Raw genomic sequence first — 115,343 nt, 5'->3', positions numbered from 1 at the left:
GACCGCTGAGCAGACCACAAAAAAAGATCACAACTAATTGTTGTGACCCAGCTAAAAGATTTTTATTTTGCTTCTGGACGATCCATATTCATTGATGCCATCCGACCAAAAATCTTTTTACTTTGATCGATTGTTGTACCAACCGTATCTTGACCAATTTCATTTTGCAAATCTTTGTATAAATCAACGTAATAAGCCAAGAGATGGCGGTAAACTTCCAAGCCTTTTTCCGTTAAATGTACACGCCGAATACGTTGATCATTTTCATCAGATTGCTCTGCAATAAAAGCAATCTTGCGTAATGAACGACACTGTCGTGAAATTGCTGAACGACTCACTTGCATCTTATCTGCCAACGCACTATTAGTCGTTTCATTATTGGCATTTTGAATCTCATGCATCACTAAAAACTGATCAAAAGACAAACCATACTTTTGACTTTCGCGGCTCATTGATTCACTTAAATTATTAATTAACCACCGATATAACCCTGCAAATTCCATAAAATCAGCTGAGGTACTACCGATCAAATCGGCATTATTCTTTGCGTCCATTCCTATTCCCCCTGTATATTAAAAATTCAAAATGATTAATAAATTTCATACTCACATTATTCAATATGCCAGTGATTATATGCTGACACATGGCTACTGGCAGCCCTTCATCTCTACTGAGTCAGACGAAGCATTCATTTTAATACTACAAACAGTTTATAGTATTGTATTGGACATTTCAACTAACTTTTCTAGGTGTCAATAACTGTTAATTGCAATCATTACAGTAATTTTAATTATTATAGCATAAAAAATATCTATAAACGACAAAATAAAAATACAGCCATATTTTATGGCTGTATTAATGTTATTTAATAATTGTAATTGCAATGTGTCGCCGACCCCAACTGCGACATTGAGCAACACTTGGAAAATGAACGTCAATAATATGTCCTTTAATTGCACTACCAGTATCGCCGGCAATTGCATAGCCGTATCCAGGTACTAAAACGAGTGAACCAAGCGGAATTACACTAGGATCGACCGCGATACAATTTGGATTCTTAGTTAAATCAATCCCAGTTGCGCCAAAATGGCTTAATCCAGGTTGAACAGTTGAATAAGCAGTGGCTTCCACTTGAATTGTTTGACCGGCTTTGCCAACTGCTGTTCTTGATAAATCGGCTTGTTGCACACTAGCGTCAGCAGTGCTCGAAGCTGCTTTGGCAGTTTCACTAGCTGCTTTTTGAGCTGCTTCAGCCTTAGCCGCTTCGCGTGCTTGTTCTGCTATTTTTTCTTTAGCAATTGTGGCAAGAGCTGCTTGGCTTTGGCTTAAATTATTCTTTAAACCGTTGACTTGTTGCTCCAGTTCAGCAGATTGCTGATCTAACCTGCTACGTTGTCCATCAAGTTCAGCTCTGCTAGCTTGCAACTTTGTTTGAATGGCTTGAGTATCACGATAGCTCTGTACTAATTGGTCCATATTATGGTTATTAGCACTTTGAAGAATCGTCAATGTATAAGCGCGGTTGAAAAAATCACTTAATGAATCAGCTGAAAGTAATGCGTTAATTACATTCCGATCATCCGCTGAACGTTGTAATGATTGCAACCGTTCTTTGGCATACCCTTTTCGCTGAGCCAATATAGCTTGCTGTTTTTTTAATAGGGCCTGTGAATGATCTATGCTTTCTGTATTTTCCTTAATTTTTTCTTTTAAACTATTAATCTCCTGATACTTCGCATTCACACTCGTTAGAGTGACCTGAATTTTTGAATTTGTATCATCAATATTTTTTTGGGTACGACTTTCTTGGGCTTTTAATTCACTCAAGCTAGCAGCACTAACAGATGTTCCCATCGTAACCATTGCAACTAAACCGGTCGCAACAGCTAACATTAGCTTTCGAATTCGCATCTTGTTAAATTCCTCCATTCGTAACTCAGCCTTGATTATACGCAATAATTACTAGCAGAAGATTGCAGAACAATGACGTTATATTACAGTTTGACAACATTTATATTTTTTGTGTAATAAACGATTTCAGCAGCGCCTCTCAATCAATAAAGGCCACCACAAAATTTTTGTGGTGGCCTTTATTGATTGTTTAAATATTTAAGTCATCGTTAGCCTTTAATCCGCACTGCGCGAGCCATTTCACGGTCTTGCTCCTTACGTTTGAGTGTTTCCCGCTTATCGTATTCCCGCTTTCCTTCACCAACGCCGATTAAGACTTTAGCAAAGCCATGCTTTAAGTAAACACGTAATGGGATAATCGTGATTCCTTTATTCTTCGTTAAGGCCCCAATTTTGCTAATTTCTTTTTTGTGTAACAATAACTTACGATTACGCAAGGGATCATGATTAAACTGATTACCTTGTTCATAAGGACTAATATGGACATTTTCAAGATATGCTTCCCCACTTCGAACGCGTGCAAATCCGTCACGTAAATTAATCTTTCCTTTACGGACTGACTTGATCTCGGTCCCGGTTAAGACAAGCCCTGCTTCAAATGTTTCTAAAATATTATAATCGTGACCAGCTTTTTTATTTTGTGCGATTAAGTTTGCTGGCTTTTGCGGGTGTTTTTTTGCCATTTAATCACCTACTTTTTAAAAGTACGTTTTTGTGTATTTCGATTAGCGGCCGGTCGTCTGGGATGACTATTTTTCTTTTGATCACCTCGGCGTTGTCCATTTTTTTCATGATCATTTGTCCGCATAGGTCGTTTAGGTCGTGCTTCGAGCTTACTCAAGATTTCAGATGAAGCTAACGGAACTGCCTCACTTGCTAATAGCTCAAAGTCCACCGAGTGGGCATCTAAATCAACATTTGCCACTTTAACACGCACTGGTTGCCCGATGCGGTACATTTTGTGGGTTCTTTCACCAACCAATGCCAGTTGACTTTCAACGAAACTATAATAGTCATCTTTCATTTGTGAAATGTGTACAAGACCTTCAACCGTATTAGGCAATGCAATAAACATCCCAAAGCTAGTCACTGAACTGATTACCGCATCATATTCATTGCCAACTTTATCAAGCATATATTCAGCTTTCTTAAGGTCGACAACTTCCCGTTCAGTATCGATTGAGCGCCGTTCTTCAAGTGACGTTTGTTCTGCGATTGGTTGTAATTTTGGTGCCCATGCTTCCTTTTCTTCAATTGTCATCCCATATTTTGCATAACTATGAATTAAGCGATGCACAATCAAATCGGGATAACGTCGAATTGGTGAAGTGAAATGCGTATAGAAATCCGCACCCAACCCAAAGTGACCTAGAGATTCATCTGAATAACGTGCTTGTTGCATACTTCTCAACAACATAGTCGTAATAATCGGCTGTTCTGGTTCGCCTTCGATCTGGGTCAAAACTTCTTGGAGCATCATTGGCGTCACTTTTTTACTTGAACCGTGGGCTTGAATCCCATAAGCCGTAATAAATTCGAAAAAGTTTTTCATCTTATCGGCATCCGGTGTTTCATGCACACGATATAAAAATGGCACTTGCGCCTTACTATAATGTTCAGCAACAGTTTCATTGGCAGCTAACATGAACGATTCAATCATCCGCTCTGAAAGGCCGCGTTGACGCAACTCGATGTCGATGGCTTTGCCATTTTCATCAACGATGATTTTAGCTTCATCTTCTTCAAAATCAATCGCGCCTCGGTTATGACGCTTCTTCAAGAGGATTTCATGTAATTCCGCCATCGTTTCAAACATAGGGACTAATCGTGCATATTGAGCCCGTAATTCAACATCTTGATCCGTTAAAATCTGATTAACATTTTTGTATGTCATTCGAGCAACCGATTTAATAACACTTGGAAAAATTTTATGTTCGATCACCATGCCATGTTCATCGATTTCCATTTCACACGTTAATGCCAATCGCTCAACATCAGGATTCAATGAACAAATCCCATTTGATAAACGGAATGGCAACATTGGCAACACGCGATCGGTTAAGTACGTACTAGTCCCACGATCCAATGCTTCAACATCTAACGGAGAACCTTCAGTCACATAATAACTCACATCTGCAATATGGACCCCGAGGTAATAGTGACCATTCGCTAATTTCTTAACGTTCACGGCATCATCGAAATCTTTAGAGTCGTCCCCATCAATAGTCACAACATCTTGGTCAGTTAAATCCGTGCGACCCAATTTATCTGCTTCTAAAACCGTGTCCGGAATCGCTTCTGACTGCAAACGGACTTCTTCCGGAAAATCAGTCTTAATATCGTGTTGATAAACAATCGATAGCACATCAACCCCCGGATCATTTTTGTTACCTAATACTTGTTTGGCAATTCCGCGCATCTGACCAGGTGCATCGACACTTGGGTAAGATGTAATATCGACTTGGACCATATCTCCTTTTTGCGGATGCAAACCATTATCAGTTAAATAAATTAAATAGCTGTTTAATTTTTTGGCGTGACTTTGAATATAACCAATCAAACCCGTCTTTTCTTTTTGAATATCTGAATAGGGCATGAATTCACCGACAATTTCTTCAATTCCACGAGTAATAACTTTAGTAACTTTTCCTTCCGGACCACGCCGACTGTTTTCTTCAGCTTCTTTAAGAATTGCTACTTCAACAGTGTCCCCATTCATCGCAAAATTTGTATTGGGTGGTGCGATAAAGATATCTGGATCACTCGGTTCTTTATCGACAATTGAAACGAAACCAAAACCACGATCATTTGCATGGAAGATTCCTTCGACAAGGCGGTTACTTGCTGGTAAACGGAACTTTCCAGCATCATCCATATTCAATATTTTGGCGCCTTCTAATTCTGCTAATACTTTCACTAAGTCTTTAAAACCTTGTGAGCCGGCAACTCCGATTCGTTCACTAATTTCGGATACGTTTAATTGCTGCGTTGCGTCTGCTTCAAAAATCCCAAGAATGGCTGTTTTCATCTGTTCAACTTGTATCACATCAACACCTCTTTCTCATTTCTTAAAACGGTTTATAAATTTTAGGACATCAGTTTCTAATTGATGATGCTCACGATCAACCGTGAGTACATGCCCAGATTGTGGGTACCAATGGTAATCAACGGTAATGGATTGCTGTTCTAACTGTACTTGTAATGCTAATGCTTGTGCTGAATCAATCACTTGATCTTGTCCGCCTTGACCAATGAACACCGGTTTATCACCAATATGATCTAAGTTATCAGTCACAAGCTGACTAAAGGCCGCTATTTCGGCAAGCTGTTGTGGTAAATATTGCCTAATAGCCGCCAGGCGTGCTGTCTCATCTATTGGTGTAGTCGCCATTAGTTGCATTGTCCGACGTGCATATTGTAAAAAAAGAGGTATCAACTTGTCAGTCGGCCCTTCTAGTACTGGCGCACTAAAAATACCACCACCACAAATTTGCGGTAATTCTTCAAGCGCCCGCATCGCAAACAATCCCCCTAATGATAGTCCGAAAACAAATAAGGGTCGCTTATTGGCTGCTTGTAATTGCGCAATTGCCATCCTCGTATCAGTCCACCAAGCATCAACCGAACCAGTCGTTAAAATATCAGCTGGATCAGCCGTCGCATGTCCCATAAAGTGTGGTGCTCGCACAGCCAGTTTCTGTTTTTCCAAAAAGCGGCCTAGCATCCGTACATCATTTGCACTACCTGTATAGGCATGTAACAACACAACCCCGATTGAACCGCCGTCAAAATAAAACGGTTGTGGTAATCGATACGTCATGCCTCCACCTCCAGTGATTACAGCTTGAATTCATTTAAAAAGGTCTCCTGCCATTCAACAGGAGACCGCATCAAAGTTCTTATTAGAATTCGACCCGTCCCGCATATTTTAGTGCGATGATAAATACACTAACGCTAATGCAAAGACGAAGAATAAGGTTCCTAAGACAACTGTCACTTTCTGCATGAAAGCTTCAAAGCCTCTAGCCTTTTGCTTGCCAAATAAATCACCAGAACCGCCTGATAATGCACTTAGCGCGTCCTGTTGTTTACTTGGTTGCATCATGACTGCGATTACAATCAAGATTGAATCGATTAATAATAAGTTCAGGATAAGATTTTCCAACCTAGTTCCCTACCTTTCTATCTACACTGTCTTTTAATACTTTAGCATAAAAAGTAACTGATAACCACTTTTTTATCGATTATTTTACGAGATTGTCGTCCACATTTTTTAACGCTTGGGCTGCAGCCTCAATTTGACGTCGGACGGTCGCACGGAGCTGATGATCCGTTAAAATAATCAGCGCATCGCCAGCCCGAATGACTGTATCACCATGTGGGATCAGTTCAGTTTCGCCACGCACAATGGCAATCAATAAACAGGTTTTGGGCCAGGCAACTTCACGAACTTGACGATCTTCAAGCGGCGCACCGGCAAAAACTGGTACTTCTAATCGATCGGAAAATGTTGCTAATTGGCGATGTGGTTTGTCAAGCAACCGTTGTAGTAAAGATGCATAAATTGGAGCACCCCCCATTAAATCAACGACGATATAGGCCACCAACGATAAAATCGCTAATGGCATCAAATGAACCAGTGAGCCGACCATTTCAGTCACTAATAAAATGGCCGTAAATGGTGCCTTACCGATTCCAGCAAAGTACCCGCCCATCGCAAAAATAATTAGATTAGGGACATAAACCGGTGCTAACCAGCCAAGTTGAACCATCACAAGTCCGTAAAGGGCCCCAATTAAAGCACCGAGTGATAAGATGGGCAGAAAAATCCCACCTGGTAGACCCGAACCATATGAAACCATTGAAAATATAAATCGTAATAAGAATAAACCAACAACCACACTAATCGTCGGCAGATTTTGGCCAAGGTGTGCAATCAAGCCGTTGCCGCCACCTAAAATCTCAGGCCAAAAATAACCAATTGGTAAAACACATAACAATGGCACTAATCCGGTATACGCTTTTGGTAGTGAGACCTTTGCATAAAGTTGCGGTAACCATAATAATACCTTTTGATAGGCATATCCCAGTAATCCTAATATCACACCAAGGACCAACAAATGCCAATATTGATTAATTGGCAAATTCTGCGAATAAGTAATATGTAACGTTGGCGCCAAGCCAAAGAAATCCAATGAAATAAAGTTAGCGGCAATTGCACTGGCTAGTGAGGTAATCCAGACCAATGGTGAAAAATTATGATAAATTTCTTCCAATACGAAAAACGTACCAGCAATTGGGGCATTAAATGCAGCCGACAAGCCAGCTGCGGCCCCGCTAGCGATTAAGATCCGGCGATCGGCCCCGCGATTTTTAAACTTAGCGGCGACCCCTTGACCAACCGCAGCGCCCAGTTGAATCGACGGACCTTCTCGACCTAAGAATAAGCCCGGTACAATGCTTAAAATCCCACCGATAAATTTACGCCACAAGATCGACCACCAATTAAAATCAAACTCACCTTCTAATTGGCCTTCAACTTGGGGAATCCCGGAACCACTAATATTAGGTTCTTTTTTTAATAGCTGCGCCACCAACAGCCCAATCACCAAGTTAGTAATAATCAATAGTCCCCAATACCATGGATGCGCATTTAATCCCTGATAAAGCGTGATGACAAAGGCCAAACCTTTTTCAATTGCTAAGCGAAATAAGCTAACTACTAATCCGGTGAATATCCCCACTAATAATCCTTTCCCCACAAAGCGAAAACGCGTTTTATTAAACTGACTGGCACGTCTAAGTCGTCCATTTTCCACGTTTACCTAACCTCCGTCTGATAATACTTTATATACAGCCTACCACGGAAATGATGATTATCAAATACTGAAATCATATAAAAAGCCGAGCATTATCGCTCAGCCTGCTTAAACAGTATTTTCTTTTTATTTTGCCATGGCCGCTCAGTAAACAACCAAGCAAAAATTCCAATCACCACCAGATTTCGTAATAATATCCATCCCAACATCGCTTTTTGATGATGCTGAATGAGTTCAATTGGTTGGCGACTAAAGAATCCATTCATGCCAAAAAGCCAAGCCAGATAAAAGGTGCTAACAAATGCAATTGGTTTTTTCAAGCTGCTAACTTGAACTAACTGATACTTATTTTCAAGCGATAATTGATTGTAAATCCAAGCACCGCACCATAATAACAGACAGATTGTCAAGCATAGTCCAATCATCAAACCAACTTGTTGATGGTTGTCGTAAAGCTGCTGATGATTATTTTCAAGCGATAAAAATTTACTTAATAACGTGCCATTGTCATTTTTACTAATCGAATATGCCATCGGACTGTCACTTGTCAAAAAGCGCCAAGTATCCCCAATATTGGTAATTGAATAGACAAACGACCACATAAAGCCTAAACCACCAATCATTAACGTTGACAATTCACCAATTACCAACCCAATTAATATCCCTATTGTATAGATGCCAATCATCAAGGCTAAGTTGCCGCTTTCAAGTTGCATCAAATTCATTAGATCAATCTGCGCATATGGTGCCTTAACCGCTAGTTCAACAATTAAATAATAGACTGCATGCCCGACAAGAAGACTCCCTACTAGTGTCCCAATTCCATAAAGTAATTTAGTCCAATAAATTTGGCGCCGAGACTCAGTTAAGCCAAATAAAAAGGTATCAAAATGTGTTCTGCGATCATTTGCAAAAGTCATCAACCCTGCACTATAGACGACGACTATCAGTACAACAATCATCATCGGATTGCTAGCAGGCCCACCAACCCCCGTTTTTTTAAAAAATTGATTATCTTCATTTTGATACGCTTTTAATGACTTAGTCCGTTTATCATCTGATGATTGTTGTAGATCATAATATTCAGGATGTTCCTTATACTTTTTGGTAAATAATTGCGAGTGATTGAAATCATATCCGTGTTGCCAATTATTCACGGCTCTTACACCAGCGATACTAAACAATCCGACAATCATTAACAATAGGACAACTAGTGATTTCCAATAACGTAAATTCATAATTCTAACTAATTGTTTTTGCACTGTGAACTACCCCTCTTTTTAAACGAAGACCTGATAGTCTTGTTCATTCGTTAAATTTGCTTCAAAAATATCTGCTAATGTAATCGGTAATGATTCGCATAGGACCGGATCTAAAGCCGCTATTTTGCCTGCCAATTCGTCTGTATAATCTGCGAAATAAACAACCATGACACGCCCTGAAATATTAAGTATTCTACCATCTGCCTTAAACAATGATGGTACTTGATTAGTCTTCAACACAATTTGCAGTTTGCGTGCATTTTGGCGAACAGTTTCCAATCGATAATCCTGAATAATATGTCTTTCTTTTAAGATTAATGTGCGATCGATTAACGGCTCTAACATCACTAGATTATGCGATGTAATTAATAGTGACCGTTGGTTTTCACTCACTTGATCCAGTAATAGCCGAATCACATTTTTACAAACGACCACATCTAATCCATCAAAAGGTTCATCCAACAATAAATATGGTGCGTGACTACTAATTGCCAAAATAATATTAAATAAACCACGCATTCCTTTAGAGAGCTGTTGGTATTGTTGATTATCCATCAGATAATATTCTGCTAATAACGCCATCATCTGTGACATGTCAAATTGTGGATATGCTGCTTCATAGAACTGGCCAATTTGGTTTAACGATAAATTCTTGAAGAATAAGTGGTCCTCATCAAGATAAAAAATCTGAGTTTTCAATGCTAGATTCGTTTCGATCGATTCACCGTTAATTAAAATTTGACCATCATCTAATAAATAATGACTCGCAATGCATTTCAATAAAGTCGATTTGCCAGCGCCATTCCGTCCAACCAAGCCGATGATTTCACCCGGCGTTTGTTCAAAGGTAATGTCTTCTAGAATTGTTTGTTGTCCAATTTGCTTATTTAACTGATTAATCGTTAGCATTTACTTGACCCCTTCCATACTGCTCAGTAATCCATGTTGTTAATTCTGTTTTATCGACTGATAAATAACGTGCTTCTAAAACTAAATCTTGGATTTTATGTTTGATTTGCGCAATTTTCACATCGTCTCTAACAGTCGCTTGTTGTTCGGCAATGTAAGTCCCGCGGCCCTTAACTGTCATAATCACACCTTGCATTTCCAACATCTTGTAGGCCTTACTAACTGTATTGGGATTCATCAATAATTGCCGTGCCATTTCACGCACCGATGCAATTCGTTCACCGGGTTGCAAAATTCCTTGTAACACTTGCGCTTTAATTAATAACACAATTTGTTCGTAGTACGGTTTTGCACTACTCTTATCAATCATCATTGCCGTGCACCTCCTTAATATCCACTAGGTGTATTACACTGTATTATTATACGTAGTACACACAAGAAGTCAAGCTAATTTGACCAATAAAAAAAGACAATCGCCGCCGGTTGTCTTTGTTATAAATTCGATTTGAAAAAAGCAGTGATGGTATTCATTAATGCTGGTTTCACCAGATGCCGTTCACCATTTGCCGTTAAAAATGTTACGTTTTTAGCATAAGTTTGATCGTTAATCTGCCGTTCGAACATCGCCACTTGTTCGTACGGTATACGTTCGTCCGCTGTACCATGCCAGAATAAAACAGGCCGTTCTGCAATCGCACGCGGTTGTTCGGTTAAATCGTAGGCCGTTAGCCAACTTGTCAACAAGCCTAAATCATCGGGTTGCGCTAACTGATGCACCTGGACATTTTCACGGACCAATCGTGCATATGCTAGCGGTGCTGGCGTGCCCATAATACATGCGGCTGCTTTGATTTCTGGATGCTTAGTTAATAATGCCGCCGTTGTCATCCCGCCCATTGAAACCCCACCGACACCAATCCGACCGGCTTGAATCAGATTGAGTTGTCGCCAGTAATCGATGATTAAACTAAACTCGGCAAGATTAGTTTGAATGCTTTGCCAAAAAGTCCATGAAGGAACTTCCGAAACAGGTTGTAGCCGTTCACCGTGGTTGAGAGCATCCGGTAAAATAACCCGCATACCTGCTGCAGCTAGTTTACGAGCTTGTGTCAAAACTAGTTCTTTGGCCGAACGCCAACCATGATAATAAACCACTAGCGGCAGTGGCTGGTGCCGATCTGCATCTCCGACAACTTCTAAAACAGGAATTCCTTTAATCTGTCGTTTTAACACTAATATCATCGCGCACCCTCCTCGTTGATTTCAAGATTACTATAACGGAAGTTACTGGTGTTGTCACCGAATTAGTATCTAGCATCATTAAAAAAACCACTAGATCGTTTGATCCGGTGGCTAAAATGTGGCTTTCAAAACTAGATTCTTGTGCTTAACGTTAGCCAAACAACAATATGCTGGCCATTAGGTTACCGATGTTAATTCTACTTCAAATACACACGCTATTTACATGGCCTTGGGCGCCTGTACACCTAGTAAGGCTAGTGAGGCTTCTAAGACTGCGCTGACACTCTTCACTAATGACAAGCGGGCATTTTTCTGGTCATCGTCTGCTAAAATCTTAGAATTTGCATAGTACTTGTTGAAAGCTTTTGCTAAACGCAATGCGTATTTCGCAATCACGGAAGGTTCATATTCTTGACTAGCCTTAATAATCATGTCAGGGAAGTTACTGAGCATCTTTAAAACATCCCAAGCATTGGCATCTGAAACGATTAAATCAGCATCCATTGTGACTTCTTGGTTTGCTTTACGCAAGATACTTTGGGCACGCGCATTGGTATATTGTACGTACGGGCCTGTTTCACCTTCGAAACGAACCACTTCTTCTAAGTCGAAATCGAAGTTATCTAAACGATCATTCTTTAAATCATGGAAAATAACGGCGCCAATCCCGACTTGTTTAGCAACTTCTTCACGGTTAGGTAAATCTGGATTCTTCGCTTCAATTTGAGCGCTAGCTAATTGCACAGCATCATTTAAAACTTCTTCTAACAGGATCACACGCCCACTCCGAGTTGATAATTTCTTACCACCTTGCGTAATTAAACCAAATGGAATGTGGCGAATTTCATCTGACCAATCATTACCCATTTCTTTTAAGACAGCCTTCATTTGGTTGAAATGTTCCCGTTGTTCGCCGCCAACAACGTATAATGATTGCACGAAATTGTACGTGTCATGCCGGTACATCGCAGCAGCTAAGTCACGTGTCATATAAAGCGTTGCACCATCTGATTTTTTGATCAAAGCTGGATTCAAGTTATAGTCACTCAAATCCACGATTTCAGCGCCACGACTTTCGTGTAAGAGACCCTTCGCTTCAAGTGCGTTGACCACACTGTCCATCTTATCGTTATAAAAGGCTTCACCATTAAACGAATCAAATTCGACCCCTAACATTGTATAAATTTTTTGGAATTCTTTCAGTGATTCGCTTCTGAACCATGACCAAAGTTGAGTCGCTTCTTCATCCCCAGCTTCTAATTTTCGAAACCATGCCCGTGCTTCGTCATCTAACTCGGGGTGTGCCACGTCCTCTTGATGGAACTTAACGTAGTATTTCAACAGGTTCGTGATCGGATCGGCTTTGACTGCTGCTTCACTCCCCCATTTTTTGTAGGCCACAATTAATTTTCCAAATTGGGTCCCCCAGTCGCCCAAATGATTGATTTTGATTGGGTTAAAGCCCACTTTTGTCATAATTTTGGCGATTGAATTTCCAATTACGGTTGAGCGTAAATGCCCCATTGAGATTGGTTTAGCAATATTAGGTGATGACATATCGATTGGCACGTTACCGCCTTTACCGAGATTACTTTGACCGTAATTAGCACCTTCTGTTAAGATCGTCGTGAGGATTTGATCACTAAAAACCGCCTTATCTAAGAAGAAGTTGATGTAGGGACCATTGGCAATAACCTTTTCAAAGCCAGACTGATCTATTTCTGCAACTAAGTCTTGAGCGATTTGCTGTGGTGCTTTCCGTAATGTTTTCGCTAAGATAAACGTTGGAAAAGCATAATCCCCTAAATCTGATGTTTTTGGCGTTTCAATGAGTTGTGCGACTTTATCTGCTGGTAAACTGTCCCCTAATACGCCCATCAAGGCAGTGGTTACTTGTTGTTTAAAATCCATGTTGATAGCCTCCTTAATATTTGTGAACAAAAAAAGTCCCTTTCAAATAAATGAAAGAGACGAGAATTCCCGCGGTACCACTCTGATTGATCAATCGATCCACTCAATAGTATGCAATTGTTCAACCAAAAGTGCGCCGCACCAACTTGATTACCCACCTTACACCATCTGTGGGCTCGCTATAAATCGCTGTTGCTGTTATTCTTTTGACTGTTTTAACTTAACAGTTAGTATAGCGAACTCAGCCGATTTTTTCAAGCATCATTATTTGTCAGCAACTCCTCACACTACGTAGATGATTATAATTAACCATGTGCCTAAAATAAAAAAGGATTAACCAAAGTTAATCCTTCCTAAACAAAAACAAATAGATAATTTGAAGCGAGTGACGGGAATCGGACCCGCGACGCAAGCTTGGGAAGCTTGAGTTTTACCACTAAACTACACTCGCATTACTCGACATAGTATACCATATTATTTCTGATTTGTGCATATTTTTTAAAAAAAATGATTAATCACTTAACAGATGCCGGGAGTATGCGGTATACTACAGGTATCAACTTGATGGGAGTCTTTTTAATGACCGATTCGCAAAATAGTATCCCTGCGTCAACTGATTTTCATTGTCCTGCTTGCCAAGTACCAATTGAATATGGCATCAAACGTTGTCCAGATTGCCAAACTGCGATTTATTATCGCGATATGGCGGAAACATTTTGGAACGAACGCAAGTTGAAGCTTTTCAAACAAACTGACGCTATTCAACGCGGAAAATAAGTTAATTTTAACCAGCAACTGTCACTTTCGCTAGTGACAGTTTTTTTTATTTGAAAATAATTAATTTAGAATCCGCTACCAGCATAATATTAATAGGCATCAGCCGCCTTTTAACTGTCGATTTTAATTTGAATCCTTTGAAAATGGTTGCTATAATGGCTCACCATAGTAGGAGGTCTTTATGATAGAGAAGAACAAAATGAGTTTATTTAACCTTGTAATGCTCGGTTTAAGTTCCATCATCGGTTCCGGTTGGCTGTTTGGCGCCTGGGAAGCAACTACTGTAGCAGGTCCAGCAGCCATCCTCTCTTGGATTGTTGGTGCGATTGTCATTGGTGCAATCGCCTTTAATTACATTGAACTCGGTACGATGTTTCCTGAAAGTGGCGGTATGAGTCATTATGCCCAATATAGTCATGGGTCATTACTCGGGTTTATCGCTGCTTGGGCTAATTGGGTATCCTTAGTTACAATCATCCCCATTGAAGCCGTTGCTGCTGTTCAATATATGAGCTCTTGGCCTTGGGCTTGGGCTAATTGGACGAACCATTTTATGCAGCACACTGAAATTTCTAATCGTGGTTTGCTAGTCGTCTTTGGATTCATCATTGCCTTCACCCTTTTAAATTTTTGGTCTGTTAAATTTTTGACCCGTTTTACTAGTTTTATTGCGATTTTCAAATTAGGTGTCCCATTACTGACAATCACCATGTTAGTTTCAACTGGCTTCCACACGGGTAATTTTGGTCATTCAATGGCCACCTTTATGCCGTATGGTTCTGCGAAAATTTTTGCGGCGACTTCTATTTCTGGAATTATTTTCTCTTACAATGCCTTTCAAACTGTCATTAATGTTGGTAGCGAAATTCGCGACTCTAAACGTAATATTGGACGTGGTATTGCCATTTCACTAGGAATTAGCATCATCATTTATCTCCTACTACAAATCACCTTTATTGGTTCTGTTTCTCCGACACTCCTAACTAAAGTTGGTTGGCACGGTCTGAACTTTCAATCACCATTTGCTGATTTAGCTATTCTTTTGGGCATTCATTGGTTGGCGGTCCTACTTTACCTGGATGCGTTTGTATCTCCATTTGGAACAGGCGTTTCATTCGTTGCTTCATGTGCACGGACTTTAGCAGCGCTCAAACAAAACAAGCACATGCCTGCTATTGTGGGCCGCATGAATAAAAAATATAATATTCCCCGGTTTGCCATGGTCATCAATGCCATCGTCAGTATGTTACTTGTGTCAATCTTTAGAAGTTGGGGCACATTGGCCAGCGTCATTTCAACGGCCACTTTAATTGCTTATCTAACCGGACCAGTGACGGTCATGTCATTACGCAAAATGGCGCCTGATATGCATCGACCAGTCCATTCACCGTGGATGAAGGTGATGTCTCCTTTGGCCTTTGTTTTAGCTAGTTTAGCAACTTACTGGGCAATGTGGCCAACAACCATTAAAGTTATCGGGGTCATCATGCTTGGATTACCATTTTATTTTTATTACGAATATCGAATTCACTGGGAAAATACCTGGGCACAGTTTAAGGGTAGTCTGTGGTTAATTGTTTATTTAGCCTTACTTTCACTGATTTCGTTTCTCGGGAGTCGTGAATTCAATGGTATTAATCTAATCCCCTATCCATTTGATTTTATTTTAATCAGCGGCTTAGCCCTTATTTTCTACTACTGGGGGATCATCAGCCGATTCTATTCAAAATACTTTTCGCGTGCCATGCGTATCAATGACGATGTTGAAAGTTAATTTTTATCAAAAAACGCCGAATGACAATTAAAAGTTGTTGGGCGTTTTTTGATATCATAAGCTTAATTCTGTTAAAATAAATCTATCTATATTAGGAGGCATTCCACATGCAAAAATTTACCGTCCAATCGACCGATCACGTCCATGCGCTTAACGTCGTCTTATGGCAGCCGACACAAGCCCCAATTGCTGTGATCCAAATTCTTACTGGGATGGCCGAATATATTGAACGCTATGCTGCGTTAGCTCAATTTTTAAACGATCATCGAATTGCTGTCATTGGTCATGATCATGTTGGTCAAGGTCATTCCGTTCAATCGGCCGACGAACTTGGCTATTTTGGACAACACGGATTACAAACTCTAACCAACGACTGCCGCTTAATTGGCCAGCTGACCCATGAAAAGTATCCAGAAATTCCGTTATTTGTCCTTGGACATTCAATGGGCTCAATGTTAGCCACCCAATACGTCAAGCAAACTGAGGTTCCAATAGCCGGAACCGTCTTAATTGGGGTCATTGATGTCCCTTTCATTCTCAAACCAGTCCTCCCAATCGTTAAACTAATTGGTATGGTTGCCGCTAAACGACCGGGAACATTGTGGAATAAGCTTGCTTTTGGCCTTTATTCGAAACGCTTTGATACCCAGCGTCCTTTTTCGTGGCTAAGCTATAATCAAGCCAACGTTGCGCATTACGAACAACATCCGCTATGCGGTTACGTCTTTTCAAACAACGGATTTGCCATGCTATTTAGTCTAACAGCGCTAACTACCCATGCTGACTGGCAATTTGCCTTGCAATCGCGACCGATTCTAGTCATGAGTGGGGCTGATGATCCAGCCGGGGGCTATGGTCACCGTGCCAAGCGCTTAATCAAACAATTTAAAAAGCACACTGTCAAAAAAGCAACGGTGTGCATTTTACCAAAAACAGCTCATGAACTTCTACTAGAAACAAATGCTAAACAACATTATCAATTTATCTACACCTGGTTACTTAAAGCAATTTCTGAATCTCCTTTAAGACACCATAGTTCTCATTAGTATCAGCACGGTAATTTGCATATTCTGCCATCTCGTCAGATGCATTTCCCATTAAATAGCTATACTTAACCGTCTGCAACATTTCTTTATCGTTATAAGTATCTCCAAAGGCCATCATTGCAGCCGGGGTAATGTGCAAATGATCTGCTAAGAGATTCATCGCATGACCTTTATTAATTCCTTGATTCATAATATCAATCCATTCAACTCCGGCCACCGTAACCGAAAAATCGGCAGCAAATTGCGGGGCAAAAATTGCATCATATTGTTTTTGACTATCTTTGCCCGGGAAATAAATTGTGAATTTATTGGCTTCCACCCGAACCTGGGTTAAATCTGGCACATACTTAATGTTTGTATAAAACTGCCGTAAAATTGCATCATAATTTTGATATTGTGTTTCAACGTAAGCTGCATCCATCCCGCAAATTACGCCAATTCCACCTGGTATTTGATTGACAAATTCAATCATCCGTTGATAGTCGACTAATGGTAGTAGGCTCTTAAACAAAGTCTGTCCTTGATAAGCAATTGTAGCACCATTATCACTAACATAAATCATCATATTAGCTAATTCCGGAAACATCTGTCTTAAGGTATACATTGGCCGACCGCTTGCAGCCGCAAACAGAATCCCTCTGCGATACAATTGACGAATTGTTGGCACAAAATTCGGTGGTAGCTGTCCATTTTCGGTTAATAACGTATGATCCATATCGGAAGCGATTAATTTAACTGTCATTCTTAATTCTCTCCTATTCTTATTACTCTAATAAATATAACGTTTCCACCAATCAACGGCAACCGTTCTCATTCAAATTATACTAAAAGAATTTAATCCACTGCTATCCGTCATCCAACAAGAAAAGAACGCCTCTAGTGTTTAATAACCACACTAAGGTACTCTATTTAATAATATATACGCCTTCGATGGCAGGGGAGCCTCACTACCGTTTGATAGATCACACCAGCTCGCTCTAATTCTGCCATGCCTGCATCGATCACAATTTCTTGATTAATTTCCACTCTATCCATATGCACTTTTACTCCGATTCCGAATAAGACAACTATATAAAATGATTAAAATTACTATCCATATTTGTTCCTTCATTTATATTTATTATTCGCGCAATAAAAGTCCCCCATTAACTATATATACGTTACCGCCCTCTATCTAACGTATTATCATATCAAATATTGCTTATTTTCGATATTTTTATTAGGTATATTTTAATAGCGTTTATATATTCACTTTAAACCTTTTTAATGACTTATCTTTGTAACACTAACATACGTTGTAACCCGATCTGACGCTTTTGTAACATTTGCGTTTTTATCTATATCGTTTTTCTATTAAATAGATAAAGAATTGAAAATATGCTGATTTCTAAAAGTCATCTTCAAACTTGTAACTGTTCATATTCAATATCTTCTCCATCACAAGCATAGTATTAGGCGTTAAATCACAAACAAATATTTGATACGATGCTTCAACTCCTATTGCTCGTATTCTGTTCTCACTCGCTTAGTTAATAAATTCGTCAGAAAAAAAGACCACCATCAAAATTGATAGTGGTCTTTTGCAATAAATAATGCCCGTGGCAGGATTCGAACCTGTACTTGGTTACCCAAACAGCGACCTGAACGCTGCGCGTCTGCCAGTTCCGCCACACGGGCGATTGTTTTACAAAACTATTATACCAGTGTTACGGAGCCCTGCCAATACCCCTTTATTAATATTTCGCTTATAATAGTGGTTAGTAAGGGAGGAATTCATATGCAAGTTATCACAGATTCAACCGTTCGCGCAGTCCTGAAAGAACGACCGGCCATCAGCCATAAGGGTGATTTCGGCCGGATCTTGATTATTGGTGGTAGTCAACAATATGGTGGTGCCGCAATAATGAGCGCTGCTGCGGCTGTTTATGCCGGTGCCGGATTAGTCTCTGTTGCCAGTGACTTAAGTATTCTGACAGCCTTACACACCCGCTTACCTGAAGCAATGTTTATTGATTATCACCAACCTTTCATGCAGTGGCGTGCCACTATTCACTCAGCCGATGTGCTTGTTGTCGGACCAGGTCTCGGACTTAGTTCATTTGCAGCACAATTACTCAATAACCTGTTACAAACCGTTCATCCGAAACAAACAGTCATCATTGATGGCTCGGCACTAACCCTAATTGGACGTGAGCATATACCATTACCAAACGCAAATATAATCTTAACTCCCCATCAAATGGAATGGACTCGCCTTAGCAACCTCCCAATTGATCAACAGACAGTTGCTGCTAATCAAGCCGCCCTCACCGCTTATCCCAATGCAATTCTCGTGCTTAAAAAGCATCATACAGCAGTTTATCAGCATCAACAGGTCCAAAAATTGACCATTGGTGGTCCCTCAATGGCAACTGGGGGCAGTGGTGATACACTAACCGGCATTATTGCTGCCTTCTGTGGCCAATTTGGGACCAACTATCAGACCATTTGTGCCGCCGTTTATACCCATAGCGCGATTGCCGATGAACTCGCCAAAACCCAATACGTTACGCTTCCCAGTCAAATCATTCAAGCCTTGCCCCACTATATGGCAAAAATCGCACACCAATCCTAAAAAACAGCAACCTTTTTAAAAAAAGTTGCTGTTTTTTAATTTGCTTTAAGTAATGTCACTTCTGTTTCTGTAAGTGCCCGGTATTGTCCTCGTTTTAAATCATCCGGCAATTCAAGTGGTCCCATCTTGATCCGTTCTAACGTCAAAACTTCCTTGCCAACCGCATGAAACATTCGTTTCACTTGGTGAAACTTACCTTCATGAATCTCAACCGTAATTTGGCTTTCTTGTTGAGCGATATCCACATTCAAAATGTCAAGCTGCGCCGGTTGTGCCTTAAAATCGCCCAACACAAGCCCCGCTTCAAACCGGGCTTGATCATCGGCCGTCACAACGCCGGCAATCGTCGCCCGATAAACCTTGCTGACATGCTTTTTTGGACTCAACAAAGCATGACTTAGAGCACCATTGTTCGTCAACAATAACAAACCAGTCGTGTCTTTATCTAATCGGCCAACTGGAAATAAATCATCCCGGCGATCAGCATCTTTTAACAAATCCAGTACCGTTTTCTGCGGATCAGTCGTCGCCGAAACCACCCCTGCTGGCTTATTCATCAACCAATAAAAATAGGTTTGATAACGCACTGGTTCATCGTCAACATAGACCATTGTCGCCGAGGCCACTTTGAACTTCGCATCCTTAACTACTGTCCCATCAACGCGCACACGTCCGGCTTTAAAAAGCGACTTCAATTCTTTACGTGACGCCACATTCATGTGGCTTAAAAAACGATCAATTCTCATTTGATTCTCAACTTTCTTCTAAAGCGATCTAAATTATTACCAATTACATAGTCGGCTAGGCGTGATTTGAGCACTAATACGGCGTAAACCGCCACCCCAAGGGCCACACTGATTATTAAAACTAAAACGCTCTGAAGACGACTATACGGATTAAAAATGAGGTATAACACCTTGACTGCCCCTGCCGTGACCAAATACATCACTAGTGAAAAGCCCAAGACGCCGATTAAACGCCGAATGGTCTTGCGTAATGCAAAGTGATAATAGCGATGCAGTGCTGCAATCATTAAAATCGAACTTGTCGCAAAGGCTAAGCCAGTCGATACTAACGGCCCGTATACCCGGAAGAAATAGATTGCTGGATATTGCGCCACGATTTTAACGATAAACCCGATGAATAAGTAAAATAATGCTAGGCGATTTTGGTAAAGTCCCTGAAGCACCGCCCCTAAAACTGTAAACAATCCCAACATAATCGAAATATAAGATGAAAATTGTAAAACGCTGATACCAAGTGTATCGTGTGCATAAAACAACGTATATAATGGTCCCGCAACGGCTGACATCCCAAAAGCCGCTGGAACCATTACCAAGTTAAATAGTTGTAATGTACTGCCGATTTGATGTTGCAGTTCTTTTTGATTGCCCCGCACATGTGCGGCGGACATTAATGGAATTGCCGTCACCGCCATTGCGGCTGCCAGTGAAACAGTAATTGAAATTAGCTTATTCGCATTGGCTGCAAATAAGGCATATAGGTTATACAACTGATGATCACTAGCAATCACGAAATCGTGCATCATCGGATTAAAAGTGTATTGATCGATGATATAGACCAAATTAACACTTGCATCAATCACGATAAATGGAATTGATTGACGCACAATCCCCTTTAATAAATCATTGGTTGACACCTCTAGTTTGTTGTTACTATTGGCCACTAACTCTGAAATCCGGCCACGTTGTTTTAGATAATAGAAAATCAATAATAACAAACCCGCAGCGGCGCCGATAAATGCAGCAAACGTTGCTTGTGTCACAGCATCCACGTAACTACCTTTTAGCACTTGCATAATCATGAAAGCCGACACAGTCATATACAGCACGCGCGCTGCTTGTTCGATAAATTGCGAAATCGCAGAAGGTGCCATTTCAGCATAGCCTTGAAAGAAACCGCGCATGATACTGAGTAATGGAATAATCAATAATGGCCAGCTCAATGAACGGAAAATCGGCACCATTCGTTGATCCCCAGCTGCTAACATTGGTGCCAATGCATAAAGCGCGAGTGCCGATAACACACCCATAATTAACATTAAACTCAACGACTTCCTGAAAAGGCGTTGACCAATCCCGTATTCATTCATTTCATTATACCGTGCAATTTGTTTCGATAACGCCCCTGGAATTCCGGCCGTCGATATGACTAAAAAAACACTATAAATTTGGTAACCACGGGCAAATAATGTATTGGCTTGTAGAAAATTTGCGCCAAACCAGATTGGCCATGGAATCACATAAACGGCGCCCAGAATCCGTGAAAAGATGCTCCCCGCAGTCATCCAAGCAGATCCGCGGAGCATCTTATTTTGTGAAGACTTACCTGTCGCCTTTGTTTCAGGTGAATTGGTCATTTCCCATAACTCCCTTATTAAACGTCAAAAAGCATCTTCCTACCATTTTAGTTGATTGGCCGAGGCCTTGCAATTCCTTTAACAAAACTTTATGAAAAAAGAGGGCTTTAACAAGCGTTTAGATTTAACATGACATTCCATATTTTAAATAAAAAAGCAGTTACTGTTTTCCAACAGTAACTGCTTGACCGAGCAAAATCACCAACTAGGTTAATCCTCAGAAAATAATTAACTTATTATGCACACTTAGTTTGCGACAATATTAACCAATTTATTCGGAATGGTAATCACTTTGCGGACTGTCTTATCTGCGATGAATTCGGCAACTTTTTCATTTGCTTTTGCCATCGTTTCTAACGCTTCCTTTGGTGTATCTTTGGCCACGGTTACTTTGGCCTTTAGCTTACCATTAACTTGGAAAATGACTTCCACTTCATTTGCAACCAAGGCTGCTGGGTCAAATGTTGGCCAGGCCGCATAACTGATTGAATCGCTATGGCCAAGCATTGCCCATAATTCTTCCATCATATGGGGGGCAATTGGAGCTAATAACTTCACGAAGCCTTCTGCGTATTCACGTGGCAATGTGTCAGCCTTATACGCATCGTTGATGAAGACCATCAATTGTGAAATCGCCACGTTAAAGTGCATGCTTTCGAAGTCTTCTGTAACCTTCTTAACCGTTTCGTTGTAGCTCTTCTTTAATTGATCGTTGTTGTCAGCAACAATCTTACTTGAAAGTTGGTCGTTTTCGTCCGTATCTTCTTCAGTATATAAACGCCATACCCGATCCAAGAATTTACGTGCACCAGCCAAGCCCTTTTCACTCCAAGAAATTGAAGCGTCTAATGGGCCCATAAACATTTCGTATAAGCGTAATGTGTCGGCACCAAAACGATCCACAACATCATCAGGGTTAACAACATTGCCTTTTGATTTGGACATTTTTTCGTGGTTATCGCCTAAAATCATTCCTTGGTTATATAAATGTTGGAATGGTTCTTTAGTTGGCACAACGCCGATATCATACAAGAACTTATGCCAGAAACGCACATATAATAAATGAAGAACAGCATGTTCTGCACCACCGATATACATGTCAACTGGTAACCAGTCTTTTAACTTGTCAAAGTCGGCCAATTTATCAGGGTTCTTAGGATCGATATAACGGAGATAATACCAAGAGCTCCCCGCCCATTGTGGCATTGTATTGGTTTCACGACGGCCTTTACGCCCATTTTCATCCGTCACGTTTAACCAGTCTGTTAAGTTGGCAAGTGGACTTTCACCTGTGCCGGAAGGCTTGATGTCACTTGTTAATGGTAATTTAAGTGGTAATTGATCTTCTGGAACGACTGATGTGGTGCCATCTTCCCAATGAATAATTGGAATTGGTTCACCCCAGTAGCGTTGCCGTGAAAACAACCAGTCGCGTAACTTGTAACTAACTTGTTCATGGCCAGCATTATGCGCCACTAACCATTCAATCATCTTGTCAATAGCCGCTTGTTTATCTAAGCCATTCAAGAAATCTGAATTAATCATCACACCCGGTTCTGTATGAACGGCTTCTTCAGGGTTACCACCAGCCACAACTGGTTTCAATGGTAAATCAAATTTCTTCGCAAATTCCCAATCACGCGGGTCATGGGCAGGGACAGCCATCACAGCACCTGTCCCGTATGAAGCGAGCACGTAATCTGAAATCCAGATCGGTAAACGTTCACCGTTCACTGGGTTAATCGCATAAGCACCAGTAAAGGCCCCCGTTTTATCCTTAGCCAAGTCAGTCCGTTCAAGATCACTTTTGTGTTCGATTTCTTTCAAGTAAGCATCAACCGCCGCTTTTTGTTCAGGCGTTGTGATGTCAGCCACTAATTTATGTTCTGGCGCCATCACGATGTAGCTGACACCAAACAGTGTGTCCGCACGGGTTGTGAAGACATCAATCTGGGCATCATGGTTTTCAACAGCAAATGAAACTTCGGCGCCTTTTGAACGCCCAATCCAGTTGCGTTGCATGTCTTTAACACTTTCGGGCCAATCAACAAGGTCTAAGTCGTCAATCAAACGATCAGCATAAGCCGTAATCTTCAACATCCATTGACGCATTGGTTTCCGATAAACAGGATACCCGCCACGTTCTGTTTTGCCGTCAATCACTTCTTCATTGGCCACAACTGTTCCTAAATCCGGGCTCCAGTTAACAGCAACTTCAGCTTCATAAGCCAAGCCTTTTTCATACATTTTTTCAAAAATCCATTGCGTCCATTTATAGAAATCCGGATCCGTTGTGTTGATTTCACGATCCCAATCGTATGAGAAACCAAGTGAATTGATTTGCCGTTTGAATGTATTGATGTTTTTTTGTGTAAAATCAGCAGGATTATTCCCAGTATCCAACGCATATTGTTCAGCAGGTAAGCCGAATGCATCCCAACCCATTGGGTGCAACACGTTGAAGCCTTGCATCCGTTTCATCCGGGCCAAGATATCAGTTGCCGTATAACCTTCAGGATGGCCAACGTGTAAGCCTTGACCTGACGGATATGGGAACATATCTAATGCATAGAAATTTTTCTTATTTTTATCTTCAGTTGTTTTGAACGATTTGTGTGATTGCCAGTAAGCTTGCCACTTTTGTTCAACTGCGCGATGATCGTAAGTCATATCAAACACTCCTTTTTTTAACGTGCTTTCAAAAGCATGGACACTTTTGACGCACTCTTCTTTAATTCACTTAACGCCAATAAAAAAGTCCTATAGTATTTTATACTATAGGACGAATTGACCGCGATGCCACCTAAGTTCTGTCCAATCTATATTGGACAACTCTCTGGCCTTAACGCGGCAGACGTTTCTATCTACGATTAGTTCAATAGAAAACTCAAAGGTGAGTTCATTATGTTAAACGACGTGTTCGCACTAACCACACGCTCTCTAAACGCTTAACGATAACTACTAATCCTTCTCAACGTTAAATAATTGTTCTTAGCATACCAAACTCTTACTTCAATTTCAAGACTTGGCCGACTAAGATTAAATCAGAATGTAAATTGTTCGCTGATTTTAATTGTGCGATACTGGTATTATTTTTTTGGGCGATTGACCAAAGACTATCACCTGATTTAACCGTATAAGTCTTCCCAGAATTCGTATTGGGCGTCGTAGGCGTTGTAGCGCCAGCCGTTAATTTTAAGACTTGCCCTGGGTAGATAAAGTTATTCTTAATATGATTAGCCTTGATTAATTGCGCCATCGAAATGCCATTACGGTTAGCAATTCCCCAGACAGAATCGCCGGCCTTAACCGTATAAGTCTTGCCAGAAGTTTGCCCTGGATTTGTACTGTTTGTATTATTATTGTTTGAATTACCAGTTGTTGCACCTTGGCTAACCACTAATTTTTGACCAGGATAGATAAAGTTGTTCCGGATATGATTCCACTGAACCAAGTCAGCCATTGAGATGCCGTAACGGTTTGAAATTGCCCAGACAGAATCCCCTGATTTAACCGTATAAGTCTTATTTGAGGTCTGATTACCGTTATTGCTGTTTGAATTATTGTTATTGTTATTTGTATTGCCAGTTGCGGTTTTTGAAACTGTTAGAACATCACCAGGGTGAATCATATTATTCTTGATGTTATTCCAACTAATTAAATCGTTCATTGAAATCCCATATTTGTTGGCAATCGCCCAAACAGAGTCGCCGGCTTTAACCGTATACTTTTCCCCATTACCAGGTTTAGGCGTGGGTGTTGGTGTCGGTTTCGTTGGTGTCTGATTATTATTCCCTGTAGCACTACTTGATACAATTAAGACTTGCCCAGGATAAATCAAATTGTTTTTAATATGGTTCCAACTGATTAAGTCACTCATTGAAACGCCATACTGGTTAGCAATTCCCCAGACAGAATCGCCGGCTTTAACCGTGTACTTCGTCCCATCTTGAGGAGCTGTAGGTGTGGTTGGGGCAACCGTCCCACCGTTACTCCCCGCATTAGCCCCTGGTGTATCATATTGAGTTAGATTATACTGTTGAATCAAACGGTTCAAACTTGCTGCATAATTCGTAGCCGTCGCATACCGCCCTTGCAAGTATTGCGTTGCTTGTTGATAACTACTTGTATAGCTCTTAAATGCCCCTTGATAATAAGGGGTCGTGCCAAATGATGTATTACGTAGAACATGTACGTAGTCTTGTAATGATTGGTAGTAGGAAGGATATTTTCGAAAGGCCGCTTGGATTTGATACATATTACCATGGCCGTCATCTTCCCAAGTCCACATATAGGCAGAATTGCCATTGTACGTGCCTTTAACCCCAAATAAATTATAGTTTGGTGCTTTCCCTAACGTACTGCTGCCAAAGCCTGATTCTAATGAAGCTTGTGCAATCATTACGGAAGCATACAAATCATTATCCCCAGCCAATTGCTGAGCTGAGCTAGCAATTGAGTTAATGAAATTTTGCGCACTAGTACTAGCAGCAGTCATCACAACTCCGGCTGTCGCCATGTTCGCACTCCTACTTTGCACACCAGAAATTGGCTGTGCTTGTGTTGGCGCTGGTTGCGGTGTGGCAACTTTATTTGCCTCGTTTTCAGTCACTTGTGGCTGAACCACTGGTTGTTGTGTAGCTTGTGCTTGGCTACTATTAACTGCCGAACTCGTTGTAGCCGTTTCTGCAACTGAGTGACTGTTGGCAGTGGTTGCATTTTCTGACTTGCTCGTCGCTGTATTTTGGGGATCAGTGTGTGAATTATCTAGAACATCTTCAGTGGTCGCTTTAGCACGGTTTGAAAAACTAGGTGCGATTGCGGAACCCATCAAAACTGTCGCACCAGCAAAAGTCGTTACATTTCGGACTTTCTTAATTCTAAATTCTCGTTTTTGTTTATGTAGACTAACTTTTTGTGCTGCAATTCGCTGTTTTCTAGTCTCTTTCAATCCTAACGCCTCCAGATTCTTCTTTAATACCCATTTAAGTTCATTTGTGTTCTATTATAATATTAATTAAGGGATAAAACAATCATATCGTATAACTACTTTTATTAATTGGCTTATCTGCATTAATATTGTATCATTTAGTCATTAAGCTTGTCTTTAATTCTAGCTTTTTGAAAGGATCTTTCGCAATGACTAAACGTTTTTCAGTAATCATGTTGCTTGTTGGTTTACTTGGTTTTTTACTTATTTTCTGGAGTGTCATTGACCAAGCATCTTGGGTCACCGCTTTTGATACTAGTACTCGCGACAGTATCCGCTCACTCTCATCGCCAACAATGGATATTCTAAGTATCATGATTACCACCATCGGTAACCCCCATAGCATCATAACGCTTACCATCTTCGTAACAATTGGCTTATTAATTATTAAGCAATGGTCAGCAGTTAGCTTTTTATTGATTAACATGGTGACTTTTTCAACTCTTAATCATCTAATCAAAATAGAGATTCAACGCCCACGGCCCCCTTTTCAGCATCTTGTCTATGCAGGCGGGTACAGTTTTCCTAGTGGCCATGCATCTGGGGCACTGCTCTTTTTTGGCAGTTTAAGTCTCTTAGCCTACTATTTGATTTCCAATCGTTTCTGGCAAAAGCTGATTAGTGGTGTTACTTTAATCTTAGCCCTATTAATTGGCCTAAGTCGAATTTACGTATCCGTCCATTACCCTAGTGATGTATTAGCGGGGTTTTTACTCGCAACGGCTGGTCTTGGCGCTTCATGGTATTTTTTCATCCAATTTAAATTACTGCATCCTAAGGAGTCCTGATACATGATAATTGAGCATCCTACTGAAATCGCACACTTTTTATTAGATCGTGCCATCCGACCGGGCGATGTCGTCATCGATGCCACCGTTGGTTATGGTGACGATACTTTATTTCTAGCCGAGCACGTCGCTGATTTCGGTCACGTCTATGGTTTTGAAATCCAAAAAAAAGCTATTGACAGCTGCGCCGATCGACTAACAAAAGCTAATCAGGCTAATCAAGTGACCTTGCTCAATCAAGGACACGAACGCATCATCACTGCCTTACCACCAGATTTAAAGGTGCAAGCCGCTATTTTCAGTTTAGGCGCACTCGCCCCTAATTCCTTCGAGCATATTACCTTACCCAACACGACGATTTCGGCCTATCATCAAATTTTATCCCGCCTCAATCGCGGTGGTTTGATTGTTTTTGTCATCAATCCGCAATTCAATGAAACCCAAGAAGAAATTGACTATTTACTGGCTGATTTAAGCCGTCTAGATGCTAATAACTATCAAGTTAGTCACTTTAAAGATGTCAATACCAACCATGGACAAGTCCTCGCAATTGAAAAAATATAATCGTCAAAAAAGCCCGGTCATCAATGACGACCGGGCTTTTGCATTCTTACAAAGTACCAACAATTTTGGTTCCATGGGCTTCAGAAACCTGTAACCGAGTTGTGAGCGCATCAACGTTATCAGTTGTAATGCCCCCACCAGGTAAAATTACAATGCGCCCAGCTGCAGCTTCAATCAACGTTTTTAAGCGGGTTTCATCAATTGGCTGATCTAATGGCCCACCATGCGTTAGAATTCGTTTAACATCATGGTCAATTAGCCACTCCATGGCACCATTCTGTTGGTTGATCGGTATCGCATCAAAGGCCATATGAAACACGATTTGCATCCCATTAGCAGCACCCATCAACATTTCCATCGCTTCTGCATCAATTTGATTATCCGCTGTTAAACAGCCCAGGACAATTCCATCAGCACCTAATTCCTGCGCTGAAAAAATATCAGCTTCCATAATTTTTAATTCTTGATCATTATAAACGAAATTGCCTCCACGTGGGCGAATCATAACCATCACTGCAACATTATGTTCATGGGCATAGTGGATAGATTCGGCCATTACCCCACGGCTGACCGTGGTGCCACCAACAGCTAAGTTATCGTTTAACTCAATTCTTTTGGCGCCATTACGTATGGCTGCTGGGATCTTAGTAAAATTTTCTACGCACACTTCTTTGATTAACATGACAACATCCTCCATTTTTTAGTTGACTACACGCTTATTAATAAGCTTATGCAAGTAACATTGTGCCTAATACAAGCAAGCCCAAGATAATCCGATACCAACCGAAGACCTTGAAGTCATGTTTTTGAATATAGTCCATCAAGAACTTAATCGAAATCACTGAAACAATAAATGAAACCACCATACCAACCAACAAGATGAGCGATTGATCCCCGGTGAAATGATTCCCTTGATAAAAGAATTTTCCAATTTTTAAGATGCTAACACCAACCATAGTTGGAATTGCCATAAAAAATGAAAATTCTGCCCCAACATATCGTGAGGTCCCCAAGATAATGGCCCCTAAAATGGTAGCACCAGAACGAGAAGTCCCCGGAATAATTGATAACGCTTGAAAACAGCCAATCCAAAAGGCTGTTAACCAAGGCAAATTATTTAAATCAGCATATTTTGCTTCATGATTGCGACTACGGTTTTCAATAATAATGAATAAAATCCCATACAAGATTAACATGCTAGCAACAATCCAATTTTGCATCAGATGTTCGTCCATCCAGTCGTTCAATGGGAACCCAATCACAACTGATGGCATAACAGCTAAAATAACCTTAAACCATAATGTCCATGTTTGTTTTTGAGCCAGTTGATCCTTCTGCGGTGAAAAAGGATTCAACTTGTGAAAATATAAAATGATAACTGCCATAATAGCACCAAATTGGACGACATAATTAAACATATCGATAAATGCTTTTGATTCGTCCAGTTTTAAAACGTTCCCGACTAACACTAAATGTCCCGTCGAACTAATTGGTAACCATTCTGTAAAGCCCTCAACAATCCCTAAAATAATGGTTTTAATCATATTCAAAGTTAACACAATACTAATCCCTCCGTTATCCGTAATCGTTAATTAGTATACTAATTTCCAGGCTAGATTGCGACTCAAATTGAAAGCTTAATCAATTTTTATGCAATTTATCTACCGGAAAGGCCAAGTGACGTTGCACCATCACCGCTTGAAAATCATCCGGTAAGGGACTTTGTACCGTGACATAGTGTTCTTCAAACGGATGATAGAATGTTAATTCTCGACAGTGTAAGGCTTGGCGCGGTAGTAAATCATCCGCAACCCCATACAAATTGTCACCAATCAACGGATGGCCTAGGGATGCAAAATGAACACGAATTTGATGCGTGCGACCCGTTAGCAACTTCAGTTTAACAAGCGTTGCATCTGAACCAGATGCTTCTTGCCAATACTCAGTCAGCGAACGTTTCCCACCAATCCCTACTACCCGGCGCATGTAAAAATCATCAGACCGTTTAATCGGGCGATCAATCCATGCATGCTTTGGATAGTCAGCCTGCATATCACCACTAGCAATTGCGATATACGTTTTTTGCAACTCTTTTGACTGGAGTTGCTTATCCAATAAACTATGCGCAAAGCCATGTTTAGTGAACATCATCAAGCCACTCGTGTCACGATCAAGTCGCGTGACAACATGAACGGCTAGACTCTCAGCATGTTGATCAATCAGATATTGTTTTACGAAATTGGCCATCGTATTATGTGGATGGTTCGGTGCCGGTAATGAGGCTACATAGGCCGGTTTATCGACCACTAAAAAATGGTCGTCTTCAAAAACCACTTTTAAATCCCCCTTAACCGGGATGACGTGTTCGACGGCCACTTCTGGTGCGAGATAGACAGTCACCACATCATTTTGAACTAATCGGGCATTAGTATGTGCCTCTTGACCATTGATCAGGATTGTGCCACCTGCAAATTTAATTTTCGTTAATTGACTACGCGAAAGTTGATGGCGCCGTAAAAAGTTTCGCAACACACAACCTTCTTCATCTTTGTACCGCCATTCAAATTTCATGTTTTGACCCGATAAATGCATCTTCAACACGATTCCAAAAATGGGTGTGTCGATAGCGTGCAAACTGTATTCTTTCTTTTGCAATTTTAAATTGCATTGCGGCAATCGGCCGATCCTTATATGTGAATTGATCAATTGTCACAACGTAATCGCTTGTCTCGGAGGGCTTTAGCAATAGCCATTCATCCGATGGTAACACAATTGGCGCCGATAATGTCCGATATACTCGGTTATTAATCGACGCAATTTCAGTCATCTGCATCGCATCTAGGCGTGGATGTAAAACTGCACCACCAATCGACTTACTATACGCAGTTGAACCAGTTGGCGTTGAAATACAGAGACCGTCACCGCGAAAACTTTCAAAGAAATTCTCTTTAATATACACATCCGTACGTAAGGTAGCGGCGTAACGCCGTAAGGTCACTTCATTGAGTGCCAAGTTTCGACTAGTTTCGTGCGTATCAGCATATTCAATCTTCACCTCTAGCAGTGGATAACTAATACTCTGACCAAGATCTTCTTGTAATGCAACGACTAAATCGTCAACTTCAAAGTCCCGCCAATCCGTATAAAAACCCAAATGACCAGTATGAACTCCAATAAATCGAATATGGGCTAAATCATGGGCGTAGCGATGAAAAGCCGATAAAAGCGTGCCATCCCCGCCAACCGTAATGACAACATCTGGATGCTCTGCATCGAGCACGAAACCGGTATTAATCAATTTTTGTGTTAAGCCATTGGCAACTTGAACAGAAGAACTACCGTCATTGCTAAATACCGTTACTTTCAATCTGGTGTCTCCCCTTTGGAATTATTTTCGGATGCCTTTTCACGTGCTTTTTGCCATTTTCCATATGAAAAAAGCTGTTGTGCCTCTTGAATTTCTTCACGAATTTCGGACATTTCTTTATCTAACATAAACGACGCTTCTGCCGCTCTTTTTAACCGTGCTTTTAATGTTTCGGGAAATTCTCCTTGATATTTATAGTTTAATGAATGTTCAATTGTTGCCCAAAAATTCATTGACATCGTCCGAATCTGAATTTCGACTAAAATCCGTTTTTCACCACTGATGAGTTGAACTGGGTATTCGATCACAATGTGGTATGAACGATAGCCACTTGGTTTCACATTTGAAACGTAATCGCGTTCTTCGACAATTTTCATGTCAGTTCGTTGATGCAAAAGACCGACAATTTCGTGGATGTCTTCTACAAATTGACACATAATCCGCAAACCGGCAATATCTTGCATGTCTTGTTCAAGCAAATCTTCCGTAATGTACCGACGCTGCATTTTTTCCTTGATACTATCGATCGGTTTAACGCGTCCCGTTACAAATTCGATAGGTGCATGTTCATTATTTTGCTGATATTGCTTACGCATCCCGCGTAATTTAATTTTTAATTCACTAACGGCCTGTTCATAAGGCATTAAAAACTTCTTCCAATTTTCGACCATCATAACCCCTCATTCACTCTGTCACATACAGCATTATTTTAACATAGATTAGAATCGAATAAATAATAATCGCTTCAAATGCAAATTTCATTACAAGTCCCTTTTTTATGCTAGGATAGGTTCATTGCTTTTTAAAAAGGGGCTTTCAATTAAGACACAAGCAATTGAACGCGAATTTAAAACAATGCTCACAGCTGACCAGTTTAATCATATAAACCGAGATTATCCTTTTATAGCACCGTTTAGTCAAACTAATTATTATTTTGAGCTACCTAAACAAGGACTAGCTAGCCGGCACTGGGGCCTGCGTATTCGGCGGTTTGCCACCTTTGCAGAACAAACACTGAAAGTGCCAATGGTAAAAGCCACCCACAGTTTACTTGAAATTACTGATCAACTAACTAATCAGCAAGCAATACAGGCTATTGAGCGACAACAACCGCTCAACACTGGGCAAGTCGCTGCATATCTAGTAGAACGCGCTATTGAACTTGCTGACCTTTTCATTTGGGGCCAAGCAACCACCCAACGGCAAACTTGTCCCTTACCAAATGGCTTATTAACACTTGATTATACCCATTATCCAGATCAAACTCAGGATTATGAAATTGAGCTCGAAGTACACGACATACATCAAGGTGCAGCAACCTTTGAAAAGTTAACTAGTAAATATCAACTAAGCCAACAACCGCCACGCAATAAAGTTGCTCGGGCACATATCCATCAGCGTTAGTCTTTGTCAAGCTAATTCATTGCATAATTTTAATTTTTTGTTAAAGTAGACAGTGCGAGTGTGTCACATCGTATATACAATCATAGAAAGTTTGGGGGAACTAATTTGTTAGAAGTGTTTTTATTCATTAACCCAATCGGGCAACTTTGTTTACGTTCCGAGAAGGCACTTTTAAAGATTATCGGCGAAACAGATGCAAATATTCACTTTAAGTTCATTCCAGTTTTAAACTTAAAAAACGTTGAACATTATATGCAATTCCAAAAACAAAATAGCCGTGATTTAGATTTACGTAATCACGTCTTCAGCACAATCTATGAGGCAGTTCTTGCATATAAAGCAGCAACATTTCAAGGCAGTAAGAAAAGCCAATCATTTCTAATGCAACTTCAGCAAGCATTCCAACAACCTGAAGATATGGTGCTTGATAACGAATTAGTTCTCTCAATTGCCAAACAAGTTGGTTTAGATACCGAAATGTTACTAGAAGATTGGCATAGTCCTCTTACTAAAGAGGCCTTTGACTCAGATCAACAGTTATCTTGTGAAATGAATATCCAAACGACACCGTCTGCGGTAGTTTTCAACTATTTAAAAGGTGAAAGTGAATCTGGGCTGTTGATTGAAAACTGTGATTCTTATGATCTTTTAAAACAGGCCTGTTATGCTGAAACAACGCCAGAACAAACTTACCAATCACTTCAAAAACAAAAGAGGAACGTTTCTCGAGTTGCTTTACATGTCCTCCCGTAAAATTCGAACCAGATCATTGCGATCATGGTTCTTTTTTTATGGTGCGTACTAAAGCGACTTGTCCCCACTGTTCAAACGACGATTGCTCAAATAAGGGCTGCTGTAGTAGTGGCGCATACGTTAAAAAAGCCATTATTGGTTGTTTAGCTAACCACCAACTAACCCGACTTTCAAACTGATTCAACTGATAAATAGGTGGCACATTCTGGGTGCAATAGCACCACATCGGAACGTTCTGTAATCGTTGTCGTCGTGCGTAACACGCAGCCTGTAGCGCTAAACAATGGGGCTCTTGCAACCCCAAGTTTCTTATTACTTGACGTTGTTGAACCTGGATCGAATCACCACTAGCACCAACACTTGGCAGCGCTGATTGTTTTAAAATTAATTGTCCAAATTCAACCGTCGTTAGATAGGCGGTTTGCCAAGCATAACCTACAAAATCACGAGCAACAATATGGTGATACAATAACCATTGATGTTGCTTCACTGAATAACAGACGACATAAAATCCCCATTGGCGTCGATAACTGATGAATCCAAGTTGTTGTTGACTTAAATGATGCTTTACAAACCGATACCGATCACCCACCACCCATTGCACCGGTAAATGTTGTCGGCGATAGCCTAACGTTCGCTGATTTAACTTGCTTGGTGTTAACGGACTACACTGGTATTCAACAATTAATTGTTGCTGGTGCTGGGTTAAAAAAACGTCAGCACGTTGTTCAAATCCAATCGCCGCTTCAAAAGTAACCTGCCAATTCAGCATCGATGCCAATTCAGCAATTGCCTGTTTTCCCACTTGATGGGCTAAACCCTCACCACCACCAGGCACATAATGGGCAATATGCGCAAAATATGGTGCTTTTTGTCCCCCACAATGCAAATGCACTGCTTTTTGACATTTTGGACAGAAAAAACCCGTTTTTAGCTGACTTTTAACAGCTTCCTCTGCCCGAATTAAGTGTCCCTGCGCTGTCTGTGCAACTTTCATTTTTTCACCCCAAATGAAAATACGCAAAAAAAGTAACGGGTTCTTCCAAAAAAAGAAGAACCCGTTACTTTTAATTTTTGAAATAATACCGCGTCAATTCAAGCGCACTGTTATCCATTACTTTTTCACCAAATTCACTTAAAAATGCCGCAGTATATTCTGACTTTTGTCCATATTCATTAGCAACCGCTAAATCATCTCGTGCGAAGGTTTCAGTCATATTCTCCATGAAGATAATAATCTGCGCATAATAATGGTGCTTATAGAGAAACAGATTCGAGACACCACTTTCGATGTGCAGCTGTTGAGCTAAGGCAACCCAATCGTCAAAAGAGTTAAACGCTAAAACAATTTGTTTCATCGGATTGTCAGCTTGATTCATGTAAGTCGTAACTTCGTCTTCTTCATCTGTCTTATCAGCTTGAACTGAATCCCGTTTCAAAAGTTGTTCTTTAATATATTCAGTAATACCATCTTTGCCCTGCACCATTTCCGATTGGCCTTTACCACCTTCAAAATTAGGGAGGTTCTTACTAATTAATAATTCTAACCCTTGATCATTAGGTAATACTTGGAAAGTTACCGCATCATTATTTGCAAATGTATGTTCACTGTCCACTTCTTCTAGAATTGAATAAAAGAACCGTTCGATTTTTTTATGATTACTTAATAAATCAAGACCTGTAATTCCACGTTCTTCTAAATCATCATTTTCTAACAGAACTCGGATTGTGTTCTCATCGATTTTTTCCATTCTCATGGGACAACGCCCCTTTCTAACGCGCCTTTAGCAGCAACGTAATTCGCTCTCTTTGACTTACCATACCAGTATCTGGCGGAACATTCAAGTATCTGCACCGCGGCAATTCTCTTTTTTAACCATCAAAAAAGTCGGGGCTCACATATCCCCCGACTTTTTTGCTAGAAGCCTGCTAATAATTGTGCTTGTTGCAATTCTAATGCACGAACCTCACGTGGAAGGAAACGCCGAATTTCATCTTCGTTGTAACCTACTTGAAGGCGCTTTTCGTCCAAAATAATTGGTCGGCGTAGTAACCCTGGATTTTTTTGAACTAAGTCTAGTAACTCGTTGATTGATAAATCGTCAATTTTAATGTTTAGTTCTTGGAAAGCTTTAGAGCGAGTTGAAATAATTTCTTCTGTGCCATCCTCAGTCATGCGTAAGATTGTTTTAATTTCATTTTTATTGAGAGGCTCCGAAAAAATATTGCGTTCTTGGTATGGGATATTATGTTCCTCTAACCACGCCCGAGCTTTACGACAAGATGTACAACTTGGTGATGTATATAACGTAACCATATGTCTCTCTCCTTTATTAACATGATATGCTACTAAAAAGTAACGCGATCATTTCTCTCTTACAAATATTATTATACGCGAGTCAGCACTAGAAAACTACCCTAATTATAAATTTATTCATTATTTTTTAATAAATATTTAATTAACATTTATAGGTAAAATGTCTTATTAAACCGGTTTATCCCGCCAATAAATGATTATTAACTATTTTTTTAATAGATAAATTTATTCATACCATTCAAAAAAAGTTATTATAGAATTTATTTTCTAATGAAAATACACTTATTTTTTGTAAGTTCGATTACTATCGTTCATCTTACTCGCACCCACCTCAATTGTCAACTCTTGTTGGGCTACAATTACGGATACATCACCAGCGACCGCTTGGGCCTGATTTCGCAAAGTTGATGATGCGACAGTTTGCGGTAAGTGCGTTAATAGAATTTGGGCCACACCACTTTCACGGGCTAGCTGACCCGATTGAGTGGTGGTCATATGGGCCATTTTCCCGACACGATCTTCGAGAAAATTCGTATCGGTCATTAGTAAATCCGCTGACTGACAAAATGCTGCTAATTCAGAGAAGTATGCAGTATCTGCTGTGAATACCAACACTTGTCCGGTTGTTTGTTCTTCAATTCGCACCGCAAATGCGGGTACAGGATGGATAGTCCGTTTAAATGTGACTTTCAACGGTCCCAACATTAATTCAGTATCTTCTTGGTAACCAAACCCCTGTGTCACACCCGGTTGCGTTAAACTACCAAAGTTCAATGGATCTTGTAGATGTCCATAAATAGGTAAAATAGGTTCCCGTTTGGTTCCCTGATGGAGTTGCCAATAATACTGTAAAACCCCGACATCAGCGATGTGATCGTGATGATAATGCGTTAGTAAAACTGCATCTAATTGTAATGGATCAAGTTGTTTCTCAAGTGCTAATAGGGCACCACTCCCACAATCTAGCAGTAAATGATAATCCCCACTGGTTAATAAATAACTACTGGTCCCGACCCCAGCATATGGATAACCACCGTAATACCCCAAAACTGTTAATTGCATTTTTATTGACCACCTTTCTAATTTATATAGTAGCGCATTCCACCTGGTGCGCACACTATATTGACTAACTAAATAAAAAAAGACTCGCCATCAACTAGGATGGCGACCCTTTCACGATTGAATAATTTGTACTTTTTTGGCTTTTATTTCTTGATAAAAAATGGTAACACTCATCATTAAATATGGATAAAACCATAAAAAACCAATTCCAGCTGTCATATAGACCACTAATTCCCAACCGATAAATGATAGGGTCAGTCCTATTAACTTCAGCCAATTTCCCTTTAAAATCACCCCTGCAAGACTAAAAATTAATTTTAACGATGCTTGTGGTAAATCGAACTTCAATAACACCAGTAGCTGATAAAACACTAAAATCACAGGTTGAAGTAATGATAAAATCAAGATTGCCATAACAAATAATAAAGCTGTCTCAGAAATTGAAGACCGTTGGCTAATTTGCATGAGAAACGGTGTAATCGAATCTAATCCATTAAATGTAACTCGTAAAATCCGCCGCCAGCCCAATAATTGATAAAAAGGGACTAACCCGATTAATAACAGTAGCCAGTTCAAAATCTGTTGTACAATGTTTAGAATCACCAGATGCGTATATAAAGGTTTTCGAAATAACAACATTGTATCCCGATAATAACTTGGCTTTTTCTGGCTAACTTTATAGACCCCTAAAAAAGCGGCATTCAAAAAAATAAAATATAAAAAATAATTGGCAAAGGTATTGGCCATTTGATAACCAAATGAGCCAGCACCGAAGATGCTTTCAATGACCGAATCTCCCAGTATCTCAACTAACAGCCAAGCTGCCACTAAAGCTGCCATCTTCTGCCAGTTACCTCTTAATAATTGACGCGCCTTTGCGCGGTAAATAGCTAATTGCAAAAAAGTCCCCTCCGAGCTTAATAAAATCCATCACTATTGAGTGGTGCGTTCACAATTCGATTATAGATATTGGCCGTGATTAAATAGAAAATAAAGTAAATCACAATCAACAGACCACAAACGAGATATGCTAATTGTAACCCAGGATTATCTAAAAACAAACCCAACATACGAATTGCAAAAAAAGCATGCATCGATCCCAAGATGATTGGTAATAAAAAGAGCATCAAAATTTGAAAGTAAATCATCCGTTTAATTTCATTAACACTCATCCCAATTTTTTTTAACGTTCTATACTGTAAAGTTGCTTCTTGCGCTTCTGATAACTGTTTGAGCATAATGATGCTCCCCGTGGCTAACATGAAAATCAACGCAATAAAAAGTGCAACATACAGATAAAATCCAAAATTAGCATTGGCAATTGCTTGATTCGGTTGTTTCAAAAGAACCGACGACCGGCTTAACTCTGATAAATGTTTCGCCGTTGTTTTAATGGTATAGCGCGTCGTTCCGGATTTTTTTTGCATAACTAAGTAATCATGTTGCCGCGGGTTTCGTGATAGCTGCAGTAATTCACGCATTAAGGCTTTTTGCATTTGTTGGGCTGTCGTTAATTGAACCGTATAGATCCGGTCCATCACGGTCGCTGATATTTGTCGATAGACAGCATTATTAACCACAATTACATTAAGGACACCATCAAAAAAAATTCCAGCACCATTGGGGAATTGCTTGCGCAGATGAACAATGCGTAGCTTGGGTGTGTCGGCTTGCTTAATTTGCAACGGAATTCCAACTGATTGTCGTCGTAGCACACCAGTGCCTTTTTTATAAGGCGCTTCGAGCATCGTGTGGGGTAAATTGATGATGGTAATTGCTGCATTGTTCTTAAGCTTTACCGCGGGTTGCTCAAACTGTTGGGCCATCGCCCGATTATATTGTGTTAATGGCATCACTGCCGCTGCGCCATCCATTCGAATCCCATTTTTAGCAACCGTTGAATTCACTTTAAAGCGAGCAGTCACTAATTTATAGGCAGTATCGACTTGGCTAACTGGTCGCACACGATACCGAGTTAAAATATCGTTAACCGCTGGCTTTTGGCTTTGCGAATAAATTAAATCAATCGGCGTATTCTGCTGCAAAGCATCTTGGCTATACGTATAAATCATGGCGGCACTCCCAATGGCCGTAATGGTGACCGCACACAATATCGTAATCATCCACAACATCTTCGCATTCTCTTTAAATCGAAAGCTTAAATTAGTTACACTCAGCAAATGAGTACCTCGGTAATACAGGTGTTTCCACCGACGCTCAAATTGCAGCCAAATTTGGGTATAAGCTTGAAAAAAAGCTAAGGTACCTATAATTTCGAACAACAGAATCGTCAGTAAATAGAGTAAATCAACCCCAAATCCGAAACGGCGTTCTAACCTTGGCATATAAGTCAGTGTGTGATCTGCTAAATAATAGCCACCAATGATTAAACTTGGCGCGAGAATACCGCCTAGATAAGTGAGCCAATTGGGACGGCGGACCTTGTGGCTAAAGGTCATCTTTTGCAGTAATATCACCAACTGATAGCGATAGATCATCGTACTATTTAAAATCCCCATCAATAGAAATAAACCACCAAACATAACGATTGTTTGCTCCACAGCCTGTCCTGAAATTAAAAATGGCATGGCAATCGCTATTCCCATCATGCGTAACAAGAGCATTGCAAACAATTTAGAAAATAAGATCCCCAAAAAAAGGCCCACCATGAGCACAATTAACCCGACCATCAGACTTTCCACTAAAAATAAAAGACTAATTTGGTATTTTGGAATGCCAATGATACTTAAAATACCAATCTCACGGCGCCGTTTTTTAATGAAAAATAAATTCGCATATACTAGAAAAAAAACAACGAATAGCAAAATAACAATACCTGTCATTTGAAGGATCCGCCCCAAGGCTAATGATTCCCCGGCCATCCCAATGTGTTTAAAGATCGGAGCAGTTTCAATTGATATAAAGCAAAAATAAACGACCATCGCAACGACACACGCCATCACATAGGCCGCATAATCACGCGCACGATTCAAAACATTCTTAATGGCCAGGTGTAATAGCATTGTATCGACCTCCGCCACCAATTGTTGCTTGCATATCGATGATTTGATTAAAAAACTGCTGCCGATTCCCATTTCGAATAATTTCAGAGAATAGTTGGCCATCCCGAATAAAGAGAATTCGACGGCAATAACTCGCGGTAAAGGCATCATGCGTCACCAATAAAATCGTTGCCTTCTCCTGGCGATTAATCACAGTTAAATATTGTAACAATTCAGTTGCTGACTTAGAATCCAAACTGCCCGTCGGTTCATCTGCTAACAATAATGTTGGCTTGGTAATCATCGCCCGTCCACAAGCTACTCGTTGTCGTTGACCGATTGATATCTCGTCTGGGTAGCGTGCTAATAAGTTACCAATCCCTAGCACACGACTCACTTGGGCTAGTCGTTGCTCAATCATCGCCACACTGAACTTATCCAGTGCCAATGGTAACAAAATATTTTCGCGAACTGTCAGTGAATCCAATAAGTTGAAATCTTGAAAAATAAATCCTAACTCATGACGCCGAAAATTAGCAAGCCTGGCCTCGCGCATACGGCTAACAACTTGATTTTTAATTAACACCCGCCCATGAGTTGGCTGATCAATGGTCGCGATCATGTTTAAAAGCGTCGTCTTCCCAGCCCCTGAAGGTCCCATAATACCAACAAACTCACCGGATTTAATTTCAAATGAGATATTATTAAGCGCATTGACTAAGCTGAGACGGTGACCATAAATTTTCGAAACTTGTTGAACTGATACGACTGCCATTTTTCCACATCCTTAATTGACTGGTACCCATTTTAACAGAGTTTCAGGCAAAAATCCCATTCTCAAACTACGACCTTAGATGGTTGTTTTTTCAGGTGTGAATCGTTAGTATTAGCCTATCTATGTATGAGGAGAATTTAAATATGTTTGAAATTATGATTGTTGAAGATGATGCGATCATTGCTAATTTAATCGCTGAAAACTTGCATAAATGGCAATTAACCGCCAGCCTACCCACTGATTTTGATACCATCTTCGACCAAATTTTAACTAGTCAACCGCATCTAATTTTGCTTGACATTAATTTACCCGTTTATGATGGTTTTTATTGGTGCCGTAAAATTCGTAAAGTTTCCAAAGTACCGATTATTTTTATCTCTAGTCGAAGTACCAATATGGACATGGTTATGGCGATGAATATGGGTGGTGATGACTTCGTTAATAAACCTTTTTCAATGGAAGTGTTAATTGCTAAAATCAAGGCCCTCTTGCGCCGGACATACAACTATGTTGACCGTAATATAGATGTCATTGAACATAATGGCTTAATGATTAACCTCCAAAGTGGTGGCGCCCAAGTTGGTGAAACAACCATTGATCTTTCGAAAAATGAATATAAACTGCTCCAATTTTTGATACGTCATCATGGGCAAATTGTAAGCCGAGAAATGTTATTGCGCACCCTCTGGGACGATGAGCGCTTTGTTGATGATAATACGCTGACTGTTAACATCAACCGCCTTCGTAAAAAAATCGAACGGACTGGTTTAGGGGACTATATCCAAACAAAAATTGGTCAGGGCTACATTATTCCTTAAGGAGTTAAGATGACATTTAAAAAATTTTTATAGGACCATTTATTTCATATTGTCTTTTTCTGCGGTGGCATGCTTGTCTTAGACATCGTTTTGTGGCTTGATCCAAACATGCGTTTTGCCAAGACAACCCTTTCATATCTCGATTTATTACTAACTCTCTTCTTTGGTGCTTTTTTAGTTGGCTTATATAGCTATCATCTAAAATGGTATCGGACCATTCAAAAACGCTTAGATGCTAAGGAAGATAGCCTGAATTGGCCACTAACCGGGGCAACCTCTGCTGAAAAGCAATTTATCCAACACTATGTTAATCAAGTTTTGGTCTATCATCAACAGAGTATTGATCAGCTTATTTTAGCCCAGCAAGATCAAAAAGATTTCATTGATGGTTGGGTTCACGAAAGCAAGGTTCCCCTTGCAGCCATTCAATTGTTACTGGAATCTATTGAAACCCAAATTTCAGAAACTAAATTCAATCAAATGACCAACGAACTCGTACAAATTGAACATTATGTTGAACAAGTACTTTACTACTCACGACTAGATAGCTTTTCCAAAGATTACCTTGTTCAAGAATATCCCCTAACCCCACTCATCAACCAAGTTATTCGCCAAAATCGCAATTATTTCATTCAAAAACACATTCAATTTAAACTACTTGGAAATGACCAAACCGTTCTAACCGACGCCAAATGGTTAACTTTTATTTTAAATCAACTTATCTCGAATGCTTTAAAATACACTGCTGATCAAGGTCACATTATAATTCAAATTCAACGTGATGAACAAGGCGTTTGGCTGAGTATCATCGATTCAGGAATCGGCATCCCAGCTGAAGATTTACCCCGAATCTTCGACAAGGGTTTTACTGGGCAAAACGGTCGCCATTCCAACCATCATTCAACCGGTTTAGGTTTATACCTAGCACAGTCACTAAGCCGAAAACTTGGCCATACGCTTTCAGTTACCCCTAATCAGGGTCAGGGCGCGACTTTTAAATTACTTTTTCCCTTTTTAAGCTACTACAATACGGTTGAAGACGGCGGCCCCTTTGGTGCAGCGCCTCTTCAGACTAATGAAGCGGAGTCACACCATGCGTAAACCAATTTTAATCGCTGTATTTTTAGCGATGACCTTATTAGTAGGTTGCCACACTAAAACCACATCAACACCACCAGCCCGATCGAAAAGCTCCGTGCCTCGAGATACCACTAAAAAAATACTGGCTGACGACTCAAAAATTTGGTTATCCAAAAAACAATTACTTTCCCAACAAACTAGCCGTGGCCTTTCTGAACAAATTACAGTTTCAAATATTACTCAACAAACGGCCCCTAAACAATGGCAGATGATTAAGGGGCAACTCACAAATCAATCAGTTAGCTATCAGCCAATATCATTCAAAAAGTGGCAACATGACAGTCGTAGGTCTCTCATCAAAAGCTATCAAAAAACACTTCACTTAATAACCGTCGCGCAAGCCAACACTGCTTTAAAAAAATTAGGTGCGAACTTTAAAATTAGCCACCTTTCGGATTTTATTTTCCTTGAAACAAAGACCGGTCAAGTCACAATCAACCAAGGCTTCATCGCTAAAGGCAATCAGTTATATGCCATTAGCACACAATACCGAGATTCAAATGAACCAACCACATTCAATCGTGGACAATTATTCACAAGTCATAAAATTGCTGCTAATCCGACTGCTAAACCAGTTACGCTAAATCATCTCAACGGCACGTGGATTGCGGCTGACACCACTACCAGTGCAAATGATACGGGTAAGATGATGGTAAAGGATGGTTTCTTATATCAACAACGTTATGATAGTTTGGAACGATCCGCTATCCAAGATCTATCTCAATATTCCTTGATGACCCTCAACCAAAATACCACCTATGCTGCCCAGAAAAGAGCTGCCGCACAAGCTGATTACGAACTAACACCCAAATCAATTGCCAGTGGCGATAGTATCGGCTACCTCTATCTTTTCATGAATGATCATGTACTATTGCGAATTGGTGCTGGTCAGACCACTAGCTATCAAAAAACCGACTCACAGTTAGCTGCCAGTGATCTATCTCAAACCAATCAAATTATTTTCAAACAACTTGATCAACAAAAGCCAGGAGAAGCGGCTTCAACTATCACGGTTAAAGCTGGACCAGCAGTGGTTGGCATGAGCAAGAGTCTCAAATATATAACTGATGCAACGGCCGGTCAAATCACTAAAGACATTGTTATTAGTGACATTCAAAATGGACAAATCAGCATCGCAAGTGAGTCAGCGCAATAAAAAACAGTCCGACAAATTCGTCGGACTGTTTTTTATTGCTTAAGCTGCTTGATCACGTTCAGCTTCTTCTTTTAAGGCGATTGTTGTAGCAATCTTAATGAATGGTAGATAGATTAGTGTCGAAACGACTAAGTTAACTGCCGCTAAGACCCCACCTTGCCAACTAACTGTTGCAATCACACCGCCAATAATTGGTGGTGTTACCCAAGGTGGCATAACCGTTGCTGCTGGCACTAATCCAGTGCTCGTTGCAAAGTAAGCAATCGTCACAATTACCATTGGTGTGGCAATATATGGAATGAACAGAATTGGATTCAATACAATCGGTAACCCGAATGTTAATGGTTCATTAATATTGAAAATCCCAGGTGCGGCACTCAAGTTCCCAACGATTGTATATTGTTTATTCTTACGGCCGACCAACCAAATTGCAATGATCAAGCCCAATGTAGCCCCAGTCCCACCTAAGTTAACAAATGAATCAAAGAATGGTTTGTTAACAATATAAGGTGCTGCCTTACCAGCTTTAATTGCATTCAAGTTGGCAGTAATTGCTGGCGCATTAATGGTTTGCATAAATGGTTCAATCATGTTAGCCCCATGGAGCCCGAAGAACCATAATAACGGCGTAATAAATGCTAATAATAATGCTGAAGGATAGCTGTTTGCAAGCCCTTGGAATGGTTCTTGAACGGCTTTGTAGAATGATGTCACAATATTTTCAACACCAAATCCTAATAAAATTGTTGCAAATAATGAGAAAACTGCAATGGTTATCATTGATGGTAATAATGCCGCAAATGATTGTGCAACTGCTGGTGGAACACCATCGGGCATCTTAATAACTAAATGTTTGTTGCCTAATAAACGTCTAAGAATTTCTGTTGAAATAATCGCAACAATTAAAGCAACGAATAACCCCATTGAATCCATTCCTGCAAGACCGCCAACAGCAAAAAATGACCCCAATGCTGTTACACCAGCTGCTAGTGGATTAATATTATATGACTTACCTAAATTATAAGCCACCAAGAAAACGATGAAGACAGAAAGAATAGCGAACGTTCCGCTCCAAGCGTTACCCCCAAATTTGGTCCAGATGTAGGCTTTTTCAGCGCCTTTCCCAACCGTCTTCGAAAAAATACTATTCATGAAATTGGTATATGCCGGAATCGGCAAGTTGTTAATCAAAGTTGCAAAAGCACCCAAGATCATCAATGGCATTGTTGTCACAAAGGCATCCCGGATGGCAATCAAATGTCTTTGATTCCCAACTTTAGCCGCAACTGGTAAAAATCGTTTCTCCATGAAACTGATAAATGAATCCATTAACCTCACTCCTTTTCTCGAATCATAATATATAAAATTGCTATTACAAGTATTATGATAGTGTTTACAGAAAGCGTTGTCAAACAATAATCTTATTCATTATCAACCCTATTAGCAGGTTTCATGCAAACCAAAAAAGCGTCAACCCATCTTAACTATGGCTTGACGCTCTTTTTTGATCATATTAGGTATATACCAATCACAAGAAATGAAAATTTATTTTTTTATATTTTTATTTTACATTTTATTTTCAGTGGACTAATTTTGCCCATATAACAGGCTTTTGCGTCGCTAACGATTTTGCGACGTCGATAATCCGCTGATTTGCACTCCCACGAAACTGCAGTGTGAGATCCATTTGGGCTTGCATGAAGCGACCATCCACCAAGATATCAATTTTCGCTAATAATTCGCGCTTATCAGCGGATTCTTGCATTAATTCTTCCCATGTGTAACCAGTCCACGCCCAGATATCCTTCGTAGCACCATAAGTAGCTCGAATCCGATTTACCAGCGATAAGCACGTTTTTGTATTTAGAAAAGGTTCCCCACCCAACAGTGTCAATCCCTGCACATAAGACTGACCCAAATCTGCAATAATCTGATCTTCTAGCTCACGAGTATATGGGCGACCATAGCGAAAATTTTGGGCGACACGATTATAACAACCTGGGCAGGCAAACAGACACCCACTCACATACAAACTACAACGGACACCTTCCCCATCAACAAAGTTAAACGGTTTATAATCTGCAATATAACCTTGGCTTAAATTTTCAGAGCGCCATTCTTGGGGAGCCGGATTCTTCGGACCTCGTTGTTTTACTGACATCTTCAAAAACTCCTTCAAGTTTTGTTTTTTACACTTATTGACGTGCTACAGTATTATTATCATTTCCAATGGTAATATGCATGTGTTTAACCCGGCTAGCAATTTCTTTGTGTCGCCCATGGACCATTGGCCGTTGTTGTGGATTTCCTAAATAACCACAGGTCCGTTTAACCACGTCACATGTTGTCGGATCCGCATTGCCACATTGGGGACATTGAAAACCACGTTCTGTTGGCTTAAAATCACCTTTGAAACCGCATTTAAAACATTGATCAATCGGGGTATTTGTCCCTAAGTAACCGACTCGATCATAAGCATAATCCCAGACGGCTTCTAGGGCCTTAGGATTTTGCCGTAGATTAGGGTATTCACAATAATGAATAAAACCCCCCGCACAATATTTAGGATAATCTTTTTCAAAGTCTAATTTCTCAAATGGCGTCGGCGCCTTCCGAACATCGTAATGAAAACTATTCGTATAATATTCTTTATCCGTAATATTTTCAACAATCCCAAACTTCTCGGTATCTTTTTGACAGAATGTATTCGTTAAACTTTCTGCTGGCGTACTGTAAACTGAGAAATGATATCCATATTCTTTTTCCCAACCCAGGCAGTGCTTATAGAGGTTCTTAACCACGTCTATTGTGAATTCTTTCGCCGTAGTGTCATTTTCCCATTCCGGACCAAAGAACGCTGTACCGACCTCATATAGGCCAATATAACCTAATGACACCGTTGCTCGTGAATTTTTAAAAACTTCATCAACACGATCCGTCTTCTTTAAGCGTTTCCCAAAAGCCCCATATCTGTATAAGATCGGTGCATTTTCTGGTTTAGCTTCCTTAGCCCGTTCAACTTTAAAGACAAGTGCTTCCTTGCAGACTACGAGACGTTGCTCAAGAATTTTCCAAAACTTAGCTTGGTCGCCAGCAGCTTCAAGGGCAATTCGCGGTAGGTTAATTGTCACCACGCCCAAGTTCATCCGACCACTGTTAACTTCTTGGCCCTGTTCGTTTTTCCATCCCTGTAAAAAACTACGACAGCCCATCGGTGCTTTGAATGAACCCGTTAATTCAACTAGTTTATCGTACATTAATACATCTGGATACATTCGTTTGGTAGCACATTCAACCGCTAACTGTTTGATATCATAGTTAGGGTCACTGGGATTTAAGTTCAATCCGCGTTTAACTGTAAAAACCAGTTTTGGAAAGATTGCAGTCCGTTTTTCCTTGCCAAGCCCTTCAATGCGAATTGCAAGGATTGCTTTTTGAATTGCCCGTTCAATCCAACTACTCCCTAAACCAAAACCCAGCGTTGTGAATGGCGTCTGTCCTTGTGAAGAATACAAAGTATTGATTTCATATTCTAACGCTTGCATAGCGTCATAAATATCTTTTTCAGTCTTAGCTTGTGCATAGTCTTTTTGTTTAGCATCACCGTCAATCCAATTATGGGCATCTGCTAAATGTTTTGCGTAATTTTTTTCAGCAAATGATGCTAGTAATTCATCCACTCGATCAGCTGAACACCCCCCATATTGACTAGATGCAACATTCGCAATAATTTGGGACATTTGGGCCGTAGCTGTCTGAATTGAATGCGGGGCTTCAACTTCAGCATTACCAATTTTAAAGCCATGATTCAACATTTCTTTAAAATCAATTAAACAACAATTAGTCATTGGACTGTATGGTTGATAATCCAAATCATGCCAATGAATCTCACCTTTCAAGTGGGCATTGGCCACTTTATCAGGTAGCATTTTCAAACCCATGGCTTTAGCAACGGTGCCTGCTGTTAAATCCCGTTGTGTATTAAAAACATGACTATCTTTATTGGCGTTTTCATTAACCACATTTTGGTCTTTTTTCAATAATTTCTGAATCGTAAAATTAATATCAGTTGCTTTATTGCGGGCAAAATCCCGTTGTGTCCGATAATTAATGTACGCTTGTGCAATATCGTACTGATGATGTTCCAATAACTTATGTTCCACAATATTCTGCAATTCATAAATCTTGATATCTTTATCAAAACGACTACCAACTTCACTCACAACATCATCGGCAATCGCGTTTAACATTTGATAATCTAATGGTTCTAATTCGTTCTTTACATTTTTTGCGGCTTTAATAACTGCCTGTTCAATTTTATCCGCAGAAAAAGGTAAGATCCGCCCATCTCTTTTAATCACTTTAATTTGTAAATCTGCTTCTGCAGCTATTCTTATATCCATCTCAGCACTAGTCTCCTTTTGAATCAGTAAACCCATCATAGCGGATTAAAAAGTTAGATTCAACCTATATATAGTAGATAATCCAAAATAAAAGACGTACCACAACTATATGTTGTATACGTCTAATTGTACGCGATATTTTCTTTCGCCCGTCCTTACCGGGCTTACTCCAAAGATAGGAAAAAAAGATTGACATTATTCATTACGTTTTAATTTTAAAGTCATTGCGTTAATAGCCACAACAATTGTGGAAAGCGACATTAAAACGGCACCGACTGCAGGGCCCAAGACGATTCCAAGACCAGCAAATAATCCGCCCGCCAAAGGAATTGCTATAATATTATAGCCGGCACCCCACCAAAGATTCTGTGTCATCTTACGGTTGGTTGAGCGCGAAAGGTTCAAAAAGTTCATAATATCATTGGGATTACTTTTAACGAGAATTACGTCCGCCGCATCAATCGCAACATCTGTTCCAGCCCCAATTGCGACCCCAATATCAGCTCGGGTTAAACTGGGTGCATCATTGACCCCATCACCAACCATTAAGACCACTTCACCGTTTGCTTGGTAATCTTTGATGATTGCCGCTTTATCTTCCGGTTTTAAATTAGCCTGAACCTCCATGCCGCCTAACTGTGCCGCAACTTTTTGGGCTACTTGTTGATTATCACCGGTCAGCATGACTGGTTGAATGTTACGTTTTTTCAATGCTTGGATAAAAAGTGGCGCTTCCGGCTTAAGCTGATCACCCTGGGCCACTAAGCCTAATACCGTTTGATCTTGTAATAGATAACTGATGGAATTGCCCTTTTCAGCCAATGTCTGGAACATTTTCCGATCAAAATCAAGGTGATGGGCTTGCAAATAAGCAGCTGTGACCACTTGATAGTTTCGCCCATCAATCGTTCCAACTAGACCAACCCCTTGCATCGTTTGCACGTTTTCTGCTTGTAATTCAGGAAGCGCTTGTTCACGATTATCCGCTAAAATCCCCGTTGCTAATGGATGACTTGAATGACGTTCAAGTGCCCCAAATATTTGCATTAACCGTCGCTTATCAAGGGTTGTCGCATTCACTTGAACCGCATTCACTTTGAATACACCTTGAGTCAATGTTCCTGTCTTGTCCATTAAGACCATGGTTACTTTATCAGCCATTTCAATCGCCTGTCGATTCTGGATTAACAAACCATTCGTTGCTGCAATTGCTGTACTTCTAGCCACGACTAATGGAATGGCTAACCCAAGTGCATGAGGACAGGCAATAATGAAAACCGTTACCATTCGCTCAAAAGCCGTGTTTAAATCGGCTAGGAAAAACCAACTAATAAAAGCCATGATGCCGACTATTAAAGCGGCATAAAATAAATACTTAGCAACTCGATCAGCTAAGGTTTCTACTTTTGATTTTTCTTGTTGCGCCTGCTGAATAAGCTTCATTACTTGGGCAAGATAACCGTTTTCGCCTGTCCCAGTGACTTTAACAGTCAGCGTCCCGTTACCGTTAATTGTTCCACCGATCACTTGATCGCCTTCTATTTTAGCTACCGCTTTGGACTCACCAGTGACAAGTGACTCATTGACTTGGCTCTGTCCAGTTAGAATTAAACCATCAGCAGGTACTTTTTCGCCAGCCACTACAATCACTGTTTGTCCGGTCTGTAAAGCTTTTAAATCAACAGCATGCTGCCGTCCATCTGCATCAACCACTTGTGCTTGGCTTGGTAATAGTGCCGCCATTTTTTCCAAGGCACTGCCAGCACTCATCACCGCGTTCATTTCGATCCAGTGCCCCAACAACATAATGACGATTAACGTTGCAAGTTCCCAAAAGAAATCCATTACGTGTCCTTGGGGATTCAGGAAATGGTTGGCCACAAAAGCATACAAACTGTAAAGATAAGAAACACTTATCCCCATAGCAATTAAAGTCATCATGGCTGGATTTTTAGCGGTTAATTCGCCTTGCGCGCCCTTTAAAAAAGGTGCCCCACCATAAAAGAACAAGAACGTTGCTAATATTAAAACGACCCAATCTGAACCTATAAAAGTCATCTGAAATGGTAAGTGCAGTCCCATAAACGGCGACAAAGCTAAAATTGGGACCGTGGCAATTAATGAAATCCAGAATTTTTGTTTCAAATTTCCCATATGCATCATGTGACCACCATGTATCATCATATCGCCGTCACTGGAGGCGTGATGCATATGAGCCATATCATGATCTAGCATTTGATGCTTGTGATGCATTTCGTTTATTTCGTAGTGTCTTTCATCATGTTTCATTCTGTTTCCCCCTTTAAATAATCATCATTAACAGGTCAATGAGAATCATCACTTTTGCAAAAATTACTTATTCACATTTGTTTACAATTGTAAACTTACAATCTCAGTTTATATTTGTACTTACGGTCTGTCAATTTTAACACTCTTTTTTTAATTTACCTTTACAATTCAAGGCAAAAAAAAACCGCCACACAGGCGGTTTTTCAATACTAATTAAAGATTTTGCATAAAATCTTCAACTAGGTGTTGGTTTTCTTCGTTACTTGTATTCACGTTAACAGCAGTATCAACCAAATCAGATAATTGTGTTGTATCTAAACGTTTCATCAAGCTCCGCACTCGAAGCACAGAAGTTGCACTCATCGAAAATTCATCTAAGCCCATTCCAACAAGGAGTGGCACCATAATTGAATCACCAGCAGCTTCCCCACACATACCAGTCCACTTACCTTCTCTATGAGAAGCGTCAATGACGTTCTTAATTAAACGTAAGATTGCTGGATTATATGGTTGATAAAGATATGATACTCGTTCGTTCATCCGATCAGCAGCCATTGTATATTGAATCAAGTCATTAGTCCCAATACTAAAGAAATCAACTTCCTTAGCAAATTGATCTGCCAAGACAGCACTAGCTGGAATTTCAACCATCATGCCGACCTGTAAATCATCAGAAACAGTTTGACCATCAGCAATTAATTTAGCTTTTTCTTCTTCAAGAATGCCTTTTGCTTGCCGGAATTCTGCGACAGTTGCGATCATTGGGAACATGATGCGTAACTTACCATAGTTTGAAGCACGTAGTAAAGCCCGCAATTGTGTTCTAAAAATATCATCCCGGTCTAGACTAATCCGAATTGCTCGGTAACCTAAGAAGGGGTTCATTTCTTCTGGTAATGGTAAATAAGGTAATTTCTTATCCCCACCAATATCCATAGTCCGCACAACAACTGGTTTACCAGCCATACCTTCTAAAACAGTCTTATAAGCTTCAAACTGATCATCTTCACTAGGAAGTTCAGATGAATCCATATATAAGAATTCTGTCCGATATAAGCCGATTGCTTCAGAACCATTATCAATCACACCATTTAAATCTTTAGGTGTTCCGATATTCGCCGCAACTGTAAATGTTTTTCCGTCTTTTGTAACGGAATTTTCATTCTTTAGTTTTTCCCATTCAGCTTTTTGGTCAGCAAAAGCTTGTGCTTTCCTATCGTATTCAGCAATTTCTACATCTGTAGGGGCAATAATAACATCTCCGTTAATTCCATCGACGATTAATGATTCGCCAGCTTTAACAGAAGTAGTAATCTTTTCAGTTCCAACAATTGCTGGAATTTCTAAAGAACGCGCCATAATAGCTGAATGAGACGTCCGACCACCAATATCAGTCACAAAAGCCTTCACGAATTTACCATTCAATTGGGCTGTGTCACTAGGTGTTAAGTCATGTGCAATCACAATTACTTCTTCATCAATTAATGCTGGATTAGGCAGTGTTACCCCTAATAAATGACTGAGAACTCGCTTAGTAACATCCTTGATGTCAGCAGCACGTTCTTGCATGTATGCGTTATCAGTCATTGCCTCAAAAGTGGCCACGAACAAATCCGCGACCTCCTTGAGCGCTTGCTCAGCATTAACCTTGTCATCATTGATTTTACCTTCGATAGCGCCGGTAAATTCTGGGTCTGCTAAAATCATCATGTGAGCATCAAAAACTTGTGCTTCTTCTTCCCCTAATGATTCAGCAGCAATCTTCCGGATGGTTTCTAAATCACTCGTGGAAGCTTGTAAGGCATTATGCAAACGATTAATCTCTTTTTCTGAATCTGAAATAGTTGATTTCGAAAATGACAAATCGGGTTGCACTAACATATAGGCTTTCGCCGTAGCGATACCATCACTGGCAGCAATCCCTCTTAGTTTTGTCATTATTCAGATAAACCTTCCTTTTTCATTGTTTCTTCAATTGCGTTAATTGCGTCTGCTTCGTCAGCGCCTTCAGCTGAGATAGTCACATCAGCACCTTGGCCAACACCGAGTGACATAACACCCATGATTGACTTCAAGTTTACAGATTTACCTTTATATTCTAAGTTAACATCTGAATTAAATTTGCTTGCTGTTTGTACTAATAATGTAGCTGGACGTGCGTGGATACCTGTGTCTGCTACTACGTGAAAATCGCGTTTTTCCATATTAATCGATCCCCTTTTATCTAATGATAGATTTAGTTTTTAACGAAATGAGTAGTCACTAATAGTGGCTACCCTTCCGATATTTAAGATTACCATTTTTTTTTAAATACTACAACAGTTTCGCTAACAAAATTAGTGGCCGTCTACACTGTACCGCTTTCAGACTTGCGGTAAATTACCGCTCCATTTCGCTGTGCTTCACCCACAATTTCTTTCCGGTGTTCATAATTGACCCATACTTTCTGAAAATCCAAGAACTCAGATTGCGATACTTCGATAGCTTTTTTTTCGTTGTTTATCAAGGCATCCATCTCTGCTAAAAAATCTCGCATTCGTTTTTTTCTCCTCAATATTTATTTTTTAGTTGGTTTTAATAATCCGTTTTCATTTAGTATTTACATTAAACCAATGGACCTATCCTACCGCATTATCGCCAGCCCTGACAAGAAATTTTTATTTCCGAGTTGCAATACTTGCAACTTTTTTTAGAGATGATTATAATTTATTTAAAGGTCAAAGATAGTCAAAAAGGCTTTGACGTTTCTTAATTACTAATTGAAAGGTTGTGACAGATTAATGCTTTGTCAAAACTGCCAGAAAAATCCTGCAACGATTCACCTTTACACGAGCACCAATGGTCAACGGCAAGAAATTGATCTTTGCCAAAATTGTTATCAGCTCTTGAAACAACAAAATAGTACTGGCCAAACGCCTCAAGGCCAATATGTCGACCCGTTCGGTTTTGGAAGTTTAGATAATTTCTTCCGGTCCATGGGCGCAAGTGCTGATGACCAAGCACAAGCTAACCAAGGACCTCAAACACAAAGTGGTGGCCAAGGTGGCGGCAATAATGGTCATCATGGTGAAAGTCTCCTTAGTCAATATGGTGTTAACCTAACAAATTTGGCTAAAGCTGGCCACATCGATCCCGTCATTGGTCGTGATGCTGAAATCGACCGCGTAATCGAAATTTTAAATCGACGGACAAAGAATAATCCTGTATTAATCGGAGAAGCCGGCGTTGGTAAGACCGCGGTTGTTGAAGGCTTAGCACAAAAAATTGCCGACGATAACGTTCCGGCTAAACTAAAAGACAAGCAAGTGATTCGTTTAGACGTCGTTTCACTCGTTCAGGGAACCGGAATTCGCGGTCAATTTGAACAACGCATGCAGCAATTAATGAATGAACTTAAACAAAATAAAAAATACATTCTTTTCATTGATGAAATTCATGAAATCGTCGGCGCCGGAAATGCTGAAGGCGGCATGGATGCTGGTAATGTCTTAAAACCGGCCCTTGCCCGTGGTGAATTACAATTAGTCGGTGCTACTACTAATAATGAATTCCGCCAAATTGAAAAAGATGCAGCACTTGCACGCCGCCTCCAACCGGTTTCTGTTAATGAACCTTCTGTTGATGAAACGATCCAAATTCTAAGAGGTCTCCAAGATAAATATGAGGCCTATCATCAAGTTCACTATACAGACGAAGCGATTAAAGCGGCTGCTACACTTTCGAACCGTTACATTCAAGATCGCTATTTACCTGATAAAGCCATCGATTTACTTGATGAAACAGGATCAAAGAAGAACTTAACCATTGATGTTGTCGATCCAAAGGCAATTGAAAAGAAATTGCAGAATGCTGAAGCTGAAAAACAAAGTGCCTTAAAAGGCGAAGATTACGAAAAAGCAGCTTATTATCGCGATCAAGTCACAAAATTGACAAAGATTCGAGATACCAGTGCTGTTGATCAATCTGAAATGCCAACCGTAACCGATAAGGACATGGAACAAATTGTTGAAGAAAAAACCCACATTCCCGTTGGTGAGTTAAAGGCCCAAGAACAAGCACAGCTAAAGAATCTCGCTGAGAATCTCGAAGCACACGTAATTGGCCAAGATCCGGCGGTTGATAAGGTTGCCCGTTCAATTCGGCGTAATCGAATTGGTTTCAATAAATCAGGTCGACCAATTGGCTCATTTCTCTTTGTTGGCCCGACTGGTGTTGGTAAAACAGAATTAGCCAAACAAATTGCCAAAGAACTTTTTGGCAGTACGGATGCAATGATTCGTTTTGACATGAGTGAATATATGGAAAAATTCAGTGTGTCAAAACTAATTGGTTCGCCTCCTGGCTATGTCGGCTATGAAGAAGCAGGCCAATTGACTGAACAAGTTCGCCGTAATCCATATAGCTTAATTCTATTGGATGAAATTGAAAAAGCCCATCCAGACGTCATGCATATGTTCTTACAAATTTTAGATGACGGTCGTTTAACCGATTCGCAGGGGCGGACCGTCAGTTTCAAAGACACTATCATTATCATGACTTCTAATGCGGGACAAACCGATGCAGAAGCTAATGTTGGTTTTGGGGCAACCGTTTCTGGTCAAACACATTCCATTTTAAATCAACTACAAAATTACTTTAAACCCGAATTTTTAAACCGGTTTGATGATATCATCGAATTCCAACCACTAAGTAAAGATAGTCTAATGAAGATTGTCAGCTTGATGCTAGATCAAACGAACGCGATGATTGCTGATCAAAACCTACACATTCATGTAACTGAACCAGTTAAAGCTCGTTTAGTTGATCTTGGCTATAATCCTGAAATGGGAGCACGACCTTTACGCCGTGTTATTCAAGAACAAATTGAAGATCGCGTTGCTGATTACTACCTCGATCACCCAGAACATCAGCAGCTTACAGCACAGCTTGTTGAAGATCAAATTCAAATTAAGCATGCTAAAGATGATCAAACAACCGATTAAAATATAAATTGGCACGTTGTAAGCCGTATCACGTGCTAAGTGAAGCGTTTTCAGATATACTAATAATAAGACTTAGAAACTTAGGGAGTGATTCAGATGCGCTTAATCAATGTAACCAATTCATATAATCGACTTGTTTCACAACAATTAGCCACGACAGCCGCAACCTATGTTAAAGTTTATTCACTTGGTAAGACAACGGTTCTTGACTCACATTCGGCGAAGGATCGTGAACTACTTTTAAAAAATGATCATCGTCACGTTCAGCAAGCTGAAATTGATTTTGTTTTAAAGGAACTCGCTGGACTAGATTCAACAGATGGCCTCGAAGTTTTAAACGACGGTCCATTAGTTGAGATTACCCTTCCTACTCCTTCAACGACAGCGAGCTAAATCATTTAACTTGGACCGCCCTAAATAAATAATATTTAGGGCGGTTTTTACGTCTTAACAGCGATTGGTGTGGTTAATTATCAACCACACTTTTCAAAATTTATGCTAAACTAATAGTAATAAGTAACGCGCTACAAGGAGTCCGTATGAATCTGATTAACTTGCTTCAATCGTTATTGAAATGGCGCCCCAAAAAAATAGCTTCTCAGTCGAGCAGTCATGTGCACAAACCCGTCGCTGAGCAAGAGCCAATCCATCAAGCGCCTCAATCATCACAGAATCAGCCAGTCGCTCCTGCCAGTCAGGATGAAACAACCCCATTGGTCATTATGCCCACCCAATCGCGCTTCAGCACCGTCACCATCCACTACATCGATCATCATCGGGTACCTTTGCGCCCCACGATGACCTTGACCGGTGAGGTGGGCACCGTGCTCGATTTGCCATGGTTAAAATTTGCCGGTTATTACTTGGCAGCCATTACCAATTTAAAACAACATTTTCCTGAAGAAAACACGACGATTTGGCTTTTTTATAAACCACAACTCGCAGCGCCAGTCATGGTTTTACATCAGAACTTAGAAGGTGGTTTGTTGATTAAGCCCCAATTTTTATCAGGTGCTTTAAACGAACGCTATCAGGCCAATCCACTAGAAGGTGGTGCTAACTTTGTACACCACATCTCAGCTAATCAGACTGGCCGGTTTACAACCAAGACACAGTTTGTGCATTTTAAATATGATCCACTGAATTTAAAACATAGCGATGCACCTAAACAGCGCTTCATCGAACTCCTTGAGTCAACGAATACGTATCAGCAACCAAGTGAAGAAGCACTAACTGCATCACGTTTACCAAAACACGCGGTTTGGAAAATTTATAGCCGTGCAATCACCCCATCTGGTAAACAATGGTTCAATCTTGGTAGTTTCTGGATTAGCCCCACACGTTATCAACTACATGCCACTAATCCTAAAGGCAGTGATGAAACATACCAAGTACCAAAGTTCACCTATCGTTACGCAGTTGTCAAAACGACATCTTTAAATCTCAGTGCAAGTTTAAACAATAGCACGGTAACGTTTTGGCAAGCACCATATGACCACCCAACAACCTATCAGGTAATGCCTAAAACACGGGTAGTTATTAAACAAGTTGTCATACTCGATAATCAAAGTCGTTGGTGTCAACTTAAAACAGGCCAGTGGTTAATGGAAGGCCTCTTAACCCTCAACTAAACATAACCCAATAAAAAAAGCCACCGATTCAGACAACCGTTAATCGTCTGAATCGGTGGTTTTTTTTATGCATATCGTTGATATAAACAAGGCTTGAACAAAATTACTTTTGTCAAAATCCCTCTTTAATGAGTTATTATTATAATTTTGCAGTTAATTCAACGTCTGGATACTTATCTTGGAACCAGCGTTCAGCAAATTTATTTTCAAACAGGAATAATGGTTCGTCATGGATATCTTTAACCAATAAATTCCGCGACGATGACATCCGTTCGTCCAATTGTTCTGGATTAATCCACCGAGCGATTCTCGAACCGATTGGATCCATCAACACTTCAGAATTATATTCGTGTTGCATCCGATATTGGAACACTTCAAATTGCAATTGACCAACGGCCCCTAAAATGTAATCACCAGTTGTGTAAGTCTTATACAACTGGATAGCCCCTTCTTGCACCAACTGTTGAATCCCTTTATGGAAGGACTTTTGTTTCATCACGTTTTTCGCCGTGACGCGCATGAATAACTCCGGCGTAAATTGCGGGAGCTTTTCAAAGGAAACAGCCTCCTTACCCGTATAGATCGTATCCCCAATTTGGAAATTCCCAGTATCATATAAACCAACAATATCGCCAGCAACAGCACTTGTCACCTGTTCCCGGGTATCAGCCATGAATTCGGTTGAGTTGTTCAACCGCATCTTTTTGCCTGTGCGCGTAAGCGTGACATCAATTCCCCGTTGGAATTCACCCGAACAAATTCGTACGAACGCAATTCGATCACGATGGGCTGGATTCATGTTGGCTTGAATCTTGAAGATGAACCCTGAGAAATCAGGTGATGTGGGTTCAACCAACGTTTCTGCCTGTGTTTTGTGTGCTTCTGGTGCAGGTGCTAAGTTAACAAATGACTCTAAGAACGTCTTGACCCCAAAGTTGGTCAAAGCAGATCCAAAAAAGATCGGCGTCTGTTCCCCAGTCGCAATCTTATCAGCATCATAGGCATTCCCCGCCTCACCAATCAATTCGATATCATCAAGGGCTTGCGTGTAAACAGAATCTTCTTTCAATGGATTATCACCGGCAATCCGACCTTCTTCATCAAGGGCTAAATAAGGGTTAGCTTTATCTTCAGGTCGATAAAGTTCAATCCGATGTTTAGCAATATCATACAGCCCACGAAGGTCTTTCCCCATCCCGATTGGCCAATTCATGGCACAGCCTTCGATATCCAATAATTCTTCCAATTCAGCAATTAAATCAAGTGGTTCGCGACCATCCCGATCTAACTTATTCATGAATGTAAAAATCGGAATACCACGCATTTTGCAGACTTTGAATAATTTCTTAGTCTGTGGTTCAATCCCTTTCGCAGAATCGATTACCATGACTGCCGCATCGACTGCCATCAAAGTCCGGTACGTATCTTCTGAGAAATCTTCATGCCCAGGTGTATCCAAAATATTAATCCGTTTGTCATCATAATCAAATTGCATCACAGAACTGGTAACGGAAATCCCACGTTGCTTTTCAATTTCCATCCAATCAGACTTGGCAAATTGGCCACTCTTTTTCCCTTTAACCGTTCCAGCTTGACGAATCACGCCCCCGAAAAGTAAGAGTTGCTCGGTAATCGTTGTTTTACCAGCATCCGGATGCGAAATAATTGCAAAAGTCCGACGGCGATTGACCGCCGTTTTTAATTCAGTAGGTGTCATTATAAAATCCTTTCCGTAATTCCAATATAATGCGCTTGGGACAAAGAATTGCGCAACCATTGCGTCACCCTTTGTCCCATTGATGGTGCTCATTTAATTTAGTCGCCTTCTTCTGGTGCATCGGTTTGTGGCCCTGGTAACGTCAATTGTAAATCAGTCAACCGTGAACCAGATACCGAACCGGTCGTCAAGGTAAGGCCACCTGGTAAGTCAATTGTTTCTGGGTGCCCGCTAATCGGAATCGCCCCGATTTCAGTAATCATGTACCCAGCAATAGTATCAACGTCGGTAGCTTGAATATTCGTCTGAAAAGCACTATTAAAATCATTAATCGGCATACTTCCCATAATCGTATAGTGCTGTTCATCAATTTTTTGGTATAGTGTTTCAGCTTTATCAGATTCATCGTCAATTTCGCCGACAATTTCTTCTAATAAATCCTCGATAGTTGCTAAGCCGACCACGCCACCGTATTCATCCAAAAGAATGGCCATCTGTTGTTGTGTTCGTTTCATTTCATATAATAAATCGTCAATTGTGATCGTTTCAGGCACAAAAAGGGGTTCTTGCATCACCGTTTCAATTTGCATCGCAGCAAATCCTTTTTGGCGTGCCTCTTTCAAGAGATTTTTGATATGCACCACCCCGACCACTTGATCCTTATCATCCCGATACACCGGAATTCTGGAAAAGGGTTGGTCTAAGATGGCATCAATATTTTGATCATTATCAGTACAAATATCAATCATAAAAGCATCCGTTCGCGGTACCATAACTTCACGAGCCATCTTTTTATTCAGCGAAATAATGCCTTCTAACATTTCGTATTCATCGGTTTCCAAAACACCGGCACTCTTACCCGATTCAATCATGTGAACCATTTCTTCACGGGTAAGCTTGGGTTCTGTGTTTGAAAAATCAATCGGCGTCAACTTCATTAATAGTGACGTCGACATCGATAGTAACCAAACAAACGGCCGCAATAAAATCCCGACAAAACGCACGGGTTTGACCGTCATTTTAGCAATTGCTTCTGCCCGATGCAGTGCCACTTGCTTTGGATATAATTCCCCAAAAACGAGGGATACATAGGATAAGACAATCGTCACAATTAATACGGCCGCTTCTTTGGTCCAAGCCGCATTTCCTAAAAGGGGTGCTAATCTACCCGCAATGGTTGTGGCAGCACTCGCTGAAGATAAGAAGCCCGCAAACGTAATCGCAACTTGAATGGTTGCTAAAAATTGATTGGAATGCCCTAAAACTTGGACTAACACCTGGGCCTTCTTGTCACCTTTGTCCGCTTGCTCCTCCATCTTCACACGACTTAGTGAAACGAGTGCAATCTCTGCCGCAGCAAAAAAAGCATTCACTAAGGTTAAAATTAAAATTAACAGTAACTGTCCCCACACCGAACTTCCAGGGTCAGGATTCATCGTCACATCCACTACCTTTCATTATTTAAATAATTACATTTAACCGATAAAGGTCTACTTTGCAGTATAGCATAGTCAAAAATGGAAATTCAACCTGCATCTCCCCTAAAGTTTAGTCGTTTCATTAGCTTTCGTACGTAACGCTTGAATATTATATAAATAAGTTACCACTGTCTTCATTACTGCATAAAAGGGAATGGCTAAAATCATCCCTAATATGCCGTAAATATTGCCGGCAACTAATAAGATGATAATAATTGTCAAAGGGTGGATATCCAATGAGCGCCCAATCACATTTGGATAGATTAGGTTACCATCAATTTGTTGCACGATAATGACAACAACAACGACCATGATTGTTTTAGGAACTGAAATGGATAAACTAATGATTAGTGCGGGGGCAATCCCGATGTACGGTCCCAAATAAGGAATTACATTGGATACACCAGCAATAAACCCCAATAGATAGGCATATGGCATCCCGATAATCAAATAACCAATAAAGGTACAGAGCCCGACAAATAAACATTCCAGTGCTTGGCCACCAATATAAGCTGAAATTGTCGCGCCCATTTTGCGCAGCAGATCAGCAACTTGGTCATTATAACGATCCGGTAACAATTTTTGGATATTGGGGATTAACCGATGTCCATCTTTTAACATATAAAACAACATGATTGGAATTGTGAAAACACTAACTGTGACACTCGTAATGGCGCCAATCATACTTCCAAAGCCAGCTGTAAAGCTCTTCATGACTTTCTCAGCAATCTTTGATGGTTTTAAATTTAGCTGATTGACATATTTATTAAAATCAATATTTTTAAAATGTGGATTATTTGATAAATCATCCGTTACTTTTTGCAAGCGATGCGCAAAATCAGGTAAATTCGTTACCAATTGCGTAATTTGCTTAATTAAATTAGGAATCACTAAGGCAATGATGAAAATCAATCCGCCGAAAAAGACGATGAAAATTATCGTAATTGCCCAGTTTCGAGAGACCTTAATTTTCCCTAATAAATTAATTAATGGATTAAAAAGGTAAAATAAGAGCCCCGCACCAATGATGGGGCCAAACAACGTTGAGATAAAAGTCCCAATTGGATCGAATAAGAAGCTGATTTTGGTGCAGACAAAGATTAACACGGCCAAGATTAAAAGCTCAATTGACCAAAATAATAGTTTTGATTGGCGTAAACGATCAAACATGCAGTATCCCTCCAGTGTGCCTGTGTCACACAAAACGCATTTTATGCTATCATAGTGTAACGATTATTTTTATTGTACCAAATTTTATAATGATCCACATTGATTATTCTTTTTGAAGAGGTGTCCTTTAGTGCAAGTTAAACAAACTCAGGATTTAAAGAGTGTTATTTACCAAGCTAGTTTAGCGATTCGCAAAGCCGTTTTTGTCGTTGAACAACACGTTCCTGCTGAACTTGAAGTCGACGAATTCGAAGATCAAGCTATTTATTTTGTCGGTTACGTTGACGACCAAGCTGTTGTCACCTTACGGCTTATCGAAGCGGGCTCAGACTACCATGTGCAACGTGTGGCTGTTAGCCGCCCGGCACGTCGGCATGGTTATGGACATCAACTGATGCGTGCAGCTGAAGCTTTTGCCCGCCAGTCAGGTAAAAAGGCCCTTACGCTAAACGCTCAATTAAGTGCAGTTGCTTTTTACAACCAACTCGGCTTTCAGGCAACTGATAAGCCACCATTTCTAGATGCCGGCATTAACCATCAAGAAATGGTTAAAAAATTAACCGCCTAATTGTCATTTCACCACTAGATGACTTATAATGAAGCTAATTAATTACTTGTTTTTTGATATAGAAAGGACGTTCCCATGTCTAAGCAAAAGATACTTCTTGTGCATCTCTTTTTTTTCGTTATCCCTTATTTACTTGTTATCACTGTGGCAGCAACTGCTTACGATAGTCTTGTTATCCACAGTGCCACTTGGGATCGAACTTTATTTAGTGCATTAATTTGCAGTACTTTAATGTTATTTATCAAGGTCCCGCTCGAGCGGCCGTTAACCATCATGGCACACCTAACCCCTCATCGTGCTCTAAAAGCACTGACAAATTTCTTTCTGGTAGAACGCTCGCTAGGCATTAAGATTGCTAACTTCATTTTTGATGGAATCTTGTTTTGCCTGGCAACTTACCTATTGCGCCGCAGCTTACCGTTAAATATGATTGCCGGACGACTACTAGGCTGGTGTGTGTTGGCATTATTATTATCGATCAGTATCGGTGCAAGTGTCGGTTTTAAGGTCTTAACCATTCAACAAGATACTTCAGTCGAAAACGATTAAATCACATAAAAAAGTCTCGGTCAATTGACTGAGACTTTTTTATGTGAGACTAAATAGTATTCTAACGACGGTGCGCCAATTCTTGATACCGGTTATACCAAATATCAATATATTCCTTCGAAAAGGGCCCTTTACCATTGTTGATCCAATCAACCAAAACCTTAACATTGGCCTTCAAAATCCGATCAGTTTCGGCGGAATAATGCCATTGCGCGCTATGTGCTTCATATTCATCAACATCTAGAAGTCGTTTTTCGCCATTGGGAAAAACCTTCACATCCAAATCATAATCAATATATTTAAGCGCTTCTTGATCCATGACATGGGGCGATGCCAAATTACAATAATAGGAAACGCCGCCTTCACGAATCATGGCTACCACATTAAACCAATACTTCTTATGGAAATAAATAAGTGCCGGCTCCCGCGTAACCCACTTTCTGCCGTCTGACTCTGTAACTAAGGTATGATCGTTACAACCAATGACTGCGTTCTCGCTGGTTTTTAAAACCATCGTATCGCGCCAAGTGCGGTGTAAACTCCCATCGTGTTTATAACTTTGAATCGCTATATAGTCGCCTTCTTTGGGAATATTCATCGACATACCCAGCTTTCCAAGGTTATTATTCATAATCACCTATCATTATAGCAAAGTCTCGTAAATTTGCCTAAAACTTTCTACCACTAATCGGTTGCTAAACGCGCCATTATCTTCTTTTGTACCGTTGGTAATGCCACATCGACCAATTGTGCTTCGGTGTACCATTGGCCCGGAAAAAAAGCGAGCTCGGCATCTGCTGCAAGTTGCGCTTGTAAAATCGTAATCGTCCATTTAAGATGCGTAAAAACGTGGACCACGGGTTTTAAACCTGATTCGTGTAGTTGCTGCAATTTTAGTCCATAAGCCTCTTGAAAATGCGCTTCAATGCGGGCAAGTTGTTCTTCTGGCGTCAATAGTTCATCATCGTCTGCCTGAAGTGTTTCAGCAGCAACTAATGGATAAGTGGACAAGTTCGCCAATAAACCAGTGCTCGGCCGTTTTTGAAATAGGACGCCATTTTGTGAACGAATCACAACTGCAAACATGGCAACCGGTTTTTGTTTTGCTTTCTTTGTCTTGACCGGATAATCCAACAAGGTGCCATCCTGATAACTCCGGAAAAACGGTGCTAACGCCGTATCGCCAATCGTTGGATTCTTTGCCGTACAGATTTGTGAACCAAAATCCATGACAGCTTGATTAAAATCTCCAGGTCGATCTTCGGGGATCAGTGGTAAAATCGCATCGTAAAAAATTTTACGGTTCTTCGGGTCGGTGATATCAGCATCGATTTTCAGTAAGCGACTGAACACCCGAAAAGCATTCCCATCGATTGCCGGGACCACTTCACCAAAACAAATACTAGCGATAGCGCCTGCTGTGTACGGTCCAATCCCGGCTAGTTTTTCTAATTCAGCCGCAGTTGTTGGCCAGTGACCATCATAATCATCAACTATTTGTCGCGCTGCTTTTTGTAAATTGCGGGCACGAGAATAATAGCCAAGTCCCTCCCATGTTTTCATTAATAAGTCTTCTGGGGCTGCCGCTAAATCGGCAACCGTTGGAAACGTCGCTAAGAACCGTTCATAGTACGGAATCACCGTTTGAACCTGCGTTTGTTGCAGCATGATTTCAGATAACCAAACACGATAAGGTTCTTGATTCTGGCGCCAAGGTAAATCCCGGCGGTTTTCATCATACCAAGTCATAAAAGCGGTTTGAAATGCACTCCGCTCACTCGGTGTCATCTGATAGTTCTTGTTCGTCGATGAAATGGTTGATTGCATCAAGATTAAATCCTTTCCGATACAACGCTTGTTGCATCTTCATCCGGCGTTCACGTGATTCGAGTAATCGATACCGACGCCATTTCTTAGCACCGAGTTCCGCAAGCGCATCAGCTTCACTATCTTCGTCGGCTTCAAGGGCCAACCCTTCCATAATTAAACTGAGGCTGTCGCCACCAAACCCTTTTTGCATTAAGCCCTGTTTGACTTTTTGTTGCTGTTCAAAAAATGAACTATGACGGTATTTCTGCGCTAACTTCTTTGCCGCCGCTAAACCAACCGCGACTTGATCATCGACTGAATAATGACTGAGTGCTTGATCGATATGAGTAGCACTAACCCCTTTTTGGATTAATTTCTGGCGGACCACCTTTGGTCCTTTATCCGCGGTATTAATCACAGTGCGAACGTAGCTATCGGCATAATTCTGATCGTCAATATAATGTAACTCGCGTAATTTTGCCAAGCTAATCTGGATCCCTTCGGGGGTAATCTCGTGGTCGCGTAAATATTGTGTTAGTTCCTTTTCCGTCCGCAATTGATGGCTTAGATAATTCAGTGCCAATTGATAGGCTTTAGCATAATCATCGTCTTTTTGAATGGCGCGTTGCAGTTGGCTATCAATTTCCAACCCCTTCGCTAAGCGGTATTTAATCAAGACACTTTCGGTCACCCCAAAAGCGAATTGCTCATCGATAAAAATATTATAGCGTCCAGATCTTTTTTGCGCCGTAATTTTAGTAATCTTTGACATCTTACTCTCCCTTGTTACGTGTTGCCTTGATGTTGAGGTAAACTTTAAATCCGATGACCACCACGGCGAGTATTAACGTTCCGATAATTAACGGTAAGCTCTTGTTTTGGAAGGCATATACACCTATTCCAAGAACCATCAGCATTACAATTAAAAATTGGTTTTTTTCCCAAAAATTCATGTGGTTTCGCTCCTTACTTTAACTTCCTGTAGCATAGCATAGATGGTGAAGCCAAACAAAAATCACTGCTTAATTTACTTGATTAAACCTATTTTATAGCGCTAAATCTGTTATACTTATGCAAAGTAATTATCACTAAATTAATAGGAGCGGATTAAATGCCAGCACAAACAAACCAAGTCGAAGTCGGTCAACGTTTTCCATTGACGATTAAACGAATCGGCATCAATGGTGAAGGAATTGGCTATTATAAACGTAAAATTGTTTTTATTCCCGGCGCACTCCCTGAAGAAGTTGTCGTCGCAGAAGTCACCAAGGTTGCCCCACGTTTCATCGCAGCAAAAGTCCACAAATTACGGCAAGCATCGCCACAGCGGGTTACCCCTAAGGATGCAACTTATGGCCAAGTCGGTGGGATTGAGCTTGAACATTTAAGTTACCCCGGCCAACTCGCTTTCAAAAAGGACGTTGTCATCCAAGCGCTCGAGAAATTCAAACCACAAGGCTATGCCAAATACAATATTACCGATACAGTCGGCATGGAAAATCCTTGGCACTATCGCAACAAAGCCCAATTCCAAGTGCGCGAAATCGATGGTCATTTGGCAGCTGGCTTATACGCGCCAAGCAGCCATACTTTAATTGATTTACCCGCATTCGCCACCCAAACCGATTTAACAATGAAAATCATCCGCACAGTCTTAACATTGGTCGAATCACTTGGAATTCCCGTCTTTGATGAAACTAAGAATGCTGGGATTTTGAAAACGTTGGTCGTTCGCGAATCCTTTGCGACCGGTGAGGCGCAACTGACCTTTATTACAAACTCCCCTAAGCTTCCCCAAAAACATGCGTTGATAACCGCAATCCAGGCTGAACTTCCCGAAGTGGTTTCAATCATGCAAAATGTCAACAAAGGGAAAAACGTCCTTGTTTGGGGCGATCAAACGCTACATTTGGCTGGTCAAGAAACAATTATGGAAACCTTAAACGGGGTCCATTTCGAACTGACCGCCCGCGCCTTTTTCCAATTGAATCCGATTCAAACAGCTAAGCTATATAATTTAGTCCGCGACGCACTTGCTTTGACCCCTGAAGACCGCCTTGTTGATGCTTATTGTGGGGTGGGGACAATTGGCTTGAGTCTTGCTAACCAAGTCGCTGAGGTTCGCGGTATGGATACGATTGCCGACTCAATCGAAGCCGCTAAGCACAACGCAGCCATCAACAACATTCAAAACGTTGAATATGAAGTGGGCGCTGCCGAAGACCTTTTACCCAAATGGTTGGATAACGGTTTCGTCCCAACAGCGTTAGTCGTTGACCCGCCACGCACTGGCTTAGATCAAAAATTAATCGATGCGATTTTAGACAGTCGACCTTTGAAGTTTGTCTACGTCTCATGTAACCCATCAACACTTACACGAGATTTAAAAGCGCTCGTGCATACTTACCAAGTGGAGAAAATCCAACCACTGGATATGTTCCCACAAACCGCACGGGTTGAAGCCGTCGTCACCTTAACTTTAAAACGCGATATCTAACAAAAAATTTCCAGCAACCGTAATTAATTGCTGGAAATTTTTTAATTTAGACCGCTATCTTCATGCTGCCCGTTGTCTTAGAAAGAATTTAACCAGTGGATTGTCACTTTTAGTGGTGACGGCATTTGTTTTTAATAACGTCATACTAAACAATGTTAGGCCAATTATCGCTGAAATCAAGGTCCAAGCATGGGCTTGTGTTCCAGTTGTAAAGCGTGATGCAAAGCCATTCAATAGCCACAATACCACCGCACCACGACCATTAAGCCCAGCGTCACGGCACCGACGTACACTAAGTGCTAACGTCGGAATAAAGGTGCCTAGTGCCAATAAACCTACCATAATAATATATAAAACTAATGCACCACTCATTTGGATCTTGAGTTTAGCAACTTGTGCAAATAATAAACAAAAAAATGGTAAGAACCAAACAATGACTAAAATCGGCATCATCCACCAATATCCAGCCCGCGTCGTTTGGCCCATAAAATCAAAATAACCTTTAAAATAATCGCGCCAAGCTGTTTTACATGTCACTTTACCGGCTTTTTCATGAATCACACGCATTATGAATCCCCTTTCGGAAACTTGATAATTCAATTGTACCGCATTTCACCGCTAATTTGGTACAATAAAGACAATCAACTTGGAGGAATACCTATGAAAATTTATTTTGCAAACGCCTTATTCTCGACAGCTGACTTTGACTATAATATCAAAGTGGTCACTCAATTACGTCAAGCCATCCCGGGCATCTCTATTTATCTGCCACAAGAAAATGCAGCGATTAACGATAAAAATGCTTACGCTAACTCAGAAATGATTGCTCAAGCTGACACTGAACAATTAATCGCCAGTGATCTCGTGATTGCCGTATTAGACGGCCCCACAATTGATGTTGGTGTTGCTAGTGAAATTGGCGTGGCTTTTGGCCATCAAATTCCAATCATTGGATTGTACACAGATAGCCGACAACAAGGGGCTACCAATTCTAAGAAGTTAGCCGCCCTACAAACAATCGCCGAAAATCAATTTCATTATTTGAATCTCTACACTACCGGCTTGATTAAACAAAACGGAGCGATCGTCAATACTGTAGCAGCTTTAGTTTCAAAAATCCAAGAAATAGCATAAGCCTCATTAAGCATTAAGCCCTTCATCGATCATAACTGATGAAGGGCTTTTTATGTAGGTAATTAAAAAAGGATTCAAGCTTGAATTACGCTTGAATCCCCTAGGTTGAGGTTGGTAGCTTGGTTGGTACGAGCTGATTCTGTTTTAAATTCTGGATAATGTTACACCTCATACTTCTATTCAATTGTTTTTAATCGTTGGTCTAGCCCACTGCTAATCGTTTCACTCGATCTAGTTTGGTCGTCTATCTTTGACCCGTATGTGCAGTTTCAGCGACGCCGATTAAATTCACATTTACTACTTGAGCGATATTCTTTAACAGACATCAGCCTCCGATATATTTGGATCTAATACTACGAAGAGCTTACATTTATGCTTCCATTGGAACCACACCTTGCAATTTCTTTTTCGTAATTTGAATCTTAATGAGTCGTTAATTTGATCTCTGGTGTTTGTTTTTTAAAGTGGTAAAGCTAATTGGTACTAACTTGGTTTCGCTACCCAAGCTACCTTTCCTCACCATTAATATAACACCTTTTTTTTCTGGATACAATAAAGATGCTCATTAATTTTTAACGACTTCAAAACCGCTTTAAAGCTGCTGTTTCTATAAATTCTAACAAAAAAACTGTAGTTAACGCCACGTTAACTGCAGTTTATGAATTAAGGATTATTTTTAATCCCCACAAGCTAGAACCCTAGCGTTTTAAATACAATCTTTCATGCTGCTTGATGCCTTTTAAGATGATTGGTGCATCATCTAACGCCAAATCAATTTCAAATTCGCTACCATCTTCTGGTAGTTCCGCTTGGAATTGTGTTTCATACTCAGCCAATGTCAATTGTCGTCTTGCGGCCAACATTGCTTTATGCTTTAATCCAGCCAACTGGTTTTCAAAGCCAGGTTGTAAAATCCCGGTGAAAAATTCGCTGATGGCCCCTGAGCCGTAACTGAACAAACCAATGCGGTCACCTGCTGATAGTTGTTCAGATTGTTCCAACAATGAAAGCAAGCCTAAGTATAATGAACCGGTGTAGATATTCCCGATTTGTCGGCTGTACAAAGTACTTGCTTGATATCGATCTAACAATTGTGCTTGTTGCGTTTCTGTTGCTTCTGGCAAAATCGTTCGTAGTGCCTTTAAGCCCATTTTCGTATAGGGTAAATGGAAGGTCAAGGCCTTAAAATCAGTAATTGAACGACCCGTTTGTGCGCGATAATCCGCCCAAGTTGCTTGGAAAAACGCGATGTATTGCTCCGTTGAATATTTACCGCGCGCAAAAGCCTCTTTTGAATAGTTTGGCCGCCAGAAATCTTGAATATCCTCACTATGGACTGTTGTTGCTGGTTCTAGCGCCAACAAATGCGGTGTAGCACTGACAACCATCGCAATTGCACCAGCCCCTTGTGTCACTTCACCAGGAGTCTCCAAACCATACCGTGCGATGTCAGATCCAATGACCAATGCTTTTTGATTTGGATGAGCTGCCACAAAATCGTAAGCCGTCATCAAACCAGCCGTTGCGCCATAACAAGCTTCTTTGATTTCAAAGGCACGGGCATTTTTTAAGCCTAACAGATGTTGGACATATAAAGCCCCAGCCTTTGACTGATCTATTCCGGACTCTGTACCTAACACTAATAACCCGATTGCATCCCGATTATCTTCGTCTAACACCTCAAGGGCAGCATTGGCAGCCATTGTGACACTGTCTTGGCTGAGCGGCGCAATTGCCATTTGATCTTGACCAATCCCAATCGTGTATTTATCTGGATCAACGCCGCGGGCATTGGCCAACATCACTAAATCTAGGTACGTATTAGGCGTAAAAAGGCCCATCTTATCAATTCCGATTTGCATAATAAACTTCCAATCTATTTATTTTCAGCACGCAATTGTGCTAGTAAAGCAGTTGCGATTGCCGTATTTAAATGTGGTGCGGTTAATAATAATGGTAATAACTGCGTTAATTCACGATCATTGGCACCAGCAGCAATCGCCAACGATTTGGCTTGGAGTGCCATGTGCCCTTTTTGAATCCCATCTGAGACCAGTGCTTTTAACGCCGCTAAATTCTGTGCCAGACCAATGGCCGCAATAATCCCGGCTAATTCACGCGCACTTTGGACATTTAATAACCGTTGATTAATTTGAACGGTTGGTAAAATTCCAATCGAGCCACCGACCATTCCAACTGGCAAGGGGAGCTCAATTCGGCCTTGCAATTGTCGCTGTGCTGTCCATTGCCAACTGGTCAGTGGCTGGTAGGCCCCATCTCGAGCGGCATAACTATGCGCACCCGCTTCGATTGCTCGCCAGTCATTACCTGTGGCCATAATCACTGCATCAATGCCATTCATAATGCCCTTGTTGTGCGTTGCTGCGCGGGCAACATCCACTTTAGCAAAATCAGTGGCCGCAATTATTTTCGTAGCAATCACCTCACCTGATAACGTGGAAGTTGCCAAGGTTGCTGGATTAATCGTGACACTAGCACTAACTACTGCTTCAAACGCTGCATTAGTTAGAACACTCAATAAAATCGTGCCACCCAATTGTTGCTGAACTGCATGCGCAATAGCTTCGCAAATCGTATTAACGATGTTAGCCCCCATTGCTTCTTGTGTATCAATCTGTAACGTCAATTTTAAAAACCGTTGATCAATAATGGCTACTGTAATTGCTCGTAGTCCCCCGCCGTGTTTCATAATCGATGGGTGGGCCGCTTGCGCCACTTCAAATAACAAATCATTATTGCAACTGACCCAGTCTTGGGCTACCTTTAAATCACCTAAGTCAACCAGGACCACTTCGCCGGTCATCTTCCGTGTGCTTGATTCAGTCACAAAGCCCCCATTAATCCGGCCTATCTTAGCCGCATTATTTGCGGCCGCAACGACTGATGGTTCTTCAATTGCAAACGGCACTTGATACAGCGTTTGATTAACTAACAAATCTTGTACCACTCCGAGCGGGATTTGATATTGACCGATTTGATTTTCAATCATGTTCCCGGCTAACTCATCGGATAACGGTTGTGCTGCCGCTAAAAATTCAGCGTCAGTTTGATTCAATATACCTTGCTCAACAAGTGTTGCCAAACGTTCATTTTTCGTCAATTGATAAAATTTAGGCTTTTCCATGACACCATGCCTCATTTAATTGAATTTCGAAGGCAATTCCTAAACCGCCACCGATACATAAAGCAGCAATTCCTGTTTTTTGTTGAGTTCGTGCTAATTGATGGATTAAAGTAGTCATAATCCGCGTACCAGATGCCCCGATTGGATGTCCTAGAGCAATGGCCCCACCAGCAATATTTACTTTAGCAGGATCAACTTGTAACCCATTTTGAACGGCCACACTGGAAGCTGCAAAAGCTTCATTAATCTCCAATAAATCGATATCCGTTAAAGTTTGTGCTTGTTTTTTTAACAATTTTTGAATTGCTTTGACTGGTGTATAACCCATATATTCTGGGTCAGCACCAACTTCTTGGTACCCAACTAAAGTGGCTTGATGTACCAAACCAAGCGCAGTTGCTTTGGCTTTACTCATAACAATCATTGCTGAAGCGCCGTCGTTAATTCCCGAGGCATTCGCAGCGGTGACTGAACCATCTGTTTGAAAAGCAGGCCGTAACTTTGCCATTGCACCAAGGGTCGTGGTAGGCCGAATGCCTTCATCTTGACACATTTCAAGTGTCGTTTTGTGTTGTTGGATGGTGATTGGGACAATTTCAGCATCAAACCAACCAGCCTGTGTCGCTTGCGCTGCTTTATGATGTGAATTCAACGCAAAATGATCTTGCATTTCGCGCGTCACATTATATTTGGTTGCTACATTCTCCGCAGTAATCCCCATCGGCTGCTGTGTAAAAGCATCATTTAAGCCTTCACTACTGATACTATCAATCATCGTTTGGTCACCAAACTTACTGCCGAAGCGCATTTGTTTATTTAAATATGGTGCTTGTGACATGCTTTCTGTCCCACCAACTAAAACAATTTCAGCATCACCCATGACAATCGCGCTTTGGGCCAAGCGAATGGCTTTTAAGCCAGAGCCACAGACCTCATTAACTGTCATGGCAGTGCTGGATTGTGCCAAGCCACTTTTTAAAGCAATCTGGCGCGCAACGTTTTGCCCCAAACCAGCTTGTAAAACATTTCCAAAAATGGCTTGATCAATCTGAGTGGCGTCAATACCAGCAGCTTCAATTGCGGCTTTGGCTGCAATGGTCCCCAACTCAACCGCACTTAAGCTTGCAAGCTGGCCTCCTAATTTACCAATCGGTGTTCGTTTAGCACTGATAATAACCACTTCTTGCATAATATCCCTCTTCATCTATAAGTCTAATTATTACTATAACTAATTTTTCATGAAACGTCTGGAAAATCATCATTTCTTTAACTTTTTTTAGAAATCCACCCGCTAATTTAAAAATTATTTACCATTTTATCAGCAGCGCGCATTACTCATTAGCGTAAGTCATTCACCGGTGACGCTTACGATTAAATTTTAGGAGGAAGCCCTATGCAAACATCATGGTTAGCATCAACCATCGCTTTTGAATTACAAAATACAGATTATCCCGACGAAAGTCTACAACGTCGGATGACCGCCGTAAAAGAGGACGTTCAAGCCGCTGAAATCCAGGCAGTCGGTGAGGCACTCGCCAGTCTCCATAAGGGTGACACGTTTGTGACAGCCACTTTAAACACTAAAACTGCTTATATTGCTAAATAAAGAACATACCAATTTTCGAGGAGGAATTCAAGATGAAACAACTTTGCTTAGAATTTAAAAATAGTAATGCTAAGAGCCGTGTATTACGTTTAAACAACGTCGACGATAATTTAGATGCCGAAACCGTTAGAAGTGCGATGACTAAAATCGCATCAGCTAATATGTTTATTAAAAAAAGTATTGAACTTTACAAAGAACCAGTTGGTGCCAAATACGTCGAACGCATTGAGACCCCGATCTTTTCTGATAAATAATTAAGCCAGCATGAAGCCCCCAAATCGAACCTGATTTGGGGGCTTTTTTTGCGTTTTACATAAATTAATTAACAACCCTTGTTTCCACGATTAACTTTGGTGTAGGCTTACATAAAGTAGTTCAAAGGAGTTATCATGACCAATCTATTTAACTTACCTCAAATGCTGCAATCAATGTTGCTTAATTGCTTACTGGTAATTGCGTTACCGCTTGCTTTTGCCGGGGTTTTAACACTAATCAATCGTTCAACAAAACGGCGCTTAGCCCATTGGTGGGATTACTCTCAATTGTTAATTGGTGGTCTAGGCACTGTGATTCATGAAATCAGCCATGCCGTTGCCTGTTTAATCTTCCAACACCAAATTGTTGATATGCAACTCTTAAAATTAAATCTACGCGATAATCCAGATCATTCGCTTGGCCACGTCAATCACCGCTACCGTCCTGGCCGCCTGTGGCCAACAATTGGCAATCTCTGGATCGGGATTGCCCCGATTTTTGGTTGTTCGGCGGCCATTTTCGGACTGACTTGGTTATTAGCACGGCCCACTTTTAAAACGTGGCTGAACTTTGCCGAACAACCATCCTGGCAGTTAAGCGCAATCGGACCCTTATTTAAGCAACTGGGGACAACCCAACTAGGTCCACTGTTGCTCTGGTTAATCTTAACTAGCATGATCACTATCGGCGGCTTTGATTTGTCTACAGCTGATTTTAAAGGCACGATTCCAGGTATTATCGCCACAATCATTACGGTCTGCCTCATCACTGGTCTATTTTCATTTGTCCCAACAGTCGACACCACAACTTGGCTCATTGGCGTTTTGACACCAATGGCCATCATCCTGACCATTGCCGTTAGCTTGTCGAGTATTTATTGGCTGCTTATTACCGGAATTTTCGCATTATTAGAAAGGACAACTTATCATGCGCGTCATTGACTTGCTACAGCTATTAGCCGATACACCAAAAAACGCTGGTATCTACTTCGAAGGCCCTGAAGAGCTCCAACCCATCGCCCACTTCGAACTCGCCGTCGTTGATGAACAGCCACGACTATTACTTCAGTTAAAGGTGGCAGACAAAAAGCCGCTGAAGCAGTGGGAATTTAGCTTATTATTAAACCAAAAAGATTATTATCAACATTATATGTATGTCCAAACAAAAGACGGTGACTATCCTTTGTTTGGCTTTCGCGTGGCCGCTGACAAAATTCTACTCGGGTAATTGGCGTTCGATCCAAGTTAAGTAACGATGACTGGCTATCATTTCTTGCGCATTATTTTGATCAGCTAACTGTACTTCATAAATCGAACTTGCCTTGGTATTCAACCGGGGTAAAACTTGGGTCCAATCAATTTTTCCCTTTCCCAGTTGCAAACCATCATGTTGTTGACCCATTGAATCCACCAGATGATAATGGACAATATGCTCACGCAAAGTTGTTAGACTCTGCAAGAAAGCAGTCTGATCCCCCTGCAACTTGATGAAGCAATGACTCGTATCAAACGCTAAGCGGTAACCTTTATCAAAAATGGCCTGATCAAAAATCGGATTTCCATAATAGAAAATCGGCGAAATTGAATTTTCGAACATGATATTTTCTCCGCCAATCCGCTGTAAATAATCAAGACGCTTGAACAAAACCCGAATCGCATCCGTAATATTACCGTAACCTGTCGTCAATTCTTCAATTGGATCATCATAAGCGCCATGCACCAATAGTTGGACGTCTTCGGCTTTCGCTAACTGCAATAAATCAAGTGTTGATTGCCATAAGAAGCGATATCGTTCTGGCGAACTCGCTTCGTTCATCGATAATTCAAGATGGCGACCTTTAAAATTCATCGGATGGTGCAAAATGATCCGTTCAACCTGCTGGCTGCGCACATAGTGAATTTTTCCACGTAAACGTGCTAGCCCAGTCGGCGTTACATCTTCGGCTGTTAAATGAAATTCAAAATACGTTGGCTGATACTGCATGCGATCAGCAATTTGCTGATCATTAATCCCCGCTTTTAAGCCTAAGCGCATCGTAATCCCTCTTTTCTCTACTAGTTCCTATTTCTATTCTAACATTGTAAAGACCTAAGAATCGTAAAAGCGGCTCACCAAGTAATGGTGGGCCGCTTTTTTTGTTGGAGCTAAACGTGTTTTTTGGTTGCAACAACTTCTGCTTAATCTAAAAATGACCAATATGACTAAGAACCGTCATATTGGTCATTTTCTGTCAATCCTCAAAGCCAACCCGTTCGAATAAGGCACTCTATGCATTTAGTACCTTGTTCAGGAAGTCTTTTGTTCTTTCGTTTTGTGGGGTTTCAAAGATTTCCTGTGGTGTGCCTTGTTCGACAATGTGCCCGTCTGCCATGAAGATGACGCGATCGGCAACTTCTTTGGCAAAGCCCATTTCGTGGGTGACGACAACCATTGTCATGCCATCTTTGGCCAAGCGTTTCATGACAGCTAATACATCGCCAACCATTTCAGGATCCAGTGCGGATGTTGGTTCATCAAACAAGAGAATATCGGGTTGCATCGCCAACGCACGGGCAATGGCGACTCGCTGCTTTTGACCACCCGATAGTGATTGTGGATTCGCATCGTACTTATCAGCCAAACCTACCGTCTCGAGTAATTTTTTTGCGGTCGTCTGCGCTTTTTCAGCAGTCATTTTACCAAGCTCAACTGGTGCAAGCATGATGTTTTCTGCCACCGTTAGATTTTTAAACAGGTTGAAATGCTGAAAAACCATCCCAATTTTTTCCCGAATTTGATTCAAATCACTCTTAGAATCACTTAAATTATAGCCATCAACAATAATCTCACCACTGGTTGGTTCTTCTAAACGATTCAAACAACGTAAAAACGTACTCTTTCCTGAACCTGATGGGCCAATCATCACCACCACTTCGTTGTTGCCAACGGTTAAATCCAAATCCTTCAAAACCTCGTTACTGCCGTAATTCTTAATTAGATGTGATACTTCAATTCGATTCATTAGTTTGCCATTCTCCTTTCGATATACTTCGATAACCACGTGAGAACCGTGATGACGATTAGGTAAATTAAGGCAATCATTGCCCAGATTTTGAAACCTTCTAGATTACGAGCGATAATAATTTTACCCGTCTGTGTCAGTTCAAGAATTCCGATGATTGATAAAATCGATGTGTCTTTTAACGTAATAATGAATTGGTTGATAAAAGATGGCACCATAATCCGAATCCCTTGGGGCAAGACAACGCGTCGCATTGCTTTGCTGTATGGTAAGCCTAAACTACGTGCTGCTTCCATCTGCCCGGAGCTAACCGCACCAATCCCACCTTTAACAAAAGCTGCCGTATACGCGCCTTCATTGAACATCAACGTGATAACCCCAGCAACAATCGCCGGAATCTTCTGCCCGGTTAAACTGGGAATTCCGGTGTAAATAAATAACGCCAGTACCAGCAGCGGTAGCCCCCGGAAAATATAAATGACTGTATTCGAAATACCACGCGCAAACCGGTTAGGTAATACGCCGAGTAAACCGAAGAAGACCCCAAAAATGGTTGCGAAGAAAATCGCAATAACGGTTAATAATAACGTTTGACCTAAACCGCTCAACAACGCATCTTTATTTTCTTTCAATAATCCAAAAAAGCTGTGATCAACGGTCGCTTTTTTAGTTGATTCTGTACTTAAATATTTTGCTTTAATTTTATCGTATTGACCATTTGTTTTTAATTTAGCAAGACCTTTATTGAATTTGGCGATGAGCTCAGGATTGCTCCCTTTCTTAACGGCAAATCCATATTCGCCACCTTCAGCAGGTTTGGTGACAATCTTGAGTTTCAAGCCCGTCTTAATCCCATATTGCATAACGGGCTCGTCTTCAAAACAGGCTGCCGAATTACCATTCACGACATCATTATACATATTATCTGAATCATCAAACGTAACGGTGGTAAAGCCATATTCTTTCGCTCTGGCCGTCGCATAGGCCCCAGCGGAAGTCCCTGTTTTAATCGCAACACGTTTACCGCGCAACCCTTCTAAGCCTTTAATCTTACTGTCCTTTTGAACGGCCATTACAACCCCGGTCTTGTAGTAAGGATCAGCGAAGTCGAATTTTGCTTGCCGTTCAGGTGTAATTGTCATCCCGGCAATCATCCCATCAATCTGTTCCGATTGAACCGCTTGGACCGCCGCATTAAAGCCCAACGGTTTAATATTCATTTTAAAACCCTCGGACTTCGCAATTGCCTTCATGATATCAATATCAATACCGACATATTGATTCTTCTCATTCGCAAACTCGAATGGCGGATAGGTCACATCCGTCCCGATTTCATAAGTTTTTTCGGCAGCTTGAACCGGTTGTTGCGCCTGGTGACCAAATACAAATAGACCCACTAGCAAAAAACTACTTAAAAATACAATTAATTTCTTCATGTGATCCTCCCTAAATACCTGTCCAATTTTGTTGATCACACCAAGCATGTCATTAAAATTAGATTAGACGTTTTATAATATTATATTAATAATTATAAGCATAAAATTCATATTTGTCGAATTTTTTAATGATTTTTTTCTATAAAAAGGCTTATCAATAATATAATTACACCAAAAAAGCAGCATAATTCGCAGCTCTTTTTTAAATGAGAATTAGATGAGTGCGCTCGTTATGCTAAAATCTGCTATACTAAACCTACTATTATTCAAGGAGTCTATTATGATTAAACCCATTATGCACGACACACAATTCTTAGCTCAAAAGGCGATGCCAGCAACACCGACCGACGTCGATGTGCTGACCGATTTACGCGATACTCTACAGGCCAACACAGAACGCTGTGTCGGGATGGCGGCTAATATGATTGGCGTTAACAAACGGATTATTATCGTTCAAATGGGCATCTTACCCGTGATTCTCGTGAATCCGCAGATTGTGCGTCAAGAAAACCCGTACCAAACAACTGAAGGTTGTCTTTCATTACCCGGAGAGCGCCCTACAACCCGTTATGAAACCATTGAAGTCACTTACCAGGACCAAGCCTTCAAACCCCACAAGCAAGCTTTCTCAGGCTGGATTGCACAGATTATCCAACACGAAGTTGACCACTGTGAAGGACTTATTATTTAAAACCAACATAAAAAAACGTTCAACCATGCCAATATGCGGAAAGGTTGAACGTTTTTTACATGCTATTTATTTTCTTTTTTAGTATCTTTTTTTAATTCTTCTGCTAATTCGATGATGTATTGCTTCAAGTCATCTTTTACTTCTGGGTGTTTTAACCCATATTCAATGCTAGTCTGTAGGTAACCAAACTTGTTGCCAACATCGTAACGTCGACCTTTAAATTCATGGGCGAAGACGCGTTGGGTCTTATTCAATTCATCGATGGCATCGGTTAATTGAATTTCCCCACCAAGCCCGGGTTTTTGGTTTTCTAATACCTCAAAAATTTCAGGTGTTAACAAGTAGCGACCAATAATGGCTAAATCACTTGGCGCCTTATCAATCTCTGGTTTTTCAACAAAGTTCTTAACGTTGTATAAATCATCTTTTACCTTGTTTTCTGGATTGATGACCCCATACTTGTCCACTTCATTATGTGGCACTTTCATCACAGCTAATTGTGACGCGTGAGTCTCTTCGTATTCGTTGATTAATTGCTTACTCAATGGAATCTTATCTTCCATCAAATCATCGCCTAACATCACAACGAATGGTTCATCAGCAACAAAAGATTTCGCAAGGCGTACAGCATCCCCTAAGCCATTCGGATGGGATTGACGAATGAAGTAGAGATTAACGCCCATATCGGTTGTTTCATTAACCATCTTCAACATCGCAGTTTTGTTTTTAGCCTTTAGGTTTTGTTCCAATTCTGGGACTGAATCAAAGTGATCTTCGATGGGGCGCTTGCCTTTACCAGTAATGATTAAAATATCTTCAATCCCGGAAGCCTTCGCTTCTTCTACGATAAATTGAATCGTTGGCTTATCAACAATTGGCAACATTTCCTTCGCCATTGCTTTAGTGGCAGGTAAAAAACGTGTGCCCAATCCGGCTGCTGGAATAACTGCTTTACGTACTTTCATATACTAAAATCCCCCATAACTTGTAGTCTAGTAACAGTATGCCATAAAAAAGCGCTTTTGTAACAATTATTTGATAAAAATGAGGGCAATATTAATAATTACTTAGGATTTCATCAAGATTTTCACAATATATTTGAAAGCGGTTACTTTCATTGGTACGCTCATTGAGTAAACCTTAAAGGAGGTCTTCGATGTTCTTATTACAGCCCAATCGGATTACAAGCACTCATGAATGTATTCCAGCGCCGCTCATTATTAAAGATACCAACGATTATAATTTCTGTGCCCCCCATCAATATCTAATTCCCCATTCGCACCAAGCGAGCATTAATTTTGATACCATGATTATTTTCCCTTATACGCGTACCCAAAGCATTGTCCTCGATCGTCTAACCGGGCTCCAAATGATTCCCCGATCAACCCGCCGCTTAATGCAAAACTATAACCACCAACAACTAATTGACTTCTCCCAACCGCGCTATCTTTGCCACCGCTTCAATTATCATCGTAAGATTCCGCACGTGAATGGTGAATATCAATTCTTACCTTTAAGTGGCACTGCCCATCAGAATGCGCCTTGGCTAGCCCTTCATTACGTGCGCGATTACGAACTAATCCGCAATCACCTCTATGTCACCTTTTTAAATGATTGCACCTGCACACTCCCTTATAAAGGACGTCAGATTGATACCGAAATCCATCAATGCGCGGCGATTGGTCAAATTTTAAGAGGTTGCTTAGTCGTCTGTGCCGCCAATTTTGGCTACCAGATTGAATTACAGACCTGCTTCAAAGCGAGTGTGATCCATCGTTTCGATCAATGCCACTGTTCACTCTGTCAAAATGTCCCAACCACGACTGCAGATGTGATTGGCTTATTAAACGCACTCAAAGTTCAAAAGGAAAATTATATTTATCAGGCTGCTTTACATGAATATACTGAGTTTACAGCATTCGATATTCAGTGCTATGTATCTGGTGTTAAAGAATTAATCCGTAAATTACGACAATTATAAGGTCCCAGTTCAGTTGTTTTCACTTCTTTTCATTGTATAATCCAGTTATTTTCGGAAAAAATGGGTATAACAGCCCGATTAATCGTTAAAATCGGTTATTTTCCTGATTAAGCCCAACCCGCTATAGTGAACTTACCGGTAATTCACACTGTGAGCTCATAGTAGACAGGATGCTTAACAATGACCCAAACCGATTTACAAACTGCTTTTGATCTGATTACCCAAGATGACACGCTGATCTACGGGGTCCTCAAAGATTTACACGTCCAAAGACAACGCAGCAACTTTGCCGATCTCTATCAGATTGGCGTCATCGCCTTTGCCGAAGCCTACGAACAGTTTCCCGGCAATGTCGAAACCGAAACCCACCGGTTCATGGTTTATGCTTATCAGGCCGTTAAATGGGCCATTATGATGACTTTCCGCAAGGATAATAATCGCGACAAACACATTGGCTTCGTTAACCGGGTAACCGATGACGATTCCGTGATGGACTATCTCGATCAAGTTGCTGATCCCTACTGCAACCCAGAAGAGGCCGCCGTCTGTAACGACCTCTTCGAGCGTCTCTATCAAGTCTGTACCCCACGCGAAAAACGCTTCTTAGTCCTCCGCTACTTCTACAACGCCACCCTAAAAGAAATCGCCGCGGATCTAAACATCACACGGCGAACAGCTAATAATATTAAGTTTAAGGTGCAAAAGAAGTTTAGTAAGTTATTAATATAGAAAAATATAACTAATAAAATCTAGTATCAGATTTTTCGATCGAAAACTCTGATACTAGATTTTTTAATTATTTTTTTGAAATGTACAAATAAACTTATATTAAATATTTTGTCGGATAGAAAATCAAATCTATTAATTTTACTTTTTTAACTAAGTAAGTAGCCGTATAACATACTAGTAGTGTTAAAACTAAACCTCCTAAAACTTATATATAAATTTCCTATTCCAAGTTTTATCAATATAATTCTTACTATATATTTTCAATATAGTTAACCTTAGTAGTTATTTTTATTCTAGAAATTACCGTAAAGAATAATAGAATTGAGATTATTTTTGAAACAATTGTCCCTAATGTCATTCCATTTGATGCATAAAACTTCTTTATATACATTATCTGTATTAATAAAGTAAGTAGCAAAATTATACTTAAAATCGATGTAGTAATTTTACTATTTTTGATTGCATAAATTAGTATATTATAATTACGTCCTAACAGGAAAGGAATCATCCAACGCACTGTATTATCTATAATATAAATATTTGTAGGGTGTATCAAAATAAATATGGAAAAATTGCTGCTATCAATAACTCATACTTACTTGATCTAATATTAAATCCATTATTGAAACTGTTAAGAAAATAAAGAACAATACATACAGATACCACAAATAAGATATGGGTGTCCTATAAATATTCAATACAGAAGTAAAGGTATATCTCGTATTTACATCTGAGGAAAAACTCTGTAAAACAACATAGCTAATTGAGAAAAATAGATACGGGATAAACAAAGCAATAAACTTTTTCTTCATTCCTTTCCAAAATATATCTAAAGTTGTAACCCTTTTAAATAAAAAATCTGATATTGCAAAAAAACCGGCATTACGAATGTAAAAATTACCATTAATATTATCTCTAAAAATAAATTATATTTAGAATAATTTCCAGTTTCATAAATACCTTTAAGTACATGTCCCAATACAACAAAGAACATTGTTATCCCTTTTACAAAATCTATTCATTCGATTCTTTTTTGCAAAGTATCCACCCTAATTATAGATTAATTAAATTATATATTCATCTTCTATTTAAATTCAATTAATTCTTTTTCTTTTAAGAAATATAATAGTAACAAGAGCACTGTTACAGAAAAAGCAATTCCAATAACTACCTGTAATGCTACAGTCACCATACCGTTAAATACCACGGTAACTTTAACCAAATAAAGAACTCCATACATACATAATCCTAACAAATTAAATATTATAAATATCATTACCAACATACTATTTCGCAAAGACATATTATCTTTGTATAGTCTAATCAAAATAATTGACGTAGAAAAAATTGTCCCTATCGCAGGGGCCAAGACAATACTCATCGGCCCAATTATTTTCGATAGTACCATTAACATTATTATATTAAAAATTACAGTCAATACAGAATTAATCATTGGTTTTTTTGTATTACCTACGGCATAATAAACTCTATATATAAAATCTCTAATAACATCTATCGGTAATACAACGCATAGAACCAAACCAAATGTATATACTACATGAGCATTTTCTTTGGTAAATTTTCCGTGTATAAACACAATATCAATCAAATTGCTCCCTACAGATGCATATCCCCAAAAAATTAATATAACAAACGCCATAGTAATCCCTATAAAATATGTGCTCTCTGATAACCCTTTAATGAGATTCTTATTAATTTTTCTTATCATTGTTGGATAAAATAAATTCACTATATTTACAATAAATAATGCTTGAAAAATTCCTATAACTTGATTCGCATTTGTAAATATAGTGACGTATCCATTCCCAAAATTATTGGCAAAGTAATTAGAAAATAATATTTGTATCTGAAATATTGTTGAACTAATCAATATTGGTACAGTATTTCTTAATAAGGTTTTAACTTGCTCATTTAATAAAAATCCCTTAAATCTAACTCTTAACAGACTATTATTATCCTGAATTCTTCTCAATGCAACAAATTGAAGAAAATAAGAAATAGCAGTTAATAGCGTTACATACATAATATTAGGTTGAGCAACAGTCATTATATATACGACAGGTATTAATGCTGGAATTATATCTGTCAACCTTGGAATTATATAGTTTTCTTTACTCTGATATACAGCAGTATAGACTGCAACATTGATCCTAGATAATTGTGCAATAAAGAGGATAATTATCATAGATATAAAAGTACTTTTTAACTTGCTATCATACTGTCCAACTATGCTACTCCTAAATACATATAATAATATAATACCGATTATGCCAATGATAAGTGTAACAATAAAGACTACGGAGAGATACTCTTCAAGATTACTGTCATCTTTTTCATTTCTGTTTATTGAATTAAGTTTTGGCATCACTACAGTAGTAATCGCTGAGCTGACAACTGAAAAAATAGAAACAGTAAATACATTGGCTAAATAAAATGAATCTAAAACGCTACTTGCCCCAAATTTTTGTGATAAAATGACACTTTTTAGTAATCCAAATATTGTTATAATTGTAGAAATAAGTACAATTGCTGGAAAACTTCTAACAATTTTTTTCATATTCTAATCCTTTAATTCATCTTTTACGACTTGTAACGCTGCATGAATCACTTGGTGCATATCGTAATAACGATATTGCCCTAAACGACCCCCAAAGACCACTTTGGGTTCTGTTTGCGCTAAGTCACGGTATGCTTTGTACAAACGGTTATTCTTATCATTATTGATTGGGTAATAAGGTTCGTCGCCACGCGACCAGTTAGCTGGATACTCTTTGGTAACGATGGTCTTGTTCTTGTCACCTTTACCGAATTCGAAATGTTTATGTTCAATCAACCGTGTGTATGGCGTTTCAGCATCAGTGTAGTTAACCACCGCGTTACCTTGGTAATTATCAACGTCCATTTCTTCAGTTTCAAAACGTAAGCTCCGGTATTCGAGTTCCCCTAATTGATAATCAAAGAATTGATCAATCATACCGGTGAAAATCACTTTATCATATTGATCGATATATTCTTGTTTCTGATCAAAGAAATCCACACCCGTTTCAACATCGATTAAATCACTAGCCAACATTTTTTCGATGATTTGTGTATACCCACCGATTGGAATCCCTTGGTATGTATCATTGAAGTAATTATTATCGTAAGTCAAACGAACTGGGAGGCGGCGAATAATGAACGCTGGTAATTCTGTGGCTTTTTGACCCCATTGTTTTTCTGTATAACCTTTAATCAGTTTCTGATAAATATCAGTCCCAATTAAAGAAATTGCTTGTTCTTCCAAGTTTTCAGGCTTTTTATCACCTAACACTTGGCGTTGTTCATCAATCTTGGCTTGTGCTTCAGCTGGCGTAACCACGCCCCACAACTTGTTGAACGTGTTCATATTGAATGGTAAGTTATAAATTTCACCTTTATAGTTAGCCACAGGGCTGTTAGTATAACGGTTGAATTCTGCGAATTGATTAATATATTCCCAAATTTCCTTATTGCTAGTATGAAAAATATGCGCACCATATTGATGGACTTGAATGCCGTCCACTTCTTTAGTGTAAATATTGCCAGCAATGTGATCGCGCTTTTCAATTACTTTAACGCGGTTCCCGCGTTTGGCCACTTCGTATGCGAAGGTTGAACCAAAAAGGCCAGAACCGACTACTAAATAATTAGTCATTCTTATACTCCTTTGAGTTATTATTCTAAAATTTTATCAACATAGTCAAATTGTAGGGTGGACTCTTCTGAAATTTCATTTATTTGCTTATCTGAGACTGTTCCATACATCAGTGAATCACTTAAGCTATTCTCTGTAATATTTTGTATCCTTATATTTGGAATATCTAATTTTAAATCTTCAATTACTCTATCAATTTTTTTACTATAAGATAATACACTGATCATATTATGAAATTTAATCCCTAAAATCATTGCATGATAACGAGTTGCAATCACCCTTTGAGCTCTACTAAATATATCCAATATTTGATTAATATCGTTATACATTACTACTTTAATTCTCTTCTTAGACTCAGTATCTAATCTATTTAAAATCCTTTCAATTGCCTTAGAGTCATTTTCATGTTCACAAAATGATATTAAAGTAGGTACCTTCTCATCTCTAAGCAGGTCTTTTATTATTTCCACTATTTTTAATTCATATTGCTCTACACTATTCTTTAATTTCAAATTTCTTGTCTCATACATTAAATCAATTATAGAAATAATCACTTCATTTGTTGGAGTATTTGATGTATCAACCTTATTAGCTAGAGAGAATACAATATCTGGTGCATAACGAGCCTTATTATTATCTTTAAATAAATTATATGAATATACATCTCTGAAGCAAACATCATCAACCTCATTAAAGAAATCACGATAACAACTCAAAAAATTATTATCTTTATATGGACCAAAATTACAGCCAATAATATTATATGTTTTAGAATATTTTAGATATAAACTTCTTCTTCTTAAAGTTTTTTTCCAATTATCATCTTCTATAAATATAGAGCCTCCTATTTCAATAATATTAGAAAATAACAAAGGTATTACCGAAAATATATTAGGTAATTTAAAAAAATTCATTATTTTATTTAAATTTGCCAAGAATCCTTTATCCTCAACAAAAACTTTTAGATTATTAAATTTATAATAATTCCTGTATTCATTACTAGTTGAAATATAGAATTCTGTTTTGGGATATTTTTCACATATAATTTTCAAGAATAAATCGTCTCCAACATTACCTTGCCAATATCCCAATAAATAAGCTTTTTTCATATTTCCTCCAAATTTATAAAACTGAACTATATGGTAAAGTTTCCCCGTAATTATATTTTAGAACCATACTATAGAATAATATAGCGTATGCAATACCAACTAATCCGATTAATATCATTTTAATCCACCTAATTTTTATAGTCTTAATTAGGTTAGGAACTAGCACTATCTGAATAGGAATAAATAAATAATTAATTCTATATGAATTAGGAATAATCATTGAAACAGCAGAGAAAAAAACTGCAATAATTTGTATATTACCTTGAATTTTTAGTTTTACATCAACTTTTTCAAAATATTCTACAAGTAACATAATTAGTAAAACAAAAATATTTATAAAAATAATAGCTGTATCAACATGTCCATTATCGAATTTACTATTAAAATAATTAGTATAGAAGTCTAGACTAAAAAAAACATTCACTAAAAATCGTCTAATAGGCATTAAGAACAAAGTAATCAAGGCAATAAATGGGGTTATTTTCCACCATTTCACACGAAAATATCTTAAAAAATAAAATGGAACAAATAATATTGATGAATGATGGAAAAAATATGCTACTAGAATCAGAAAAAAATATCTAAAATATCTTTTTTCATAAATGTACTTTATTGAATATAGAAAAATTGCAGTTGCTAAAGACTGTCTCATAACATTTAAAGAAAAATTATAAAACGTTCCGAAGATGAGGATATAGATGCTCAATACACTGTTCAAACTTTGCTCTTTAATAAATTTTAAAATAAAAAATAAAATTATAAAATGAGTAAAGAAGAATATCCATTGATAAGATCCTAACATATTTCCAAATCTTATTAATAATTGATATAGCGGCTCAACATTTGCATCTTGACCTTCTAATACCATTGGTATTTGATAGCCACTATACAATACATAATCAGTTCCAACATTGTAACGTAGCCCTGCTAGCAAAACCATTAAGATAAATATAAATACGTACTCTATCGTTATAAAATACTTTGAAATAACACTTTCATCACCAAAGTTCTCCGTTCCACTTATCAAATACGGAACACTCATTATTAAAGTACATAAAATACCTAAAACAACGTAAATCATAATTTTATCCTCTATTTTTAAACATTTTTGGATATTTCCAAATTAAATCTCCTAAAAAAAAAGCTTTATTAAAATATAGCGATGCTGCAATTTGCTTGAGATATTTAGTTACAAAGCTACCGTTATTATAATCTTTAATTTTCCATTCTGGAAAATATTTATCCATAGTCTTTTTTACCTCATCTATCATTTTAATTCTTACATTTCTATTAGATATATCCATGAATTTTAGTAGAATGGTATTATTTATTAAATGATCTATAAAAAGTAACTTCAACTCTTCATTTTTTTCATTAGTTCTATCATCTTTACGTACTAATTCATATACTCTTTCACACATTGGAATTGTATCCAGTACCTTATCTTCATCAATAGTATTACTTTGTGATTCTTCTCTATCCCAAGTATATGCGTATAACGCTTTATTCAATTTTACTATTTTTTTTGCACGACTAACCGCTACCGGTATTGTTCCTAAATCTTCATACCAATAACCGGTTGGAAAATTTAAATTTTCCCATAAATTTTTATTGTACAATTTATTCATAGGCATTGATGAGGACTTATCAATACTTACACCACTACTACGATACTCTTTACGACGTCCATCTATAAATAACATATCAAATATAACTAAATCGCTATTCTGCTTTTTCATTAAATGAACTGGTTCAGCTACAAATTCCGAAAATACATAATCATCAGAATCTACAAACATTATATACTTGCCTTTTGATTGCTTGATTCCTAAGTTTCTTGCAGATGCTTGACCACCATTTTCTTTTGATATAACAATAATTCTATTATCTTTTTTTCGAAATTTATTTAAAATATCCAAAGAATTATCATTTGATCCATCATTAACTAGTATTATTTCAATATTTTTATATGTCTGATCTAATAAAGATTGTATACATCTTTCTAAATAACTAGCAACATTGTAAACCGGTATAATTATTGATACTAATTCTTCTTCATTTATTTTCACCTATTTATCTCCTATATAATTTAATATACTCCCTTGGAAATAGATACATTCCTAAAAATGCGATCCTATATTTCCCCCTTAGCCGGTTTAAAATAAGAAACCTTTCAAGATGTGAATCCTTTATGATTTTTCGTTGTTTGTCACTTGTCCATTCACCATCATATTTTATATGATGGTGAATGATATGCATAGTAATCCTTATTCTAAAAGTATCCATTGTCATTTTATCTAGATTAACATCTTTTAATTTATTCACTCTATTGATAATTTTTTTTATATATCCTTTAGCTAACACATCTATCTTTTGGTCAAACGCTGTAGTTGTACTACCACCTCGCTTAAATAAATTATATAGTGGTTTATTTATAAGATGAATATTCTGATTACTATTTACTAGATAATCAAACACAAACAGACTATCTTCGAAAAAATTACTGTTCTCAAATAAAATATTATTATCCTTGATAATTGCGGCGTTAAACATTTTATTCCACAAACCAACATCTGCCTCATTATTTGTAGTCAAATACGCCTGTAAACCTGAATTACTGGTATTCGTAATCGTTGGGAGTTCCACTTCACTAATTCCTAGTTCTGTATAAATCTTTTTTATTCCACATATAGGAAAACTACCATTTCTAGACTCTTTTAATAAAAGAATTAACATATTATCCTCAAGTGTATCATCAGCGTCTAAAAAAAGGATATTCTTTCCGTTGGCATTTTTTATTCCACAGTTTCTGGCTTTTGCCTGCTTTAGATTTTCTTGAAAAAAAGCCTTAATATATGCAACTTGGTTAACATACTCTGTTATTATTTCTGCAGTATCATCTGTAGAACCATCATCAACAATGATAACTTCGCCTTTTATTTGAAAAGTATCAAATTGTTGTATTATTTGATCTAAACAATTTCTAATATACATCCCGCAATTATACGCTGGAATAATAATACTTAACTCTGGACTATTCATTTACGCTCCTTTATCCCATTTCTATTGCATTACATAATTCTTTAATATAATTATCTATATAAAATTTAGAAATACTTTCTTTTACACATTTAGGATCAAATCGTTTTCTATCATAATTATCAATAATACTAGCTAATTCTTCTGTATTTCCTAAACTATATAGATACCCATTCTCTTTACTTATTATATCCTCAGGGCCAGTAGGACAATTCGCAGCGATAATAGGTAATCCATAGCTCAACGATTCCAGTAATACCATTGGAAATCCTTCGAACTTAGACGTTTGTATTAAGACATCTAAATTTTTCATTTTTTTCCACGGTTTACTCGTCCATCCATGCCAATAAAAATCTTGTTGAATATTCTGTTCTTCAATATATCTTTTACATATTTCGACTTCTCCAGAACCAAAAAAATGAATTTCTATAGCCCTCGGTGAAAGCAACTTTACAGCATCCAACAGTTCTTTAATATTTTTTTGTCCTTCAAACATTATTCTGCCTACATAACCTATCTGCGTACACTTTAGCTCTTGATTACTTTTAATAATTTGATGCTGCCTTTTAATCGGATTAAAGATAACTCTTATTTTACTTTCAGCTATCCCTAATTGAATTAACTGCCTTTTTATTCCTGAACTAATAGCTAGATTCTTATCCGCATACTTGAAATATTTTGGTCGAACAGTCTTTTCATGGAATATAGAAAAATGAATCCATGAAATTATTTCGAATTTATGCCTTAAAAATCTTCTCACCTCAAAAGCTAACCGCATTTGCTTAGTGCTCAAAAATATAAACTTCTGATATTTATTCTCTAATATCAATTTAACGAGCGAAAGAACACTAACTACTTTATTTCGAGTTCCAATTTTAACATTACATTTTGTTAGATTTTGCAACCAACCTCTATCATCTACTCCTCCCATTAAAAATAGACTTATGTCAAATTTTTTCAAAAAATCATCATTATTTAGTACTGTACTTAAAACTGTTTCTGTCCCCCCCTTCCCTGATAAGAATGGTGTCACTATTGCAATTTTTGTCTTCATATACGCTTCCCCATAAATTTTCGTTTAATGAATAACCCGCCTTTTTTTACCCAGTTTTGTTTTTCCATAAACATTACCGGTAATTCTGTATAATTAATCTTATTCTGATCCACCCAGACATCCACCAATAATTCACTAATATAGCCGAAAATACGTACTTCTGAAGGTGTATAGTTCGTAATATCAATTTGTTTTTCAACTTTTTGTAAGACATCAAACAACCAAGTATTATATGCTGTAAAGACACTATCTTTAGCAATCAACATGTTAAACATATGTGCACTTTTACGTTGCATAACATCGTCAAAGGTCGTTAGATACTCTGGGTAAAACTCTTTAATTACTTGTCGCGTTACTTCAAGACCTTCGATATGATGTGAATGTTCATAATGGGACCAAAGTGTTTCAATATAGTAATTTCTCTTAGTTGGTAGAATTAAGTCATAACGGCTTAATAGTTCATTTAAATGTTCTTCATCTAAGATATCAGCCTGTTTCTTTTCTGCAGAGTCAAATAAATGTTTTTTCCCGTTTGAGAATAACCGACGATAGTGTACCAGACCTTTTACATCTGCGTCGTCATTTTTCCAACCCCAATACTGGGCTGTTAATTCACAATAATTAGCATTTTTAGCAGCTATATTTTCACCCTGATTATCACGCTTAAATCCTGAAAAACTATTTTCATTAAAGCCAACTTGAACAGGTTGATAAATTGTTGCATTTGGAACTGGCACATCCTTATGACTGACTACATAAATATCTGTTTTCATCTTTTCTACATTCCCCCCATTCTAATACGCATCATTTGGTATAATCATAATTTTGACTGTTCTGAAGAGAATGCCCAAATCATAAACCAAACTACTATTTTTAATATATTCCAAATCTAATTCAACCATCTCATGGAACCCAATGCTATTGCGACCACTAACTTGCCATAAGCCTGTACAGCCCGGTTTAACCATTAAGCGTTGCCAATCATAATCGGTATACTCTTTAATCTCACGTTCTAATGGTGGCCGTGGCCCTACCAATGTCATGTCGCCAATTAAGACATTCCACAACTGCGGCAACTCATCGATGCTATACTTCCGAATGAATTTACCCACCTTAGTAATCCGGGGGTCTTCTTTCATCTTGAACATGGCACCTTCTACCTCATTATGCTGCAACAAGTACTTTAGTCTCTGATCCGCGTCCGTACACATTGAACGGAATTTATACATCTTAAATGCCCGCTGTTTTAAGCCCAGGCGGGTTTGCGAATAGAAGACGCCTCCCTCTGGGTCATCCACTTTGATCCAAATTGCAATCACGCCAAAAAGCGGGCTCAGCAGAATTAGTCCCACTAAACTCGCTACAATATCAAATAGGCGTTTGACACCACGGTAAATATAGCGTTGGTCAATCAACGCTTGATTAAAAAGCATAACTTGGCGGGTCTTCTCAACATCTGTACCCTTACCAGTATTCCGCTCTTGTATCTCCATCATTTGCTCCCCCAAAAGTTTGTTACTTGTTCTCTTCTGCCCCATAGTAGCCACCATAATAGCCACCGTAGTACCCGCCAGTATTCTCCGACTTTACGCGATTCATGATGGTTCCAAGAATGCGTGCATGGACTACTTCTAAAAGTTCTTTAGATTTAGCAACGGCGCCTTTTTCAGCGATCCCTTGTGGTGTTACCAAAATCGTCCCATCGACTTTGCTAGCAAGAATTTGGGCGTCAGTCACTGAAATAACCGGTGGTGCATCAAAAACGACTAAATCAAAATGTTTCGTTAATTCAATAATTAATTTATCCATCTTCTTCGTGTTCAACAGTTCAGATGGATTTGGTGGAACCACCCCACATGGTAGTACAAATAAATGATCAACTGGGGTTTTTTGAATCGCATTATTTAAGTCGAAAGTTTCTTCTGTTAGCAGTGACGTCAGTCCTTTTTTATTCGGCACTTGGAAGGTTTGATGGACTGTTGGCCGGCGCATATCAGCATCAACAAGTAATACATCTACCCCTTGATCAGCCCAGGTGACCGCCACATTTGCACTGACTGTCGATTTCCCTTGTGAGGGACCTGACGAGGTGAAGACCACGCTGCGTAGTTTTTGATCAATCGATGAGAATTGGATATTAGTCCGAATCGTTCGGAATTGTTCAGCAATTATTGAAGTCGGGTCAGTTAAGGTGATTAAGCCGACCCCTTCTTTCATACTAGCTTGGTCTAATTTCTTCTCTTTTCTAAATAATCCCATACTTTCTTACCCTCTTCTCGACAAGCGGCTACCGTTGACACTCATAATCGCTTTTTTAATTAAGTCTTTTTCCGCAATATTATTCACACCACCTAGACTAGTTAAGCCTAATTCATCAACTAAGAAACTTTCGTCGCGCACTGTCTTGTCAGTTAATTCGCGTAAGAAGGCAATTCCAATCCCGAGCAATACCCCCAATACTAGCCCAATTAAGATGTTTAATTTCTTTTTGGGTGAAACCGGCGTTAGGTCCGGTCTTGCTTCTGAAATAATTGAAACATTATCAGTCCCACTCATAATTTTGGGTGCCTTTTTTTGGAAGGTTTGAGCAGTCGTATTCGCAATATCTGCCGCAGTGTAAGCATTATCAGCCTTAGCCGTAATTGAGAAGACCTGTGAGTTTTGATTATTTGCCACACTAATCATTTCGGCGATTGCCGTATCGTCTAATTTTTGTTCATTACCTCTGTTAATCTTTTTAGTGACTGGGTCCATAATGACTGGTTTGGTGATTAAGTCTTTATAGGTATTAATCATTTGGACGTCGGTTTGGACTTGATTCCATTGTGCCCCAGCATCCGTACTCTGCTTGCGATTCACTAGGAGTTCTGTCGAAGCACTATATTGCGGCGTAATTAAAAAGAATGTAATGATTACCGCTAATAATGTACACACGACTGTTGACGTCAGAATTAAGCGCCGATATTTACGTAAGATAGCAAATATCTGTTCAATATTAATAGTTTGTTCCATGATACCCTCCAAAAGTTAATTAACGGTGCTGATTACCTGTCACACACGAAAAGAAGTTAACCATCCCTAGTTAGCTTCTTTCATAATCATTTTAAATCTAATTGTTGTCGCAAACGCGTTGACATCTGTGATACTTCTGCGGGATCCATAACTTGGAAAGACTGTCCATCAATCATCTGACCCGTTCCTTTTAGTTGCAAGGTCTTGAAGTGCATCGCATCGCCATAATTTTGTTGAATGTTCAAGACATTCTTCAGCGTGATATTCGTTTGCATATTGTGCTCTAAAACTTGTAAGAACTTATTATAGTTAGTCACCATGTTCAATGAAGTGGCCTTCTTCAAGACTGCTTGGACAATTGCTTGTTGGCGCAATTGGCGCCCAAAGTCGCCTCGTGGATCATCATAGCGCATTCGTGAGAACTTCAATGCGGTTGGCCCATCAAGACTGACTGAGCCCTTTACGAAATGATGCCCCTCGTAGGTAAAGTCCAAATCATTATCCACAGTAACCCCACCAACGGCATCCACAAGTTGTTCGAGACCTTTCATATTGACCAAAACATAGTAATCAATGGGTACATTCAAAAAGGCTTGCACCGTATTAACTGCCATCGGAATCCCGCCGTATGCATAGGCCGCATTAATCTTCGCCATCTGACCATAGCCGACGATTGGGACCCGTGAATCTCGGGCAATGCTCAACATATTAGTTTCCTTAGTTGCTGGATTAACCGTTGCCAGCATCATCGTATCCGTCCGACCTTTTTCAGTCCGACCCAACTCCCCTGTATCCGTGCCTAATAAGAGAATTGAAAATGGCGTCTTCTTGTTCAAATTAACTTTCTCGGACGCTTTGCGCCGATTCTGGGTTTTTCCTTTTGGTTGATAGACCGTCTTTGCTGTTTGATTAACATCCATATAGACCTTAGCCGCGAATGCTCCCCCAGCAATAATCAACACGCCTAAAACGATTAGAATCACCTTGGTCACAGTCCAGCCTTTATGACGGTGTTGATGATGATGACGGTGATGTTGATGTTGTTCGCGATGCATATCCGGTTCTTCTGAATTCATCTTTTCCTGATCCTCCTTGAAATCAACAAGTGAAAGATTTAGCGCCGTTCTTTGAAAAATTTCGTTATGCTGTTTCCTATTGTAGTATAAATTTCTTTAAAAGGAAATGTCTTTTTAAAACGGTCTTAATTAATTGTGCTCAATCAGACGAGCTAATCGCGCCGGCGGGCAATAAAATCGTGAACTTTACCATGACTGGGGTTCATCGGGCCGTGGAGTGCTTCTGCAATCACGACATTCAATACAGCCCCGACCATTAGAATTGTGGCCGCATAATTTAACCATAAAAGTAAAATAATGACCGCCCCAATGGCCCCATAACTATTCCATGACGTCCCAAAGTAACGCATGTATAATGAGAATGTTTGTGCCAAAATCAACCAACCAATCATCGTCAAGACCGCGCCAGGCAGGACACTGCGCAAACGCATCTTAACACTTGGTACGAAGTAATAAATAAAAATCAGGATTAAAAATAATGCAATTCCAGTGACTGGCCATTTTAAACTGCTAAAGATGTCGACATATGCTGTCGGAATATTGAAGATTGGTGCTGCTAGTTCTAGCATCTGTTGTCCAAAGGTGAAGACTACAATCAGACCGACCAATAGTAATAGTAATAACAAGGTACTCCCTAATGAAATTAGCCGTTTCAAAATGAAGTTTTGCATCTTTTCAACACGATAAGCACGATTAATACTGTTTTTTAACGCATTGATTCCTCGGCTGGCTGCCCACAAAGTGCCCAAGATCCCAACAGACAATAATCCTTCGTTACGCTTTTTTAATAAGGATTGGAGAATCGGCATAATCTTGTCAAAAATCGTTGGTGGAATTGCTGATTGGACATAATCCGCCACACTCATCACATCCAATTGAAAATACGGTAAGATATTTCCGATAACGATTAGCAATGGGAAAACGGACAATAGTGAATAATATGCGATGACTTTTGAATTGTCGCCAATATTCGCCTCAGAAGAACGGCGGGCCATCAGTTGCACTAAGGCAATTATTTTTTTTCGCCGTGATAAATGCTGTTTAAACACTGGTACCTGGTCTTGATTCTCAATTGTCATAAACTACTCCAAACTCAAGCCAATTAATTATCGATTGACTAACGTGTTTGCTCAATCGATATCTTAAACAATAATTAATAATTATCTTTTTTCATTATACACGAATTGCCCTAGACCGAGTAGTTTTGCCCAAAAAAAGAAACCTTTTCAAAATGAGCAGGTTTCCGACTGTTAAATAAAACAAATATTAAAGTAAGTATTTTGCATCCATTTCAGCATCTTGGGAAGTTAAAATCTTTGGACCATCTTTGGTAATTGCAATCGTATGTTCATATTGTGCACATGGGGTGCCGTCTGCTGAAACATAATATTCCCAATCTTCCCCAGGGACTTCTTTGGTCTTAATATGCCATGTCCCGCCTAAGATGACCATTGGTTCAATCGTAATCGTCATCCCTTCTTTGAGCCGCAATCCCTTACCTGCTTCACCATATGAAGGTACGTTTGGCTGTTCGTGCATCGTTGGTTGGATCCCATGCCCGATTAATTCACGCACATCACCGTAGTCATTTTCTACTTCAGTATAGTGCTGAATTGCATGTCCAATATCACCTAGACGATTACCAACGACCGCTTGATCAATCCCTAGATACAGGGCTTTACGAGTATCATCCATTAATTTTTGTAACTCAGGTGCGATTTCACCGACCGCATAAGTCCAGCAAGAATCGCTTTCGTAACCATCTAAATTAACTGTCATATCGACCGTAACAATATCACCCGCTTTTAGAATTAAGTTCTTCCGCGGAATCGCGTGGGCCACTTCCTCATTGACGCAGACACAAGTTGCATACTTATAGCCTTCGAAACCTTTTTCAGAGGCCTTCGCACCATGTTGTTCAATGTAGTCGTTAGCAAATTCTTCAATTAACCAACTGGAAATCCCCGGTTTGATGATCTCGCGTAAACCACGATGAACACCAGCAATAATGGCACCCGAAGCAGCCATTCCTTTAATTTCTCGTTCAGATTTTAATGTAATCAAAATGAAACCTCCAATATTGTCACCATTGTAGCCTTTAATTGTATCTATTTCTATATTATACGCTATCTGTGCTTAAAATGAATACTTCGTGGCTTTTTAGTCCAATTAATTGAGAATCAATCGCTACACCTTTTTTTACCAGAGGGCTTTTGCTATAATGCCTTATAGTATAATTCGTTAAGTGTGGCTACTATCTGCCACACACGTGAAAGGATGTCCAATAAATGGCAACTGCAAAAGTAGTCTACGCAAGCATGACTGGCAATAACGAGGAAATTGCCGAAATCGTTGAAGAGGCCCTCGAAAATTTAAACATCGATGTTGAAACCACTGAAATCTCACAAGCTGATCCGACTGCTTTTGAAGAAAGTGACATCTGTATCGTCTGCAGCTACACTTATGGCGACGATGGTGATCTCCCAGATGAAGCCGTTGACTTCTATGAAGATCTTAAGGATATCAATCTCACTGGTAAAGTATACGGCGTCTGTGGCTCTGGTGATACTTTCTATGATGATTTCTGTAAAGCGGTTGATGACTTCGCCGCTGTCTTCGAACAAACCGGTGCTACCAAAGGATCAGCCGTGGTTAAAGTTGATTTATCGGCTGAAGCTGAAGATATCAAACATCTTGAAAATTTTGTGGCTGAAATCGTCGCAAAACAAAGTGCTTTATAAGCGTCCAGTTACTGAAATCTGCGCACCGCTTAACTTTTTTCTGATTATTCTTTTTTGGGCCGCAGTTACGTCCCGTATACTGCGGCCCTGTTTTTAGTTTCTGGGCGCTTAATAAATCAAACTAGGAGCTGGCTTTATGGCTTTCATTAAACGATTATTGTTTAAATACCGCGATTTTTTAACTTATACCGTCTTTGGCTTTTTAGCATCGTTGGTCAATATTTTTACGTACTGGATCTTTCGTCACACTATTATTTGGCCATATTTATTAGCTAATACAATGGCCTGGTTGGTCGCAAATTTGTTTGGCTTCTTTACCAACAAATCACTCGTCTTCCAATCAAAATACACCACATTGGGAGCTGTTTGTCGTGAAGTCATTTCTTTTTTCTTTTTCCGCGGCGTTTCTTTTTTCTTGGATAACGGTTTAATGATTGTCGCCATCTCCTTTTTGGGATGGCGAAGCATGCCTGCCAAGATTATCGATCAGTTAATTGTTGGGATCGTCAATTACATCACGACGCGCTATACTTTCAAAAAAAAGGATCAGCAAATGGCCCTCCGGGGGCGCATTCTACGGCGCTACAACCATATCCTGAAAAGAGGCCATGATGATTAAAACACTTACAGCTCTCTCGCAAAAATACCACGAACAACTAATGTACCTCATCTTTGGTATCTTAACGACCTTAGTTAATATGGTCGTTTTTTTCGGTTTGGACCACTATACCAATTTGAACTACCTCATTAGTAATACCATTGCCTGGTTATTATCTGTCTTATTTGCTTTTTTCACCAATAAGACATGGGTTTTTCAATCAAAATATACGACTTGCAAAGATTTTTCGCGTGAAATAGCTAGTTTCTTTTTCTTCCGTGGTATATCATTTGTAATGGATACGGCAATTATGTTTATTGGCATTTCATTATTGGTATTGCCCAACATGATTGTTAAAGTGCTAGATCAAATTATCGTAATTTTAGCAAACTATGTATTTAGCAAATGGATCTTCAAAAATACTCCGGAGGATTAAAATGACTAAGACAATTTCAATTATTGTACCCTGTTACAACGAACAAGAATCAATTCCACTGTTCTACGCTGCCGTTGAAAAAGTAGCTGCTACACTGCCAGACCACCGGATTGAATACCATTTCATCAATGACGGATCTGCCGATCAAAGTTTGCCGGAAATGCGGGCACTCCAGCAACAAGACCCAGAACACGTTCACTTCATCTCCTTCTCCCGGAATTTCGGCAAAGAAGCTGCCTTATATGCTGGATTACAAGCGGCCACCGGCGAATATGTGGCAGTCATGGATGTTGACTTGCAAGATCCTCCAGAATTACTCCCTGAAATGCTACACGGCATTGAAGTCGAGGGCTTCGATTGTGTTGGAACGCGCCGCACCAATCGCGCCGGTGAACCTTTAATTCGCTCATTTTTCGCAAAACAATTTTACAAAATTATCAACCATATCTCACAAACCGAAATCGTTGACGGTGCCCGTGATTATCGCTTGATGACCCGGCAAATGGTCAACGCGATTTTAGAGATGTCTGAATATAATCGCTTTTCCAAGGGGATTTTTAGTTGGGTGGGTTTTGATACTAAATACCTTGAATATCAAAATCAAGATCGCGTTGCGGGCCAAACCAGTTGGTCTTTTTGGGGACTTTTCAAATATTCGCTTGATGGCATCGTGACTTTCTCAGAAACGCCCTTGGCCATTGCTTCTTTCATCGGCTTTTTCTCTTTCATCCTTGCTCTTCTGGCATTAATCTTCATTGTCATCCGGGCCTTGCTCTTTGGCGATCCCACCTCTGGTTGGCCTTCCCTAGTCTCCATCATGTTGCTTGTTGGCGGGCTACAATTATTATGTCTCGGGATTGTCGGTAAGTACATTGGGAAAATCTACCTCGAAGTCAAGCATCGTCCTGTTTATATCATTAAAGAACAAAAGTAACCAACAATCTCAGATAACTTACCTTAAAAAAAATACCAAAAAAGGATTATGGCATCGGTTCGCCATAATCCTTTTTTGATGTCAATCAGTTAAAACACCGTTTCAGCATTCGCTTGAGTAGCGCCTCGATTTCTACATCCTGATAATCTACCAATTTCGCGTTAATCAAGGTCGCTAAGCCAGTAATGACGATCCAAGCTTCATTAATGATCCGTCTTTGCTCATCTTCAGGCTTGTTTTTTAAAGGTTGATAACTCTGTAGTCTAGTTTGGACGAGTTGTGTCATGAATAATTGGGCTTCATCATGGCCAAAATGATTATCAATAAATAACGCACGGTAGAGTTCTGGTTCGATGGTCGCAAAGCGAACATAGCCAATGCCGAGATTGACTAACGCATCGGCGGTTCGCTGTTCTGCGGTGACGTACCACACTAATCGGGCCTTAGCCTGTTCTAGAATTGCTTGTTTAAGTTGGCCCATATTCCCAAACTCTAAATAAATAGGCTGGGTTGAACAATTCAAAGCCTTGGCAAGGCTACGCGCAGTTATCGATTTTAAACCACTTGCCAATACCATTTCATACGCTTTATCCAGAATTTGCTCCGCTCTAATTTGCTTCGTCCGCGCCATCGTTTCCACTCCTTAACCAATCAAGCCTTTTACCACGATTATCTGTTACCACTCTACCATAAAATTAAATAACATGAAAACGTTTTTATTTATTTTCCACGTTTTTCAAGCGGGCATATGCTATGATAAATTTATTAAATCGCTTTTGAGGAGGAATTTTTGATGACAACTTTCCAACAAAATCTTGAAAAATATGCCGCTTTAGTTGCTAAAACGGGCGTTAATGTCCAAACTGGTGACACCGTAGTCCTACAAATTGCTGTCGATCAAGTCGATTTGGCCCGCAAAATTACCGCTGCTTGTTACGATCTAGGTGCCGCTGAAGTACTTGTTAAATGGCACGATGACACCATTGACCGCATCCAGATGCAACACAAAGCTGAAGAGCGCCTCGTTAACGTACCGGACTTCCAACAACAAGAATATGATTACTGGTTGGCACACAATGCCAAACGAATCTCAGTCATATCGAGTAATCCAGATAATCTGCAAGGCTTGGATGGTGAACGAATTGCTGCCGCGCAAAAAGCAAATGGGCAAGCAATGCTTAAAGTCCGCCAAGCAACTCAGGCCAACAAAAATAGTTGGACCGTGATTGCTGCTGCCAGTCCGGCTTGGGCTAAGAAAGTCTTTCCAGCCCTAGATGAACAAGCGGCCACTGAACAGTTATGGACTGAAATCTTCAAGACAACTCGTGTTGACCAAGCTGACCCAATTGACGCATGGGCAGAACATGGTAAGCAACTACAAGCCAAAGCAGCTGAACTAAACGCCGCTCAATTTAAAGCATTACACTATACCGCACCTGGTACCGACCTCACAATCGGATTACCTAAAAATCATATCTGGATGGGTGGTCCTAGTCATAGTAGCGATGGGCGACCATTTATCGCTAACATGCCAACTGAAGAAGTTTTCTCGGCAGCTGATGCTAATCACATTGATGGTTATATTTCTTCAACCAAACCATTGAGCTATGCGGGTCACACATTAAATAAACTTCATTTTACTTTTGAAAACGGCCAGGTTATTAAAGCCTCAGCAGAAGAAGGCAATGCTGTTTTACAAAAACTTGTACAAACCGATGCTGGCGTCAAACACTTAGGTGAAGTCGCACTCGTGCCAGATCCTTCACCAATTTCACAATCAAAAATCACCTTCTTCAATACGTTATTTGACGAAAATGCATCCAATCATCTGGCACTCGGTTCTGCATACGCCTTTTCAATCGAAGGTGGCACTGATATGTCCGAAACGGAATTAAAAATCGCCGGCTTAAATCGCAGCCAAGCCCACGTTGACTTCATGGTTGGTTCTAGTCAAATGAACATTGACGGTTTAACCCATGATGGACGCATCGTCCCACTCTTCAGAAATGGTGACTGGGCAAACTAATGACAACTTGGCTTATGCTTCTGGGTGTGTGCGTCTGTTTGACCACTTTCTTCATTGGATTAACTGCTTACAGTGCCTATCAGAAACAGGCAATTAGCAGCTTAATCATCATCTGTATTGTCGGCTTACTATTAACAATAGTAACTGCCTCCCGCTTCTATCAAGCGATTCCGCGTTGATTATCAAAGGTCTTTGGATTTAATTTATCCAAAGACCTTTTTTAGGTGCTCAATAATTTGGAAGCCCTTAGTGATAATGATTCGTATGTACGTCAACAAAAGGTTTTAGGCAATTTTTTTGTTGCGACCAATCTCGAAAAAACGATTGATAATCCTTCTCAGTTAGCTATAATGAAGTTAAATTGTAAAGGGAGTCTGCCACTATGAAAGCCTTATCCGCCAGTGCCCCACTTGAACATCGGTTCCACCTATCAGAACGCTTAAATATTATTCGTGCCGGGGTCTTGGGCGCAAATGATGGGATCATCTCAGTGGCCGGCATTGTCGTGGGTGTTGCCAGTGCCCATCAAAATCAATACACTATTTTTCTAGCTGGTATTTCAGGCATGTTAGCGGGCGCTTTTTCAATGGGCGGCGGTGAATACGTCTCAGTCAGCACGCAACGTGACACCCAAAAATCAATGATGCGCCTTCAAAAAGAGGCAATTCAAAATGAATACGATGCTGAAGTATCCAGCTTACAACGAACTTACGAATCAAAAGGTTTACCGACCCCACTCGCACATCAAGTGGCTTCAGCATTCATGCAAAAAGACAGTCTCGACATCACGCTCCGTGAAAAATACAATATTGAATTACACCATTACTTCAATCCATGGCATGCTGCCTTTTCATCATTTTTCTCGTTCATGTTAGGCTCGTTACTACCAATCATTGCCATCTTAGCAATCCCATATCCGTTTAAAGTCAGTGGGACGATTGGTTCAATTGTTCTCGCACTGATCGCGACCGGTTACACGAGTGCATCGTTGGGGCATGCTAACCGGCTCAAGGGTGTTTTGCGCAACGTCTTAACCGGTGTTTTAACCATGGTCGTCACCTACTTAATTGGCGGTTCGATTGGTTAAATTTCACTTCCCGCCTAGAATTTGCTATACTGATTTTAATTTAATCGTTGCCACCGGGCAGTTAATCACTTCATTAGGTCAAAGAAGAAGTGCTTGACTGTCCTTTTTTTGTGGCCGATATTATTAGGAGGTTCGATTGATGGCATGGATTAACTTATTGATTGCAGGCTTGGCAGAAGTTTGGTGGGCAACCACGATGAAGATGAGCGCTGGGTTTAGTAAACTAAATTACACGCTCTTGACCGTGGTTGGGATGCTTGTCAGTTTCTTTTTCTTGATTCGCGCTACTAAGGGACTCCCACTGAGTATCGCCTATCCGGTATGGACTGGTATCGGTGCAGTCGGCGCTATCTTAGTTGGGGTGATCCTGTTCCGCGAGCAACTCAGTTTATTAACTTGGTTATTCGTTATTTTACTGGTAATCGGCATCATTGGCATTAAAGTGACGAGTAGCCACTAATAAATAAGGCTGACCCAGGCTTGGGTCAGCCTTATTTATTAGCCATCGAGTATGCAATCGCAAAAAAAGCCCAACCGAAGTTGGACTCTTGAAAGATCATAATTATTTAACAGCTGGTGTCCCGAACCATTCAATCCGTGATTCAACTGTGTCTTTGATTGCTTTTGTACCTGGTGCAAGAACTTTACGAGGATCGAAGCCTTTTTCAGCTTGATCTTTGTTTTCTGCATAGTATTCTTTAACAGCTTTTGACCATGCAATTTGTTGTTCAGTATTAACGTTAACTTTTGAAATTCCCATTGAGATTGCTTTAAGAATTTGTTCCTTAGGAATACCTGAACCACCATGTAACACAAGTGGTAAGTCGATTACGTCTGCTAATTCTTGTAAACGATCGAAGCTTAGACCTTGCCAGTTTTCAGGGTATACACCATGAATGTTACCAATTCCAACTGCTAAGTAATCAGGACCAGCAGCTGCTAATTGTTTAGCTTCTTCAACGTCAGCTAATTCACCAGCACCAATAATACCATCTTCTTCGCCACCAATTGAACCAACTTCGGCTTCAACTGAAATACCTTTAGCATGTGCTAAAGCAACGATTTCTTTTGTCTTGGCTAAGTTTTCTTCGAATGGTAAATCATGACCATCAAACATAACTGAGTTGTAACCAACTTCGATACATTCTTTAGCAGCTTCGTAGTTACCGTGATCTAAATGCATGATAACAGGAACAGTGATGTTCATTGACTTGATTGTTTGTTCAACCAAGTTCTTGCATAATTCGTAACCACCCATATATTTAGCAGCACCCATTGATGTTTGGATCAAGATTGGTGTGTTAGTTTCTTGAGCAGCACCTAAGATCGCACGTGTCCATTCAAGGTTATTTGTGTTGAAAGCACCAACAGCATAATGACCTTTACGAGCAGCTTTAAAGATTTCTGTACCATTAACTAATGACATGAAAAAGCCTCCAGATTAATTGCAACTTTTGCGTTGCGATTTTTGAATACGAGTTCATTTTAACATATTTTCAGCGAATATAAATCATATTTAAGAATTTTCTGAAAGTGAAAGCGCAATCATTAAATTAAGGCGGTTTACGAACTGAAAAAGCACACTGACTAATCAGTGTGCTTAACAACCACGTCACGCTAAGTGCGCCCGGCGAGAATCGAACTCGCAACCTATCGCTTAGGAGGCGATTGCTCTATCCAGTTGAGCCACGAGCGCCTATGTGTATTATTGTCGCATCTGTTGTTTTAATTGTAAAGTTGAATTTAAATAAATTTTGATTTCGAATTAAACTTGCGTATTGTTTCGCAACCAATATCCATGATTAAACTTGTCCCCAACACATATAAAAGTACCTTGTCAGTTAGCTTAATACTAACCGTCAAGGTACTTTTTTTAATATCTTATATGATTTCGCCATTACTTTTAATTACTCTTTGATACCAGTAGAAACTATCTTTTGGATACCGTTTTAGTTCTTTTTCGTCCGTTTCATCACGATCAATGTAGACAAACCCATATCGTTTTTGATAGCCATTCGTCCAACTCAGTAAATCAGTAAAACTCCACGTGGTATAGCCAATGACCGTAACACCGTCCGTAATTGCCTCTTGAATCGCTTTAACATGCGCCTTTAAAAAGGCAATTCGGTAATCATCATTGATTTGTCCATCAGCTGCTAAAGTATCATAGGCGCCCAGACCATTTTCAGTAATTAAAACTGGTAGTCCGTAGCGGCTCTCAATCCGTCTGAGTGCAATTCGCAGACCTTCGGGATCAATATTCCAATCCCAGTCAGTTTGTTGCATAAAGGGATTATCAGCCGTCTTATAAACACCAGGAAGTCCGCTGGCCTGACTAGTGCCTTTTTTACCAGACGTATTTTGTTTAGTCAAGCCCACGCCACCTTCTAGAGGATTCGTGGTGACCGTCATGGTTTGATAATAATTAAGCCCCATGAAATCCGGATGTGCAAGCGGATTCGCTAATAAATCTCGATCAGCTGCGGTGATTTCCGGTGCCAATCCATTTTGTTTAAGATAGGTCATTACTAATTTAGGATAACGGCCCCATGCGTAAACATCTAACCATAAATCTGCATTAAGTTGCTCAGCGTTATCAGCCGCAATCTGATTAGCCGGATCCGCGTTTAAAGCATACGTTGGACTGTAGGCAAAACTGGGACCAATTCCGCCTTGGTACCCCTTTTCGTGGAATAATTTAATTGCACTGGCATTAGCTAGGTTCGCCATATGGTTGGCCTGATAGGTTCGTTTAGCATCTGTTACTGCTGGTGGATGCTCCGCTGTTAAATAACCATGCGTAATGAACACATTTTGCTCATTCAAGGTAACCCAATGTTGCACCCGATCGCCAAAGCGCTCAAACAATAAGCCGGCATAATTAGTAAAGTCTTCTATAATTTGACGTGATTCCCAACCACCATATTCATCTTGTAGTGCCTGGGGTAAGTCCCAGTGGTAAATCGTGACAATCGGTTCAATATCATGGGCGATTAATTCATTAATTAATCGATTATAGAATGCTAGTCCAGCTTCATTGATCGCCCCTTTGCCATTGGGTAAAATTCGCGGCCAAGAAATGGAAAAGCGATAGGCTTTAAGTCCTGCCTTTGCCATGAGAGCCACATCTTCTTCAAAACGGTGATAATGGTCAACCGCCACATCACCATTTGTCGCTTTAAATGTTTTGCCTGGGATGCGAACAAATTCATCCCATACTGACCGACCTTTACCATCTTCTTGGTAGGCACCTTCAATTTGATAAGCCGCCGAAGCTGATCCCCATAGAAAATTTTTAGGAAATGGTGCTAATTTTCGATATTCCATTACTTAGATCCTACTTTCTCTCAAAATAGTTACCTATTGTTCCGTTTGATACGTTTTTTCAATTTGTTTCAACATCTTCTTAAAGCCGCGTTTACGCATAAAGCCCATAATAAAACCCATCAATAAATCATTGGTTTGCTGTAATTTACTATTCGCCTTTGCTTGTTCACGATAAATCACCTGAATCGATTGAGGCCCATTCGCAAAAATATCATAACTGGATTGATAAGTCCCTCGTATAGAAGTTGTTTCATAATGGTAGCTCTGATCTTTAATTAATTGCGTAATTTTCAACGTTGCCCGATTCTTGCCAAATTGCTTGTCATATGAATAATTGGGTAACTGCGTTTCAAGTAGCTTCTCGCCTGTCTGCTGCCGAATATCGAACAGAACTGATTCAAGAATTTTTTGATAAAAATAACTTGCTGGCATCTTTAAATTTAATTTAATCTCCATGTCATTCACACTCTTCTTTTCAATATGCCATTTACCGTTCTTTCAGTAAAAGCGTCTGGTATTAAACACCCAGACGCTCTTGCAGACGTTAAATTAATTATCAGTTGGTAAACCGGCCATCTTCTTATATACATCAACGACTTCACCTGCTAAATCGCGGAAAGTAATCGCATTCATTAAATGGTCTTGCGAATGCACTGTCAACAAAGTAACTTGGACATGATCGCCATTTGCTTCTTTGGTTAACATATCCGTTTGTGAATTGTGTGCTTCTGATAAAGCAGCATCTGCTTCAGCCAGTTTAGCGGCAGCTGTTTCGAAATCATCTTTCTTAGCGGCCATGATTGCTTCCATTGAGCTACTTTTAGCATTTCCACCATTAATGATTAACCCCATGATTGCTTCTAAATCCTGTTCTTCTGCCATAGTATGGCACCTCCTATGATCGTCTTCATCGCGAACCAATTCCAGCAAGCCCTAATAATTGGTCTAGACTTATTAAGATAATTCCTAACCAATTAATTGAAAGGCTGACATAAAAAGAGTCTTGATTGTGAGCGTTTATCACTCTCGCAATTTGTGAAGCGAAAGAAAACCCTTACTTATATTGTAATCGTTTCCTAAAATTTGTCAATTAATTACTGACACTAAATTAAAACGGACTAGTCCAAAAAAGAAGCCTTAACAACACCGTTAAGGCTTCTCGCTTACTTAGAGGGACTCTATCCGTCAATACTTTTCTTGTGATAGCCCTTATTTTTCTGATTTCGTTGCCGATTTTTCTTATGTTTTGGCTTAAGCGGTGCTACTGCTTGCTGGCGAACAGGCGTTTTTTTAGATTTCCGCACACTCGTTACTGGTGTACTTGTTTGATCTGTGACTGTGACTGCTCTCATACTATCGGCAGTACTAGTCGTTGCTACTGCAGACGTAACCAATCCAGCTGGCGCAACCGGCTTTTCAGCTTCCAAATGATCGCCCACCAAATATCGCGTCACTAAGTCATATTCCGGCGCCAATAACTTCCGTAAATTACGGCCATCATGTTGATTACCCAATGTGAGTACCGTCCCATCCCGGCCCATACGGCCTGTTCGTCCAGCCCGATGTATATAAGTAATTTTGGCATTTGGTACGTCAAAATTAATCACATATGGTAAGTCTGTAATATCTAGTCCGCGCCCAGCAACGTCCGTTGCCAGTAAGAGTTGGATTTTGCCTTCACGAAAATCTTTCAAGGCTTTTTGCCGTTCAGTTTGGCGGCCTTGTCCCGAAAGAGCAGCATAAGTGACTTTTTGATGTTTCAATGTTTGGGCAGCTTTTAACAGTTGTGCTGACTGATTAAAGATCACTAACCCTCTAAAATGCTTTTGATGGGCTAAATGACGTAAAACATTAACCTTTTGAGCATTCCCAGTTGGAATAAATGCATGTAGCACTTCCCCACCCGTCTGATCAATGCCACGTACGTCAATCGTTTTGATTGGCACACCAAACCATGTCTCCAATTCTAGTAAGCTATCAGTTGATGTTGCTGAAAAGAAACCCAGTTGCACATCGGCGGGAGCTTCTTGCACAATATGGCGGGTTTCAGAAAGCCCGCTATCCGTTAATAATTCATCCGCTTCGTCCATAATAATGGCTTGAAGTGTATGGAATTTCACTTTCCGTTGTTCGCTCAATTCTAATAATCGCCCAGTCGTTGCCACGATAATCTCTGGTTTGGCCTTAAGCCGTTCGATTTGACGTTTAATATTAGCCTTCCCTGTAATCGCTTGAACGGTGCAGTCGATCGCCTTAGCGTAAGGTTGGATGACATCCCGGGTTTGAATCACCAATTCCTGTGAAGGGGCCAAGATTAATACTTGTAACCCTTCGCCTGGCATAATTTTTTCTAATAAGGGTAATGAAAACGCGAGGGTTTTCCCTGAGCCGGTTGGGGCCAATCCCAGAATTGATTCGTCTTTTTTTAATGGTTGATAAACTGCTTCTTGAATGGGGGACATTGCCGTAAATCCTTGCTCATCCCATAGTGCTTGAAATAATGGTGAAACGCTCATGTATTGCCTCCGTCGTGTTAATCTGCAGCAAATATTATTCCGGCCGATTGTCTTAATTGATATAAAACTTGATTGACCGATTCACTTAGTTGTAACAATTCATGATACCGTTTTGTGTCATGATTAGCAATCATCGTCGCAAAATTTTCCGCTTCAGCAATCATTGGATTAGCAAGTGATGGTTCCCCTAGTGACGCAATCTTTTGCCCACCTTCGCTGTAGCGTTCAACTTTGCCAATGGTCCCTGCATTATCGATCACAATCGTGGTTTGACCACCATAAATTTCAGACGTTAAGTACGAATCAACGGTTTTGCCAAAAATCAAGGTAACGTTAAAGGTGGGATAACGTAAGGTGGCCACCCCTTTGCCATCAACCCCGGTTGGTAACAATTCGGCTTGATAATCGACCGAATCAGGCACACCGAACCAGCTGACGGCATCATACACCACATACACACCGAGATCTTGTAACGCCCCGCCTGAAAAGTGTGGTGAGAAAATATTCGGCTCTTCACCCGCTAAAACAGCGTCATAACGCGATGAATACTTCATATAGCTCAGTGTTGCGCCATTGATTGTAGGTAATTCATTGATGGCCTGTTGAACAATTTTGAAGTTCGCCTCATGAATGTGACGTGCTGCTTCGAATAAAAATTGGTCCGGATGTTGCTTTAATAACGTCTGCATGGCTGCCATCTCAGTCGGATTACTAAACGCTGGCTTTTCGACGATGACATTTTTGCCTGCTAAAATCGCTTGCTTCGCTTGTTCAAAGTGCAGGCTGTTGGGCGATGCAATGTAGACGGTTTCAAATTCACTCGCATTCATAAACCCAGCTAAGTCCGTATAGCTAGTCGCTTCTGGGGCATGATACTTCGTCTTGAACTGGTCTGCCTTTTCCATTGTTCGTGAATAAACGGCCGTTAACGTAAATGAGCCCGATTCGCGGGCTGCATCAACAAATTGCCCCGTAATCCAGTTAGTTCCAATAATCCCAAGTGTTTGCATTTCAATCAGCTCCCTTATTTGATACTGTTAGTATACGGGATTTGGGGGTAAAAACCTATTGAAAAGAATTTTTACAATCATCCCCACCCGTAATTATTCAGTCTCTTAACCTATTTTAAAAAATCCGTCTTAAGTCCGATAATTAATTGCCCGCAAACTAACTTTTTCGTGGTAGAATAATAGTTAATCGGGGTGTGACTTATGCATTTTTTTAAATTTCAAAGACCACAGGCAATTTTGAATCAAACAATTCACCAGTATCAGCAAAAAATTCGAACCACGCAGGCAGCAAAAGTGGCGCGTTTTTATGCAGGACATTGGTCTTTTAACGACACCCAAACGCGAAAAACACACACCTTAGAAATCACACCGAATTTACTGGTACAAATTGACCATAAACCGTTAAGCGGCAAGGTTATTTCACTCACTGAACATGAGTTGGTTTTTCTTGACCACTACGGGTACCAATTAAAGATTACTTGTGAAGATCAACGACCTGTTTCCATCTATGATGAAGCCGAGGATATGGATTATCCAATTAAATAATTACTAACAAAGCCGCCACAACAAAAATGTTGTGCCGGCTTTGTTTAATATGCGCGGCGTTTACAATCATTAGCGATTAAAGTTTGACGATCATAATTACAATGATTGATTCCTCAACTACCGCGACTAATAATCATCCCAAGAGCTGTGCTATGTTTAAATATCTCATTCTATGACTTGCTTATTTTAGTAGTTGCCATTGGTGCTTCGATCCTGTGAATACGGCTAACTGGTAATCAGTTTGGCGATTACTCTTGGGGATTGGGCTACCAGTTGTATATTGCCAAAACCCACTCTTGGTTGTCAACGTTGGTCGTGTGCGTGTTACCTGCCATAATGGATAAGTACCGTTTTGTGGCACATAGCGTCTGAGCAACACTGGTTCACCGCCGATAATACAGTCTTGTTGATAATGTTGATTAATTAAAGCAACCAGCTGTGCCAGTGATGCTTGTGTTTTCTTTTTCTTCGGTGGTTGTTGAGCGTAGTCGTTATAATCGTCAAGATAAATCATAATCGGTAGCTTACCCGTCTGCTGACCAACGGCCTTAAATAATTGGTCGGCTTGGCGCTTGGGGGAACTATCAAAACTAAAAAAATGAAAAATTCCAACGCTCAGACCAGATCCATTTGCGCGACTATAATTCGTATCAAAATTATCATCTTTATAACTAGCACCTTCTGTCGCCTTTAGATAAACAAACTGCAGGCCCTCTTTTTTTAAATCATTAAAATCTTGATAACCATCGGTTTGACTCAATTGCATACCTAAAATTGGATATTGTAATTCGCTTGGTCGATCAGAACGCTGGTGTAACCACCAAAATACAGCGCCTAAACCTAGACAAAGTACAACGGTAATCACTATCATCTGCCGCCAATAACGCTTTTGGAAACTGTCTTTAAAAATTGGCGTAACCTTCCGACGCATCTTTACTTCCTCCGCTTTCAACTTTAGTACACTCAGTGTACTATCTTCAAGTACCCGAGACAAGTAACCTGACAGTTTTGTTCTTTCTGTCACTTAAAGTTGTCTTTTATTGACAATCAGATACAATACCAATAAGGAGGCAGAATATGTTAGATGAACGCTTAGTGGGATTAACATTTACTTTACCAGACGCTAAACAAACTGGCGTGATCAATTTTTTTGGCATTCGTTACCATTACCAAGTACAAGGAGCCGCGAGTCCTGGTCTTTGCGTTATCATCACCGCCGTTACACCTTTAGCCTTAATCGTGACAGCACACCATAATATTCTGGATTATTAAACCAGACCAAAGGAGTTTATCGTATGAATATTTTTATCAGTATTTTATTAATTGTCGTTTTGGTGATGATTGCAGTCGCCCTCTTTTCATCATTTGCATTAATTCACACTGGAGAAGTGGGTATTTTGGAGCGCTTAGGCGTTTATGTTAAAACTCTCAATCCTGGATTTCATTTTGTGATGCCCTTCATCTTCCACATCACGGAAATCGTCAACATGAAACAAATTCCATTAAAAGTTGCTGAACAAGAAGTGATTACTAAAGATAATGTAGTCGTTATGATTTCAGAAACGATTAAATATCACATTACCGATGTTAATGCATATGTCTATAAAAATAAAGATTCCGTTTTAAGTATGGTTCAAGATACTCGGGCCCAATTACGCGGAATTATCGGCAACATGGATTTAAATGATGTTTTAAACGGGACTGAAAAAATTAATCAAACGCTTTTTGAACAACTAAGCACAGTTACCGCTGGTTATGGTCTGAATGTCGATCGTGTCAATATCGATTCGATTCAAGTAGCCCACGATATTCAAGAATCAATGAATAAACTACTCCGCGCTTCGCGTGAAAAAGAAGCCAATATTATGGAAGCTGAAGGACTTAAAGCCGCAGCCATTCGTAAAGCTGAAGGATTAAAAGAAGCCAATATTCTTGAAGCTGAAGCTAACAAACAGACCCAAATTTTGGAGGCTGAAGGAAAAGCACAAAGTGAACGGACCATTGCTGAAGCTGTCAAAGATCAAATCAACCTGATTAATGCTAGTTTAATCAACAATGGTGAACTTTACCTCCAATATAAGAATATTGAAGCAATGGAACACATCGCCGACGGTCAAAATAACACTATCGTCTTGCCAAGTAAGTCAATCGACAGTTTGGGTAATCTCCCCGCGGTTGGTGCGCTACTTAAAAAATAAATTACCCTTTAAATACCAACAAGCACCATCATAAAATACGATTTCCAAATTTAACTACCTCAACGCACAAAAAGCGGGTCGCTACTGTCCATTTTGAACAATAGCGACCCGCTTTTTGTGGATATTTTTTACTTTAAAACTAATTTTGTGACTGATTCAATATGCAATGTTTGGGGGAACATATCCACTGGTTGAGTTGATTCTGCTTCATATCCTTGGGCGGTCAATAATTCTAAATCCCGCGCCAAAGTTGCTGGGTTACAGCTGACATAAACCATCTTGGCCGGTTTCAATTGTCCCACCGCTTCGATGAAGCTAGCTTCCAATCCTTTACGTGGTGGATCAACAATCAGCACATCGACCTGTAAATCATCTGCTTGCCATTGAGCCATCACTTCTTCTGCTTTACCAAGCGTGAATGAAACATTTTCAATGCCATTAATTTTGGCGTTATGCCGTGCATCCATCACAGCAGATTCAACGACTTCGACGCCATAAACTTGCTTGGCATGTTTAGCAATTGCTAACGAAATTGTGCCAATTCCTGAATAGGCATCGATTACGGTTTCGTTACCCGTTAAACCAGCTGCTTCAATGGCCTTATTATACAAGACTTCGGTTTGTACTGGGTTGACTTGATAGAACGACTGCGCTGAAATTTCGAATTTCAAGCCCATTAATTCATCACGAATAAAATCGCGCCCCGCAATCAATTTAGTTTCGTCACCAAAAATAACGTTCGTTTGAGCGGCATTCACGTTTTGCATAATGCTGACGACTTCTGGCAAGGCCTTCTTAATTTCAACGGCGATTTCACGAGCTGCGGGTAATCTCTTACTCCGCGTAATGAAAACAATCATCATTTCATGACTATAATAACCACGCCGAACCATGATTGTTTTCAATACGCCTTTATGCGTCTCTTCATTGTATGGATCGATGTAGAATCGACGTAAAATATCACGAACCACTTTGATGGCAGCATCAATTTTAGGATCTTGAATATAAAAATCTTCCATCGGCATCACTTGATGACTATGTTTTCGATAAAAACCAGTCATCAAAGCGCCATCAATAAACCGGACTGGTACTTGGGCCTTATTCCGATAACCAGTTGGATTGTCCATACCTAAAACTGGTTGGACCGGAATATCCAAATGCGCTTTTTGAAAAACATTCACCACTTGGTTACGTTTAAAGGCCAGCTGTGCCGGATACGCTAAATGTTGCAAAGGTGCGATCCCGGTTTGTGAGTAAATATTTGCCTTTGATTCAACGCGGTCGGCACTTTTTTTCAATATTTTAATTAAGCGGGCAAAGCCGTACTGTTTATTAACCTTTGTCACTTGGATTTCAGCACGTTCGTCGGGAAGGACCCCTTCAATGAATAATGGATAGCTGTCAATTTTAGCGACCCCCATCCCTTCATAGGTTAAATCCATAATATCAACGGTCAATGTATCATTTTTTCTTACAGGAGCTTGTATTTTCATAGTTACCTCTTTTTAATTGTGTAAAAAGAGTCTGAGACAAAAACTAAGTTTTGTTTCGGACTCTTTTCTTAGCTACCAGTGCGCGGGTGTGCTCCACGCCTTATCTAATGCTTCAGTTTAACCTATTTTACCATCGCCGTCTATGTCTTTTTTAGAAATCGTTTCGACTTCTTGCATAAATAAATCTTCGACCGGTGTCTCCGCCGTAATTGCCCGTTCGGGAATGTCTTCTTTATTCACATACATTTCGATATGTTGTTGCAAGTTGGTAAAGGTCATTGGTGCATCTCCACCATATTCTCCATCGAGGTTAATCATCATCTTAGCTTTGTCGTTGTCCGGGTGAACAACGAGTTTCGCGGTTTTCGTGTAAATAACTCGCGGATCATTGACGTGTTTGCCACCTTTAATGACTAGCGCAATTAAATGAACCAATTCAGCCATGTTTGCTGTCTTGACCACAATCAATGAAAAATTACCATCGTTAAGTTGGGCATCTGGGGCAACTTGTTCAAAGCCCCCCACGGAATTCGTTAAACCTAATAAGAAAAGTGATGCCTCACCATCATAGGTCCCACCATCGTATTCAAGATGCATCTTAATGGGTTTAATCTGGGGTAACATCTCAGCACCTTTAACGACATAAGCCAAGTATCCGAAAATCGACTTGAAGTCTGATGGTACTTCATAAGTTAATTCGGTCAGTAAGCCCCCGCCAGCAATATTCATGAAGTAGTGATCGTTAGCTTGCCCAATATCCATCTTGAGTGTTTGATTCTTCAAAATTACTTTAGCTGCTTCCACTGGATTATCCCGCGGTATTTTTAACGCCCGTGCATAATCATTAGTCGTTCCAGCCGGAATAACCGCCATCATAGGTCGTTTTTCTAAACCGGCAATCCCGTTGACAACTTCATTAATTGTCCCATCGCCACCGGCAGCAACAATTAAATCGAAGTTAGCCTTAGCTGCACGCGTTGCTTCTTTTTGAGCTGAAGCTGGTGCTGCAGTTGTTTGAAAGGCACTCGCTTCGTAACCCGCTTGTTCTAAAATATCCAGAATATCAGCGATACTACGTTTCATCACTTCATGTCCTGAAGTTGGATTATAAATTAACCGTGCACGTTTTTGCATTCGACTCTCCTATAATATTAATTATCGTTTGTTCAATTCAGCCATCAACAAATCATTAACCACCTTAGGATTGGCTTGACCCCGTGTTTCTTTCATAATCTTACCGACTAAGAAACCTACTGCACGGTCTTTACCATTCTTAAAATCATCAATTGATTGTTGATTGTCATCTAAAATTCCAGTAATGATTGGCGTCAACTTAGCAGGATCAGATAATTGGACCATGCCCTTGGCTTCAACCCACGCTTTAGGGTCAGTATCATTTTGAATAATTTCTTGGAAGACTTTCTTAGCGATCTTCGATGAAATCACCCCATCTTTAATTAGATTAATCATTTGCGCTAAATGCGCTGGTGTCAGGGCTGTCTCTTGCAGATCAATTTGTTGATCATTCAAATAAGCATTCACCTCACCCATCAACCAGTTAGAAACTTGTTTAGGTGCGGCCCCATCAGCAACCGCTGCTTCGAAGAAATCAGACATTTCCTTAGTATTCGTCAAAACACCTGCATCATATTCAGGCAAGCCTAATTGATCTACATACCGTGCACGCCGTTTAGCTGGCATTTCCGGCAGATTATCCTGGACTGTTTGTAACCAGTCATCACCAATGTGCAATGGTGGTAGATCAGGTTCTGGAAAATAACGATAATCATCGGCCCCGGTTTTAACCCGCATGAGGAATGTCTCACCCGTTTTCTCATCAAATCGACGTGTTTCAGGACGGATTGTTTCACCCGCAATCAAGAGTTGTGATTGCCGTTTGATTTCATAAGCCAGCCCTAAGCGGACATGGTTGAATGAATTCAAATTTTTCAATTCTGATTTTATGCCGTATTGCTTGGCACCAATTGGTCGTACAGAGATGTTGGTGTCCACCCGCATTGAGCCTTCTTCCATCTTAACGTCCGAAGCGCCCGTAAATTGGACGATTTGGCGCAAGGTTTCAAGATAAGCATAGGCCTCTTCAGGCGTTGACATATCCGGCTTAGAGACAATTTCAATCAAGGCAGTCCCTTGACGGTTTAAATCGACATATGAATAGCCATCAGAGCCATGGGTATTCTTCCCAGCATCTTCTTCAACGTGTAATTCAGCAATCCCAATTTTTTTCGTGTGACCATCAACTTGAACTTCGATGTAGCCATCTTTACCAAGCGGTTGTTCATATTGTGTAATCTGGTATGCTTTGGGATTATCTGGATAAAAATAATTCTTCCGGTCAAAATGCGTATCACGCGCAATATCAGCATGCAGGGCGGTCGCAACCATCATTCCCAACGTGTAGGCCCCTTTATTCAAGGTTGGCAAGGTCCCCGGATAACCCCAATCGATGACATTCGTATTGGTGTTAGGTTCAGCACCATAATTAACAGGAGATGGACTGTACATTTTTGAATTCGTTTTTAATTCAATATGCACCTCAAGTCCAATTGTTGTTTCAAAATTCATTAGGCTTTT

114 protein-coding genes, 3 tRNA genes and 1 other annotated feature (1 of these 118 only partly in view) are annotated in these 115,343 nt (G+C 39.8%); of the genes, 36 read left to right on the top strand and 81 right to left on the bottom strand.

Annotated elements, in window-relative coordinates:
• Window positions 1–62: 62 nt before the first annotated feature.
• From FC90_RS07885 to FC90_RS07825, 13 genes are all read right to left on the bottom strand, one after another.
• The gene (locus FC90_RS07885) at window positions 63–554 is read right to left on the bottom strand and encodes a MarR family winged helix-turn-helix transcriptional regulator (protein ID WP_057908692.1); all 492 of its coding nucleotides are present in this window, start codon (window positions 552–554) and stop codon (window positions 63–65) included.
• A 307-nt stretch (window positions 555–861) separates the two neighbouring features.
• The gene (locus FC90_RS07880; protein WP_057908691.1) at window positions 862–1,911 is read right to left on the bottom strand and encodes a 3D domain-containing protein; all 1,050 of its coding nucleotides are present in this window, start codon (window positions 1,909–1,911) and stop codon (window positions 862–864) included.
• A 209-nt stretch (window positions 1,912–2,120) separates the two neighbouring features.
• Window positions 2,121–2,594 (bottom strand): SsrA-binding protein SmpB, encoded by a 474-nt coding sequence (gene smpB, locus FC90_RS07875; RefSeq protein WP_057908690.1) that lies wholly within the window; start codon window positions 2,592–2,594, stop codon window positions 2,121–2,123.
• A gap of 8 nt (window positions 2,595–2,602) precedes the next feature.
• Window positions 2,603–4,957, bottom strand: coding sequence for a ribonuclease R (gene rnr / locus FC90_RS07870; RefSeq protein WP_057908689.1), 2,355 nt, complete (start codon window positions 4,955–4,957; stop codon window positions 2,603–2,605).
• Between the two features lie 15 nt (window positions 4,958–4,972).
• On the bottom strand, window positions 4,973–5,731 hold the full coding sequence (locus tag FC90_RS07865; RefSeq protein ID WP_057908688.1) for an alpha/beta hydrolase: 759 nt from the start codon (window positions 5,729–5,731) through the stop codon (window positions 4,973–4,975).
• 108 nt (window positions 5,732–5,839) lie between these two features.
• Window positions 5,840–6,076, bottom strand: a complete 237-nt coding sequence (gene secG, locus FC90_RS07860) for a preprotein translocase subunit SecG (protein WP_057908687.1) — start codon at window positions 6,074–6,076, stop codon at window positions 5,840–5,842.
• A gap of 79 nt (window positions 6,077–6,155) precedes the next feature.
• The gene (locus FC90_RS07855; protein ID WP_057908686.1) at window positions 6,156–7,730 is read right to left on the bottom strand and encodes a ClC family H(+)/Cl(-) exchange transporter; all 1,575 of its coding nucleotides are present in this window, start codon (window positions 7,728–7,730) and stop codon (window positions 6,156–6,158) included.
• A gap of 92 nt (window positions 7,731–7,822) precedes the next feature.
• Window positions 7,823–8,992, bottom strand: coding sequence for an ABC transporter permease (locus tag FC90_RS07850; RefSeq protein WP_057908685.1), 1,170 nt, complete (start codon window positions 8,990–8,992; stop codon window positions 7,823–7,825).
• Window positions 8,993–9,010: 18 nt separating this feature from the next.
• On the bottom strand, window positions 9,011–9,901 hold the full coding sequence (locus FC90_RS07845) for an ATP-binding cassette domain-containing protein (protein WP_057908684.1): 891 nt from the start codon (window positions 9,899–9,901) through the stop codon (window positions 9,011–9,013).
• Window positions 9,888–10,274: a GntR family transcriptional regulator gene (locus FC90_RS07840; protein WP_057908683.1), complete on the bottom strand. Its 387-nt coding sequence runs from the start codon at window positions 10,272–10,274 to the stop codon at window positions 9,888–9,890. The genes FC90_RS07845 and FC90_RS07840 overlap by 14 nt, the downstream gene beginning before the upstream one ends.
• 119 nt (window positions 10,275–10,393) lie before the next feature.
• Window positions 10,394–11,143 carry an alpha/beta fold hydrolase gene (locus FC90_RS07835; RefSeq protein ID WP_057908682.1) on the bottom strand — a complete coding sequence of 250 codons (750 nt, stop codon included), beginning with the start codon at window positions 11,141–11,143 and terminating at the stop codon, window positions 10,394–10,396.
• A 219-nt stretch (window positions 11,144–11,362) separates the two neighbouring features.
• Window positions 11,363–13,054, bottom strand: a complete 1,692-nt coding sequence (gene argS, locus FC90_RS07830) for an arginine--tRNA ligase (RefSeq protein ID WP_057908681.1) — start codon at window positions 13,052–13,054, stop codon at window positions 11,363–11,365.
• A gap of 380 nt (window positions 13,055–13,434) precedes the next feature.
• Window positions 13,435–13,505, bottom strand: a tRNA-Gly gene (locus FC90_RS07825).
• A gap of 128 nt (window positions 13,506–13,633) precedes the next feature.
• Here FC90_RS07825 and FC90_RS07820 point away from each other — a divergent pair.
• From FC90_RS07820 to FC90_RS07810, 3 genes are all read left to right on the top strand, one after another.
• The gene (locus tag FC90_RS07820; RefSeq protein WP_057908680.1) at window positions 13,634–13,831 is read left to right on the top strand and encodes a hypothetical protein; all 198 of its coding nucleotides are present in this window, start codon (window positions 13,634–13,636) and stop codon (window positions 13,829–13,831) included.
• A gap of 181 nt (window positions 13,832–14,012) precedes the next feature.
• Window positions 14,013–15,605: an APC family permease gene (locus FC90_RS07815; RefSeq protein WP_057908679.1), complete on the top strand. Its 1,593-nt coding sequence runs from the start codon at window positions 14,013–14,015 to the stop codon at window positions 15,603–15,605.
• A gap of 107 nt (window positions 15,606–15,712) precedes the next feature.
• Window positions 15,713–16,651 carry an alpha/beta fold hydrolase gene (locus FC90_RS07810; RefSeq protein ID WP_057908678.1) on the top strand — a complete coding sequence of 313 codons (939 nt, stop codon included), beginning with the start codon at window positions 15,713–15,715 and terminating at the stop codon, window positions 16,649–16,651.
• On the opposite strand, the gene FC90_RS07805 is transcribed toward FC90_RS07810, so the two are convergent.
• Entirely contained in the window at window positions 16,605–17,393 is a 789-nt protein-coding gene (locus FC90_RS07805) for a Cof-type HAD-IIB family hydrolase (protein WP_057908677.1), read from the bottom strand. The two genes, FC90_RS07810 and FC90_RS07805, sit on opposite strands and share 47 nt — an antisense overlap.
• Before the next feature lie 851 nt (window positions 17,394–18,244).
• Window positions 18,245–18,328 (bottom strand) — tRNA-Leu (locus tag FC90_RS07800).
• Between the two features lie 100 nt (window positions 18,329–18,428).
• On the opposite strand from FC90_RS07800, the gene FC90_RS07795 reads away from it, so the two are divergent.
• The gene (locus FC90_RS07795) at window positions 18,429–19,265 is read left to right on the top strand and encodes an NAD(P)H-hydrate dehydratase (protein ID WP_057908676.1); all 837 of its coding nucleotides are present in this window, start codon (window positions 18,429–18,431) and stop codon (window positions 19,263–19,265) included.
• Window positions 19,266–19,300: 35 nt separating this feature from the next.
• On the opposite strand, the gene FC90_RS07790 is transcribed toward FC90_RS07795, so the two are convergent.
• The 4 genes from FC90_RS07790 to FC90_RS07775 form a co-directional block, all read right to left on the bottom strand.
• Complete coding sequence (locus FC90_RS07790) at window positions 19,301–20,011, bottom strand: pseudouridine synthase (protein ID WP_057908675.1); 711 nt, start codon at window positions 20,009–20,011, stop codon at window positions 19,301–19,303.
• Window positions 20,008–21,645, bottom strand: a complete 1,638-nt coding sequence (locus FC90_RS07785) for a putative polysaccharide biosynthesis protein (protein WP_057908674.1) — start codon at window positions 21,643–21,645, stop codon at window positions 20,008–20,010. The genes FC90_RS07790 and FC90_RS07785 overlap by 4 nt, the downstream gene beginning before the upstream one ends.
• A gap of 246 nt (window positions 21,646–21,891) precedes the next feature.
• The gene (gene leuS / locus FC90_RS07780) at window positions 21,892–24,315 is read right to left on the bottom strand and encodes a leucine--tRNA ligase (protein WP_057908673.1); all 2,424 of its coding nucleotides are present in this window, start codon (window positions 24,313–24,315) and stop codon (window positions 21,892–21,894) included.
• Between the two features lie 105 nt (window positions 24,316–24,420).
• Window positions 24,421–24,629 (bottom strand) — a binding site (T-box leader).
• Between the two features lie 23 nt (window positions 24,630–24,652).
• Window positions 24,653–26,596, bottom strand: a complete 1,944-nt coding sequence (locus tag FC90_RS07775) for a muramidase family protein (RefSeq protein WP_057908672.1) — start codon at window positions 26,594–26,596, stop codon at window positions 24,653–24,655.
• A gap of 188 nt (window positions 26,597–26,784) precedes the next feature.
• On the opposite strand from FC90_RS07775, the gene FC90_RS07770 reads away from it, so the two are divergent.
• Together FC90_RS07770 and mnmM are read left to right on the top strand one after the other, a co-directional pair.
• Window positions 26,785–27,423, top strand: coding sequence for a phosphatase PAP2 family protein (locus FC90_RS07770; protein WP_057908671.1), 639 nt, complete (start codon window positions 26,785–26,787; stop codon window positions 27,421–27,423).
• A 3-nt stretch (window positions 27,424–27,426) separates the two neighbouring features.
• Entirely contained in the window at window positions 27,427–27,987 is a 561-nt protein-coding gene (gene mnmM, locus FC90_RS07765; protein WP_057908670.1) for a tRNA 5-(aminomethyl)-2-thiouridylate-methyltransferase MnmM, read from the top strand.
• 46 nt (window positions 27,988–28,033) lie between these two features.
• On the opposite strand, the gene FC90_RS07760 is transcribed toward mnmM, so the two are convergent.
• The 5 genes from FC90_RS07760 to yjbM form a co-directional block, all read right to left on the bottom strand.
• The gene (locus tag FC90_RS07760; protein ID WP_057908669.1) at window positions 28,034–28,669 is read right to left on the bottom strand and encodes a copper homeostasis protein CutC; all 636 of its coding nucleotides are present in this window, start codon (window positions 28,667–28,669) and stop codon (window positions 28,034–28,036) included.
• 46 nt (window positions 28,670–28,715) lie between these two features.
• Complete coding sequence (locus FC90_RS07755; protein ID WP_192937881.1) at window positions 28,716–29,531, bottom strand: undecaprenyl-diphosphate phosphatase; 816 nt, start codon at window positions 29,529–29,531, stop codon at window positions 28,716–28,718.
• Between the two features lie 97 nt (window positions 29,532–29,628).
• The gene (locus tag FC90_RS07750) at window positions 29,629–30,558 is read right to left on the bottom strand and encodes an RluA family pseudouridine synthase (protein WP_057908810.1); all 930 of its coding nucleotides are present in this window, start codon (window positions 30,556–30,558) and stop codon (window positions 29,629–29,631) included.
• Window positions 30,548–31,354 carry an NAD kinase gene (locus FC90_RS07745; protein ID WP_057908668.1) on the bottom strand — a complete coding sequence of 269 codons (807 nt, stop codon included), beginning with the start codon at window positions 31,352–31,354 and terminating at the stop codon, window positions 30,548–30,550. The genes FC90_RS07750 and FC90_RS07745 overlap by 11 nt, the downstream gene beginning before the upstream one ends.
• Window positions 31,351–32,025, bottom strand: a complete 675-nt coding sequence (yjbM, locus tag FC90_RS07740; RefSeq protein ID WP_057908667.1) for a GTP diphosphokinase — start codon at window positions 32,023–32,025, stop codon at window positions 31,351–31,353. The genes FC90_RS07745 and yjbM overlap by 4 nt, the downstream gene beginning before the upstream one ends.
• A gap of 124 nt (window positions 32,026–32,149) precedes the next feature.
• Here yjbM and FC90_RS07735 point away from each other — a divergent pair, with 124 nt between their 5' ends.
• Together FC90_RS07735 and FC90_RS07730 are read left to right on the top strand one after the other, a co-directional pair.
• On the top strand, window positions 32,150–32,758 hold the full coding sequence (locus tag FC90_RS07735; protein ID WP_083482033.1) for a CYTH domain-containing protein: 609 nt from the start codon (window positions 32,150–32,152) through the stop codon (window positions 32,756–32,758).
• 114 nt (window positions 32,759–32,872) lie between these two features.
• The gene (locus tag FC90_RS07730) at window positions 32,873–33,511 is read left to right on the top strand and encodes a DsbA family protein (RefSeq protein ID WP_226789491.1); all 639 of its coding nucleotides are present in this window, start codon (window positions 32,873–32,875) and stop codon (window positions 33,509–33,511) included.
• A 22-nt stretch (window positions 33,512–33,533) separates the two neighbouring features.
• Here FC90_RS07730 and FC90_RS07725 read toward each other — a convergent pair whose 3' ends face one another.
• From FC90_RS07725 to FC90_RS07695, 7 genes are all read right to left on the bottom strand, one after another.
• Window positions 33,534–34,508, bottom strand: a complete 975-nt coding sequence (locus FC90_RS07725; protein ID WP_057908665.1) for a competence protein CoiA — start codon at window positions 34,506–34,508, stop codon at window positions 33,534–33,536.
• Window positions 34,509–34,578: 70 nt separating this feature from the next.
• Entirely contained in the window at window positions 34,579–35,268 is a 690-nt protein-coding gene (locus FC90_RS07720) for an adaptor protein MecA (protein ID WP_057908664.1), read from the bottom strand.
• Between the two features lie 161 nt (window positions 35,269–35,429).
• Window positions 35,430–35,828 carry a transcriptional regulator SpxA gene (spxA, locus tag FC90_RS07715; protein WP_057908663.1) on the bottom strand — a complete coding sequence of 133 codons (399 nt, stop codon included), beginning with the start codon at window positions 35,826–35,828 and terminating at the stop codon, window positions 35,430–35,432.
• Window positions 35,829–36,110: 282 nt separating this feature from the next.
• Window positions 36,111–36,890 (bottom strand): MBL fold metallo-hydrolase, encoded by a 780-nt coding sequence (locus tag FC90_RS07710; protein WP_057908662.1) that lies wholly within the window; start codon window positions 36,888–36,890, stop codon window positions 36,111–36,113.
• Window positions 36,891–37,001: 111 nt separating this feature from the next.
• Entirely contained in the window at window positions 37,002–37,790 is a 789-nt protein-coding gene (locus FC90_RS07705) for a DUF975 family protein (RefSeq protein WP_057908661.1), read from the bottom strand.
• Between the two features lie 17 nt (window positions 37,791–37,807).
• Complete coding sequence (locus tag FC90_RS07700; RefSeq protein WP_057908660.1) at window positions 37,808–39,913, bottom strand: ABC transporter permease; 2,106 nt, start codon at window positions 39,911–39,913, stop codon at window positions 37,808–37,810.
• The gene (locus tag FC90_RS07695) at window positions 39,891–40,667 is read right to left on the bottom strand and encodes an ABC transporter ATP-binding protein (RefSeq protein WP_057908659.1); all 777 of its coding nucleotides are present in this window, start codon (window positions 40,665–40,667) and stop codon (window positions 39,891–39,893) included. The genes FC90_RS07700 and FC90_RS07695 overlap by 23 nt, the downstream gene beginning before the upstream one ends.
• Before the next feature lie 143 nt (window positions 40,668–40,810).
• On the opposite strand from FC90_RS07695, the gene FC90_RS07690 reads away from it, so the two are divergent.
• From FC90_RS07690 to FC90_RS07680, 3 genes are all read left to right on the top strand, one after another.
• Window positions 40,811–41,485: a response regulator transcription factor gene (locus FC90_RS07690; RefSeq protein WP_057908658.1), complete on the top strand. Its 675-nt coding sequence runs from the start codon at window positions 40,811–40,813 to the stop codon at window positions 41,483–41,485.
• Between the two features lie 69 nt (window positions 41,486–41,554).
• Complete coding sequence (locus FC90_RS07685; RefSeq protein ID WP_083482032.1) at window positions 41,555–42,586, top strand: sensor histidine kinase; 1,032 nt, start codon at window positions 41,555–41,557, stop codon at window positions 42,584–42,586.
• The gene (locus FC90_RS07680) at window positions 42,579–43,781 is read left to right on the top strand and encodes a hypothetical protein (protein ID WP_057908657.1); all 1,203 of its coding nucleotides are present in this window, start codon (window positions 42,579–42,581) and stop codon (window positions 43,779–43,781) included. Before FC90_RS07685 ends, FC90_RS07680 begins: the two co-directional genes overlap by 8 nt.
• 39 nt (window positions 43,782–43,820) lie before the next feature.
• Here the strand turns inward: FC90_RS07680 and FC90_RS07675 are convergent, their stop codons facing one another.
• The 7 genes from FC90_RS07675 to FC90_RS07645 all read right to left on the bottom strand — a co-directional run bounded on the left by FC90_RS07675 (window position 43,821) and on the right by FC90_RS07645 (window position 53,009).
• On the bottom strand, window positions 43,821–45,110 hold the full coding sequence (locus tag FC90_RS07675; RefSeq protein ID WP_057908656.1) for a PTS sugar transporter subunit IIC: 1,290 nt from the start codon (window positions 45,108–45,110) through the stop codon (window positions 43,821–43,823).
• A gap of 250 nt (window positions 45,111–45,360) precedes the next feature.
• Window positions 45,361–45,942, bottom strand: a complete 582-nt coding sequence (gene nrdG, locus FC90_RS07670; protein WP_057908655.1) for an anaerobic ribonucleoside-triphosphate reductase activating protein — start codon at window positions 45,940–45,942, stop codon at window positions 45,361–45,363.
• Between the two features lie 34 nt (window positions 45,943–45,976).
• A complete protein-coding gene (gene nrdD / locus FC90_RS07665; protein WP_057908654.1) occupies window positions 45,977–48,184 on the bottom strand; it encodes an anaerobic ribonucleoside-triphosphate reductase in 2,208 nt (735 codons plus the stop codon).
• Window positions 48,185–48,379: 195 nt separating this feature from the next.
• Entirely contained in the window at window positions 48,380–50,473 is a 2,094-nt protein-coding gene (locus tag FC90_RS07660; protein WP_404804633.1) for a heavy metal translocating P-type ATPase, read from the bottom strand.
• 213 nt (window positions 50,474–50,686) lie between these two features.
• Window positions 50,687–52,411 carry a phosphoenolpyruvate--protein phosphotransferase gene (gene ptsP, locus FC90_RS07655; RefSeq protein ID WP_057908653.1) on the bottom strand — a complete coding sequence of 575 codons (1,725 nt, stop codon included), beginning with the start codon at window positions 52,409–52,411 and terminating at the stop codon, window positions 50,687–50,689.
• A complete protein-coding gene (locus tag FC90_RS07650; protein WP_004265632.1) occupies window positions 52,411–52,677 on the bottom strand; it encodes a phosphocarrier protein HPr in 267 nt (88 codons plus the stop codon). The genes ptsP and FC90_RS07650 overlap by 1 nt, the downstream gene beginning before the upstream one ends.
• 143 nt (window positions 52,678–52,820) lie before the next feature.
• Window positions 52,821–53,009, bottom strand: a complete 189-nt coding sequence (locus FC90_RS07645; protein ID WP_057908652.1) for a hypothetical protein — start codon at window positions 53,007–53,009, stop codon at window positions 52,821–52,823.
• A 244-nt stretch (window positions 53,010–53,253) separates the two neighbouring features.
• On the opposite strand from FC90_RS07645, the gene FC90_RS07640 reads away from it, so the two are divergent.
• From FC90_RS07640 to FC90_RS07630, 3 genes are all read left to right on the top strand, one after another.
• Window positions 53,254–55,455 carry an ATP-dependent Clp protease ATP-binding subunit gene (locus FC90_RS07640; RefSeq protein ID WP_057908651.1) on the top strand — a complete coding sequence of 734 codons (2,202 nt, stop codon included), beginning with the start codon at window positions 53,254–53,256 and terminating at the stop codon, window positions 55,453–55,455.
• A 96-nt stretch (window positions 55,456–55,551) separates the two neighbouring features.
• Window positions 55,552–55,848 carry a DUF1827 family protein gene (locus FC90_RS07635; RefSeq protein ID WP_057908650.1) on the top strand — a complete coding sequence of 99 codons (297 nt, stop codon included), beginning with the start codon at window positions 55,552–55,554 and terminating at the stop codon, window positions 55,846–55,848.
• A gap of 146 nt (window positions 55,849–55,994) precedes the next feature.
• Window positions 55,995–57,086 (top strand): MucBP domain-containing protein, encoded by a 1,092-nt coding sequence (locus tag FC90_RS07630; protein ID WP_057908649.1) that lies wholly within the window; start codon window positions 55,995–55,997, stop codon window positions 57,084–57,086.
• A 139-nt stretch (window positions 57,087–57,225) separates the two neighbouring features.
• Here the strand turns inward: FC90_RS07630 and FC90_RS07625 are convergent, their stop codons facing one another.
• The 3 genes from FC90_RS07625 to FC90_RS07615 form a co-directional block, all read right to left on the bottom strand.
• Entirely contained in the window at window positions 57,226–58,803 is a 1,578-nt protein-coding gene (locus FC90_RS07625) for a peptide chain release factor 3 (RefSeq protein ID WP_057908807.1), read from the bottom strand.
• A 98-nt stretch (window positions 58,804–58,901) separates the two neighbouring features.
• Complete coding sequence (locus tag FC90_RS07620) at window positions 58,902–60,239, bottom strand: hemolysin family protein (RefSeq protein ID WP_057908648.1); 1,338 nt, start codon at window positions 60,237–60,239, stop codon at window positions 58,902–58,904.
• A gap of 105 nt (window positions 60,240–60,344) precedes the next feature.
• Complete coding sequence (locus tag FC90_RS07615) at window positions 60,345–61,451, bottom strand: AI-2E family transporter (RefSeq protein WP_057908647.1); 1,107 nt, start codon at window positions 61,449–61,451, stop codon at window positions 60,345–60,347.
• Between the two features lie 130 nt (window positions 61,452–61,581).
• Here FC90_RS07615 and FC90_RS07610 point away from each other — a divergent pair, with 130 nt between their 5' ends.
• Window positions 61,582–62,019 carry a GNAT family N-acetyltransferase gene (locus tag FC90_RS07610; RefSeq protein ID WP_057908646.1) on the top strand — a complete coding sequence of 146 codons (438 nt, stop codon included), beginning with the start codon at window positions 61,582–61,584 and terminating at the stop codon, window positions 62,017–62,019.
• Between the two features lie 75 nt (window positions 62,020–62,094).
• Window positions 62,095–62,568, top strand: a complete 474-nt coding sequence (locus FC90_RS07605) for a hypothetical protein (RefSeq protein WP_057908645.1) — start codon at window positions 62,095–62,097, stop codon at window positions 62,566–62,568.
• A 61-nt stretch (window positions 62,569–62,629) separates the two neighbouring features.
• Here the strand turns inward: FC90_RS07605 and ntdP are convergent, their stop codons facing one another.
• From ntdP to FC90_RS07585, 4 genes are all read right to left on the bottom strand, one after another.
• The gene (gene ntdP / locus FC90_RS07600) at window positions 62,630–63,172 is read right to left on the bottom strand and encodes a nucleoside tri-diphosphate phosphatase (RefSeq protein ID WP_151886778.1); all 543 of its coding nucleotides are present in this window, start codon (window positions 63,170–63,172) and stop codon (window positions 62,630–62,632) included.
• Window positions 63,173–63,252: 80 nt separating this feature from the next.
• Complete coding sequence (mutY, locus tag FC90_RS07595) at window positions 63,253–64,356, bottom strand: A/G-specific adenine glycosylase (RefSeq protein WP_057908806.1); 1,104 nt, start codon at window positions 64,354–64,356, stop codon at window positions 63,253–63,255.
• Window positions 64,343–65,149, bottom strand: coding sequence for a recombination regulator RecX (gene recX, locus FC90_RS07590; RefSeq protein ID WP_057908643.1), 807 nt, complete (start codon window positions 65,147–65,149; stop codon window positions 64,343–64,345). Before recX ends, mutY begins: the two co-directional genes overlap by 14 nt.
• 1 nt (window position 65,150) lies before the next feature.
• Complete coding sequence (locus FC90_RS07585; protein WP_057908642.1) at window positions 65,151–65,330, bottom strand: hypothetical protein; 180 nt, start codon at window positions 65,328–65,330, stop codon at window positions 65,151–65,153.
• 158 nt (window positions 65,331–65,488) lie between these two features.
• Between FC90_RS07585 and rlmD (FC90_RS07580) the strand changes: the two genes are divergently transcribed.
• Window positions 65,489–66,874 (top strand): 23S rRNA (uracil(1939)-C(5))-methyltransferase RlmD, encoded by a 1,386-nt coding sequence (gene rlmD / locus FC90_RS07580; protein ID WP_057908641.1) that lies wholly within the window; start codon window positions 65,489–65,491, stop codon window positions 66,872–66,874.
• Window positions 66,875–66,934: 60 nt separating this feature from the next.
• Here the strand turns inward: rlmD (FC90_RS07580) and FC90_RS07575 are convergent, their stop codons facing one another.
• The gene (locus tag FC90_RS07575) at window positions 66,935–67,441 is read right to left on the bottom strand and encodes a DUF805 domain-containing protein (RefSeq protein ID WP_057908640.1); all 507 of its coding nucleotides are present in this window, start codon (window positions 67,439–67,441) and stop codon (window positions 66,935–66,937) included.
• A gap of 93 nt (window positions 67,442–67,534) precedes the next feature.
• Here FC90_RS07575 and FC90_RS07570 point away from each other — a divergent pair, with 93 nt between their 5' ends.
• Complete coding sequence (locus FC90_RS07570; RefSeq protein WP_057908639.1) at window positions 67,535–68,008, top strand: nucleoside 2-deoxyribosyltransferase; 474 nt, start codon at window positions 67,535–67,537, stop codon at window positions 68,006–68,008.
• Window positions 68,009–68,706: 698 nt separating this feature from the next.
• Here FC90_RS07570 and FC90_RS07565 read toward each other — a convergent pair.
• Genes FC90_RS07565 through FC90_RS07555 form a run of 3 tightly spaced genes read right to left on the bottom strand, consistent with a single transcriptional unit; the run spans window position 68,707 to window position 72,342 of the window.
• Entirely contained in the window at window positions 68,707–69,870 is a 1,164-nt protein-coding gene (locus FC90_RS07565; RefSeq protein ID WP_057908638.1) for a hydroxymethylglutaryl-CoA synthase, read from the bottom strand.
• A gap of 14 nt (window positions 69,871–69,884) precedes the next feature.
• Window positions 69,885–71,153: a hydroxymethylglutaryl-CoA reductase, degradative gene (locus FC90_RS07560; protein WP_057908637.1), complete on the bottom strand. Its 1,269-nt coding sequence runs from the start codon at window positions 71,151–71,153 to the stop codon at window positions 69,885–69,887.
• Window positions 71,140–72,342, bottom strand: coding sequence for an acetyl-CoA C-acetyltransferase (locus FC90_RS07555; protein WP_057908636.1), 1,203 nt, complete (start codon window positions 72,340–72,342; stop codon window positions 71,140–71,142). The genes FC90_RS07560 and FC90_RS07555 overlap by 14 nt, the downstream gene beginning before the upstream one ends.
• Window positions 72,343–72,546: 204 nt before the next feature.
• Here FC90_RS07555 and FC90_RS07550 point away from each other — a divergent pair, with 204 nt between their 5' ends.
• From FC90_RS07550 to FC90_RS07535, 4 genes are all read left to right on the top strand, one after another.
• Window positions 72,547–72,759: a DUF1659 domain-containing protein gene (locus FC90_RS07550; RefSeq protein WP_057908635.1), complete on the top strand. Its 213-nt coding sequence runs from the start codon at window positions 72,547–72,549 to the stop codon at window positions 72,757–72,759.
• Between the two features lie 32 nt (window positions 72,760–72,791).
• Window positions 72,792–73,013, top strand: a complete 222-nt coding sequence (locus FC90_RS07545; protein WP_057908634.1) for a DUF2922 domain-containing protein — start codon at window positions 72,792–72,794, stop codon at window positions 73,011–73,013.
• Window positions 73,014–73,148: 135 nt separating this feature from the next.
• Window positions 73,149–73,955 (top strand): hypothetical protein, encoded by an 807-nt coding sequence (locus FC90_RS07540; RefSeq protein WP_057908633.1) that lies wholly within the window; start codon window positions 73,149–73,151, stop codon window positions 73,953–73,955.
• On the top strand, window positions 73,942–74,241 hold the full coding sequence (locus FC90_RS07535) for a hypothetical protein (protein WP_057908632.1): 300 nt from the start codon (window positions 73,942–73,944) through the stop codon (window positions 74,239–74,241). Before FC90_RS07540 ends, FC90_RS07535 begins: the two co-directional genes overlap by 14 nt.
• Here FC90_RS07535 and FC90_RS07530 read toward each other — a convergent pair.
• The 3 genes from FC90_RS07530 to FC90_RS07520 all read right to left on the bottom strand — a co-directional run bounded on the left by FC90_RS07530 (window position 74,230) and on the right by FC90_RS07520 (window position 77,451).
• Complete coding sequence (locus tag FC90_RS07530) at window positions 74,230–75,048, bottom strand: TIM barrel protein (RefSeq protein WP_057908631.1); 819 nt, start codon at window positions 75,046–75,048, stop codon at window positions 74,230–74,232. The two genes, FC90_RS07535 and FC90_RS07530, sit on opposite strands and share 12 nt — an antisense overlap.
• Window positions 75,049–75,280: 232 nt before the next feature.
• Entirely contained in the window at window positions 75,281–76,015 is a 735-nt protein-coding gene (locus FC90_RS07525; RefSeq protein ID WP_057908630.1) for an amino acid ABC transporter ATP-binding protein, read from the bottom strand.
• Window positions 76,015–77,451 carry an amino acid ABC transporter substrate-binding protein/permease gene (locus FC90_RS07520; RefSeq protein WP_057908629.1) on the bottom strand — a complete coding sequence of 479 codons (1,437 nt, stop codon included), beginning with the start codon at window positions 77,449–77,451 and terminating at the stop codon, window positions 76,015–76,017. The genes FC90_RS07525 and FC90_RS07520 overlap by 1 nt, the downstream gene beginning before the upstream one ends.
• Before the next feature lie 280 nt (window positions 77,452–77,731).
• Between FC90_RS07520 and FC90_RS07515 the strand changes: the two genes are divergently transcribed.
• Entirely contained in the window at window positions 77,732–78,142 is a 411-nt protein-coding gene (locus FC90_RS07515; protein ID WP_057908628.1) for a peptide deformylase, read from the top strand.
• Window positions 78,143–78,204: 62 nt separating this feature from the next.
• On the opposite strand, the gene galU is transcribed toward FC90_RS07515, so the two are convergent.
• On the bottom strand, window positions 78,205–79,107 hold the full coding sequence (galU, locus tag FC90_RS07510; RefSeq protein ID WP_057908627.1) for a UTP--glucose-1-phosphate uridylyltransferase GalU: 903 nt from the start codon (window positions 79,105–79,107) through the stop codon (window positions 78,205–78,207).
• A 191-nt stretch (window positions 79,108–79,298) separates the two neighbouring features.
• Here galU and FC90_RS07505 point away from each other — a divergent pair, with 191 nt between their 5' ends.
• Both FC90_RS07505 and FC90_RS07500 read left to right on the top strand, forming a co-directional pair.
• Complete coding sequence (locus FC90_RS07505) at window positions 79,299–80,123, top strand: hypothetical protein (RefSeq protein ID WP_057908626.1); 825 nt, start codon at window positions 79,299–79,301, stop codon at window positions 80,121–80,123.
• 180 nt (window positions 80,124–80,303) lie between these two features.
• Window positions 80,304–80,852, top strand: a complete 549-nt coding sequence (locus tag FC90_RS07500; RefSeq protein WP_057908625.1) for a sigma-70 family RNA polymerase sigma factor — start codon at window positions 80,304–80,306, stop codon at window positions 80,850–80,852.
• Between the two features lie 581 nt (window positions 80,853–81,433).
• Here the strand turns inward: FC90_RS07500 and FC90_RS09605 are convergent.
• The 15 genes from FC90_RS09605 to map all read right to left on the bottom strand — a co-directional run bounded on the left by FC90_RS09605 (window position 81,434) and on the right by map (window position 95,900).
• Complete coding sequence (locus FC90_RS09605; RefSeq protein WP_338043111.1) at window positions 81,434–81,679, bottom strand: hypothetical protein; 246 nt, start codon at window positions 81,677–81,679, stop codon at window positions 81,434–81,436.
• Window positions 81,680–81,936: 257 nt separating this feature from the next.
• Window positions 81,937–83,430, bottom strand: a complete 1,494-nt coding sequence (locus tag FC90_RS07490; RefSeq protein ID WP_057908624.1) for a lipid II flippase MurJ — start codon at window positions 83,428–83,430, stop codon at window positions 81,937–81,939.
• 3 nt (window positions 83,431–83,433) lie between these two features.
• Entirely contained in the window at window positions 83,434–84,546 is a 1,113-nt protein-coding gene (gene glf / locus FC90_RS07485) for a UDP-galactopyranose mutase (RefSeq protein ID WP_057908623.1), read from the bottom strand.
• A gap of 20 nt (window positions 84,547–84,566) precedes the next feature.
• Window positions 84,567–85,655 (bottom strand): polysaccharide pyruvyl transferase family protein, encoded by a 1,089-nt coding sequence (locus tag FC90_RS07480; protein WP_057908622.1) that lies wholly within the window; start codon window positions 85,653–85,655, stop codon window positions 84,567–84,569.
• A 13-nt stretch (window positions 85,656–85,668) separates the two neighbouring features.
• Entirely contained in the window at window positions 85,669–86,736 is a 1,068-nt protein-coding gene (locus tag FC90_RS07475; protein WP_057908621.1) for an EpsG family protein, read from the bottom strand.
• Window positions 86,737–86,740: 4 nt separating this feature from the next.
• Window positions 86,741–87,724, bottom strand: coding sequence for a glycosyltransferase family 2 protein (locus FC90_RS07470; protein ID WP_057908620.1), 984 nt, complete (start codon window positions 87,722–87,724; stop codon window positions 86,741–86,743).
• Window positions 87,725–87,728: 4 nt separating this feature from the next.
• Window positions 87,729–88,697 (bottom strand): glycosyltransferase family 2 protein, encoded by a 969-nt coding sequence (locus FC90_RS07465; protein ID WP_057908619.1) that lies wholly within the window; start codon window positions 88,695–88,697, stop codon window positions 87,729–87,731.
• 10 nt (window positions 88,698–88,707) lie between these two features.
• A complete protein-coding gene (locus FC90_RS07460) occupies window positions 88,708–89,748 on the bottom strand; it encodes a glycosyltransferase (protein ID WP_057908618.1) in 1,041 nt (346 codons plus the stop codon).
• A complete protein-coding gene (locus FC90_RS07455; RefSeq protein WP_057908617.1) occupies window positions 89,745–90,521 on the bottom strand; it encodes a DUF4422 domain-containing protein in 777 nt (258 codons plus the stop codon). Before FC90_RS07455 ends, FC90_RS07460 begins: the two co-directional genes overlap by 4 nt.
• A gap of 21 nt (window positions 90,522–90,542) precedes the next feature.
• A complete protein-coding gene (locus FC90_RS07450; protein ID WP_057908616.1) occupies window positions 90,543–91,241 on the bottom strand; it encodes a sugar transferase in 699 nt (232 codons plus the stop codon).
• A 22-nt stretch (window positions 91,242–91,263) separates the two neighbouring features.
• On the bottom strand, window positions 91,264–92,007 hold the full coding sequence (locus FC90_RS07445) for a CpsD/CapB family tyrosine-protein kinase (protein ID WP_057908615.1): 744 nt from the start codon (window positions 92,005–92,007) through the stop codon (window positions 91,264–91,266).
• Between the two features lie 6 nt (window positions 92,008–92,013).
• Complete coding sequence (locus FC90_RS07440) at window positions 92,014–92,760, bottom strand: YveK family protein (protein ID WP_083482031.1); 747 nt, start codon at window positions 92,758–92,760, stop codon at window positions 92,014–92,016.
• 86 nt (window positions 92,761–92,846) lie between these two features.
• Window positions 92,847–93,836 (bottom strand): LCP family glycopolymer transferase, encoded by a 990-nt coding sequence (locus FC90_RS07435; RefSeq protein ID WP_226789478.1) that lies wholly within the window; start codon window positions 93,834–93,836, stop codon window positions 92,847–92,849.
• Window positions 93,837–93,988: 152 nt separating this feature from the next.
• Complete coding sequence (locus FC90_RS07430; RefSeq protein ID WP_057908613.1) at window positions 93,989–94,915, bottom strand: YihY/virulence factor BrkB family protein; 927 nt, start codon at window positions 94,913–94,915, stop codon at window positions 93,989–93,991.
• A gap of 187 nt (window positions 94,916–95,102) precedes the next feature.
• Complete coding sequence (gene map / locus FC90_RS07425) at window positions 95,103–95,900, bottom strand: type I methionyl aminopeptidase (RefSeq protein ID WP_057908612.1); 798 nt, start codon at window positions 95,898–95,900, stop codon at window positions 95,103–95,105.
• Between the two features lie 224 nt (window positions 95,901–96,124).
• On the opposite strand from map, the gene FC90_RS07420 reads away from it, so the two are divergent.
• From FC90_RS07420 to FC90_RS07405, 4 genes are all read left to right on the top strand, one after another.
• The gene (locus tag FC90_RS07420; RefSeq protein WP_057908611.1) at window positions 96,125–96,577 is read left to right on the top strand and encodes a flavodoxin; all 453 of its coding nucleotides are present in this window, start codon (window positions 96,125–96,127) and stop codon (window positions 96,575–96,577) included.
• A 136-nt stretch (window positions 96,578–96,713) separates the two neighbouring features.
• Window positions 96,714–97,196, top strand: coding sequence for a GtrA family protein (locus tag FC90_RS07415; RefSeq protein WP_057908610.1), 483 nt, complete (start codon window positions 96,714–96,716; stop codon window positions 97,194–97,196).
• Entirely contained in the window at window positions 97,189–97,611 is a 423-nt protein-coding gene (locus FC90_RS07410) for a GtrA family protein (RefSeq protein ID WP_057908609.1), read from the top strand. Before FC90_RS07415 ends, FC90_RS07410 begins: the two co-directional genes overlap by 8 nt.
• Window position 97,612: 1 nt before the next feature.
• A complete protein-coding gene (locus tag FC90_RS07405) occupies window positions 97,613–98,545 on the top strand; it encodes a glycosyltransferase family 2 protein (protein WP_057908608.1) in 933 nt (310 codons plus the stop codon).
• A gap of 85 nt (window positions 98,546–98,630) precedes the next feature.
• Here the strand turns inward: FC90_RS07405 and FC90_RS07400 are convergent, their stop codons facing one another.
• Window positions 98,631–99,176: a TetR/AcrR family transcriptional regulator gene (locus FC90_RS07400; protein WP_057908607.1), complete on the bottom strand. Its 546-nt coding sequence runs from the start codon at window positions 99,174–99,176 to the stop codon at window positions 98,631–98,633.
• Between the two features lie 162 nt (window positions 99,177–99,338).
• On the opposite strand from FC90_RS07400, the gene FC90_RS07395 reads away from it, so the two are divergent.
• From FC90_RS07395 to FC90_RS07385, 4 genes are all read left to right on the top strand, one after another.
• Window positions 99,339–100,571, top strand: a complete 1,233-nt coding sequence (locus FC90_RS07395; protein WP_057908606.1) for an aminopeptidase — start codon at window positions 99,339–99,341, stop codon at window positions 100,569–100,571.
• A complete protein-coding gene (locus FC90_RS09120; RefSeq protein WP_083482030.1) occupies window positions 100,571–100,750 on the top strand; it encodes a hypothetical protein in 180 nt (59 codons plus the stop codon). Before FC90_RS07395 ends, FC90_RS09120 begins: the two co-directional genes overlap by 1 nt.
• Before the next feature lie 203 nt (window positions 100,751–100,953).
• On the top strand, window positions 100,954–101,658 hold the full coding sequence (locus tag FC90_RS07390) for a VIT1/CCC1 transporter family protein (RefSeq protein ID WP_057908605.1): 705 nt from the start codon (window positions 100,954–100,956) through the stop codon (window positions 101,656–101,658).
• Between the two features lie 139 nt (window positions 101,659–101,797).
• Window positions 101,798–102,118, top strand: coding sequence for a DMT family transporter (locus FC90_RS07385; protein ID WP_057908604.1), 321 nt, complete (start codon window positions 101,798–101,800; stop codon window positions 102,116–102,118).
• A 102-nt stretch (window positions 102,119–102,220) separates the two neighbouring features.
• Here FC90_RS07385 and fba read toward each other — a convergent pair whose 3' ends face one another.
• From fba to FC90_RS07350, 7 genes are all read right to left on the bottom strand, one after another.
• A complete protein-coding gene (fba, locus tag FC90_RS07380; RefSeq protein WP_057908603.1) occupies window positions 102,221–103,084 on the bottom strand; it encodes a class II fructose-1,6-bisphosphate aldolase in 864 nt (287 codons plus the stop codon).
• A gap of 196 nt (window positions 103,085–103,280) precedes the next feature.
• Window positions 103,281–103,354: transfer RNA gene (locus tag FC90_RS07375), tRNA-Arg, on the bottom strand.
• A gap of 185 nt (window positions 103,355–103,539) precedes the next feature.
• Window positions 103,540–104,985: a glycoside hydrolase family 1 protein gene (locus FC90_RS07370; protein WP_057908602.1), complete on the bottom strand. Its 1,446-nt coding sequence runs from the start codon at window positions 104,983–104,985 to the stop codon at window positions 103,540–103,542.
• 33 nt (window positions 104,986–105,018) lie between these two features.
• Entirely contained in the window at window positions 105,019–105,441 is a 423-nt protein-coding gene (locus FC90_RS07365) for a DUF3284 domain-containing protein (RefSeq protein WP_057908601.1), read from the bottom strand.
• 93 nt (window positions 105,442–105,534) lie between these two features.
• Window positions 105,535–105,867 carry a PTS lactose/cellobiose transporter subunit IIA gene (locus FC90_RS07360; RefSeq protein WP_057908600.1) on the bottom strand — a complete coding sequence of 111 codons (333 nt, stop codon included), beginning with the start codon at window positions 105,865–105,867 and terminating at the stop codon, window positions 105,535–105,537.
• 296 nt (window positions 105,868–106,163) lie between these two features.
• A complete protein-coding gene (locus tag FC90_RS07355) occupies window positions 106,164–107,501 on the bottom strand; it encodes a DEAD/DEAH box helicase (RefSeq protein ID WP_057908599.1) in 1,338 nt (445 codons plus the stop codon).
• A 17-nt stretch (window positions 107,502–107,518) separates the two neighbouring features.
• Window positions 107,519–108,511 carry a Gfo/Idh/MocA family protein gene (locus FC90_RS07350; protein WP_057908598.1) on the bottom strand — a complete coding sequence of 331 codons (993 nt, stop codon included), beginning with the start codon at window positions 108,509–108,511 and terminating at the stop codon, window positions 107,519–107,521.
• 201 nt (window positions 108,512–108,712) lie between these two features.
• Between FC90_RS07350 and FC90_RS07345 the strand changes: the two genes are divergently transcribed.
• Window positions 108,713–109,057 (top strand): DUF4828 domain-containing protein, encoded by a 345-nt coding sequence (locus FC90_RS07345; RefSeq protein ID WP_057908597.1) that lies wholly within the window; start codon window positions 108,713–108,715, stop codon window positions 109,055–109,057.
• Window positions 109,058–109,238: 181 nt separating this feature from the next.
• Here FC90_RS07345 and FC90_RS07340 read toward each other — a convergent pair whose 3' ends face one another.
• Window positions 109,239–109,988 carry a GH25 family lysozyme gene (locus tag FC90_RS07340; protein ID WP_057908596.1) on the bottom strand — a complete coding sequence of 250 codons (750 nt, stop codon included), beginning with the start codon at window positions 109,986–109,988 and terminating at the stop codon, window positions 109,239–109,241.
• A gap of 146 nt (window positions 109,989–110,134) precedes the next feature.
• On the opposite strand from FC90_RS07340, the gene FC90_RS07335 reads away from it, so the two are divergent.
• Entirely contained in the window at window positions 110,135–110,329 is a 195-nt protein-coding gene (locus FC90_RS07335) for a hypothetical protein (protein ID WP_057908595.1), read from the top strand.
• Between the two features lie 23 nt (window positions 110,330–110,352).
• A complete protein-coding gene (locus FC90_RS07330) occupies window positions 110,353–111,255 on the top strand; it encodes an SPFH domain-containing protein (protein ID WP_057908594.1) in 903 nt (300 codons plus the stop codon).
• Between the two features lie 128 nt (window positions 111,256–111,383).
• Here FC90_RS07330 and rlmD (FC90_RS07325) read toward each other — a convergent pair whose 3' ends face one another.
• From rlmD (FC90_RS07325) to gatA, 4 genes are all read right to left on the bottom strand, one after another.
• Window positions 111,384–112,748, bottom strand: a complete 1,365-nt coding sequence (gene rlmD / locus FC90_RS07325) for a 23S rRNA (uracil(1939)-C(5))-methyltransferase RlmD (RefSeq protein ID WP_057908593.1) — start codon at window positions 112,746–112,748, stop codon at window positions 111,384–111,386.
• Between the two features lie 117 nt (window positions 112,749–112,865).
• Window positions 112,866–113,882: a diacylglycerol kinase gene (locus FC90_RS07320; RefSeq protein WP_057908592.1), complete on the bottom strand. Its 1,017-nt coding sequence runs from the start codon at window positions 113,880–113,882 to the stop codon at window positions 112,866–112,868.
• 21 nt (window positions 113,883–113,903) lie between these two features.
• The gene (gatB, locus tag FC90_RS07315; RefSeq protein WP_057908591.1) at window positions 113,904–115,334 is read right to left on the bottom strand and encodes an Asp-tRNA(Asn)/Glu-tRNA(Gln) amidotransferase subunit GatB; all 1,431 of its coding nucleotides are present in this window, start codon (window positions 115,332–115,334) and stop codon (window positions 113,904–113,906) included.
• Window positions 115,334–115,343: the end of an Asp-tRNA(Asn)/Glu-tRNA(Gln) amidotransferase subunit GatA gene (gatA, locus tag FC90_RS07310; protein WP_057908590.1), read on the bottom strand. 1,457 nt of this gene lie beyond the right edge of the window; only the last 10 of its 1,467 coding nucleotides appear in the window; its start codon lies off the right edge, out of view; its stop codon occupies window positions 115,334–115,336. The genes gatB and gatA overlap by 1 nt, the downstream gene beginning before the upstream one ends.

The organism is Latilactobacillus graminis DSM 20719 (genome assembly GCF_001436415.1).
Lineage (GTDB): Bacteria > Bacillota > Bacilli > Lactobacillales > Lactobacillaceae > Latilactobacillus > Latilactobacillus graminis.
The sequence above is the reverse complement of the archived record's forward strand: the minus strand, read 5'-3'. Positions and strand labels throughout refer to the sequence as shown.

Excerpts from the sequence above, each read along its gene's own strand:
- FC90_RS07885 (WP_057908692.1), bottom strand. The coding sequence starts at position 554 with ATGGACGCAAAGAATAATGCCGATTTGATCGGTAGTACCTCAGCTGAT.
- FC90_RS07880 (WP_057908691.1), bottom strand. The coding sequence starts at position 1,911 with ATGCGAATTCGAAAGCTAATGTTAGCTGTTGCGACCGGTTTAGTTGCA.
- smpB (WP_057908690.1), bottom strand. The coding sequence starts at position 2,594 with ATGGCAAAAAAACACCCGCAAAAGCCAGCAAACTTAATCGCACAAAAT.
- FC90_RS07865 (WP_057908688.1), bottom strand. The coding sequence starts at position 5,731 with ATGACGTATCGATTACCACAACCGTTTTATTTTGACGGCGGTTCAATC.
- FC90_RS07845 (WP_057908684.1), bottom strand. The coding sequence starts at position 9,901 with ATGCTAACGATTAATCAGTTAAATAAGCAAATTGGACAACAAACAATT.
- FC90_RS07840 (WP_057908683.1), bottom strand. The coding sequence starts at position 10,274 with ATGATGATTGATAAGAGTAGTGCAAAACCGTACTACGAACAAATTGTG.
- FC90_RS07835 (WP_057908682.1), bottom strand. The coding sequence starts at position 11,143 with ATGATATTAGTGTTAAAACGACAGATTAAAGGAATTCCTGTTTTAGAA.
- argS (WP_057908681.1), bottom strand. The coding sequence starts at position 13,054 with ATGGATTTTAAACAACAAGTAACCACTGCCTTGATGGGCGTATTAGGG.
- FC90_RS07820 (WP_057908680.1), top strand. The coding sequence starts at position 13,634 with ATGACCGATTCGCAAAATAGTATCCCTGCGTCAACTGATTTTCATTGT.
- FC90_RS07815 (WP_057908679.1), top strand. The coding sequence starts at position 14,013 with ATGATAGAGAAGAACAAAATGAGTTTATTTAACCTTGTAATGCTCGGT.
- FC90_RS07810 (WP_057908678.1), top strand. The coding sequence starts at position 15,713 with ATGCAAAAATTTACCGTCCAATCGACCGATCACGTCCATGCGCTTAAC.
- FC90_RS07805 (WP_057908677.1), bottom strand. The coding sequence starts at position 17,393 with ATGACAGTTAAATTAATCGCTTCCGATATGGATCATACGTTATTAACC.
- FC90_RS07795 (WP_057908676.1), top strand. The coding sequence starts at position 18,429 with ATGCAAGTTATCACAGATTCAACCGTTCGCGCAGTCCTGAAAGAACGA.
- FC90_RS07790 (WP_057908675.1), bottom strand. The coding sequence starts at position 20,011 with ATGAGAATTGATCGTTTTTTAAGCCACATGAATGTGGCGTCACGTAAA.
- FC90_RS07785 (WP_057908674.1), bottom strand. The coding sequence starts at position 21,645 with ATGACCAATTCACCTGAAACAAAGGCGACAGGTAAGTCTTCACAAAAT.
- leuS (WP_057908673.1), bottom strand. The coding sequence starts at position 24,315 with ATGACTTACGATCATCGCGCAGTTGAACAAAAGTGGCAAGCTTACTGG.
- FC90_RS07770 (WP_057908671.1), top strand. The coding sequence starts at position 26,785 with ATGACTAAACGTTTTTCAGTAATCATGTTGCTTGTTGGTTTACTTGGT.
- mnmM (WP_057908670.1), top strand. The coding sequence starts at position 27,427 with ATGATAATTGAGCATCCTACTGAAATCGCACACTTTTTATTAGATCGT.
- FC90_RS07760 (WP_057908669.1), bottom strand. The coding sequence starts at position 28,669 with ATGTTAATCAAAGAAGTGTGCGTAGAAAATTTTACTAAGATCCCAGCA.
- FC90_RS07755 (WP_192937881.1), bottom strand. The coding sequence starts at position 29,531 with ATGATTAAAACCATTATTTTAGGGATTGTTGAGGGCTTTACAGAATGG.
- FC90_RS07750 (WP_057908810.1), bottom strand. The coding sequence starts at position 30,558 with ATGAAATTTGAATGGCGGTACAAAGATGAAGAAGGTTGTGTGTTGCGA.
- yjbM (WP_057908667.1), bottom strand. The coding sequence starts at position 32,025 with ATGGTCGAAAATTGGAAGAAGTTTTTAATGCCTTATGAACAGGCCGTT.
- FC90_RS07725 (WP_057908665.1), bottom strand. The coding sequence starts at position 34,508 with ATGAAAGTTGCACAGACAGCGCAGGGACACTTAATTCGGGCAGAGGAA.
- FC90_RS07720 (WP_057908664.1), bottom strand. The coding sequence starts at position 35,268 with ATGAGAATGGAAAAAATCGATGAGAACACAATCCGAGTTCTGTTAGAA.
- spxA (WP_057908663.1), bottom strand. The coding sequence starts at position 35,828 with ATGGTTACGTTATATACATCACCAAGTTGTACATCTTGTCGTAAAGCT.
- FC90_RS07710 (WP_057908662.1), bottom strand. The coding sequence starts at position 36,890 with ATGCAATTAACAGTTTTGGGGTATTACGGTGGTTATCCATATGCTGGG.
- FC90_RS07700 (WP_057908660.1), bottom strand. The coding sequence starts at position 39,913 with ATGCTATTACACCTGGCCATTAAGAATGTTTTGAATCGTGCGCGTGAT.
- FC90_RS07695 (WP_057908659.1), bottom strand. The coding sequence starts at position 40,667 with ATGGCAGTCGTATCAGTTCAACAAGTTTCGAAAATTTATGGTCACCGT.
- FC90_RS07690 (WP_057908658.1), top strand. The coding sequence starts at position 40,811 with ATGTTTGAAATTATGATTGTTGAAGATGATGCGATCATTGCTAATTTA.
- FC90_RS07685 (WP_083482032.1), top strand. The coding sequence starts at position 41,555 with ATGCTTGTCTTAGACATCGTTTTGTGGCTTGATCCAAACATGCGTTTT.
- FC90_RS07680 (WP_057908657.1), top strand. The coding sequence starts at position 42,579 with ATGCGTAAACCAATTTTAATCGCTGTATTTTTAGCGATGACCTTATTA.
- FC90_RS07675 (WP_057908656.1), bottom strand. The coding sequence starts at position 45,110 with ATGGATTCATTTATCAGTTTCATGGAGAAACGATTTTTACCAGTTGCG.
- nrdG (WP_057908655.1), bottom strand. The coding sequence starts at position 45,942 with ATGTCAGTAAAACAACGAGGTCCGAAGAATCCGGCTCCCCAAGAATGG.
- nrdD (WP_057908654.1), bottom strand. The coding sequence starts at position 48,184 with ATGGATATAAGAATAGCTGCAGAAGCAGATTTACAAATTAAAGTGATT.
- FC90_RS07660 (WP_404804633.1), bottom strand. The coding sequence starts at position 50,473 with ATGAAACATGATGAAAGACACTACGAAATAAACGAAATGCATCACAAG.
- ptsP (WP_057908653.1), bottom strand. The coding sequence starts at position 52,411 with ATGACAAAACTAAGAGGGATTGCTGCCAGTGATGGTATCGCTACGGCG.
- FC90_RS07650 (WP_004265632.1), bottom strand. The coding sequence starts at position 52,677 with ATGGAAAAACGCGATTTTCACGTAGTAGCAGACACAGGTATCCACGCA.
- FC90_RS07645 (WP_057908652.1), bottom strand. The coding sequence starts at position 53,009 with ATGCGAGATTTTTTAGCAGAGATGGATGCCTTGATAAACAACGAAAAA.
- FC90_RS07640 (WP_057908651.1), top strand. The coding sequence starts at position 53,254 with ATGCTTTGTCAAAACTGCCAGAAAAATCCTGCAACGATTCACCTTTAC.
- FC90_RS07635 (WP_057908650.1), top strand. The coding sequence starts at position 55,552 with ATGCGCTTAATCAATGTAACCAATTCATATAATCGACTTGTTTCACAA.
- FC90_RS07630 (WP_057908649.1), top strand. The coding sequence starts at position 55,995 with ATGAATCTGATTAACTTGCTTCAATCGTTATTGAAATGGCGCCCCAAA.
- FC90_RS07625 (WP_057908807.1), bottom strand. The coding sequence starts at position 58,803 with ATGACACCTACTGAATTAAAAACGGCGGTCAATCGCCGTCGGACTTTT.
- FC90_RS07620 (WP_057908648.1), bottom strand. The coding sequence starts at position 60,239 with ATGAATCCTGACCCTGGAAGTTCGGTGTGGGGACAGTTACTGTTAATT.
- FC90_RS07615 (WP_057908647.1), bottom strand. The coding sequence starts at position 61,451 with ATGTTTGATCGTTTACGCCAATCAAAACTATTATTTTGGTCAATTGAG.
- FC90_RS07605 (WP_057908645.1), top strand. The coding sequence starts at position 62,095 with ATGTCTAAGCAAAAGATACTTCTTGTGCATCTCTTTTTTTTCGTTATC.
- ntdP (WP_151886778.1), bottom strand. The coding sequence starts at position 63,172 with ATGTCGATGAATATTCCCAAAGAAGGCGACTATATAGCGATTCAAAGT.
- mutY (WP_057908806.1), bottom strand. The coding sequence starts at position 64,356 with ATGACACCGAGTGAGCGGAGTGCATTTCAAACCGCTTTTATGACTTGG.
- recX (WP_057908643.1), bottom strand. The coding sequence starts at position 65,149 with ATGTCAAAGATTACTAAAATTACGGCGCAAAAAAGATCTGGACGCTAT.
- FC90_RS07585 (WP_057908642.1), bottom strand. The coding sequence starts at position 65,330 with ATGAATTTTTGGGAAAAAAACCAATTTTTAATTGTAATGCTGATGGTT.
- rlmD (WP_057908641.1), top strand. The coding sequence starts at position 65,489 with ATGCCAGCACAAACAAACCAAGTCGAAGTCGGTCAACGTTTTCCATTG.
- FC90_RS07575 (WP_057908640.1), bottom strand. The coding sequence starts at position 67,441 with ATGCGTGTGATTCATGAAAAAGCCGGTAAAGTGACATGTAAAACAGCT.
- FC90_RS07570 (WP_057908639.1), top strand. The coding sequence starts at position 67,535 with ATGAAAATTTATTTTGCAAACGCCTTATTCTCGACAGCTGACTTTGAC.
- FC90_RS07565 (WP_057908638.1), bottom strand. The coding sequence starts at position 69,870 with ATGCAAATCGGAATTGATAAGATGGGCCTTTTTACGCCTAATACGTAC.
- FC90_RS07560 (WP_057908637.1), bottom strand. The coding sequence starts at position 71,153 with ATGGAAAAGCCTAAATTTTATCAATTGACGAAAAATGAACGTTTGGCA.
- FC90_RS07555 (WP_057908636.1), bottom strand. The coding sequence starts at position 72,342 with ATGCAAGAAGTGGTTATTATCAGTGCTAAACGAACACCGATTGGTAAA.
- FC90_RS07550 (WP_057908635.1), top strand. The coding sequence starts at position 72,547 with ATGCAAACATCATGGTTAGCATCAACCATCGCTTTTGAATTACAAAAT.
- FC90_RS07545 (WP_057908634.1), top strand. The coding sequence starts at position 72,792 with ATGAAACAACTTTGCTTAGAATTTAAAAATAGTAATGCTAAGAGCCGT.
- FC90_RS07540 (WP_057908633.1), top strand. The coding sequence starts at position 73,149 with ATGACCAATCTATTTAACTTACCTCAAATGCTGCAATCAATGTTGCTT.
- FC90_RS07535 (WP_057908632.1), top strand. The coding sequence starts at position 73,942 with ATGCGCGTCATTGACTTGCTACAGCTATTAGCCGATACACCAAAAAAC.
- FC90_RS07530 (WP_057908631.1), bottom strand. The coding sequence starts at position 75,048 with ATGCGCTTAGGCTTAAAAGCGGGGATTAATGATCAGCAAATTGCTGAT.
- FC90_RS07525 (WP_057908630.1), bottom strand. The coding sequence starts at position 76,015 with ATGAATCGAATTGAAGTATCACATCTAATTAAGAATTACGGCAGTAAC.
- FC90_RS07520 (WP_057908629.1), bottom strand. The coding sequence starts at position 77,451 with ATGAAGAAATTAATTGTATTTTTAAGTAGTTTTTTGCTAGTGGGTCTA.
- FC90_RS07515 (WP_057908628.1), top strand. The coding sequence starts at position 77,732 with ATGATTAAACCCATTATGCACGACACACAATTCTTAGCTCAAAAGGCG.
- galU (WP_057908627.1), bottom strand. The coding sequence starts at position 79,107 with ATGAAAGTACGTAAAGCAGTTATTCCAGCAGCCGGATTGGGCACACGT.
- FC90_RS07505 (WP_057908626.1), top strand. The coding sequence starts at position 79,299 with ATGTTCTTATTACAGCCCAATCGGATTACAAGCACTCATGAATGTATT.
- FC90_RS07500 (WP_057908625.1), top strand. The coding sequence starts at position 80,304 with ATGACCCAAACCGATTTACAAACTGCTTTTGATCTGATTACCCAAGAT.
- FC90_RS07490 (WP_057908624.1), bottom strand. The coding sequence starts at position 83,430 with ATGAAAAAAATTGTTAGAAGTTTTCCAGCAATTGTACTTATTTCTACA.
- glf (WP_057908623.1), bottom strand. The coding sequence starts at position 84,546 with ATGACTAATTATTTAGTAGTCGGTTCTGGCCTTTTTGGTTCAACCTTC.
- FC90_RS07480 (WP_057908622.1), bottom strand. The coding sequence starts at position 85,655 with ATGAAAAAAGCTTATTTATTGGGATATTGGCAAGGTAATGTTGGAGAC.
- FC90_RS07475 (WP_057908621.1), bottom strand. The coding sequence starts at position 86,736 with ATGATTTACGTTGTTTTAGGTATTTTATGTACTTTAATAATGAGTGTT.
- FC90_RS07465 (WP_057908619.1), bottom strand. The coding sequence starts at position 88,697 with ATGAATAGTCCAGAGTTAAGTATTATTATTCCAGCGTATAATTGCGGG.
- FC90_RS07460 (WP_057908618.1), bottom strand. The coding sequence starts at position 89,748 with ATGAAGACAAAAATTGCAATAGTGACACCATTCTTATCAGGGAAGGGG.
- FC90_RS07455 (WP_057908617.1), bottom strand. The coding sequence starts at position 90,521 with ATGAAAACAGATATTTATGTAGTCAGTCATAAGGATGTGCCAGTTCCA.
- FC90_RS07450 (WP_057908616.1), bottom strand. The coding sequence starts at position 91,241 with ATGGAGATACAAGAGCGGAATACTGGTAAGGGTACAGATGTTGAGAAG.
- FC90_RS07445 (WP_057908615.1), bottom strand. The coding sequence starts at position 92,007 with ATGGGATTATTTAGAAAAGAGAAGAAATTAGACCAAGCTAGTATGAAA.
- FC90_RS07440 (WP_083482031.1), bottom strand. The coding sequence starts at position 92,760 with ATGGAACAAACTATTAATATTGAACAGATATTTGCTATCTTACGTAAA.
- FC90_RS07435 (WP_226789478.1), bottom strand. The coding sequence starts at position 93,836 with ATGAATTCAGAAGAACCGGATATGCATCGCGAACAACATCAACATCAC.
- FC90_RS07430 (WP_057908613.1), bottom strand. The coding sequence starts at position 94,915 with ATGACAATTGAGAATCAAGACCAGGTACCAGTGTTTAAACAGCATTTA.
- FC90_RS07420 (WP_057908611.1), top strand. The coding sequence starts at position 96,125 with ATGGCAACTGCAAAAGTAGTCTACGCAAGCATGACTGGCAATAACGAG.
- FC90_RS07415 (WP_057908610.1), top strand. The coding sequence starts at position 96,714 with ATGGCTTTCATTAAACGATTATTGTTTAAATACCGCGATTTTTTAACT.
- FC90_RS07410 (WP_057908609.1), top strand. The coding sequence starts at position 97,189 with ATGATTAAAACACTTACAGCTCTCTCGCAAAAATACCACGAACAACTA.
- FC90_RS07405 (WP_057908608.1), top strand. The coding sequence starts at position 97,613 with ATGACTAAGACAATTTCAATTATTGTACCCTGTTACAACGAACAAGAA.
- FC90_RS07400 (WP_057908607.1), bottom strand. The coding sequence starts at position 99,176 with ATGGCGCGGACGAAGCAAATTAGAGCGGAGCAAATTCTGGATAAAGCG.
- FC90_RS07395 (WP_057908606.1), top strand. The coding sequence starts at position 99,339 with ATGACAACTTTCCAACAAAATCTTGAAAAATATGCCGCTTTAGTTGCT.
- FC90_RS09120 (WP_083482030.1), top strand. The coding sequence starts at position 100,571 with ATGACAACTTGGCTTATGCTTCTGGGTGTGTGCGTCTGTTTGACCACT.
- FC90_RS07390 (WP_057908605.1), top strand. The coding sequence starts at position 100,954 with ATGAAAGCCTTATCCGCCAGTGCCCCACTTGAACATCGGTTCCACCTA.
- FC90_RS07385 (WP_057908604.1), top strand. The coding sequence starts at position 101,798 with ATGGCATGGATTAACTTATTGATTGCAGGCTTGGCAGAAGTTTGGTGG.
- fba (WP_057908603.1), bottom strand. The coding sequence starts at position 103,084 with ATGTCATTAGTTAATGGTACAGAAATCTTTAAAGCTGCTCGTAAAGGT.
- FC90_RS07370 (WP_057908602.1), bottom strand. The coding sequence starts at position 104,985 with ATGGAATATCGAAAATTAGCACCATTTCCTAAAAATTTTCTATGGGGA.
- FC90_RS07365 (WP_057908601.1), bottom strand. The coding sequence starts at position 105,441 with ATGGAGATTAAATTAAATTTAAAGATGCCAGCAAGTTATTTTTATCAA.
- FC90_RS07360 (WP_057908600.1), bottom strand. The coding sequence starts at position 105,867 with ATGGCAGAAGAACAGGATTTAGAAGCAATCATGGGGTTAATCATTAAT.
- FC90_RS07355 (WP_057908599.1), bottom strand. The coding sequence starts at position 107,501 with ATGAGCGTTTCACCATTATTTCAAGCACTATGGGATGAGCAAGGATTT.
- FC90_RS07350 (WP_057908598.1), bottom strand. The coding sequence starts at position 108,511 with ATGCAAACACTTGGGATTATTGGAACTAACTGGATTACGGGGCAATTT.
- FC90_RS07345 (WP_057908597.1), top strand. The coding sequence starts at position 108,713 with ATGCATTTTTTTAAATTTCAAAGACCACAGGCAATTTTGAATCAAACA.
- FC90_RS07340 (WP_057908596.1), bottom strand. The coding sequence starts at position 109,988 with ATGCGTCGGAAGGTTACGCCAATTTTTAAAGACAGTTTCCAAAAGCGT.
- FC90_RS07335 (WP_057908595.1), top strand. The coding sequence starts at position 110,135 with ATGTTAGATGAACGCTTAGTGGGATTAACATTTACTTTACCAGACGCT.
- FC90_RS07330 (WP_057908594.1), top strand. The coding sequence starts at position 110,353 with ATGAATATTTTTATCAGTATTTTATTAATTGTCGTTTTGGTGATGATT.
- rlmD (WP_057908593.1), bottom strand. The coding sequence starts at position 112,748 with ATGAAAATACAAGCTCCTGTAAGAAAAAATGATACATTGACCGTTGAT.
- FC90_RS07320 (WP_057908592.1), bottom strand. The coding sequence starts at position 113,882 with ATGCAAAAACGTGCACGGTTAATTTATAATCCAACTTCAGGACATGAA.
- gatB (WP_057908591.1), bottom strand. The coding sequence starts at position 115,334 with ATGAATTTTGAAACAACAATTGGACTTGAGGTGCATATTGAATTAAAA.